The organism is Aequorivita sp. IT1183 (genome assembly GCF_058068265.1).
The window spans coordinates 345,838-453,448 of sequence record NZ_JBYRHS010000005.1 but is presented as its reverse complement, the minus strand read 5'-3'; the positions used below and the strand labels follow the sequence as shown (position 1 = coordinate 453,448).

The following is a 107,611-nucleotide window of genomic DNA, read 5'->3' as shown; positions in this document are numbered from 1 at the left end:
GTATTGAAATATTGATAATCCTTCGGAATTATCAACATTCCAACACCCCAAAATAATCATTATGAGTTAATTAGAAATTAAATATTATATTTGAAGAACGGGATTAGTGCTTTTCATAGGACACGGTGTTGTAGCACGTTTTTAATTAATTATTATTTCAACATTCATTTCTTGCCCAATTCCAAGTTTTGGAATTAGAGCGTGATATGTCAAATTAGGGGCTACAGTTGTTTCATTTTGATTGAAAGTAACAATTAGATTTTCGTTCCCAGTCTCACAATTTTCAATTAATTCGTAGTCAATAGAAGTATTCCCATTCGCAAGTCCTTTCTTTCCAATAATCAAATCATAAACTGTAAAATCAATCGTAGGTTGGCAACTTCCTGATACAAATTCAGCAAAATCAAGTTGATTTTTAATAATCATAAAATTTTCAGATAATTCTATATCCATTTGATATTTAGTATTCGTACAGCCATATTCAATTTCAAGACTTGTCGTGTTTAAAATTGTATTAGTACAATCGTCATCATTGTTACAAGAAAATAGTCCAATAAATAAAACTGAGATAAATAAAATTCGATATTTCATAATTTACTTTTTTATAAGATGTTATTTTCAGAATGGTTGCGTCAAATGTGCTACAATGTTTAGGCTATGGCAAGTAGGGCGGTCGATAAGCGATTACTTTCCGCCACGCACTTAGCAAAACCTTTGGGTTTCCTTTTTTCTTTTTTCTGGTCAAGGCAAAATCCCAAAGATTTTGTGGACTTTACAAATACGCCCAAGCCTTTAAATATAGCACTTTCTGCCCTATTTGTTATAGCCATTGTTGGCAACTGTTATTTTTCCGAGAGTGCCAATTTTATTCCTAAGGCTATGAATATTCCGCCCGTTATTTTGTCCAACCACATTTTGATTTTATAGTTTTTTCTTATTCTGTCTGATAATTTGGCTGAAAATAATGCTAATGCCAAGCACCAAATTGTGCCCGTCGCAATAAATGTCAATCCTAAAATTATGAACGGCATTGAATTCGTTGCATATTTAGGGTCAATAAATTGTGGTAAGAATGCCAAAAAGAATAATGCCACTTTTGGGTTCAAAATATTAGTTAAAATTCCCGAAACAAATATTTTGCGATTGCTGATTATCTTTTTGTCCAACTGTTCAATTTCAAATTCATTCTGTGATTTGGTCAATAACGCCTTAATTCCCAAATATATTAGATACGCTGCTCCCAAATATTTAATTGTGCTAAAAGCTATTGCGGACTTAGCGATAATTATTGAAAGTCCGAAGGCTGCAACAATACAATGAACTAATGAACCAGTTGAAATTCCGATAGCTGACAATATTCCAGCTTTTTTTCCTTGCGAAATACTTCTCCCAAGAATGTACATTGTGTCTGCTCCAGGAGTTAAATTCAAGAGTATTGCTGCAATTAGAAAAGTTTCAAAATTCGTTATTCCAAACATATTGATTAGGTTTTTTATAATACTTGCCAACATGGCAATAAATACAATTGTTGTGTTTATTTCCATAATATATGCAACCCAAATATACCAAAAAATAAACCTCTTTTCGCTCTTCGCTAATTCCCGCATCCCTAAATTAAACCATTGCAAAACACGCCCCATTTAATTACCTTCCAATCTTCAAAAAACTATATTTATGAACAAGCTTTTTCTCTCGGCACTTTGTTTGGCTACGGTGGTGGCTTTCTCGCAACAACCCGCAACTTCTGCTGCTGCAATTACAACCGGCATTACACAAAAATCCCAACTTGCAGAAACGTCTTCAGTAAAAAAGGTACCCTTCAAAAGTATTGGACCTACTATTATGAGCGGTCGTGTGGTAGATTTTGCGGTAAATCCAAACAATCCTATAGAATTTTATGTGGGCTATGCCAGCGGCGGACTTTGGTATACCAATAATAACGGCACTTCCTTTTCACCGGTGATGGATAGCAGTCCAACCCAAAACGTTGGTTGCGTTGCTGTAGATTGGAAAAATGGTACTATTTGGGTAGGTACGGGTGAAGTAAATGCTTCTCGTTCTTCTTACGCAGGAATTGGTTTGCTGAAAAGCGATGATAAAGGTAAAACTTGGCAGAATATGGGGCTGACGGAAAGCCATCATATTAGCAGTATACTAATAAATCCTTCCAATCCAAATGAGGTGGTTGTTGGAGCAGTGGGTCATTTGTATTCAACGAATGAAGAACGTGGCGTTTTTAAAACTACTGATGGCGGTAAGAATTGGGAGAAAACTCTTTTTATAAATGATCAATCTGGTATAATTGAAATTTCAACAAACCCGAAAAATTTCAATACTATGTATGCCACCGCTTGGGATAAAGACCGAAAAGCCTGGAATTTTGATGGCAGTGGCGAGGGCAGCGGTGTTTATAAAAGTACCGATGCGGGCAGTTCGTGGTCGAAAGTTTCTACCGAAAATAGCGGTTTGCCAGTTGGCAAAGGAATGGGCCGAATGGGCACTGCGGTGGTAGATGACAATACCGTTTATTTGATTGTTGATAATCAATTTCACAGAGAAAAAGAGGCTAAAAAAGAAGAGACTGATATTCTTACAAAAGACGATTTCAAGAATATGGACACGGCAGCTTTTCTTGCATTGGATGATAAAAAGCTAAACCAGTTCCTTAAAATGAATGGTTTTCAAGAAAAATATCGCTCCGAAAACGTAAAACAAATGGTGCGCGTGGGTACTGTAAAACCCGAAGATTTGGCAAAATATCTTGAAGATGCTAACAGCGCACTTTTTGATACTCCTGTTATTGGTGCTGAGGTTTACAAAAGTACCGACGACGGAAAAACTTGGAAGAAAACTCACGAAGGTTTCATAGACGATTTGTATTATAGCTACGGATATTATTTCGGAAAAATTCACGTGGACCCCAGTGATGCCAGCAAAATCTATGTGTACGGCGTGCCAATTTTGAAATCTGCCGATGGCGGAAAAACTTTTAAAAGCATAGATGCAGATAACGTGCACGCAGACCACCACGCACTGTGGATAAACCCTAAAATGTCTGGCCATTTAATTGACGGTAACGACGGCGGCGTAAACATAAGTTATGACGATGGTAAAACGTGGATAAAAAATAACGCTCCGGCCGTTGGTCAATTCTATTCGGTGAATGTGGATAATGAAAAGAATTATAACGTTTATGGCGGATTGCAGGACAATGGCGTTTGGGTAGGTCCGCATGATTATGAAGCAAATCCTGGATGGCTTCAAAATGGTAAGTATCCGTACGAGTTTATCATGGGCGGCGATGGTATGCTTGTTCAAATAGATAATAGAAACAGCAACATTGTGTACACCGGCTTTCAATTTGGAAATTATTATAGGTTGAATAGAAATGGCGGCGATCCTGTTTACATCCAACCGAAACATGAATTGGGCGAAAGCCCATACCGTTTTAATTGGCAAACGCCCATTTTGTTGAGTAAGCATAATCAGGATATTCTCTATTTAGGTGGAAATAAATTAATGCGAAGCATGAACCAAGGCGATGATTGGACGGCAATTTCAGAAGATTTAACGAATGGCGGCAAACCAGGAAATGTGGCTTATGGTACTTTAACCAGTATTAGCGAATCACCTTTTCAATTTGGACTGCTTTACACGGGTAGCGACGATGGCTTGGTGCATGTTTCAAAAGATGGTGGTGCAAACTGGACAAATATTGCAACCACCCTTCCGAAGGATATGTGGGTGAGTCGCGTAATTGCTTCTTTACATAAAAAAGAGCGCGTATTTGTAACCTTAAACGGGTATCGCTGGGATGATTTTAAACCCTATGTATATGTAAGCGATAATTATGGTGCTACTTGGAAAGACATAAGCAGCAACCTACCAACTTCTTCAGTAAACGTAATAAAAGAAGATCCTGTGAATGAAGATTTGTTGTATTTGGGAACAGATAATGGCGCTTATATTTCCTTTAATCGCGGCGAAAGTTGGGATGTTTTTTCGAAAGAATTGCCCAATGTTGCGGTACACGATTTGGTAATTCAGCCAGATGCTAAGCACTTGGTTTTAGGGACTCACGGAAGATCCATTTATGTGGCAGATATTGCTTTGTTGCAAAAACTGAATATAAATACAATGAGCGAAATGGTTCTTGCCGAAATAGATTCTTTGAATTTTAGTCCACGTTGGGGCAGTAAATGGAGCACTTGGGGTGAAGTTTATGAGCCAAAAACCAATCTTCAGTTTTACAGTCCGCAATCTGGAAAAACAACTATTACAATTAAAACCGAAGATGGTAAAGAATTGCAACAACTTTCAACGGAAACCACAAAGGGAGTAAATGTGTTGGAGTATGATTTTTCTGTTTCCGAAAAAGGAAAAAGGGTGTTAGAAAAAGCGGAAATAAAAGTCAGAAAAGCTGAAAACGGAAAATATTATTTGCCGAAAGGGAAATATAAAGTCGAAATTTCTAATTTGGGAACAGTTTTTACCGCACTTATTATTGAATAAGCAATATTTACAGTGTCTGGAAAGCCGCTGAATTCTTCACTGGGCCATAGCGTATATGAGATTCTGTCTTATCCCTAAGAGTACTGTTAAAATTATGTTGAAATAGTAATTTTATTTCGTCCGAATATTTGGGAGATAACAATTATTGACTATTTTCGATACACTAATTTAAAAACAATTTAATGATGAAAAAACTACTTATTTTAGCAGTGGCGTTTGCTTTTGGAGCTAATGTTTCAAGTTACGCTCAAAATGCAGAATCGGCTCCCGTTGTTGGTGCCGGCACTCAAACAACTCCTGGTACGAACGCAATGTTCGATCCACTTTTCAACTACAATCTTTTCACAGAGATTGGGGCTAATGGAAATGCTGGTGTTGCATTTATAAATAACGAATTCTGGGTTTCAGCTTGGGCTTCAAATCAACTAAATTTATTAGCTAGTGATGGTACCTACATTACATCCTTTTCTATACCAGGAGTTTCAGGTGCTCGCTCTATTACTTGGGATGGAACAAATGCCTATATAGGTACTGCATCAACTCAAATTTTTCAAGTTGATCCAATAAGCAAAACGGTTGTTAGCACTATCACAATTTCTCCTTCAACTGGTGCAACAGCGCGTATGGTTGCTTTTGATCCTACGTTAGATGGTGGAAATGGTGGTTTTTGGACTGGAAACTTCTCTTCTGATATCGCTTCTTTTGATATGAGCGGAGCCGAACTTTCTGTTATTCCATTTGCAAATCACGGTGGAGCAATCTATGGTGGAGCTGTTGATTTAGTTTCTGCTGGAGGACCTTACCTTTGGATCGCAGATCAAAGTGCTGCTGGTGGTGCAACATTAATTCGTCAGTTATCTCTTCCTGATGGAGTAGCAACTGGTGTTGTTTATGACTATAACACAAGTGGTCAGCAACCAGGAGGTAATACATCTATTGCAGGTGGATTATTCATTTCAGATGATGTTGTTTCGGGAAAAACTACCGTTATAGGTATCGGTCAAGGAACTCCAGAAGATCAATTATTTGGATTTGAGCTAGCTGAAACTGCAGGCGTAAACGATAATCTTTCTTCAAACTTTAATATCTATCCAAACCCAGTTAGTGGCAATATTGTAAATATTCAGACAGGGATTGTAGGTGAAAAACAAGTTGCTGTTTTTGATGTTCTTGGGAAACAAGTTCTTAGAGCTACTATTTCTGGTAGTGAATTAAACGTTTCTGCTCTAAAAGCAGGTGTTTATATGGTAAGCGTAACTCAAAACAACATGAATGTTACCAAAAAATTAATCGTTCAGTAAGTAACTTTTAATATTGATAGAAGGCCGACTGTTTCAAACAGTTGGCCTTTTTTTTGCATTATAATATTTAAACCCATTCTAAATAGATTTTAAACAATTAAGAATGTTTGGCAACAAGCGGTTTGAAGTGTATTTTTGTGCAACTATTCTCGAAATAAAACCATAATGGCAATATTATCTTCATCAATTGCGCGTAAAGTTGCTATGGCACTTTCCGGCTTATTTCTTGTGCTGTTTTTGGCACAACATTTTACCATCAACATCACTGCGGTTATCGATCCCGATACCTTCAACAGTTTGTCCCATTTTATGGGGCATAATTTTGTGGTGCAATTTATAGCCCAACCTATTTTAATTATTGGGGTTATTTTTCACTTTGTAATGGGGTTGGTACTTGAAATAAGAAACCGCAACTCAAGACAAATTAGTTACAAATCGTTTAAAGGAAACAAAAACTCTACTTGGGCTTCGCGAAATATGATTATTAGCGGTGCCGTAATTTTGGCGTTCTTAGGACTTCACTTTTACGATTTCTGGTTCCCGGAAATAATGCACAAATATATAGAAGGCAATCCGCAAGACGCCACTCGTTATTACCCAGAGTTGCTTCATAAATTTGAAAGCCCAGTGCGCACAGGTTTATACTGTTTCGCCTTTGTGCTTTTAATGCTTCACCTTTGGCACGGCTTTTCTTCGTCTTTCCAAAGTATGGGTTGGAATAACAAATATTCAAAAGGTTTGAGAGGGTTCACGCAGTTTTACGCAATATTTATTCCGCTAGGATTTATATTTATTGCGCTTTACCTTCACTTTAATCAATAAACACCACGAAACGCAACGCTATGTCAACATTAGATTCAAAAATCCCAAAAGGACCCTTAGCAGATAAGTGGACAAATTATAAAAACGATATTAACCTCGTTAACCCTGCCAATAAACGTAACATAGACATAATTATGGTAGGAACGGGTCTTGCTGGTGGAAGCGCCGCTGCAACCCTTGCCGAATTAGGTTATAACGTAAAAACATTTTGCTATCAAGATTCTCCGCGTCGTGCACACTCTATTGCTGCACAAGGAGGTATCAACGCAGCCAAAAACTATCAAGGTGATGGCGATTCAAACTACAGATTATTTTATGACACCGTAAAAGGTGGCGACTACCGTTCCCGCGAAGGAAACGTGTACCGTCTTGCTGAAGTGTCAGCAAATATTATTGACCAATGCGTAGCACAAGGTGTTCCCTTTGCTCGTGAATATGGTGGGTATTTAGACAACCGCTCTTTTGGGGGCGTTTTGGTTTCACGTACTTTTTATGCGAAAGGACAAACTGGCCAACAATTATTATTAGGAGCTTACTCTGCAATGAACCGCCAAATAAACCGCGGAAAAATTACTCCATACAACCGTCACGAAATGCTAGATTTAGTAATCGTTGATGGAAAAGCGAGAGGAATCATTGCCCGTAACTTGGTTACAGGTGAAATAGAAAGACATTCCGCACACGCTGTGGTTATTGCTTCAGGAGGTTACGGAAATGCTTTCTTCCTTTCTACAAATGCTATGGGAAGCAACGTTACAGCTTCTTGGAAAATACATAAAAGAGGGGCATACTTTGCAAACCCTTGTTATACACAAATTCACCCAACATGTATTCCGGTTTCAGGAGATCATCAAAGTAAACTAACGTTGATGTCTGAATCTTTAAGAAATGACGGTAGAATCTGGGTTCCGAAGAATATTGAAGATGCTAAGGCAATCCGTGAAGGAAAGAAAAAACCAAAAGACCTTTCTGAGGCAGATAGAGATTATTACCTAGAAAGAAGATATCCATCCTTCGGAAACTTAGTGCCACGAGATGTTGCATCGCGTGCCGCAAAAGAAAGGTGCGATGCTGGTTATGGTGTAAATAAAACTGGACAGGCTGTTTACCTAGATTTTGCTTCGGCAATTGAGCGCTACGGAAATGAACAGGCTGTTATGAATGGTATTCATAACCCATCCAAAGAAGAAGTTACAAAACTTGGCAAAGAGGTTATCGAAAACAAATATGGAAATCTCTTCCAGATGTACCAGAAAATCGTAGATGAAAATCCATACGAAACTCCAATGATGATTTACCCTGCGGTACATTACACTATGGGTGGCGTTTGGGTAGATTACAACTTACAATCTACAATTCCTGGGTGCTACGTTACTGGAGAAGCTAACTTCAGCGATCACGGTGCTAACCGTTTGGGAGCTTCAGCGCTTATGCAAGGTTTGGCAGATGGTTATTTTGTACTTCCTTATACTATTGGCGATTATTTAGCGCACGATATTAAAACCGGAAAAATACCAACAGATTCTAAAGAATTTGACGAAGCCGAGAACAAGGTTCGTGAGCTTTTGGAAAAATTGATAAATAATAAAGGAACACATTCGGTAGATCATTTCCATAAAAAACTTGGCCACATTATGTGGAACAAATGTGGAATGGCTCGTAATGCGGAAGATTTGAAATCGGCAATGACCGATATTAAAGCATTGCGCGAAGAATTTTGGAGAGATGTAAAGATTCCGGGCGATATGAACGAAATGAATGCGGAACTTGAAAAAGCTACTCGTGTTGCAGATTTCTTAGAATTAGGTGAATTATTCGCGAAAGACGCATTACATAGAAACGAATCTTGTGGTGGTCACTTCCGTGAAGAATATCAAACTGAAGAAGGAGAAGCATTACGTGACGACGAAAACTTTATGTACGTTGCCGCTTGGGAATATACTGGAGATCCAGGAAATTCTGTGCTTCACAAAGAAGAATTGGAGTACGAGAATATTGAAGTTAAATCGAGATCATATAAATAGACTTTGAAATGCCCATTAACAATTTTCTAATAAAACGAAGATGAATACTTTGGGCATTCCATCTTCCGCTTTATCAAATATATTATAAAGATGAAACTTACACTTAAAATTTGGCGTCAAAAAAACGCAACTACAAAGGGAGAATTAAAGACCTATCCCATTGATGGAATAGAAGGTGACATGTCTTTTTTAGAGATGCTCGACGTTCTTAACGAAGGCCTTATAAACAAAGGCGAAGAGCCAGTTGTTTTTGATCACGATTGCCGTGAGGGAATTTGTGGAAGTTGCTCATTGCAAATCAATGGAGAGCCGCACGGACCTGATAGATTAGTAACAACTTGCCAATTGCATATGCGTATGTTCAAGGATGGCGATACTATTGTAATTGAACCTTTCCGCGCAAAAGCATTTCCAGTAATAAAGGATTTGGTGGTAGACAGAAGTTCTTTTGATAGAATTCAGCAGGCTGGTGGTTTTATTTCAGTAAATACTTCTGGGAATACGATTGATGCCAATACGATACCTGTAAATAAACAAGACGCTGACGATTCATTTAACGCAGCTACTTGTATTGGTTGTGGCGCTTGTGTAGCGGCTTGTAAAAATGCTAGTGCAATGCTGTTTACCTCAGCTAAAGTGAGTCAGTTTGCCTTGCTTCCACAGGGAAAAATTGAAGCAACAGAGCGCGTTTTAAATATGGTAGCCCAAATGGATAAAGAAGGTTTTGGAAACTGTAGCAATACTGGCGCTTGTGAAATTGAATGTCCAAAAGGAATTTCACTTGAAAATATTGCAAGAATGAACCGTGAATATTTATTCGCGAGTGCAAAAGGATAAATACATAAGAAATCATTTATACTAAAAAAATCCTAAGTGTAATGCTTAGGATTTTTTTATTGGCTTATAGGAAGGTTTTAACGCGTTAAAGCAGATACTTCCACCTTACTCAAATTGTGAAGTAAGACCTTCAAAAACTTGTCTATATCGTACGGTTTTATAATAATATCATTCATTCCTGAAGCCACAATTTTATTTCTCATTTCTTCAATTTCAATAGCGGTAAGGGCAACAATTGGGGTAAACTTATCAAATAGTCGTATTTCTTTAGTGGTTTCAATTCCGTCTTTACCGGGCATATTTATGTCCATCAAAACTAGGTCAAAGTTTCCTTTTTTAACTTTAGCGATAGCTACATCTCCATTTTCGGCTATCTCGCAAATCATGCCGTGAGTTTCAACTATTCTTTTAGTAACTATTTGATTGATACGATTATCATCAACCACAAGTATTTTTTTGCCGGTTAAATCATTAGTATCATCCAAACTTTTCACCTCTCGTAATTGTTCTAAAACCCGAAAGCCTAAAGTAAAACTAAAAGTCGATCCCTTTCCGACTTCACTTTTCAGTTTAATGCTCGATTTTGAAGCTTCGAGTAGTTTTTTAACAATAGTCAGCCCCAGTCCAGTTCCTTGGATTTTATTCTGGTCGGAATTAACTTGTTGAAATTCTTCAAAAATGGCTCTTTGCTTTTCCTTTGGAATACCAATACCATTATCTTTTATACTAAAATGTATGGTAATTTCATTTTCAGAAACTGATTCTTCTTGAGCCGAAATATAAATATCGCCATTGGTTGTGAATTTTATGGCGTTACCCACTAAATTCATCAGAACTTGGGAAAGTCGTACGCGATCTCCATAAATAGTGGGCGGAATATTTTTTGAAATCTCTACGTGCAATTTATTTTTATTCTGCACCAGTGCGTATTGGAAAGAAGAAACAATAGATTGAACCAGATCTTTTAGGTTAAACGGCGCTTTCATTTCATCGAGTGTGTTAGACTCAAGTTTGCTTATTTGAAGCACATCGTTTATAAGTGCCAAAAGGTAATCTGCCGAAAATTTCAAATTCTTTAAATCTTCTTGATGATCTTTGAGCGATTCGTCTTCTAAAAGTACTGCACTTAAACCAATAACTCCGTAGAGCGGCGTTCGCAATTCGTGGCTAACAGTTGAAAAGAATTTGCTTTTTGCCAAAGCTAGTTTTTCCGATTTTTGTTTCGCTTTTAAGTACTGTTGGTTTTTTTCCTTTAGCGTAAGTGTTAGTCTTTTTCTTCCTTTGTGCGAAATGTATAGAATAATTAAAAACAGACCCATCACTATGGCGGTTCCTATAAAGAAGTATAGCAGAATATTGTTGAGTAATGCTTTTTCTGAAACTAATTTCTTTTCTTTCTCAGCTTGGTGTGCTTGCTTTTTATATTCGTTTACACTAAACTGGGCGGCAGCATTCTGGACAGCCATCAGTTTTTCCTTTTCAAACTGAATTTCGGTAAGACTATCAAATTTTTTACGCACTAAAAAAGCATCTTGGTAACTCCCAATATCATATAAGGCGATGCTGTATTCTTTGTATACTTCAATTAAATAGTCGTCTATATATTTTTGTTCCTGCGCAAATTCAATGGCTTCTTTAAAATTTACAATGGCTTCTTTCGGTTTGTTTAACGTCAGGTTTATTTTACCGTGCAGTAAATTCATTTCGGTTGTTAACTCATTATAGTTTACAGCGGCAAGCCCTAGTTTTGCTTTGGTAAAGTATCGTTGAGCTTTAATTTTGTTACCTTTATTAAGATAAGATTCCGAAAGGTTGTAATACACTAAAGATGCCTCTATTGTGTCATTGTTTTTTAGTGAAATAGTAAGTGCTTTTTCAAAAAAGGGAAGGGCAGAATCGTATTTTTTTTCGGTTAAATAGATAGCTCCTGCAAAATTATAAGCACGGGCAATCTTTAAGTCGTCCTTAGATTTTTGCGCAAATTTTAAGTAATCCTGCGCATAAGAGTGAGCGTTCTTAAAATCTTTTAGATAGATAAAGGAAGCGCCTATTAGATATCTAGATTTATATGCGGCCTCCACATCGCCAATTTTTTCGGCTAACTTTATGTTATCAATAGATACAAGAATTACAGAATCATATTTTCCTTCAGAAAGCATATATTCTGTGCGATCTTGCATGCTTTTCAGCGAATCTTTGAGAATAGCATATTCACTCTTGTTTTGGTTTACAATAGTATATTGACTATTCTGTGCAAACCCAACGCAGGAAATAAATAATATAAAAAAGCGCAAATAACTCAAAATATGAAAGTGTTCAGAACAGGTTTTTAGAAAGTACTAAAATAGCACATTATAATGGAATTCAAAGATTAAACTAATCGGCTTCAATGGAAAAGTTATTGATACTTATTTATGAAAATAGTTATGTATTAGATAAAACTTTATCTTTAAATTCTAAAGAAAACACAATGAAATATTTTCTATTATTCTTCGGGATTTTTTCAATTTTTCCGTCCGTAGCACAGCAAATAAAGCCCAACGATCCGTTGGCACATACTTATTCAATAGTGGCGCGCGATGCAAATACAGGTGAAATGGCGGTTGCTGTCCAGAGCCATTGGTTTAGTGTAGGCACTGGAGTTTCTTGGGGCGAGGCTGGAGTTGGCGTTGTTGCAACACAATCATTTACCAATAAATCGTTCGGCATTCGTGGTTTGGAATTACTAAAACAAGGAAAATCACCAGAGGAAGCACTATCTATTTTGTTGAGTGATGATGAAGGTAGAGATTTCAGGCAAGTTGCAATATTAGATAATCAAGGAAGAGTGGCAACACATACGGGCCAAAGTTGTATAGATTTTGCGGGGCACACTAATGGTGAAAATTTTTCTGTACAAGCAAATATGATGCTTAACGATAAAGTTGTGCCGGCAATGGAAAAAGCTTGGAAGGAACACCACCAAATGCCTTTAGCCGAAAGAATGGTTGCTGTTTTGCAAGCAGCACAAAATGCGGGAGGCGATATTCGCGGCAAACAATCTGCAGCTCTATTGATAGTTGCTCCGGAAGCTACTAACGAGCCTTGGAATGATAGATTGTTAGATTTACGCGTGGATGATTCAGATAATCCAATAAAGGAGATTGATAGGCTTTTAAAAGTGTTTCGCGCTTATGAACATATGAATCAAGGCGATTTATATGTTGAAAAGAATGAAATGAAGGAAGCAATGGAGCAGTACAATGCAGCAATGAAAATGTTTCCCGAAAACTTAGAAATGCAATATTGGACGGCTATAACATTAGCAAACGATAAACAAATAGAGCGTGCTGCAGAAATGCTTCAGATAATATATAAGAAGGATGCAAACTGGAGAGAATTAACGCGAAGATTACCAAAAGTGGGCTTGCTAAATGTTTCAAAAGAAAATTTGAAACTGTTGCTCAGATAATATTTAACATCTGCCTTCGAATAAAAATAAGGTAGTTACGTTTTGTAATAAACTATGTTATTATTTATGCGAAAGCTATTTGTTATTATACTCTTCTTTTGTGGCGGACTTACTGGTATTGCACAAATAGGTGCGGTAATAGGAAAGAATAGCGATTACAAAAGGCATACAACATCTAAAAAAGCCAAGGCTGCATTTTCTACTGAAAGGCTTGCTTTTGCTATTACGAAAGATGCGAGGAGTGACGAAGATAAAGTGTCGGCAATTTACAAATGGATTACTGCAAATATTTCCTATGATAATGAATTGCGCTTAAGTGCTAAGCTTCAAAAAGAATTTTATACTTCTGAAGAAAATGTAATGCGGAAAGTTTTGGAGCGGAAAATGGCACTTTGCGGTGGTTTCGCATTTCTTTTTAAAAGTCTTTGCGAAGATGTTGGGGTTTCTGCAGCCGTGATTCACGGATTTACAAAAAACTATTCAGGGAAGATACAACAGGATAAAAAACCAAACCACACGTGGAATGCGGTAAAGCTGAATGGTAAATGGCAATTGCTAGATATTACTTGGGCCATAAGTTATGGCAGTAAAAACAACCCTGATGATTTTTGGTATTTAACCAAGCCTTCCAATTATATACTCTCTCACTATCCTGAGGAGCGTAAATGGACTTTATTAGAAATGCCTATTTCCTATTCAGATTTTCAGCATAATACTGTAAAATGAAAAAAACCTTCACAGCAATGTGAAGGTTTTTCGGTTTTATCAAACAAGATTGATACTATGCTTCTGCGTTTGGAACGATAGAAACGTAGCTTCTGTTGTCTTTCTTTTTGGTGAATTTCACTAGCCCATCTACTTGTGCGTGTAGGGTATGATCTTTACCACCATATACGTTCTCACCTGGGTGATGTGTATATCCTCTTTGTCTTACAATGATATTTCCAGCAATAGCAGCCTGACCTCCGAAAATCTTAACGCCTAAACGTTTTGATTCTGATTCGCGACCGTTTTTGGAACTACCAACTCCTTTTTTGTGAGCCATGGTTTATACTTTTTAATTAATGTTTTCTGTTTATTTGTTTTTCAACAATTCCTTAGCCTGCTTCACCCATTCGTCAGATTCAATCTTTTCGCGGGTAATACCGTCAATAGCTGAAAGCTCTTCACGGTCTGCAGCCTTAAGTTTACTAATTTGCTCGAAAGTATAAATACCAAGTTCGTTCAATTTTTCTTCGTAAACTGGACCAATTCCGTTGATCAATTTCAGATCGTCAGCGTCAGCTTTAAGCGCAGTACCAATACTGTGAAGTACCTTGTCGATGTTTATTTCAACTTGGGATTCTTCAGCACGGTGCTCAGCACGTGATACTAAGTTTTCGCTAACTTCAATTTCTTTTTTTGAAGTAACAGTTTTCTTGGCTGGTGCTTTAGTTTCGGCTTTTGCTTTTGGAGCAGCAGCTTTAGTTTCTTTTTTAGGTTCAGCCTTCTTAGCTTCTTCCTTTTTAGCAGGTGTAGCTCCTGAAGCTACAATGCTTTCGATTACAATTTCAGAAAGTGCCTGACGGTGTCCGTTTTTTACACGGTATCCTTTACGGCGTTTCTTTTTGAAAACTATAACCTTGTCACCTTTAAGGTGCTTTACGACTTTTGCTCCTATTTGAGCGCCGTTTATAGCCGGGGCGCCAATGGTAATATTGTCTCCGTCACCAATAAGAAGTACATTGTCAAAAGACACTGTTTTACCTTCTTCTACTGGCAAACGATTAACAAAAACCTTTTGGTCTTTCGCAACTTTTACTTGCTGCCCTGCTATCTCTACAATTGCGTACATAGCGAATCGTTTATAAAATTAGTTAAACTTAAATTTCCCTAACGTTTGCGGTGGCTTTAGCCGCCGAAGCAAACAAGGTTTGCGTAGGGGGCTGCAAATATAATTTTAAAAAAGGAAACGACAAAGTGTTTTTATTTAATCTTTTCAGAACCAATTGCCCAACTCTTAAAACAATGCTGTTTTTTTAGGATTACAACGATTTTATTTCATGATGTTTCTGTTCCCATCTTGCGTATTCCAAGAACTTTTAAGAAGTTGCATAAAAGCGAGCGTCAAGACCAAAGTTGTAGCGAACCCCATAATTAAAAGTGAAATAAGTAACATGAGTGTGCCTGCATCATATTCTAGATTCCACCTTTCCATAATAGCATTAGAGAATTCTGCGTCTATTTGATACATATAAACCGCCATAAAAATGGTGAAGATTATCGAGGCTATTCCTCCTGTTACTAAACCAACTTGAAATCCTTTTTCGTATTTGAAATTACTTTTCCCAGTGGCGTATTTTTTCATTGCCATATAAATTCCCAATCCGTAAATTAATCCGTTTACCGAACTCAATACAGGATATTGGTGTAGTCCTACTAATTTTAAAAGAAGAAAATATGCAATTAATGCTATTGCAATCCAAATACCGTAACGCGAATATACTTTGAACATAGTTGTTGATTTTACAGTCAAAAGTTACGAAAACTTGCCGAATCATTCAATATGCTTTGTTAAGATTTTTAAATTGAAGCTTAAACGGTTTATTCCCAAGTAATGGTTTCCATTAGTTTGCGTATATCCTCGCGAAGATAAACTACTGCGGGATAGATGGAATCGAAGTTGGGTTTAGCATCAAAGTAAAGAGCGCCGTTTAAAAAGTGGTTAATGCTATCGGTAACGTAAAATTCTGCTTGGGTTGCGGCGTTTCCGTTAATCATGTAGAACATTCCGTAAACCTTTTTATCAGGATTTATAAAAGGTTGTTCAGGAATGCTGTTTGCTTTTATAGTGTGGTCATAAGCCAATTTCTGCGCGTCTTGCAACAACGAATCTAAGTTGTTGTTTCGCACATCTTGATAGGTTAAGTATAAAGTAGCCTTCATATTTGGGTACGTTATATTTATGCCGCAATTGTTTTTTTGAACGAGTTTCGTGATTCTATTCGCTGAAAAGGAATAGGGGCAATCTGATGTAATCACGTTATATTCAGCTTTTGGATATTCCAAACGCAGCATAGCCGAAGGTTTTACCAAAACATCGTCTTGGCACGACGCAAGGATGAAAAAGCTGGAAAGTATAAGTAATGCGACGTTATATATTTTCAATAGTAAGTTTTATTTGTTTGATGCGCTTGCCTTCAAATGCTTCAATGGTAAACGCATAATGATGGAAAGATATTATTTCGTTTTTCTTCGGAAATCCTTTTGAAATTTCTAGAAGGAATCCCGCTAAGGTTTCAGCTTCGCCTTTTTCGTTCTCAAAGACTTCTGGGTCTTGGGGTTTTATTACTTTATAAAAATCTTTCAACGGTGTTTTTCCTTCAAAAATAAAGGTGTTGTCATCCAATTTTGAGAAAATTAAATCTTCGTCGTCAAACTCATCACTAATTTCACCAACAATTTCCTCGATTATATCTTCCAAAGAAATTAATCCACTTGTGCCGCCATATTCATCAACAACAATGGCGAGATGCATTTTCATTTCTTTAAATTCGTTCAGTAAATCGTCGAGCTTTTTATTTTCCGGAACAAAATAGACATCGCGTTTTAGTGTTTTCCAATCCAGAATTTTTCGGTCGGTATATGGAATTAGATCTTTCACATATAAAATTCCGGTAATATTATCCATGCTGTCTTTGTAAACAGGAATACGCGAATAACCGCGCTGGATAATTTCTGGCAGGATTTCTTTAAAAGATTGTTCTTCGTTAAGTGCAAAAATATCCATTCGGTTTTTCATTACCTGTTTGGTATCCGTATTTCCGAAGGTTACGATGCCTTGTAGAATTTTCTGCTCTTCGTAGGTAGTGTCTTTGTTTGAAAGCTCTAAAGCTTGCGAAAGATGATCTACACTAATATTAGATTTTTGTTTTCCGTAGCGGTCGTGTAAATATAATGTAGCAGATCGCATTGGCAAACTTATTGGAGATAGCAACGTATCTAAAACATTAAGTGGCTGTGCCATAAAAACGGCAAACGAGATCCGATTCCTGTTTGCGTATATTTTTGGTAGAATTTCTCCAAAAAGCAAAATTAGAAAAGTTACTAAAACAACTTTTAGAAGGAATACAACACTTACTTCAAAATAATATAAATTTAATGGGTAATCCCACCTGTCAAACCAGATAGTGCTCAAAGATTCAAAAAGCAGTACGATGGCGATGTTTAAAAAATTATTTGCCACCAAAATTGTAGCTAGTAGTTTTTTTGGTCTCGCTAATAATCGTTGTACAATCCCGAGTTTTTTTGTGATAGACTTTTCTTCATTAGTTTCAAAATCAGATGATGTTAATGAAAAGAAAGCCACTTCGGCACCCGAAATAAGGGCGGAACAGGCTAATAGAACAAACAGCATGACGGTGCTTGTTATTTGGGAAAAATCCAAAACGGTAAAGAAATATAATAAACCGGGGGGTTCAGTGTCCAAGTTATTGGTTTTAGTTAAATATTAAAAAGGAAGATCATCTCCTTCTTCAGAAGATTGATTGTTGCTTTGCGGTTGCGCTGCAGGCTGAGTTTTCTGGGAATTTTGTTCCGTATTGCTATGAGCTGCATTATTGCTTTCGCCTTTTGGAGATAAAAAGGTGAAGTCTGTACAGTGAATTTCGGTGCTGTATCTATCCAGCCCTTTGTCATCTTGCCATTTGCGCGTTTTTAGGCGGCCTTCAATATAAACCATGTCGCCTTTTTTCAAATATTTTTCACATATTTCTGCGGCTTTGTTACGAACTACAATATTGTGCCATTCGGTATTAGTAACGCGCTCGTTGGTTTGTTTGTTAGTATAGGTTTCGTTAGTAGCAATCGGGAAACGGCCTAAACTGTTTCCGCCTTCAAAATAATGCATTTTCACATCATCGCCTGTATGCCCAATCAACATTACTTTGTTCAGTGTTCCACTCATAACTATTGTTTTTTCAATTTGTGCAAAGGTAGATTTTGCGTTTTAAATATACGGAATTTTTAAATTTTTATATGAATTGAATTCATCCATTAGTTTTAAAGTGCAGAAAATCAATAATTCTCAAAAAACTCCGAAACAAAATCTGCAATTAAAACGGGAACTGCATAATTTCTTATTTCGGAAATTGGCACTGTGGTTTCAGCTTCTTCCGCATTTTCGCTGATGCGGGAAGTTTCTACAATCCAAAATTGCGTTTTTAAATGTTGATGCGAAAGTTTGTGTATAACCGGCTTTTCATTAAATAGTGAAATGGATTCAATATTTATATTTTCTGAAAGCTCATTAAACTGTGGAAGTTTTTTCAATGTTGAAAGATTTATTTCTTCTAAAGTTTCAATTAATGGAAATTCATAAAGCTTTTGCCAGATTCCTTTTCCCGTGCGTTGTTGTAGAATTGTACATTCCTTTTCTGAGAGAAATACCAAATAATTGAAATACCGGATTTTAACTGGTTTTGCCTTAATTTTTACAGGAAGCTCTTTTACTTTTTTCTGCTGAAATGCTATGCAGTTGTCATTAAAAATACAGCTTTCGCAATCGGGGTTTTGAGGCACACAGTGGCGAGCGCCAAACTCCATAATAGCTTGGTTAAACGTGCCGGGCTGATCTGTGTCAATAAGTTGTTGAGCAAGTTTTTTAAATTCCTTTTGTCCAGCGGTTGTATTAATAGGAGTAGCAATACCGAAATAACGTGAAAGCACACGATAAACATTTCCGTCCACAACGGCTTCGGGCTGGTTGAACGAAATACTGGCGATGGCACTAGCCGTATAATCGCCAACACCCTTCAATTTCAATAAATCTTTGTAGTTGCTGGGGAAAACACCATTCAATTCTTCGGAAACTATTTTTGCAGTGGTGTGTAAGTTTCGCGCTCGCGAATAATAACCCAAACCTTGCCAAAGCTTTAAAACTTCGTCTTCTGCTGCGTTTGCTAAATCTTCTATTTTCGGATAAGCTTCCACAAACTTCAAAAAGTAGGGCAAACCTTGCAAAACACGAGTTTGTTGAAGCATGATTTCGGAGAGCCAAATGTGGTACGGGTTCAATGTCTTGCGCCACGGGAGTTCGCGTTTATTTTGTAAATACCACGCAATGAGCTTTTTGGAAAAAAATGGGGCTAATTTAGGCATTGGGTAAAATTAATCTATATCCCATTAAATTTTAAAGGATTAAGGTTTGAATTATTGATTTTAAAATATGTATATTTGCGGTCTTAAAAAAAATCTAGAAAAGAATAATTAATTAAAATTTACATGTAATGACGAAAGCAGATATCGTAGCCAAGATTTCAGAAAAGCTAGGAATGGAAAAGAATGAAGTGCAAGCTACTGTTGAAACCTTTATGGAAGAAGTAAAAAATTCTTTAGAAGGTGGAGACAATGTTTATTTAAGAGGTTTTGGAAGTTTTATTATCAAAACAAGAGCTGAAAAAACAGGACGTAACATTTCTAAGAATACAACGATTAAAATTCCTGCCCACAATATTCCGGCTTTTAAACCTGCAAAAGTATTTGTTGAAGGTGTAAAAACCAACGTGGACGTAAAATAATACTAACCCGTTCTGCATTAGTGGAACATTAAAAATGACTTTAGTATGCCAAGTGGTAAAAAAAGAAAAAGACATAAGGTAGCGACTCACAAGCGCAAGAAAAGACGTCGCGCTAACCGCCACAAAAAGAAAAAGTAGTTTCAAAACTACTTTTTCTGTTTTAAAAGTGTTTCGAAAATTGCACCTTTTTGGTGCAATTACCGAATAAAACAAACAAAAAATCGTTCTTTGAAAATGAGATTGCAGCAACCAGCTTTTGGTTTGGTGTAGTTTCGCCGGATTTTTACATAAAATCTGTGAAAAATATTGTTTAATATGTCCGCCTTGGCGGTCACCAAAATTAATGTAACGTGAACAACGAATTATTTATTAGGTCTGGTTCACAAGAAGTTGATTTTGCCCTATTAAAGGATGGAAAACTTATAGAACTTCACAAGGAAGAAGAAGGTAACAATTTTACTGTAGGCGACATATTTCTTGCCAAAATACGTAAAACAGTTCCTGGGCTTAATGCCGCTTTCGTGAATGTGGGCTACGAGAAAGATGGTTTTTTACACTATCACGATCTCGGCCCAAAAGTGCTATCGCAGCTTAAGTTTGTGAAAGCCGTGAGTTCTGGAAAACTAAAAGATTACTCTTTAAAAGAGTTTCCATTCGAAAAAGAGATTGATAAGCATGGCAACTTAAATGATGCCCTAAAAAGCAATCAATCCATCTTGGTTCAAATAGTAAAAGAACCCATATCCACTAAAGGACCACGTATTAGTTCTGAGCTTTCAATAGCTGGAAGATATATAGTTTTGGTTCCATTTTCAGACCGCGTTTCTGTTTCTCAAAAAATAGAAACTAACGAAGAAAAAGACAGGTTGAAACGCTTAATTACGAGCATTAAACCGAAAGGATTTGGCGTAATTATACGCACCGTAGCCGAGGGCAAAAAAGTAGCAGAACTAGACAAAGATTTACAGAGCCTTATGGATCGCTGGACAGCGATGTGTAAGAAGCTACAAGGGGCGCACCACCCTTCAAAAGTGCTGAGCGAGCTAAACAGGGGAGCCTCTATCATCCGCGATATGTTTAACGATTCATTCTCTGCAATACATATTGACGATGAGACCCTATACTTGCAAATAAAAGATTATGTGCAGGAAATTGCACCAAAAAAAGACAATATCGTCAAGTTATATGACTCCAATGTACCGATGTTTGAAAAATTCGGCATCGATAGGCAGATTAAAACTTCCTTCGGAAAAACAGTATCAGGTAGCAAAGGAGCTTACTTGGTAATTGAACATACTGAAGCAATGCACGTAATAGACGTGAACAGCGGTAACCGAAGCAACAAGCAAAAAACACAAGAAGGCACAGCGCTGGAAGTGAATTTAATTGCAGCCACCGAGGTGGCACGACAGCTTAGGTTGCGCGATATGGGAGGAATTATTGTGGTAGATTTTATTGATTTGGCAAATGCCACACACCGCAAGCAACTCTACAACCACCTTCGTGACGAAATGAAGGACGATAGAGCAAAGCACAAAATTCTCCCACCAAGTAAATTTGGGTTAATACAGATAACCCGACAACGTGTAAGGCCAGAAATGAATATCAAGACCCGTGAAGAAGATCCCAGCAATGTGATCGACGGTGAAATTGAAGCGCCTATCATTGTTATAAATAGAATAAACGATGAGGTTAAAAGCCTTTTCAAAAAAGACTATAAAAAGTTAACGCTTAATACGCACCCTTTTATAGCCGCCTTTTTAACCAAAGGTTTCCCAAGTGTGCGCACCAAATGGTTTTTGGAGCACAAAAAATGGGTAAAAATTCAACCTCGCGATGCGTATACGTATCTCGAATATCACTTTGTCGATAAAGACGGCGAAATGATTAAATAATCAAAACCCCTTTTGAAGTTTTACTTCGGAAGGGGTTTTTTTGTGTCCCATTGTTACAATTGATACTTTGGATACTTTTGTTGGTATTGTGGAGCGTTGTAATATTTCTTTGCGAACTTTGTGAAATGACTTTCCGCACTTTTTGGTTAATTTTACCACAGAGTCCGCTGAAATCCTACAAAGAATATAGAGAAAACTAACTATAACACTTGGATATCCAAAAAATTTATACCGTTGAAGAAGCCAAAAGACGCATGGAGCGCTACTGCGTGTACCAAGAGCGTTGTCATAAAGAAGTGCATCAAAAGCTTTATGAAATGCGAATGATTCCATTAGCGATAGATGAAATAATTGATCACTTACTTCAACACAATTTTTTAAATGAAACCCGCTTTGCGCAAGCCTTTGCACGTGGAAAATTTAGAGTGAAAAAATGGGGCAGAAATAGAATTGTAAACGAATTAAAGCGACGCGATATTTCAAAATACAATATTCAGATTGCCTTAAAAGAAATACCCGATTCAGAATACTATAAAACCTTTGAAGCCTTGGCAGAAAAGCGACTGCGGCAATTGGTTTCTGAAACAAATCTACAGAAGAAACGAAAAAAACTGGCCGACTATCTTTTTTATCGCGGGTGGGAGAGCGAAATGATTTATGGGAAGGTTGGGGAGATTTCAAAATGATATTCTTTGCGCGGAGAAAGAAAACAACTCACACCAATTACCAGATTTTACTCAATTTCCAAACAAGCAACATCTTTATAATCTGGATTTACACAAAAGTCAAAGATTATGTTTTGATGATTTTCCATTATTCCAACAATGTTATTTGTTGTCATATTCCCAGTTCTTAGCCAAATGATTTTGGGTGGAGATCCTTTTATATTTGCAATATCGGCAAAGTCTGCATCGAATGTTATAATCGTAAAATCATTTGCTTTTGCGTAATGCCATATTTCGATGTCTGAAGCATTTTCCAACGCTAATGTTCTTACCTGTTTTGAATCAGGAAAAATGGATTGTATTTTATTTATAATTCGAAAAGATATATTTTGGTCAAATAAGAGCTTCATTATGCAACTCTAATTCTGTTTTCCCTATTTGCAGCAAACGATAAACAAGCATTTATTCCATCCTCGTCTAGCTCTGGGAAGTCAGCTAAAATTTCTTTTTTGGTCATGCCATTGGCAAGCCAATTCAGAACATCATATACTGAAATACGTGTGCCGGCTATTACAGGTTTTCCAAATCTTTTGTTTGGGTCAATTGTTATATATTTTTTATAATCAACCATTTTAATTTTTTATCTAAAATACAATTTTTTTTATTGAAGAAGCAAGAAAGTATTTTTCGGAAGTTTTGATAGATAAGAATAGAGGCTTAACTGATTGGTGGTACGAGTTACAAACTCTCGACAGCGGAGGTGACTTCAAAATCTTTTTTCTACGAAAATCTATATGTTGAATACCCAACCCCGAATGTTATCGTAATCAAAAATATATTGACAGCAGTTAATGATTGTACTGTTGGTATAGGTCTGAAGCTTTGGACAAACTGCGTTTTAACTCAGTTTAGGTTTTGTTGTGGAACGTTTTATTCTTTTCGTAAGTGTTGCAAGTCCTACGGAAATTGGAAAAGCAGTCCATCCAAAAAAAAGAATACTAAGAAATGACATCATCAAAGCTCCATAAATTCCATTTAAAGGGTTGAACGGGTCTCCAAAAATTTGCATTCCAAAATATTTCCATTTTATGAAATTGACAAATATTGCTTCATACCAGCAAAGCCAATGACTTAAAAAAGCAACAATAAGAGCAACTATTATGATTCTTCCAATGTTGTAATCCGCCTTGCGTTCTATGAAATATTTAGATAGAGCATAAGCGGTAATGAATCCTGCACTTCCAGCATAAAACCACAATAACTCCCAGCCCTCACCTGCTGTTTCAGTAGCAAATACTAATGCAGCAATGCTTGAAACTATGCCAAACATTAGGGCATATGTTAGTGAGAAACTAATTCTTTTAATAACTGACGTCATTTTTTTTAAGGAATGTAGTACAATGTTTATGTAAATGAGTTATGGCGTCATTCGTCACAAACCTTTCCAAATGGACAATGACCAAATCATTGCTTTTATACTGTGTTGCCTTTAGTTTTTTTACAGTTTGTTCAAAATAGCAAGCTCATTTGGTTCCAGTAACTTAATTGGTAAATAAAATCCTTGTTTTGATTTTGTTTTCAGCGCAAAATATGTTTTTCTTTTCTTAACCGTTTTCAAATCAGAATAATCTAATTCCGATTTACTTTTATCAGAATAAATAATTATTTTTTCATTTTCAATTTCATAATCAAGGTCAAAGTTTTTGAACCAAGCCTTTTGAGTCCAAATGATAATTAGCGGTTTGAGCAAATAATAAATTCCAAAAAATATCGTAAAACCTGAGTAACTGATTCCGAATTTCGTATTTCCGTTAAAGTATAAATTCAATCCCATTATAAAAATTATCGGTCCACCGATGATTCTCAAGATTGAGAAATAAATTCCGTATCCAAAATAATATTCATTTAGGAAAATCTTTATTCTGTCAGACTGCGATATTTTTTCTTTATTCACTATTTTTTCAAATTATTGTCAACATGTGTATAAACAACACAGGGATAACCAAATCTAACATTATATAATTCAATATTATTTTTGCAAATCCCCATCGTTATTTTCTTCAGTAACATCCTCAATTTTCTTCCCCTTCAAATATTCTGGTAATTCCATACCAGCCATATTAAACATTTCCTGAAGTGGCGGCACAGAGCCGTACATTCCCGAAATAAAGTTGGAAGTTGCAGTTTTGCCATCTTTTGAAGAACCATTTTCCCAAACGGTAATTTTATCAATTTTAATGTTTTTGATAGCTTCAGCTTGAAGTTTTACCAATTCTGGAAGTTTGTCTGCTATTAATAAAAGCACTGCATCTTTTGAGTTGTTGCCAGCTGCTTTTACGATTCTGTCAAAACCTTCGGCTTGCTTTGTTAGTATTTCAAAAATACCCTGCGCTTCGGCTTGAGCTTTAAATAATATTGCATCGGCTTCTCCTTTTGCAAGGCGTCTAATTCTTTCAGCATCTGCTTCTGCATCTATTTCTACTCTTCTCTTGTCAATTTCTGCAGGAACAATAATATCTGCCAGTTGGGTGCTTCGTTCTCTTTCGGCACGGGTAATTTCGGCTGCTTGTTCAGCAATATAAGATTCTTCCAGTGCTTTTGCAGATTGTACTTTTTCGGAAGCAATTGCAACTCTTTCTGCTTCAGCTTCACGCTGACGACGTAACGAATCTGAATTTGCAACATTAATCTTTGCAAGGTTTTCACCTTCCACCGCCTGTGCATTTGCAGCTGCTACTTGTGTACGTTGATCCTGTACTGCGTTCGCTTCTCCAATGGAACCATCTCTAACTTTTTCGGCTACAGACTTACGAGCAGCGTTTATTGCGTGGGCTGCAGCTTCTTTTCCTAAAGCTTCAATATAGCCAGATTCGTCAACAATATCTGTAATGTTTACGTTGATTAGTTTTAGACCTACTTTCTTCAATTCAGATTCAACGCTGTTTGAAATATTGGTCAAAAACTTATCTCTGTCGTTGTTTATTTCTTCAATATCCATGGAAGCAACAACCAAACGCAATTGCCCAAAAATAATCTCTTTTGCAAGTTCTTGAATTTGCTCTAAACCTTGTCCTAACAAACGTTCGGCAGCATTCATCATAACAGCCGGTTCTGTAGAAATACCAATGGTAAACCGGGAAGGTACGTTTACACGAATATTCTGTTTACTTAAGGCGTTAACCAAGTTTACTTCAATAGACATGGGTGTTAAATCAAGATATTCGTAATCTTGAATTACAGGCCAAATAAAAGCCGCACCACCGTGAATACATCGAGCTGAGTTTCCTGTGCCTACCTTTCCATAAACTACTAAAATACGGTCTGAAGGGCAACGTTTATATCTCCTTATAAAGGTTATAAGAATGATGAAAACAAATAAAATTGCGAATCCGATGGCCAATAATGGAGCAAAGGATTCTACTTGTAGTTGTAGAAATGTCATGATTTGGGGGTGTGTTTGGTAACGATTAAAATTCCGGTACCCGTTGTTTCGGTTACCGTTATTATGTCTCCTTGGTGAAGATCTGTGGTTTCGTCGGTAAGTGCTTCAAGTTCGCGCATTCCGCCTTGAACATTAATGTGTACTTTGCCAATTCTAGAGCGGTTGGCACCGATAGTGAGGTAAACTTCGCCCACTTGGTTAAGTGCGTTTTTAATTTTTAATGAGCCACTGCTGTTTAGTTTTCCTAAATAATAAAATAATGAAGCCATTATTGTCATCATCAGCAGCCCGCATGCCACGGAAATTAAAATGGTTAACCCCTTGGAAAGGCCTTCGCCCAGACAGGCAATACCCGTCCATCCAAATATGGTGAAAAAACCGATTAAATTTTTAATTGAAAGAAACTGAAAATCTATTCCTGTGTCGCCATCTATATCGCTATCTACATCGCCAGTATCGTCAAATTCGCCACCTATAAAGGTTAGAATCATAAGAATGATAAAAATTCCGGAAGCAATTAAGGCAATGGACCAGTAGACCTTTTCAAAAGGCTCAAAAGCTGCAAACCATTCGTTCATTGGTTGGGTTGTTAAATTGGTGTAATTTATCTGGGTAAGATAGGAACTTTATGAAAATGGTGCAATGAATCGAAACGAATAGTATCGTTTTTTGAAAAGTATTTAAAATAGAATTTAAAGGAGCTTTGAAAGATGGTTAGGTAATACTTCTAAACTAAAGCATTTTGTTAGTTCGAACAATTGCTTGTTCGTTTTTCCAATCAATCCATTCTTGACCTTTCAACTTTCGCATTAATTGGTCGTAATAACGCATAATTCCAATGTTATAAAGGGCTTTAGCCAAGTTTTTTGGGTTGCGGGCGATTGCTCTCAAACTCATGGAGAACCCAGGTGTAATATACCGCATATAGTGCCAGTAACCTTCGGGCATATACAAAACGTTACCGTGTTCTAAATTAGTGATGTAACCTTCCGCTTTTTTTAGCGCGGGCCATTTATCGTAATCTGGGTTGTGGAAATCTATATCCTCGCGGGTAATTAAGGAATGCGGAATTTTATACAGATAGTCGTTCTGCTTTTGATCAAATAGAATTACTTCTTTTTTTCCTTGAAAGTGAAAGTGAAAAATATTCGCCAAATCGATGTCGTAATGCATAAAAGTATACGAATCTTTTCCACCGAAGAAAAGCATTGGTAGGCCTTTCATTAATTTCAATCCGAAATCTGGATAGTTAAAGTCCTTTTGGAGTTGGGGTACTTCCTTTAAAATATTCCAAAGAAAAATGCGGTATTTAGTGGGCTCTTTTTTTAAAAGTTCTACATACTCGCGCATTTTCATTTTGGCGTGCGGTTCGTTGAAACCATCTTTATGGCTTACTGGGCGATTGTCGTAAAGTGGAACTGTTTTATCACCAGCAACCTCAGCCATGTAATCGAGATCCCATTTAGAGAATGCAGGCCAATCCTCAACAAACCGTTCTATTACAACTGGTTTTTGGGGCTTATAATAATTTTTTAGAAAATCTTCTTTGGTAATAGTTTTTACCCTGTCTATCTGCTTTAATTGCATAGTGTTTTCCTTCAAGGCAAAGCTACAAATCTCATGGCAGTGTTGAACGAAGTGTTAATATAACTTTAAGGATTTAAATCATCAATCCACTTTGAATTGTGTGGGTCTGTAGCGTCATAAAGTTCAATTTTCAACTTATTTGACAATTCTTTACCTACAATAAGAGCTGTGCTAGCTTTGCCAAGAATTGTGAGGTTAAAATGCCTGTTTCTGTCGTACCAAAGGTTTATTTCGAAATCGTTTTTACTGTTTTTGAAAACCGAAATGTATTCTAGATTTTTAAAATTTTTCCAACTACCAAGTTTCACTGGACCTACGCAAAAGAGTATTTTATACTTTTTTTCTTCAAAATTGAAATGGTAGTCACGTACAATTGAGAAGCCAACTCCTGCAGCAAATAAAAAAATTGCCATTTCTAATAAGCTTAGTGAGGTTTTGAGAGCCTTTTCAGTCGCACTATTAAAGGTTATAAAAAACATATATAAAAAGACGACCATCCCTGTGAAAAAAAGAGCAGCAATAATAGTCTGCCACCAAGGACGATTGCCTTGTGAAATTAAGATTTCGTTTTGCTTCATTCTTGAATAAATGTATATAAAAATGACAATGCTTCCAAAAAAAAGCTTTTAAACTTATAGACTTAGTATTTAAGTGAAAAATTCTTATTTCCAGTATATGTATAATTTCAATTAACGTTATGTCCATATTTGCTAAATATGGACATAAGTCGTACTTTTATATTTATAAAGCGAAAAGTTATGAATGTTAGCCTAACAGAAAAACAACGAAAATATATTGACGATAAAGTAAAGTCGGGTGATTATATGAATGCTAGCGAAGTGGTTCGCGAGGCCTTACGTGCCCATGAGATTAATGATAGAAAGTTAGATAATTTGCGTGTGGAAATAGAAAAGGGCGTTGATAGTGGGGTAAGTAATAGGACTGTAAAAGATATAATAGACGCAAAGAGGGCGGAACATGGTATCTACTGAGCATACTGATGGGAATTATGAACTTTCAGAACTTGCCGATTCCGATCTTGAGAGTATTTTTAATTATTCTTTTTTGGAATCTGGATTTACACAAGCGGAGGAATATTTAGAAGGTATTCATCATCTTCTGGAGCAATTAACAATTTTTCCCGAAGAAGGTATCTTAAGAAAAGATATTACTGAAAATATCCGAAGCATACCATACCAATCTCATATCATTTTCTATTCAATATATGATAAAACAATTCTTATAGTCAGAGTTTTACATCAAAGCCAAAACGTCGGGGAATACTTCTAATAACAATTTGAAATAAAGAAAGACCGATAAAGTTTTCCACTTCCTACTAACAAGTGAAAATTGCTCAGAAAAGCAAAATCCCAGATTTCAGTAATGAAATCTGGGATTTTATATTTTAAAGGTATTCAGAATTTAATCTGCCAACACCATTACTTTGTTATGATTGCACTCAACGGTTCCTCCAGAAATATGAAGAATCCATTTGCCATCTTCTTGGGTGAATTTATTCTGAAATCCTTCTGCAATAGTAGGGTTTCCTTTAAATTTCACTTTTCCTTCCTGTAAAACAGAAACGATAGGCGCGTGGTTGTTCAGCATTTGGAATTCACCATCCACTCCTGGAACAGTTACACTTTCTACTTCACCAGCAACTAAAGATGCTTCGGGGGTTACTATTTCTAAGTACATATTTATAAGTTTTCAGTTCGCAGTTACAGTTAGCAGTTACTGCTAACTGCCACTGAATACTGCATACTTTTTTTAGACTTCAGCAAGCATTTTCTCACCAGCGGCAATTGCTTCCTCGATAGTTCCTTTTAAGTTGAAGGCTGCTTCTGGAAGGTGATCTAATTCGCCATCCATAATCATGTTGAAACCTTTAATAGTTTCTTTAATATCAACTAAAACTCCAGGAATACCTGTAAATTGCTCTGCTACGTGGAAAGGCTGAGAAAGGAAACGCTGTACACGACGCGCGCGACCTACAGCCATTTTATCTTCTTCAGAAAGTTCTTCCATACCAAGAATCGCGATAATATCTTGTAATTCTTTATAACGCTGTAAAAGCTCTTTTACTTTTTGAGCACAGCCGTAGTGTTCTTTTCCAAGAATAGACTCAGTAAGAATTCTAGAAGTAGAATCTAATGGATCTACTGCTGGATAAATACCTAGCTCAGCAATTTTACGTGAAAGTACAGTTGTAGCATCCAAGTGGGCAAACGTTGTTGCCGGTGCTGGATCTGTTAAATCATCTGCAGGTACATAAACCGCCTGTACAGAAGTAATAGAACCTCTTTTAGTTGAAGTAATACGCTCTTGCATTGCACCCATCTCTGTTGCCAAAGTTGGTTGGTAACCTACCGCTGAAGGCATACGCCCTAGTAGTGCAGAAACCTCAGAACCTGCTTGTGTAAAACGGAAAATGTTATCTACGAAGAAAAGTACATCTTTCCCTTGACCTTCGCCAGCTCCATCACGGAAGTACTCAGCAATAGTCAAACCTGAAAGCGCAACACGTGCACGTGCTCCAGGTGGCTCATTCATTTGTCCGAATACGAAAGTAGCTTTAGATTCTTTCATTACAGTTTTGTCAACTTTTGAAAGATCCCATCCACCATTTTCCATAGAGTGCATAAAGTCATCACCGTATTTAATAATGCCAGACTCAAGCATTTCGCGAAGCAAGTCATTACCCTCACGAGTACGTTCACCTACACCAGCGAATACTGAAAGACCACCGTGGCCTTTCGCGATATTGTTAATCAACTCCTGAATAAGTACCGTTTTACCTACACCAGCACCACCAAAAAGACCAATTTTACCACCTTTTGCATAAGGCTCAATAAGGTCGATTACTTTAATACCTGTGAAAAGAACTTCGGTAGAAGTTGAAAGATCTTCAAATTTTGGTGCATCGCGGTGAATTGGAAGACCATTATCGCCAGCTTTTGGCAAGTTTCCGATACCGTCAATAGCATCGCCAATTACGTTGAAAAGTCGACCGTATATATCATCACCGATTGGCATTTGAATAGGTGCTCCAGTTGCAACTGCATCTACACCACGGCTTAAACCGTCAGTAGAATCCATTGATATGGTACGTACCATGCTCTCGCCAATGTGCGATTGAACTTCAAGAACCAAAAGGTTTCCGTTGTTGTTTACCTCTAACGAGTCGTATATTTTTGGAAGTTCCGATCCGCTATCAAACGCAACGTCAACTACCGGGCCAATAATCTGTGCAACTTTTCCTATGCTTTGTGACATGAGTAACTGTTTATTTTATAGTTATCTAAGGGCGAATAAACCACCCCTGTTTTGAACGGTGCAAAGATAGTTTTTTCTGAATGAAAATTGCAACGTGAATGTTGAAAAAATTTACGGTTATATAGTAAAACACCTCAAAGGTTTCAAAAACCTCTGAAGTGTTGTGAAATCAAAGTTTCATGCCCTTAATTTAGAACCATAGGAAAACAGGAAACAGGATATTTTCAAAAAATGAATTATGGAAATCAAAAGAAAACGGCTTGAAACCACAAAGTAGTTCAAGCCGCATATCATTTTATTAATTTTCTTGTTTCTCTTCTCTAAGAAATATTATTCAACAGTAACAGATTTCGCCAAATTACGTGGCTGATCTACATTTCTGCCTAACATTACTGCAATATGATAGGAAAGCAATTGCAAAGGAATGGTTGTTAATAGAGGTGTTAAAGCTTCTGCTGTATGTGGCACTTCCATAACGTAGTCTGCCATTTCTTTTACCACAGTATCACCTTTAGTAACCACGGCGATAATTTTTCCTTTTCTAGCTTTTATTTCTTGAATGTTGCTTACAACCTTATCGTAATGATCGCTTTTTATAGCAATAACCACAACAGGCATTTGTTCATCTATTAAAGCAATTGGTCCGTGCTTCATTTCGGCAGCGGGATAACCTTCTGCGTGGATGTATGAAATCTCCTTTAGTTTTAAAGCACCTTCCAAAGCTACTGGAAAGTTGTAACCTCTTCCTAAGTAAAGGAAGTTTGTAGCATCTTTAAAAACAGCAGAGATTTCCTCTATTTTATCATCTGTTTTTAGAGCTTCTTCAACTTGGCTTGGAATCAATTCTAGCGCTCGTAAATAAAGCATAAAATCGCTTTGGCTAATAGTGCCTTTGGCTTTTGCCAAACGCAACGCCATCATTGTTAAAACTGTTATTTGTGTTGTGAACGCTTTAGTAGAAGCAACGCCAATTTCTGGCCCGGCGTGTGTATATGTACCTGTATGGGTTTCTCTTGAAATAGTAGAGCCAACAACGTTACAAACCCCATAAACGAAAGCGCCTTTTGACTTTGCAAGTTTTATTGCAGCAAGTGTATCTGCTGTTTCACCACTTTGAGAAATAGCGATAACCACATCTTTCTCTGAAATAATTGGATTGCGATAACGGAACTCAGAAGCGTATTCTACTTCTACCGGAATGCGTACTAAATCTTCAATAATATATTCGGCTACTAAGCCTGCATGCCACGAAGTTCCGCAAGCAACAATTATAATGCGGTCTGCATTTATAAATTTCTCTATATAATCTTCAAGTCCGCCAAGTCTTACTATTCCTTTATCGGCAAGTAATCTTCCTCGATAGGTATCTTTAATAACAGAAGGCTGTTCGTAAATTTCTTTAAGCATAAAATGCTCATAGCCTCCTTTTTCAATTTGCTCCAAATTAAGTTGAAGTTCTTGAATATACGGTGCAACAAGTATATCGTCTTTTATTTTGCGAATTTTCACATCGCGCCCAAGACGAATAATTGCCATTTCATCATCTTCCAAATAGATGGCATTGTTCGTAAATTCAATAAAGGGTGAAGCATCGCTGGCCACAAAAAATTCGTCATCGCCAATACCAATTGCCAATGGACTGCCCAGTTTTGCAACCACAATTTCGTTAGGCTTCTTTTTGTCAAAAAGTGCTATTGCATAAGCACCTACCACTTGGTTTAAAGCAATCTGCACGGCTTTTCCAAGTTTTACGTTTTCTTTAATTTGAATATACTCAATAAGGTTTACTAGAACCTCGGTATCTGTGTCAGATTTAAAAGTGTATCCTCTTTTTATCAATTCTTTTTTAAGTGAACCGTAATTTTCAATTATACCGTTATGTATTATAACTAGATCACCACTATTAGAATAGTGCGGGTGGCTGTTTACATCGTTTGGTATTCCGTGGGTAGCCCAACGAGTATGACCAATTCCCAAATTTCCTTTTCGGGTAATCTCTTTATTGGCTTTAGTCTCCAGGTTTGCAACTTTGCCTTTTGTTTTGCAAAGTTGAATATCAGTGCCGTCAAAAAGTGCAATTCCTGCACTGTCATATCCTCTGTATTCTAAGCGTTTTAATCCGTTAAGAATAATGGGGTATGCTTCTCTTTTGCCAATATAGCCTACAATTCCACACATAATCGACTTTTAATTTGGTTCGGTATAATAAATTTGAAGTTTTAATCTTTTCTCTAGATTAGACGACGCATTACCATGCAAGATAGTGCCTTCTGGAGAAATTACAGTACTTGTAGGAACTTGTTTAATACTAGGTTCCATAGGATTTTGTAATTTTTGTGTTGTAACGTTAAGTACGTTGTGAGAAACAACAATACCTAATGGTACATTTGTACTGTCCTTGTTTATCAAATTACTGATATGGTTTGTTATTCTCAATTTGTAATATTCGCCTTTACCATCGCTACCTCGTTGCAATTTGCCATAGTGGGTTGTAAGAGCGTCCACGGGATCTAAACCGTTTGTAGTGTCTAAATTGTAATCTGCCAAAACATTACTGTTTTTAAGGTCGTAGATTATAATTCGTTCAGGTTCCGTATCGCCGCCAACCATTAAATCTTGGTTTACGTAAAAGATTAGATTGGCTTCATTTATAAGCCATTTTTTATCGCGAAGTGTTTCAAGATCATCTGCCACACCATTGTTGTCGTTATCCTTTCCGAATAATTCCACTACTGAAATAATACCATCACCACCACGCAGATAAAGATTTTCATCTCCGGTTTGAATATTTGGATTCTCGATTGCGGTTTGTATTTGTTGCGGTAACTGCTCGTTTGTAAATGTATTCACACTAACACCGCCGCTAAAATTCAATTTGAAAGTGCTGTTTTCTCGCACGTCAGGATCATCTTCGTTATTATAACTGTAATATATAGTTACAGAAGCTTTGGTAGCATCAAAAATGAAAAGACTTCCGTCGTCTGTTGTCGAACTTACATCGAAATAAAGTCCTCTTAAAAAGTTTTTGAAGTTATTGCTATTTCGCAATTCTGGAGTGCCTTCCATATCAATAATATTGGTTTGGAAGAATGTAGAATCCAGTTTTACGCGAAGTCCGGGAGGAAGTTTTACTTCTTCATCCTCTCCTGCGTTAAATACATAACCATTAGATGTTGGAATAAAATTGGTAACTGTGGCCAATTCTTCACCTAAAAATTGTTCGAAGGTTGGCCCTTGGTTGGTATAGTAATTTTGAAATTCCTGAAATCCAGTGTTAGGATCGTAGTCTCTCAAAAAATATTTTGATTGAAAAATTGATAGATTTATAGGCGCAGACCCATAAATTGAATCTAGTTCATAGGTCGATACACTGTCTGCAATCGTTTCGGTGCTGAAATAAGGTAAGTAAACAAATACGCTATCTACAATAGGACTGTCTCCAAATTTTGGGTCGCTACTTTCAAGCGTAAGTTGGGATAGTAAATTTACCGTTGATTTTCCATAAACAGGATCGTTATAAACGCCAAATTGATATACGGGAAGCCTGTTGCTTTGTAATGGACCTAATTTTCGGCTGTAAGATATAATGGTTTGCGAGTCGTCTAAAATACCGTTTGGAATTTCGGTACCTAGCACTTCGGAACCGATATTTGTAATTTCTTTTTCACAAGAAGAAAGCGCGATTACAATAAAGAAAATAGCACCAGCAATTGGCAACAAAGATTTAATTTTCATCTGCATAGAATGTTTTATAAATAGGAAAGAATTTTGCCTAACTTATTTGTTTAATTTGTTTTGTAAATAATGGGGAGAAACTTCATCTGTTTTTTAAGTTCTAGTAATCAAATGTTTTATAAACATTCCAACCAAATTGTTGATGAGATTATTCTAAAACTTCTGAGCTGTAAAAGTCTAAATATGCTTGTGAAAAATTTTCCATATTATGATATTTTAACACAGGTTTGTCTAAAGTGTTAATAAAATCTTCAAGCTCCTTCGGAATTACTTCAGAAGCAACTATAATTGCGTCTGAATTTTTAATAGCAATTTTCATAAGGTTTACATAACTTGGGTCTTCAAGTTCTATTATCGCCTCATCATCAATAGCATCATACCTTATTTTATCTATTGTGTTTTTAGCTAACGAGCCTTCAAAGCCAGTATTGTACACAGAGGTAACAATTTTACTGTTTTCGAATAATGGTTCGTTGCCGTAATAATTACGTAAGTACAAAGGTAAAAAAGCTGCAAGCCACCCGTGAACGTGAATAATATCTGGAGCCCAGTTTAATTTCTTAACCGTTTCAATTACACCTTTTGCGAAGAAAATAGCACGCTCGTCATTATCTTTATAGAAGTTGCCTTCTTCATCTGCATAAGTTGCTTTTCTTTTGAAATAATCTTCATTGTCAATAAAATAAACCTGAATGCGTTCTTTTGGGATTGAAGCCACTTTAATTATCAATGGCATATCTAGGTCGTTTATTACCAAATTCATTCCCGAAAGACGAATCACTTCGTGCAATTGGTGCCTTCTTTCGTTAATATTGCCATAGCGGGGCATAAATATTCTTATCTGGCCGCCATTGTTGTTGATCATTCTAGGAGCTTCAAACGACATTGAAGAAATCTCGGTCTCGGGAAGATAAGGTATTACTTCTGATGACACATACAAGACTCTTTTATCTTTCATCTATTAGATTTTTTAGAATTATTTGCAATTTGCTTCGAAGTATCGAGGCATTTAAAAACACGCAAAATTACGAAAATTTATGTAGATTGTCTTTAATATATTAATTTTGCCCGCTCTTAAAGCAATTTTATGGTAATACATACCCAGAAAGAATCCTTAGTACATGCCTTGTCTTCCGTGGCGAAAAATGACAAAATAGGTTTTGTGCCAACGATGGGTGCATTACATAAAGGGCACATGTCCTTAGTTATTAAAGCTTTGGAAGAAAATGATAAAGTGGTGGTAAGCATTTTTGTAAATCCAACTCAATTTAATAACAGCACAGATCTTCAAAAATATCCACGTACGCCCGATGACGATATTTTGCTATTAAAAAATTTAAAGAGACAAATAATCGTGTATTTGCCAGAGATTTCAGATTTGTATGGCGATTCTGTTGCAGCAAAGAAATATAATTTTGGCGCTTTGGAGAATGAAATGGAAGGCAAACACCGAAAAGGACATTTTGACGGAGTGGGAACCGTGGTGAGCAAACTTTTAAAGATTGTACAACCAAATGCGGCCTATTTTGGCGAAAAGGATTTTCAGCAATTACAGATAGTAAAAAAATTAGTCGCTATCGAAAAACTTCCTGTAAAAATCGTTGGATGCCCTATTTTAAGAGAGGACAACGGTCTTGCAATGAGTTCGCGAAATAAACGACTAAGCCCAAAACAGTTTGATGAAGCTGCAATTATTCATAAAACTTTAAAAGAAATTCGCGAAAAATTTGATTCAACATCTATTGCAGATTTGAATGCTTTGGTTGCGGAACGGTTTTTGCAAAATTCACATATAGAATTAGAATATTTTGAAATCGCCAACGAAGAAACGCTGAAAACCGCAAAGCGTAAAAGTAAAGCTTCAAAATACAGAGCTTTTATTGCAGCATTTTCAGGCGAAATTAGGCTGATTGATAATATGTCTTTAAATTAATACCTTTGCACCATGCAAATACACGTAGTAAAATCTAAAATCCATAGAGTAAAAGTTACAGGCGCCGATCTAAATTACATTGGCAGCATTACTATTGATGAAGATTTAATGGACGCCGCTAACATTATTGAAGGCGAAAAAGTTCAAATAGTAAATAATAATAACGGCGAAAGACTCGAAACTTACGCCATTCCCGGTCCTCGCAATAGTGGTGAAATAACACTTAATGGTGCCGCTGCAAGACGCGTGGCCCCAGGCGATGTGCTAATACTTATTACCTATGCAATTATGGAGGTGGAAGAGGCAAAAGCCTTTAAACCATCCTTAATTTTCCCAGACGAGGAAACAAATTTACTTCGTTAAATTGAGTCGTTCCCTTTCAAAATTTTTACAGATTGCCGTTCCGTTAGGTTTGGGGATTTTCTTGATTTGGTATATTTATCAATCCTTCACCCCACAACAACTCGCCGAAACCAAAAAGTATTTTACAGATGCTAATTACGGCTTTGTATTGCTTTCGGTATTGCTTAGTATTTTAAGCCATCTTTCGCGAGCCTACAGGTGGGGGTTTATGTTGGAACCATTGGGCTATCACACTAAATTGGCTAACAATTTTATGGCCGTTTCTGTCGCCTACTTAATGAATATTTTTATTCCGAAAAGTGGCGAATTCTCCCGAGGTATTATTTTAGATAAATATGAAGGAGTGCCGTTCCAAAAAGGCTTCGGAACCATTATTTCTGAAAGAGTTGTAGATTTAATATTTCTGCTTTTCTTCACTGTTGTGGCCTTAGTAGTAAAGTTTGAAGTGTTGTACGATTATGTTGTTAGTAGTATTCCCTCTTCGCTATTATACGTTATTATCTTCGGAATTATTTTGGGCGTCATAAGCATTCCGCTTTATATTAAATTTTCAAAATCAAACATTAATAAGAAGTTGAAAAACTTCGTAATAGGCTTAAAAGAAGGTGTTTTCAGTATTTTGAAAATGCGCAAAAAAGGAGCTTTTATTTTTCACACATTTATTATTTGGGGCTTGTACCTACTTTCCTTTTATACTGCACTGCACGCTTTGCCTGAAACTTCCAACATTCCTTTTAGCACTATAATTACTGCTTTTGTAGTGGGTAGTTTCACTTTTGCTTTTACTAATAGTGGCTTTGGAACCTATCCTGCTGCGGTTGCTGGTATTCTAACTATTTTCGGGATAGCCACAACTGTGGGCATTGCATTCGGTTGGATTGTTTGGGTTTCAAACATTGGCTCAATTGTTTTCTTTGGCGTGCTATCTTTGGTATTGCTTCCTATTTATAACAGGAAACGACTAAAATTGTAGCCCTTTATTTCGTAAATCTTGATTTCTTAAAATTTACAAATGATTAATTTGTTACCTTTCCAATTATTAAAAAATTAGGGTAATGAAAAATATTTTGATGTTCTCCATGTGCGTTTTACTGAGCAACGCATCCTTTTCGCAAATTATATACGAACAATTTAAATCTACTAAACTAGACCAGAACCGTAGATTGAAAATTCAGCTTCCCAGAAATTACGATAAAAACGTTGACAAGAAATACCCCATCGTTTTAGTGTTAGATGCTGATTATCTATTTGAGCCTGTGGCAGGAAACGTAGATTATTTTAGTTATTGGGAAGACATGCCAGAGTCTATTGTTGTTGGAATTATGCAGGACGATTCGCGTTATTTTGATTGCTCTTATGATGACAATACTTTCTTTCCAGATGATAAAGGCGCAAAATTCTTTGAATTTATTGGGCTGGAACTAATACCATATATTGATAAAAAATACCGCACGGCTAAATTTATTATTGGGGTTGGGCACGACTTTACAGCCAACTTTTTAAACTATTATCTTTTTAAAGATCCACCGTTACTTAATGGATATATCAATCTGAGTCCGGATATGGCCCCAATGATGGAGCAACGGCTGGTAGACAGAATACCTCAAATAAAGGAAAAAATATTTTACTATTTAGCTACTGGAACTGATGATATAAAAGGGTTGATGGAAGCAACTGAAGATTTAAACAAACAGTTAAGTGGCTTAGAAAGCAAAACGTTTAGCTATTATTATGACAACTTTGATGGTGCAACCCATTACTCTTTAGGAGGACGCGGTATTCCGAATGCTTTGGAAAAAATATTTTCGGTTTATAGACCCATTAGCAAAAAAGAATATTCTGAAGTTTTGCTACAATTGAAAACGCCTGTTAGTCAATATCTCTTTGATAAATATAAAGTTATTGAAGATCTTTTCGGGATTACAAATAACATTCGAGTAAACGATTATATAGCTGCAGCTACTGCTTCAGAAAAATTAAAGCAGTGGGAATCACTTCGAGAAATTGCCACATTGGCGAAAAAGCAATACACAGAAACTGTTCTTGGCGATTACTATTTGGGACGTTATTATGAAGAAACTGGCGAACCCAAAAAAGCAATGAAAATCTTTCAAGGAGCTTATGATAAAGAGGAAGTAGATTTTATTACAATAGACAAACTATTAGATAGAGCGGAAAAGATAAAGAGTGATTTTGGGTATTAAATTTCATACTACATCAAAAATTCAAACCACTTGGGTCGCTTAAGATTAACGATTTCTATATCGGGTTGATTTACGTACTTTAAAATAAAATTAAAGGGAGGAAATAATTTCTTTGTTTTCCTGTGTCCAAACTGAAAGTGCATCTGTACTGGCAGGTAAATCCAGTTTTGAAATAATATTGGTGCGATGTTTTTGTACAGTACGAAACGATATGCTAAGTAACTCTGCTATTTCTTTAGAAGATTTTTCTTGAGCCACCAAGCGTACAATGGTTCTTTCAGAAGGGGAAAGAAATTTTATTTTTTCGAGCTGAGGCGAAATTTCAGTGCTAAACACATTTTCAAATATATTACTAAAATAATACTCGCCTTTTGATACAGCCTGGATGCATTTGTTTATTTCTGAAAAGGGCTCATCTTTTAATAAATATCCTTGAATTTCCAATTTTTTTGCGCGCAGCACAAAAGCTTTTTCCTTATGCGAAGTGAGTAAAATAAATTTGGTTTTACAATTTTTTTCCTTGCATTTTTTTATTACTTCAAACCCTGAAAGTAAAGGCATTTCAATATCCAACATTGCAATATCAGGTTGTAGTTCGGTAATTAAATCTAATGCGTGGGCACCATTAGAGGCACCTTCCAAAACTGTATAACCAAAGCTTTTTAACTCGTCGCTCAAACCTTTTAAAAGCATGGGATGATCGTCTGCTACTAATATTTTTATTTTGCTGTTCATTTATTTTGAGAGCTTCTGTATTTATTTTCGCTCCTTTTCCCGGATTACTTTCAATTACGCTATTTCCGTTGTTGCGAATAAAACTTAAAATCGTAATTTTTTCCTTAGTATTTTTAAAGATACGGCTTTTGCTTAAGCATGTTTCTTAATATTTGAAAGGCGACTAAAATTTCACACATTTGCAACCACTAGTAAAATGGGCTATTAACAGGTTTTACTACGTACCCATACGTAAAAATTGACGAAAATTCTATAATAATAATTCGTATTATTATAGAAGGTTTCCCATTTCTTACTTTTAAATTTTCCTGCGTTTTGATGCGTTTAGTTTGCCTCACGCATCTTCTGTTTCAATTGTGGTATTAACTTTTAAAACCAATATTATGAAACAATTCTACTCTTTTTTAATACTAAGTATTTTTTCTAGTGCTGCCTTGATTGGGCAAGTTGCTGGAACTACTAGTTCTGTATCACAGAACTTTAGTTATCAAGAAAATATGAATAATGTACAATTAGACCCTACTCCTTTAGTTGGAGGTGCCTCTCAAGTGAGCTTCACAAAGAATTTCCAAAGCGACCGGGCTCCAAATATTGGGCTGGATGTGGCTGTTGGTTTGCTTGGAGCGAACGGAATTAGCATACCGGGTTGGTTACAGAATGCTGCGAATAGTGGCGGCGGAATTTTATGTTCAGGATTTACGCCAACCTTTTCTGTGGGTGCTTCTGTAGATGCAGGTGGATATTATCTAGTTCGCGAAGTTGGAAATTCAAATATTGAAATTGATTATCCTGTTGAAATTACAATCACTTATCCGGAACAGAATACTTTTGGGTGTGGTGATGACATCCGTATTAATACCGCATATACAATCTTGGAACCTTCTAAGCAAGATAAGTTAAAGGTGACCCCTCCATTTATAAATCAAGAGGTAGGTCCGCTGCTTCAAAACCTAGATTTTCACGCAAACGTAGGCGTTAATGCTTATTTCGGAATTGGTGTTAACCCTCCAGACCCACTTCCAAGTTATTGTAAAACATTATATACGTTTAATCAAGGGTTTGAATTTTCATTTGATGGTCCTGGAATCCCCAGTTTTCCTCCCGTGCTAAACATTTGTGAAAATGCGTTCGGACCGAATGCTAATGAAGCTCAATTATTTTCCTGCGGGGCTCTTTCACCTGCTACGCCATTACTAAATATTAGTCAGACACTAATCAATGCATATAATAGAGCCTATGGAACTAGCTATTCGGTAGCGACTTTCCCAAATCAAAATACGGTTACTGTTACTCTTCCAGATTTACCGCCAAATGGCCCAACATTACCTGAAATTGAAGGAACTTTTAAAAAAGTATCGAATTCAGAATTGGGCTTTTCAGCCAGTAATGGGGGCCGAACAATTTCTGTTTCGGGGAATAAAAGTGATTTGAGCGATCTGAAATACGATTTGGTTTCGTTTCTAGATTATGCAGGTTTTACTACTAGTTTCAGCTTAGGTGGTGGTTTAGGAAGTATGGATTTAGGCGATATTTCACCAAAATTTACTGTAGATCAGGAAATGCAATTTGATTTTACTCCTGTGGTGAATTTGCAAATTGATCTGGGCCAATCCATGATTTATACCGTTTATAATGAAAACAACACAGTATCTCATACCGGAACCAATCAACTTGTATCATTAATAGCTGGACAATACATTATTGCAGAATTTCCTTCAGATTTAAACCAACCACAAAATGCTTCTGGGACTACTTTTATGAATGGAGATTTTAAATCGCTCTCAAAGCAAAAATACTTTGAAAGTGTAGAAGTGAAATTTGCAGAAATTAATGTTCCAAATGTTATAAATGAAACACTTGTTGAGCTTACTACGAATCGTAATATGGTAGGAGAAAATACGATTATTGATCATACGATACACCTTGAACCGTCGAATGTATTTCAGTTGCCTAATTTTATTTTAGATCCTGAAAATCCAGTAGTTTCTATTAGTTCGGTAACTGTAGAAGATGTGGTGAATGCTGGTGGAGGTGAACGCTTGGTTGTTTACAAAATTGGTGTTCAGAATAATGGAGATGTTGTTTTAAACGATGTTCGGGTAGATTTTGACTTGGCTTCAACATTTGCTTCAACTGAATCATTTTCAGTAGAATGTATTACAAGTGATTCTTTTTTTACGAGCGCAACTTTTGACGGGGATCAACAAATTAATTTATTAGATGTATCGAATAGCATTGCTGTTAATGAAAATAAATTTATTGAAATATTAGTTAGAGTCAAACCTGAAACTTCAGCAATCCTAGGTGATGGATGTTTTGGTACCGTAACCTATGATGTTTCTTCAAAAGCATTTGCTATCAGTCCTATTGGCACAGTTGTAGAAAGTAATTTCAATCAGTGTACTTTATCGACCACGGCGCCAGATATTGTTGAAACTGTTGACCTTGGCGCAAGTGTAATTTCTTCCTTAGAAGATTTTGCAGTGTATAGTACAAAGTATTTAACTTTCAGTAAAACGCAACGCACCTCAAAAGGAAATGCTGGTGCCACTGAAAAAATTAAATTTGAAAATGTTTCAAAATACAATTCTGGGCCTGCAATTATTGTAGGAGATTTACATTCAGGAGAAAAGATAGAAGTGAAAGGAGAATCTGATGTAATTGTAGATTATGTACAAACTAGTTCTTATATCGATATTTCAGGGAATAAAGCAGAATTTGAAGCATTAGGTCAAATAAGTGAATATTCTTCTTGTGCAACGTTGCCGCAAATTCCTGCACTCTCATTCCCTATAAATACTAGTAAAATAAAGATAAAAGTAGCAAGAAATGAAACCCTCATGCTTCCGCCGGGTACGTACAAGGAAGTAAAATTAGAGGAGAATGCTGTTCTTATACTTCAATCGGGAGATTACTATATTAAAGATTGGAAATTTTCTAAGGATCATGCTACTGTTCAGTTTGATGCTACACAAGGGCCTGTAAACCTATTTCTCCACAAATGGGATGCGAATAAAAAAGATCTATCCTTTGTTGCAATAAACGGAACTTCAACACGCGATATATTTTACTTTGTAGATGGTCATGGCTCCACACATTTTAAGGAATCTTTAGTTCAAGGAACGATTATAGCACCAGAGGGTAAAGTGGAATTTGATGACAGTTTACTGGAAGGTAGTTGCTATGCGGAAACAATTAAATTTAAAGACAATTCAGGATACACTGGCCATCGATTCCTTGAACCGCTTGTAATAAGTGTTTCGTGTCAGGACGTGGTTAATTATAGAACTCCAGAAGTAATAGCAGTTAGTAATTCTGAAAAATCTATAGATAACAAAACCCAGTCTTGGGATGATATGGTTGATATTTCAGTTTATCCTAATCCAATGTCGTATGAATCAACAATAACGGTAAGTCTGGACGAGTCTATCCATGGAAAATTAATTGTACAGGATATTAGTGGAAGAATAGTTACCATTCTAACCGACTCATTGATAGAGGCGGGTAAACATTCATTCACATTTAAAGCTGAAAATTTAAATTCCGGCTTATATTTTATTCAGTTTATTTCTGAAAAAGGAGTCGTTACTAAAAAACTCCTCAAGCAATAAAAAGTGTTCAGTACATTTAAAAAGCTATACCGGATTGTTTCTGGTATAGCTTTTTTTATTACACTTTCTTAAAAACTGTAGCTCTTCAACTCATTGTGTTAACCTTCTAAAAGTAGGGGATAATCGTTTGTTGCTAGTCTTTTTTTGTTCCATCTTTTATAGACAAATGTGCCTTTATGGTTGTTCCTTTTCCCGGTTTACTTTCAATTAAGAAACTGCCATTTAAAATACGGATTCTCTCCGACAAGGTTTTAAGTCCCAGACTTTTTTGTTTGAATGAATCGGAAGTATTAAACCCTTTTCCGTTATCGCTTATAAAAATTAAAATCGAATTTTTCTGCTTTTGTATCATTAAAGAAACGGCTTTTGCCTCAGCGTGTTTTATAATATTTGTAAGGCATTCTTGAATAAATCTATAAATATTCAAGGCTGCTTCTTCATTAAAATATGTGTCTATATTTTCAATTTCTATTGTGAAAAAAATATTAGTTTCTTCATCGAGATCATAAAGTAATTGTCCAATACATTCCGAAAGCCCCAATTGTTTCAAAACTGAAGGATACAACCCCCGTGAAATTTCCCGTACTTCTTCAAGCGCATTATGGGTTAAATTGGTTATTTCATCTTGCTCGAGGTTCTGGGCTTTCTTTTTAATAAGAGTGAGTTGTTGTCCCACACTATCGTGTAATTCACGAGCAATACGCGTGCGTTCATTTTCTTGAGATTGCATAAGATCGTGCGAAAATTTTTCTTGAAGTTTTCGTCGTATTCGCGTTTGATTCAACATCCAAAACATAAATAAAATACACGCCAATGATAGTAAAAGATAAAACCACCCTGTTTTATAAAAGAATTTCTTGGAGTCTATATTCAAAAAGAGTGATTCTGCGATTTTCTTTCCTGAAAAATCCAAAGCTTCTATTTCCAATAAATAGTTCCCTGCAGCAAGATTGGGAAACCGAATAGATTGTTGTTTGTTTAAATTTATCCATTCTTCATTATTAAGCCTGTATTTATAGGTGTTTTCAGGAGACGAAACTGCATTGGTAACTGAAAAATCTAATTCTAAAGCCCTGTTCTCTGATGAAAGAACTATTGTTTTGTTAGTTTCAAAAGCATTTCTGTTTAAAATTTCTTCAACTTTATTTTTCTCGGAGTCATATTTTTTAACCTTCAGTAGGACTAATTTCGAAATGCTCTCCTGAGGTCTTAAATCATGTGGATTAAAATAATTTAAGCCGTTCAATGTTCCAACCAAAAAGCCTTCTTCGGTATTAAGTGCACTATATCTATTGGCTTCATTATCACTCAATCCATCTTGAGTAGAGTAACGCGTTGTTGAACAGTCTAATTTATTAAAGGCCACAAGCCCATTAAATGTATTTATCCACCACAGCGTATCTTCATAAAGTATGGTTGCAATTCCAGCTTTTAATTCATCTTTATAAATTGTTTTAAATTTTTCTGTTTTTGGGTCAAAAGAAACCACATTCCCAGAGCGTGTGCCTAATACGAATCCATTTTCATCAGTATAATCTACCATTAAAATAAAAGGATCTTCAAGACCTTGTAACGTACCGTAAAATTTATGCTTCTTCGTTTCCAGATTATAGGTTAGAAGACCTTTATCTGTTCCTGCAACTATAAGCGGATCTTTGCTTTTAAAAGCCAAATCGTATATGTACAAAGAATCTGTCAACAACAGACTTTTATGTTGCTTGAGACGCGTATTGAAGGACATCAAATAATATTCATTTGTGCCGTAAACAATCGTAGAATCGTTGGGTTTTTCCATACAAATAACTGGAAAAAGACGCCATTCGTGTACGGTATGCGAGGTCGTATCAACCTTTATAATATTTCCAAAATCATTGGACCAAAGCCCATCTTCCCCTGCTATTATATTTCTCGAAGAAATTGGCAATACGTTAATTTGCCCATCAGTAAGAATATACGGCTCAATTTTTTGGGTCTTCGTATTTAGTTTGTACCATCCATCTTTTTCTGTCGCTACCAGATATTCTTCTGCCTTTAATTTATAGAGGCTACGGATTCCTTTATTTAATAGGAACGTTTTTATTTTCTGCGACGGAAATTTAAATTGATGCAGCTGTCTTTTTCCATTTGCGACCCAAATTTCATTTTTAAGATTATTTGAAATTACTTGAACACCCGTTCCGGAATCAAAATCTATTTCAGTAAAAAGTGACTCTAAGTTGCCTTTTTTAAATTCATGAAAATTTATTTGATTGTTTTTAACCGTAACTATTGAATTGTTGTTAAAACCATCATTTACGGTAGATAAATTATCGCTTGCTAAAAAATTCGCTTTGCCATTTACAGGAAGAATAGCTATGTTTTTTTCATCAACAAAATATAACTGCGGATTATTAAAGTTGAAAAAATAGACGGTATCGTTGTGTTTAAAAACCTCATCGATCCACGTTTTTTTTAGATTTGTATTTGAGTTTTTAAAAGATATATCCGTAAAATTCCTTAGTTTATTACCTTTCCAATCGAATGCGGTAGGTAAAAAATTATCATCGCTAATTATACAGAAATCATCAAACGGAATAAAACGAGTTGAAAGATCTACGAAAAATTTAGTTGTTTCTGGCTTAAAAGAAAAGACAGGAATAACTTTAGAGCTACTCTCAATTATGCACAAGGTAATGCTACCTTCTTTTTGGAATAATATATAATCTTTGCCTTTATATTTAAAAATTGATGAGGTCGCTTCAATAGGGTTTCCGAAGTTTGGAAAATTACATTCTTGAAAACGACTGGTGTAAGGATCAAACAACAGCACCAAAGCTCCTTGATCAAGTGATACTGTTACATAGAATTTGCCATCATCCCGTTTATAAATTTGATTTACTTTAAGAATCCTATTCTTGTATTGAGGTAAAGAGATATTGTGAAATGTATTCCCGTTAAAGCGTTGTAAAACAAGTTTTTTATCGCTAATTATTATTTTTCTGACAGAAAGATTTTGTCCGCCAAGCCATAAAAAACCATCATTATCGAATGCCATGGCCGAAATAACATCAATATCAAGACCTTCTTGTTTTGTATATGTTTTTTGAAGTATTCGTCCGGTTTGAGCGAAATTGGCCGTCCATAGTAGCAGAAAAAAATAAAAGAATATTTTTGTCATTCTATATGTGGAAGAATATTTGTTTAGTTGTTTTGAAAGGTACTTATTTTTTTAAATATTTAGGTATGCGATTATATTTCAAAGACTTGAAATGTTTTTGTGAAAATGTTAAAAGCTGAAAAGTTAGGTTTTTTGAGTATTACCGCTAAAGTTCTTTAATAGTCAACCTGTTTAAATACGCCCAAGCCGCAAGTGAATTGGACGATATGTTTTCAATTGCCATTTTCGTGATTATATTGCTTCTATGTTTTTCTACCGTGCGAACCGATATAAATAATTTATCGGCAATTTCACTACTGCTCAATTGTTCGGAGACTAGTTTTAAAATCTTTTTTTCGGAAGTAGTTAGAAGCGTCAACTTTTTTAAATCTTCCGAAATACTGGCAAGCGAAGAAGCTTCGAAAGAACGACTAAAGTAAATATCATTATTCAAAACACCCTGAATGCATTCTTCAACTTCCGAAAATGAATCTTCTTTTAATAGGTATCCATTTATCTGAAGCGCCCGTGCTTGCGAGATGTATTCGGTTTCCTTGTGAAAAGAAAGCACGATAAACTTAGTGTCTACTTCTTTTTGTTTTGCCATTTTTATCACGTCGAAACCTGTTAAAATTGGCATGTCAATATCCAGCAGTGCGATGGTTGGATTATGGACTAAAATCTTTTCCAAAGCTTGCATACCATCTGTGGCTTGGGCTACAACATTATACTCGTTATCATTAAGCTCGTCGAATAATCCTTTCAAAATCATGGGATGATCGTCTGCAATTACAATGGAGATTTTACTTTTGTCTAACATTTAAATAGGGATAGTAAGGGTTACTTTAGTGCCTTTATTTATTTGGCTTTTAATGTCAATTTTTGAATTTAAAATTTTTGCGCGTTCCATCAAGGTTTTCATTCCCAGACTTGCGACTGTTTTAGCCTTCTCCGAAATTTCAAAACCCTTTCCGTTGTCTGCTATAATTGCTTCAATAGTGTTTTTCTTTTTTGCAATCGTCACAGAACCTGCTTTAGCTTCGGCGTGTTTTACCATATTATTTAGCACTTCTTGAATTATTCTATACAAATGCAAGGAGGCTTCTTTGCTCAATAAATCGTCTATATTTTCAATGTGATGGGTGAAAAAAATATTTGTATTTGTATCTACTTCGTCAATCATATTTTTGATTGCGGCTGTTGGCCCTAACCGTTCTAAGGTTGCTGGATGGAGTCCTCTAGAAATTGTTCGCAGCTCATCGAGCGTATTGCTTGCTAGTGTTTCCATCTCAGGATTCCCAATATTTTTTGTTTTTTTAGTAAGAAGCATCAGTTTTTGCCCCACGCTATCGTGAAGTTCTCGTGCCACTCTAGTGCGTTCTTCCTCTTGAGCTTTAATGAGATTATGGGTATAAATTTCATTTCTTTTGCGTTCTATTTTGCTTCTATAATATTGAATAGTAAAAATACTTATAGCGGTAAATGCTAATAAGGAAACCCAAAAAACCCAGGTTTTCCAAAAGGGGAGTTCTATTTTAAAAGAATATTCATAGGGATGTATTTGCCAAAGACCATTACCGTTATCAGCTGTAAACTCGAAAGTATAATCTCCAGGTGGTAAGTAAGAGAATACAGCTTTTGAATCGGTTGTGGGTTCAGACCAATGGTTATCATCTCGAAGGCCTTTCATTCGGTATTTAAACTTAACATTTTCGGGATTAGTAAACGTTATAGCTTCCATCGAAAAACTTAAATAGTTTTTTTGATATGGAAGGATTATGCCGTCTGGAGTCCTGTAAATGCCATCGTCTAAAGGTTCCGAAAATAAATAAACATCTGAAAGATCTAGTTTCGGCGGTTCGGTATTGGGTATGAATGCATTTTCATTGAAGGCAATAATTCCGTTTAACGAGGTAGATAATACTGTTTTGTTTTTTGTTATTAAAAGTGAATTAAAGTCGATGTCATTTCCCAAAAAATGGGGGGCAGTGCCATAATATTTTGCAACTATAGAGTCCTTTTTTAGTAAAATATCAAGATTTACTTTTATCAATAAATCTCTTCCAGCTAGCCATAAATCGTTGCCATCTACTTTTAAGGCTCTAAAATGATTTATTGAACCAAAACGACTCATATTAAAAGTCTGAATTTTAAAATGGTCGTTCTCTAGTTTTATATGATATAACTTTTTATCACCTCCAGCAATTACTTCGTTGGCGTTGATAACATCTAAACTTCTAAAATCGTGGTGCAAATTAGTTTCTAGGCCAGGAATAGTGTCTATTATATCATTCTTCATTTGAAACAAACCGCCTACTTTACAAAGTATATAACGGTTTCCAATAGACTCTATGGCAATGGATCTTTTTGAATTTATATAATAGGTGGAGTCTTTAGCAAGAACCTTAATTCTATCGGTCTCGAATAGAAATGTTTTATTCTTGTTATTGAAAATTAAACTGTAGTCGCCTTCATCAATAAGTTTGGCTGAGGTGCTATTTATAGCGAGTTCAAAAACCGCTGTGCCAGTATTATAAAGAAGATTATTATCTGCTGTAATAAACAGATTTTTAATAGGATTGCCTTTAGTAATTTGACGGATATTCTTGTTGTCGTCTAGCTCAACTACTCCATCATTCGTTGCTAATATTAATTTCCCATTCCATTCCACAATATCATTCACCGATGCTAACCCTTGTGTTTCGTCATAAATTTTGAATGAAGTATCTCTAAATCGAATAATTCCTTCGCCATAAGAAGTCATCCAGTGGTTGCCTTCCGTATCTTTTATGATTTGGTAAATATAATTTGTAGGGAGTCCCTGTGCTTCGTTTATTATTTCTAAATGGCCTGTTTGCTTATTAAAAATTCCAAATCCATTACCCTCAAGGCTTAAATATAGCTCGGTGTCATTTTCCTCGAAAATTCCGTAGATTCGATTCTTATCAAAATCTTCAGGTTTAAATTTATATAAGGTGAGTTTGCCATTAGCTATTTTATAGAGTTCGCCATATCCACCCACCCAAATGTTCTTTTCATAATCCACCAAAGTGGAATAACAAATATTATTTATACCATCTTTTTGGTTATAAATATTTTCAATTTTAAGGGGGTCTAAAGTCAATTTATAAATACCCTCATTCGTAGAAGCCAAGTACATTGTATTATCATCATACCAAGCAGCACTTTGAAGCCCCGAAAGTTGGTTTTTAGTAGCATCTTTAAACAAGTTCTCCAACTTGCCATTTTTATAAACTGCTATGCCATTTATAAAAATAACATATATCAGGCCATCAGCGCCTTCCAATATAGAAGTTACGCCTCCCATACTATTATAATCTTCACCCTTTGGGTTCGTGATTTTACCATTCTCTATTATGCTTACGCCATTATCGAGCGTTCCCACCCAAATGCGTCCCTTAGAATCTTCTAAAATGCTGAATACTATATTTGAAGCCAGCCCGTCTTCAGTAGTGTAATTGGTAAAAGTTTTACCGTTAAAACAACTGAGTCCGCCAGTAGTGCTCACCCAAATTCTGTTTTGGCTATCTTGAAGTATTGCAAATGTTTCATTGCTAACAAGCCCTTCCTCTGTTTTGTATCCTTTAAATTGGTATCGCTGGGCGGTTGCAACCATTGAACATATGCCAAAGAAAAAAAATGTGAGGAATATGTATTTCATTTAGCGAAGGTTGATAGCGTAAATATATTTATTTTAGCGGAAATATTATGGCTAAAACTAAAACAACATTTTTCTGTCAAAACTGTGGCGCTCAATATGCTAAATGGCAAGGGCAGTGTAACGCGTGCAAAGAATGGAACACTATTGCAGAAGAAATTATCCAGAAAGCCGAAAAGGTAAGCTGGAAATCTCCAGATTCATCGGGAACCGAGCGTAATAGACACGCCAAGCCTCAACGTATTTCTGAAATTTCAACACTAGCAGAAGCGCGACTGAACACAAAAAACAACGAATTAAACCGAGTACTCGGAGGTGGATTGGTGCCCGGGTCTTTAACGCTTTTGGGTGGCGAACCTGGCATTGGTAAAAGTACGTTGATGCTTCAGATTGCATTACAGCTACCCTATAAAACACTTTATGTTTCAGGTGAAGAAAGTGCTCAACAAATAAAAATGCGAGCGGAACGTATTCAACCTATTTCTGAAAATTGCTACATTCTCACTGAAACTAAAACTCAAAACATCTTTAGAAATATAGCCGAAATTGAGCCAGATATTGTAGTAATCGATTCTATTCAAACTTTACATACAGATGCTATTGAAAGCACCGCCGGAAGTATTTCTCAAATTCGGGAGACAACTGCTGAGCTTATAAAATTTGCAAAAGAAACTGCAACTCCCGTAATTTTAATTGGTCATATTACTAAAGATGGAAATATTGCCGGACCAAAAATTCTGGAACATATGGTAGATACGGTTTTGCAGTTTGAAGGCGACCGAAACCATATTTACAGAATTCTGCGCGCTAATAAAAACCGTTTCGGAAGCACAAATGAACTCGGTATTTATGAAATGCAGGGCAGTGGTCTTCGGGAAGTTTCAAACCCTTCAGAAATACTAATCTCGAAAAATGACGAAGATTTAAGCGGCACCGCAGTTTCCGCAACTCTCGAAGGAATGCGCCCTTTAATGATTGAAATTCAAGCTTTGGTGAGCAGCGCGGTTTACGGCACACCGCAACGAAGCGCAACAGGTTACAATGCTAAACGCCTAAATATGATTCTCGCCGTTTTAGAAAAACGTGCAGGTTTTAAACTTGGTTCAAAAGATGTTTTTTTAAACGTGACTGGCGGAATAACCGTTGACGATCCGGCGATTGACTTAGCCGTTGTTGCCGCAGTACTTTCTTCAAATATTGATATTGCTATAGATAAACGTCTTTGCTTTGCTGCTGAGGTTGGTTTAGCGGGCGAAGTTCGTCCCGTGACTCGCGTAGAGCAACGCATTTTAGAAGCCGAAAAATTAGGTTTTACTTCCATCGTTATTTCAAAATACTGTAAAATTCCGAAGAACAATTTTCACATAAACATTATAAAAGTGGCGAAGGTTCACGATGTGGTGCATCATCTTTTTGGTTGATTGTGGTTTAATTTCTGTTACTTTAACATCGCTATGAATCAGAGGTTTTTTTCCGCATTAATTCTTTTGGGAATACTTATTTCGAGCTGCAAAGAAGAAATTCAAAAAGCGGCAGATGTATTTGTAAAACCAACCGCGCGCGAAGTTTACGAACGCAATTTTTCAAAAAACGATTCGCTATTGCTTCGTTGGAATATTGCATTTGAAAGCGCAAAACGCGATAGCATACAAATTACGCTTCCGTATTCTGAAAGCGGCGTTTTTTCCGGAGATAATTTTAATGTTTACAGTTATAATATTCAATTAAAAGAGGGAGAACGCATCGTAGTTGAGATTGAAAAAACTCCCGATTCAGCTTCGATCTTTATCGATCTTTTTCAAGCGAAGACCGATTCACTTAAAATATTTAAACATCTAAAAAGTGCCGAAGATAAACAGTCAAAACTTTCACAAGAAATTGAAATTTCTGGTTATTACAAAGTAATTGTACAACCACAAATGCAATTGCAGTTTCCCTTTATTTTGAAAATTTATACTGAACCGCTTTACGAATTTCCCGTAAGTGGTGCGGATAATAAAAATATTCAGAGTTTTTGGGCAGACCCGCGCGGTGACGGAAGCCGTTCGCACGAAGGAATAGATATTTTTGCTGCTCGCGGAACGCCGGTTGTGGCGGTAACAGATGGAAGGATTACTTCTGTTGGCGATGGCGGTCTTGGCGGAAAACAGGTTTGGTTGCGAGATGGCCTTTTCGGAAAAACTATTTATTACGCACATTTAGACAGCATAGCGGTTTCTGAAGGGAAAAGAGTAAAAGTTGGCGATACGCTTGGTTTTGTTGGTAACACTGGCAATGCAATAACCACCGATCCGCATCTTCATTTTGGAATTTACAAATCGCAAGGCGCGGTGAATCCTCTTTCGTTTATTAAAAAAACCGAAATTCAAGTCAGTGAAATATCTTCAACTATCACAAAAGCAGTCACTTTAAAAAATAGATCTGAAATTCACAAAGGCCCTGCTGCGGTTTATAAAGAATTTTTAAGTTTGAAAAAGAACGATACACTTCTTGTTTTGGGCAAAAATCAAAAGTGGTTTCACATTCAAACTTCAAGCGGTTTAAAGGGTTATATAAACGAAACGGTTATAAAACCACTATCTCCAAATTAACTTTTATTTAGCCTAAAGAGAAGTGCATAGTATTATCTTTAGAATTCAATTCTGAAAAAACAAACTATGTCCATTTTTTCCAAAATAAAACAGACCCTTCATTTAATGAAAGAGATTGATCTGGATGCGCTCGGCAAACTTTCTCAAAAAGTAGATCTTTCTGAAATTATGAAAACCGTTGGTGAACTCGATGATCGGCAATTAGCTGGTTTAATGAAAATGTTGAAACACAAAGGTGGAAAAAAGGGACAGCACAAACTGCCGCCCATTGACGGCGATTTTTACGATTTAGCTTTAAAGCTTACTCCCGAACAACGCGAATTACAGATAAAAGTTCGCAATTTCATGGAAGACGAAATAAAGCCGATAGCCAATGAATATTGGAATAAAGCCGAATTTCCGTTTCAGATTATTCCAAAAATGGCAGAGTTGAATATTTGCGGCCTCACTTATAAAGGCTACGGCACGCCAGATGAAAGTTACGTAATGGAAGGAATAATAGCAATGGAACTTGCGCGTGTGGATGTGTCCATTTCTACATTTTTTGGAGTGCATAGCGGCTTGGCAATGGGCTCAATTTATATCTGCGGAAGTGAGGAGCAAAAACAGGAATGGCTCCCTAAAATGGCTCGAATGGAGCTTATTGGCGCCTTTGGTTTAACTGAGCCGGAAGTAGGTTCTGCAGTTGCAGGCGGTTTGGGAACTACTTGCAGACAAGAAGGCGATGAGTGGATTTTAAACGGACAAAAGAAATGGATTGGGAACGCCACATTTGCCGATGTAATAATTATTTGGGCGCGCGATGAGGCTTCCGACCAAGTGAAAGGTTTTTTAGTGCGAAAAGGAAACCCAGGATTTGTAGCCGAAAAGATGGAGAATAAAATGGCGCTTCGCACAGTGCAGAATGCGATTATAACTTTAACCGACTGTCGCATTCCCGAAAGCGACCGACTTCAAAAATGCGATTCGTTTAAAGACACGGCAAAAGTGCTAAGAATGACCCGCGCCGGTGTGGCTTGGCAAGCTGTTGGTTGCGCCCGCGGTGCTTACGAAGCTGCGCTGAAATACACCAAAAAACGCGAACAATTTGGGAAACCTATTGCTTCGTTTCAGTTAGTTCAAAATCATTTAGTAGAAATGGTTGCAAACCTAACCGCAATGCAAACTATGTGTTTCCGACTTTCGGAGTTACAGGATGAAGGATTGTTGACCGATGAACATGCCTCACTGGCAAAAGTCTTTTGCAGTATGCGAACCCGAGACGTAGTAAGTCAAGCCCGCGAAGTTATGGGCGGTAACGGAATTTTGCTGGAATATGACGTAGCTCGATTTGTAGCAGATGCCGAAGCAATTTACAGTTATGAAGGCACCAAAGAAATTAATTCTTTAATTGTTGGTCGAGCAATTACGGGGTATAGTGCGTTTGTATAACCCCTCCGCCTTCGGCACCTCCCTTTGAAAATAGGGGGAGGCACTGTTCCCCTCCTTTTTAAGGAGGGGTGTCCGCTTGCGCACGGGGTGGTTATGGCGCTGGATTCGGAATTTGGTTATGAACGGCATCAATCTCCTTTAAAATTTCTTTTGAAAGTGAAATGTTGATGCTTTCAATATTCTCTGAAAGTTGAGTGATTGAAGTAGCGCCAATAATTGGGGCGGTAACAAATTTCTTCTGAAGTATAAAAGCCAACGCCATTTGCGCAAAACTTAGATTGTGCTTTTTGGCAATTTCGTAATATTTTGCCGTTGCTTCAAAAGCGGTTTTACTGCTGTAACGACTGTATTGCTTAAACTGATTGATTCGTGAATTTTCATCTGCTTTTCCGTTTAAATATTTCCCGGTAAGGGTACCAAATCCTAAAGGCGAATAGGGCAAATAGCCAATATTTTCACGCTGAAGAATTTCACTCAAACCAATTTCGTCTTTCCGATTCACCAAATTATACGGGTTTTGAACAGAAATCATTTTCAAGTTTCCTTTTCGAGATTCTTCCAAAAAGCGCATCACGCCAAAAGGCGTTTCGTTTGAAAGTCCCGCATGGCGAATTTTCCCTGCTTTTACGAATTCCTCTAAAGTTTGAAGCACTTCAGCAAAATTATCGTTCCAAGATTCGTCTTCTTTGTGCGTGTAATCCAATTGCCCAAAATAATTGGTATTGCGTTCTGGCCAATGAAGTTGGAATAAATCTATATAGTCCGTTTGCAGGCGCTTCAAACTTTTATCGATAGCGTCTTCCAAAGATTTTTTGCTGAAATCTAAAGGTTGGCGAATATGGTCCATCGATCGGCTGGGCCCCGCAATTTTTGAAGTAATAATTAAATCTTCGCGATTTTTCTTTTTAGCCAACCAACTGCCAATATACGTTTCCGTTCTGCCTTGTGTGTTTGGATTTGCTGGCACGGGATACATTTCGGCACAGTCAATAAAATTTATTCCTTTTTCAATTGCAAAATCGAGCTGTTCGTGGGCTTCCAATTCAGTATTCTGCTGTCCCCAAGTCATAGTGCCGAGGCAGAGTTTGCTTATTTTTAAATCTGTATTGGGCAGGGTTGTGTATTTCATACTATTTCCCGCGTATGCGGGAATCTTTTTATTATTTGTTGGACCTGCAAGGTTTCAAAAACCTTGTAGGATATTTTGATGAACATGCAGTAAAATTAGGATACCCATTGAAATAAAATCTTTTCAAATTTCCATTCACCATTCAATTTTTTAAACTGCCAAACATAACCGCCACCGCTTAAATATGCAACTTTGCTATTCGTTATTGGTTGCCAATTAGTAGAAATTCCTATTGTAGCAGTATCTTCATCAATTTCAATTTCCCCGAAGGTTAGGTATAGAAAATCCGTAGTTTTATCTGCGATGATCTGTAACTCGGGTTTAGATTTCATACAAAATGAAATTCCTTTGATTTCTGAAGGTATTTCTGAATGAGAAAGCGGAAAAGTTCTTTTCGCTTCTTCGCCCTCAAAAGCACCGTAGTAAAAATCTGAAATATAAATTTTCTGCTTATCTCTTATTAAATCATTGTCTGGAACGTCTTTTTCTTGAACAACGGCGCGTTTCAATATTTTATAAATCAATTCTTTTTTGTCAGTGTCCATCCTATAATTTTTATTTTTTGGACAATCGAAATATTTAGCATCGGTATAAGATGCACATCCAACGAAAGAAATAATAGCAAGAAGCGAGAATAAATTTTTCATTGTGTTATAGGTTATTTTTTTCAGAAAGGTCTATCAAATTCTGACCTAAGATTCCCGCCTACGCGGGAATTCAAGTTCCACCAAAAGCGGACAATGATCGCTATGCATTGCATCCGGCAAAATAACGGCACGTTTAAGATTATCTAATAGCGGTTGCGAAACCAAATTATAATCTATTCGCCAGCCTTTATTATTGTTTCTGGCATTTGCGCGATAACTCCACCACGTATAATTATCGGGCTCTTTATTGAAATGTCTAAAACTGTCTATAAAGCCACTTTTCATAAATCCGTCGAGCCATTTTCTTTCCACTGGCAAAAAGCCAGAAACATTTTTATTTCTAACTGGATCGTGAATATCAATCGCTTCGTGGCAAATATTATAATCGCCGCAGATAACTAGATTTGGAATCTCTTTTTTTAAGTTGTCAATATATTTCTGAAAATCGTCCATAAACGTGAACTTGTGTTCCAAACGGGCAATATTTGTTCCGCTGGGTAAATACAAGCTCATCACAGAAACATCATCAAAATCTACGCGAAGGTTTCTTCCTTCGGCATCCATATATTCTATTCCGGTACCGTATTCTATGTGATTCGGTTTAATTTTCGAAAAAATTGCAACACCGCTATATCCTTTTTTTACGGCGCTATACCAATAGTGATACGGATAACCAGCTTTTTCAATTGCTTCAACTTCCACTTGATCAAAATTCGCTTTTGTTTCCTGAATGCAGATTACGTCTGGGTTTGCAGCTTGTAGCCATTCAATAAATCCTTTGCGCATAGCAGCGCGAATTCCGTTTACGTTGTATGATATTATTTTCAAACTTAAATCCTTTTTCTTTGCGGAACATTGTGCCTTCTTCCTGTTCTTTGTGGTAAAAATATTCCACTGAGTTGTACTACGAGCGACAATGTTTCACAGAGATGTTATGAATTGCTAAAGTAAATAAGATTGTATTTTTACCCTAAATATTTCTTAAAAGGTTATCATAAAATATCCGACGAAATAAAAACCCAAGTGTTTAGTTTTATAGTTGATGAAGTTATACCTGTTTCTTTTCCTATTTATAATTGCGGCCTCTGGCTATGGGCAGGATATTTCTTCAAATTATAAAGAGAAGAAGGTTGCTTTGAGGGATACCGTGGTTTTAGACAGCGCGGGTATTAACCCAAAGAGGTTCGTAATTCTAGATAAAGATGGAAATTCTCCGAATCCATTCAGCTATCGAATAGATTTCAAAAAGGGGATTATTATTTTTTCAGAAGAATTGCAGCAACAGCAGGATTCGCTTAGCATTCAATATTTACAGTATCCCGATTTTTTAACACGAGATTACTACACCCTCGACCCAAAAATTATTGTTGAAAATACAGGGCAAATGGACAAGTTATATTCGCTGGACGAAAGCACGAATACAAATGTTTTCACGCCTTTTGATGGTTTAAATACTTCGGGAAGTATTACGCGCGGCATCACTATTGGGAATAATCAAAACGCGGTGGTAAACAGTGAACTCGATTTACAAATTACGGGGAAACTGAGCGATAAAGTTTCCATTCGTGCTTCCATTCAAGATGCCAATATTCCAACGCAGGAAGGTGGCTATTCGCAAAGTTTAAATGAATTCGACCAGATTTTTATTGAACTTTATGGTGAAAATTGGAACATACGCGCTGGCGATATCGATCTTCAAAACAACAATAGTTATTTTGGAAGATTTACCAAAAAAGTACAGGGAATATCGCTTGGCGGAACTAATAACAATGAAGACGGTTCAAAAATTTCGGCCTATGCTTCGGGTGCTTTGGTGCGCGGCGTTTTTTCAAAAAGTGAATTTATTGGGCAGGAAGGAAACCAAGGTCCGTATAAATTAGTTGGTCCTAACGGCGAACTTTATATTTTGGTGGTTTCGGGCAGCGAGCGGGTTTATGTAAATGGATTGCTTTTAAACCGCGGCGAAAACGAAGATTATGTAATAGATTACAATGCTGGCGAAATAAAATTTAACCCAACATATCCTATCACTAGCAACATGCGTATTTCGGTAGAATATCAATATACCGATAGAAGTTACACGCGTTTTATTGGTTTCGGCGGCGGTAATTATTCTAGTGAAAACTTAGACTTGGGCGTGTATGTATATTCAGAAAACGATGCGAAAAATCAGCCGTTGCAACAAAATCTTTCCGAAGAACAAGTAGCAATCCTCATGGCTGCGGGCGACGATCGTGATTTGATGAATGCGCCATCAGCCGCTCCCGACACGTATGCTGAAAACAAAATTCTTTACAAAAAGGAAATTATCAATGGGCAGGAGGCTTTTGTTTTTTCAAGTAACCCAGACGACGAACTTTTTACCGTGCGTTTTTCTCTTGTAGGAGCAAATAATGGCGATTATGTAATTAGCGATACCAACGCCATTAGCCGTATTTTTGAATATGTGCCGCCAGTAAACGGCGTGCCCCAAGGAAATTATGCTCCTGTTATTAGGTTGAATGCTCCAATAAAACTGCAGGTTGGTGGTTTAAACGGAAGGTTTCATCCATCGGAAAAAACAATTGTAGATTTTGAAGTTGCAGGTAGTAAAAACGACTTAAACCTTTTCAGCGATATTGACGATAATAACAACGATGGTTTTGCGGGAAGGTTGGCTTTTAAGCAACGCGTTTTAACAACCGTAGATACTTTAAAAGTAGAAGCTTTTGGAACTTTAGATTTTGTTCAACGAGATTTCCGGACTATCGAAAGACTTTATAATATTGAATTCAATCGCGATTGGAACCTTATTAATCCTGTGGGGAATCAAAGTTTGATTACTTCGGGGGTTGAGTTTTCTCATCTTAAAAATGGAGGTGGCCGTTATGAATTTCAAAATTTAAATTATTCCGAAAATTTCAACGGAACACGGCATGTAATTACTTCAGATTTAAAGCTGAAAAAACTGCGATTTCTTACCTACGGAAGTTATTTAGATAGCAAAGCCGATTCTATTTCTTCTAAATTTCTTAGGTTCAACAACAGAACTACTTATTCTTTCGAAAAAGCTTGGGTTGGTGGAAAAATTGCCTTGGAAGACAATCAAATTAAAGACGTGGTTCGCGATAGTATTTCGCCCATTAGCCAGAAATTTAGTTCGTACGAAGTATTTTCTGGAATTGGTGACAGCACCAAAGTTTTTGTGGAAGCCGGTTATCAATTTCGTGTAAACGATAGTGTTCGCAATAATTTGCTTCAAAAAGTGAATTCATCGAAGACATACTATTTAAAATCGAGACTTATAAATACTGAAAACACGCAGCTTTCGGCTTTTGCGAATTATAGAACATTGAATTACGAACCAAAATCGGGTCCCGCTTTCAACCCAAATGATTCAATTTTAAATATCGACAAGCGCGAAACAGAACGCTCATTGAATTCGAGATTCCTCTATAATCAGGCATTATTTGATGGTGGAATTCGCTTAAATACAGCCTTAGAATCTAACAACGGAGTAATTGCGCAGCAGGAATTTACGTATGTAAAAACGGAGCCAGGGCAGGGTGTTTATGTGTGGATTGATTATAATAATAACGGAATTCAAGAATTGGAAGAATTTGAAGTGGCACAATTTCAAGACCAAGCAGAATATATACGGATATTGCTACCCAATCAAGTTTTTTTAAAAATTAGGCAGAATAAATTTAGTCAGATTCTTACTTTGAACCCACAAAACTGGTCTAATAAAGAAGGTTTCAAAAAGCTGCTGTCACATTTTTACAATCAAACTTCTTACGTTTTAGATAGAAAAGTAAAGCGAAAAAAGGATGGTTTCAACATAAATCCGTTTGAAGATGGCGGCGATGATCAATTGGGATTGGTTCTTAATTTTAGGAACGCTTTGTTCTTCAATCGCGGGAAGCAACGTTACACAACCAGCTATACATTTATTTCAACCTCGTCAGATAATTTGCTCGCCGTAGGTTTGCAACGCAATAATTTAGAAAGTCATCAATTTAATTTCAATCATAAATTTTATGAAAGCTGGTTGCTTAATTTAAAGGGCGCAACGGGCAGCAATGAAAGCCTTTCGGAGAATTTTGCTAGTAGAAACTACCTTCTTAATTCGAATGAATTCAACCCGAAAATTTCTTACTTGCTTAGTCAGCAGACACGTTTCGATGTGTTTTATGAATTTGCAAATCAAGACAATAAGTTGGGGAATATGGAGTCGCTAAACCAGCAAACGCTTGGTTTTTCTTTCGCATACACCAACGCCGAAAAGATTTCAATGAACGGTGAGTTTAATTACATCGACAACAATTTTGAAGGAAATCCTTTTTCTCCCGTTGCTTATCAAATGTTGGAAGGCTTACAACCGGGAACAAATTTTACGTGGCGAATGCTTTTTCAGAAGCGGATTACGAAATATTTAGATGCTAATTTCTCCTATTTTGGAAGAAAAAGTGAAACCACCAAAACAGTGCATACGGGCAGTGTACAGTTGCGAGCGTATTTTTAAGGTGAGCGCCACGCGGAATGCTGCGAGATATTTCAATTCTCATTGCTGAATTGATGTTTCCTTTTTTGTATCTTCATAAATCATTTAAAAAAAGGAAAAAATGTTTTTAAAAATAGTAATCGCAGTCTTTTCAGCATTAGTTCTTTCCTGTGGCACCACAGAAAAGAAAACACAAAGCACTAACACTTCTGAAACTTCCACAACTACAGAAACCACAATAAATACTGAAACAATGGATCCTCAAAAATTGATGGCTGAAGGCTATTTGCTGGGTACGATAGTATATTCAGATAAAGAAGGCGACTGTCCTTATACCATCCAAATGCCTGGCGATAAAATGGAATTTTACTATTTAGATCCTATGAATCTGGAAGAAACTTACAAAAAAGATGGTCTAAAAGTATGGATAAAATTCAACGGATTACGAAGAATGAACCGTTGTGATAGAGCCACCCCGGCTGAGATTATTGACATAAAAAAAGGAGCGTAAATTAATACGCTCCTTTTTGGAAATATAGAATTAATCACTTGAAAAATTATTCGGAAAGCCAGTGTTTATATGAAATGGTTTCCTTCATTTTTTCTGAAATTTCTGAAATCTGAATACGTTCCTGCTCCATAGTGTCGCGGTATCGTATTGTAACTGAATTGTCTTCAATAGTTTGATGATCTACGGTAATACAGAACGGTGTTCCAACGGCATCTTGACGACGGTAGCGTCTTCCAACGGCATCCTTTTCATCATAAATTACATTGTAATCCCATTGCAGAGCGTCAATAATTTTCTGTGCAATTTCGGGTAAACCGTCTCTCTTTATTAACGGAAGAACAGCGGCTTTTATAGGCGCTAAAATTGCTGGTAATTTTAGAACAGTTCTTACACTACCGTCTTCTAAAGTTTCGTCCTGAAGCGAATTACTCATAACGGCAAGAAACATTCTGTCTAAACCAATTGAGGTTTCCACAACATACGGAACATAGCTTTCGTTCAATTCTGGGTCGAAAAATTGTAGCTTTTTGCCAGAGAATTTTTCGTGTGCTTTTAAATCGAAATCGGTTCTGGAATGTATACCTTCCAATTCTTTAAAGCCGAAGGGAAAGTTGAATTCAATATCTGTTGCGGCATTTGCGTAATGCGCCATTTTTTCGTGATCGTGGAAACGGTAGTTTTCTTCTCCCATTCCCAAGGAAAGGTGCCATTTTAAACGAGTTTCTTTCCAGTATTCGTAGTATTTAAGCTCTTCGCCTGGGCGTACAAAGAATTGCATTTCCATCTGCTCAAATTCTCGCATTCGGAAAATGAATTGTCTCGCAACAATTTCATTACGGAAAGCTTTTCCTGTTTGCGCTATTCCGAAAGGGATTTTCATCCTTCCGCTTTTCTGAACGTTTAAGAAGTTTACAAATATACCCTGCGCAGTTTCTGGGCGAAGGTAAAGGTCCATTGCGCTTTCGGCAGAAGCACCCAGTTTAGTTCCAAACATTAAATTGAACTGACGAACATCTGTCCAATTTTTAGAACCAGTGTCTGGATCGGCAATGCCAAGCTCTTCAATTAACGCTTTTACGTCTGCCAAGTCTTCTTTTTCGAGCGAGCGAGCCATACGTTCTAAAATGGTGCGTTGTTCTTCTAAATATCTTACAACGCGTGGATTTGTTGTTACAAATTCCGCTTCATCAAAACTATCGCCGAAACGCTTTTTAGCTTTTTCAATTTCCTTTTGGGCTTTTTGATAGATTTTTTCGGCATAATCTTCAACCAAAACATCTGCGCGGTAACGTTTTTTGGAATCTTTGTTGTCTATCAACGGATCGTTGAAAGCATCAACGTGGCCGGAAGCCTTCCAAATTGTTGGGTGCATTAAAATTGCAGAATCGATACCTACAATGTTTTGATGCATATACACCATGCTTCGCCACCAGTATTCGCGAATGTTTTTCTTTAATTCTACTCCGTTTTGAGCATAGTCGTATACTGCGCTAAGTCCGTCATAAATTTCGCTCGATGCGAAAATATAACCGTACTCCTTTGCGTGAGAGACTACTTTCTTAAATTGATCGTCGTTGTTTGCCATAGCGCAAAAATAAAAAAACCGCCGTGATAACTCACAGCGGTTTCATTTATTTTAAACTAACCTTCTCTTTATTTTCTAAGAAGTTTATTTCAGCTCCATTGTTGTGGTACCTATTAGGTTTGCACCGTCATAAAGATTAATTGTATAACGACCTTCAATTAGGTTTGATTCAGAAGAATTAACTAAAATACAAACATCTAATTCTTCATTTTCGTAGAAAACGTTTGTGGATGCACTGTAGTTAATGTTTTTGGCTTCAAATTGCTTAACAGCATCATCGCCCATCATTTTGTTTCTTGGGTTGATTACTTGAATGTAAAGCGTTCTATCTCCTTTTTGAGCAATAGCATTTGGAGCTAAAGTAAAGCATGCTCTAATTTTGTCTGCACGACTTGCTCTTTTTGTGTCAACTACTTTACCGCTGTTTCTGATAATTACCGCTTCACCCCGTAAATCTGTCGCTTTAACGACAGAACCTTTTTTAATGGTTTCGTTCATTACCACATTTTCTTGGCTCACAGAATCTACAACCATACGTGTATTTTGAAGTTCATTCGAAGTGCTATCTCGTTCCACAACCAGTTTTCTATTAACCGCAATTAAACTGTCAGCACGTTTAAAAAGCATGATGCGTTCTTGCTTTAATCGGCCTAATTCTGCTTTGTATCTGGTTATAAGAGATACGTTTGCTTGTGAGTCTTTTACTGAATCTAAAAGAACTGTAATTCTCTCGCGAGCAGCTAATAAGTCTTTGTCTTTCAGTTCGTTGTCTTTTATTACTTCATCATAATTCGCAATTAATCCTTCCAGTTCTTGTTCGATGTCTGCTTTTTGCATCTCAAGATTTGAAACCGTATTTTTACTATCATTAAATAGGGTAACCGTGTATACGGCTAGGGCGATAAGTAAAACAGAAAGTACTCCTATGAGTATCTTAAATTTACCACTATTGTTTTCGTTTGTTGTCATAATTAACTAGTTAAGTTTAGTCCGTAAATGTAGGTAGGTAATTCTTTAACAAACGTTTATAAAATGGTAAAAATTCTTAAATTATGTTAAATCTACTTTTTCCGAAGGTTTGCACAGGGTGTAAACAGCTGTTATTAAAGGGCGAAGAGGTGATTTGTATAAAATGCATTCACTCACTGCCATTGGCGAATATTCATAAATCAGGGAGTAATTTACTAATAAATAGATTTTACGGCAGGTTTTTAGTGAAAAACGCCACGGCAATTGTTCATTTTCAAAAGAGAGGTTTGACCCAAGAATTATTACATAATTTAAAATACCGAGGTAAGAAGGAGGTGAGTAGTTTTTTCGGAAAATGGCTGGGTGCTGAACTAGCAGAAATAGATTCGTATAAAGAAATCGAGGTGGTAATTCCTGTGCCGCTTCATAAACAAAAGATGAAAAGACGCGGATACAACCAGGTGGAAGGCTTTGGAAAAGAAATTGCCAAAGCACTTAATGTTCCCTATCGCGATGATGTTTTAATAAAAGTTTCAAAATCTGGCTCGCAAGTTTTTAAAACGCGAGTTTTACGCTTTGAAGCCGAAGAAATGTTTACAATTCAAAATTTGGAAGCAATAACTAACAAACATGTTTTGTTGGTTGACGATATTATAACCACGGGGGCAACCCTAGAAAAATGCGCCATCCAATTATTAAAAGCAGAAAAGGTAACCATCAGTATAGCCACAATTGCGATAGCTTAAAAGTTATTTGTTAATTGTAGCTAGTTATTGTTTAATTTTGAAACCATAACCCCGCGTCAAGTAATTTTAAAGAATTCTAAGTGAAACACCGCCTACTTTATATTCCCATCGCCTTTTTATTTATACTCTCTTTTGTAGACTGTGCAAAAAAGGGATCGCCATCGGGTGGCCCACGCGATACCATTCCACCGGTTATTGTTAGGAGCATCCCTGAAAACTACACTACCAATTTTTCGGGCGATGAAATTGAAATCAGATTTAACGAATACATAAAACTAAAGGAAATAACTAAAGAGCTCATCATTTCACCACCAATGAAATTTGCGCCACTTATAACACCTTTAAGTACTTCTAAAAGTTTGAAGATAAAAATTCTCGATACTTTAAAGCCAAATACTACCTATTCCTTCAACTTCGGAAACAGTATTGTGGATAATAACGAAGAAAATAAGTATGATTATTTTAAATATATTTTCTCCACAGGAAGTTATATAGATAGTTTAAAACTCTCAGGAAAGATTAAAGATGCAAAACTAATTGCGCCAGAATTCCCTACTACAGTAATGCTTTATGAGGTAAATGAAACCTTTTCAGATTCACTTATTTATTCTGAAAAACCAACCTACATTACCGTAACTAAAGACTCAACAGGAATATTTGAATTAAGCAATTTAAAGGAAGGCAAGTATCTGCTTTTAGCATTAAAAGAAAAAAGTAACGATTACACTTTTCAGCCAAAAAACGATAAGATTGGTTTTGTGAAAGAGCTAATTACACTGCCTACAGATTCTACATACGCATTGACGCTATTTAAGGAAACCCCCGATTATAAGTTTATTCGTCCAACCCAAGTTGGTAAAAACCATATAGTTTTTGGTTACGAAGGTCGTGCCGATAGTCTAGCGATTGATGTGCTTTCTGAAGTGCCGGAAGATTATACTTCTGCAGTTTTTAAAGATGAAAAAAAGGACTCGCTTCATTATTGGTTTAAGCCCGCAATAGAAGTAGATTCTTTGGTTTTTAAAGTTGCGAACAAAAATAGTGTCGATACAACTACGGTGCGAATGCGAGCTCTTTTTAAGGATTCGTTGAATATTTCAGCATTAAAAACAGGAACGCTAAAACTGAAGGATACGTTTAAATTGCGCGCCAATACTCCGATTATTTCTTTTGATGCATCAAAATTTGAAGTAATGACGAAAGATTCAATAGTAGTTGAATCAACAGTACGGTTGAACACAGAATATAACTGGGCTGAAATATTTTTTCCGAAAAAGGAAGAGCAAAGTTATTCCATTAAAGTATTACCAGGAGCATTGACCGATTTTTTTGAAAAAACTAACGACTCCATTCTGTTCAATGTAAACACGCGCCTAGCGTCAGATTACGGCACTTTAAGTCTTACAATGGTAAATATTGATCGATTGCCAATAATTGTACAATTGTTAGATAGCAAGTATAATGTGGTGGCAGAAGAATACCTTTTCGAAAACAAAAATGTGTTTTTCGATTCGCTATCGCCAGACAAATATTTTCTGCGGATTATTTACGACGATAACAAAAATAGGCGTTGGGATTCTGGTAATTTCCTAACCCGTATGCAACCAGAAAAAATAATTTATTACCCCAAACAAATTGAAGTGCGCGCCAATTGGGGCTTAAACGAGACGTTTATTCTAAAGTAAATTGATCGCGATCATTCAAAAATTGAAGGTGTTTTCTGTTAGTTGAAATATACTTTTTTTCTAAACTCACAGTTTCAATAAATTCTCCAAAAGCTGAGGAAGAAATTTGTATTCCCAATACATCATAAACTGCGGAGTGGCCAATGTATTCGTGATCATTGCCGTCATAGCCTACACGGTTTACACCAATGCAATATGCCATATTTTCAATTGCTCGAGCGCGAAGTAGCGTGTCCCAAGCAACGGTGCGTACCTTTGGCCAATTAGCAACATAAATTAAAACGTCATAATCTTCTGTGTTTCTCGCCCAAACAGGAAAACGAAGATCGTAACAAACCAATGGGCAGATTTTCCAACCGTGGTAGTTTACTATTATGCGTTCTGTTCCGTTAGTATAAGTTTCATTTTCTCGGGCTAGAGTGAAGGTGTGTTTTTTGTCATATTTTTCGTGTGTTCCATCTGGAAAAACAAAAAACAAGCGATTGTAAAAATTGTTTTCTTCAGTAATAATAACACTACCCGTAATGGCGGTATTGTAATTTTTCGCTTCCTGAATCATCCATTGCAGCGTTTCACCATCATTGGGCTCGGCAAGTTTTTTGGCATTCATTGTAAAACCCGTAGTAAACATTTCTGGGAGAATAATTAAGTCTGTTTCACCTTCAATATTCTTTATTTTCTCTGAAAACATGTCGCGATTAGCCGCTGCATTTTCCCAATGAAGCTCACTTTGAATGATTGTTATTTTGAGATTTTTTTTCAAAATTTGATAGTGTTTGATAGTGTTTGATAGTTTTTCCCTAATTGAATAAGCTTAATGAAAAATTAGTTTTTACTTTCCAAGAGGTTTATTATTTCACGATTTCCCTGCATCTTGGCGTGGTCTATAGCATTGAGTCCTTTATCGTCTTTAGTAAATTTTTCCGCACCATTTTTCATAAGCATATTTGTTATTTCTTTTCTTCCAAAAGTGGCGGCAAAAATAAGTGCTGTCGCGCCATTAAAATTCGCAATATTTGGGTTTGCACCGTTTTCCAATAATAGTTTTGCGAGTGTGTCAAATCCTTTAAAACAGACACCCATTAAAGCCGTATTGCCTGATGCGTCCTGTTCGTCAAGATTCTGTGAATACTTCAAAAGCACTTCTGAAATTTCATAAAGGCCATAATAAGTTGCAAGCAGTAAAGGTGTAGATCCACGTGGATCTTTTACAGAAATTAATTCTGGCGATTGCTTCAAAATTTTTTCAACATCACCTAAATTTTCCTGCCTGATGGCATTAAAAAGTTGTTCTTTCATTTGTTATAAAAGTAAAAAAACAGAGTCACATAATTAGCAACTCTGTTTTATTTATAAAATATTTGACATTTCTCTTATTTTAAATCGAAACGATCTAAATTCATCACTTTGTGCCAAGCGGCAATAAAATCGTTTACAAATTTCTCTTTAGAATCTTCGCACGCATAAACTTCAGCCGTTGCACGTAATTCTGAATTAGAACCAAAAATTAAATCTGCTCTCGTGCCGGTCCATTTAAAAGTATTTGATGAGCGATGGCGCCCTTCAAAAACACGATCGTCATTGCCAATGGCTTTCCAAGTAGTCCCTAAGTCGAGAAGGTTTACAAAGAAATCATTCGTTAATGTTTCGGACTTATCGGTAAACACACCGTGGTCTGTACCGTCGTAATTAGTTTTTAAAACACGCATTCCTCCAATTAAAACAGTCATTTCTGGAATGGTGAGCGTTAAAAGTTGCGATTTATCAACTAAAAGTTCTTCAAAAGAAGCGTGCTGATTTGGGTTCAAATAATTTCTAAAACCATCTGCAGAAGGTTCAAGATGTTTAAATGAATCAACATCTGTTTGTTCCTGCGAAGCGTCGCCTCTTCCTGGTGTAAATGGAACATTTACATTATGGCCAGCATTTTTAGCGGCTTTTTCAATTGCTGCACTTCCGCCCAAAACAATTAAATCTGCCATTGAAACTCTTTTATCGCCATTTTGATTATTGTTGAAATCGTTTTTAATTTCTTGCATTTTTCCCAAAACTATTGAAAGTTGGGAAGGATTATTAACTTTCCAGTTTTTTTGTGGCTCTAATCTAATTCGAGCACCATTGGCTCCTCCACGCATATCAGACCCACGATACGTTGAAGCCGAAGCCCAAGCGGTAGAAACCAATTGAGAAACAGTTAAACCAGAATCGAAGATGCTAGTCTTTAATGAAGCAATATCGTTTTCGTCAATTAAGGCGTGATTAACTGCGGGAATTGGATCTTGCCACAGCAATTCCTCCTTCGGAACTTCGGGACCTAAATAACGTGAAACTGGCCCCATGTCGCGGTGGGTTAATTTATACCAAGACTTTGCGAAAGCATCTTCAAACTCTTCAGGATTTTCACGAAAGTGCTTTGAGATTTTTAAATATTTAGGATCCATTTTTAATGCAATGTCTGCGGTAGACATCATTAAATCCTGCGTTTTTGAAGCATCGTGAGCCATTGGCGCTTTGTGCGCATTAGAAGCCGCCGTTGGTTTCCATTGGTGTGCGCCAGCCGGACTTTTGGTTAATTCCCAATCATAATCTAGCAATACCCTAAAATAATCATGGTCCCATTTATTTGGCGTGGGCGTCCAAGCACCTTCCAAACCACTGGTTATGGTATCGTCACCAAATCCAGATTTATAACTATTTATCCACCCTTTACTTTGGTGTTGAATGCCTGCTCCCGCAGGTTCAGAATCTACATATTTTTCAGCATCGCCAGCGCCGTGGGCTTTTCCGAAGGTATGTCCGCCAGCAATTAAAGCTACTGTTTCATAATCGTCCATTGCCATTCGGCCGAAGGTTTCTCGAATATCATGTGCAGAACCTAACGGATCTGGCTCACCATTGGGACCTTCTGGATTTACATAAATCAAACCCATATGGGCTGCTGCTAAAGGTTTTTCAAGATGCCCCCCTTCATATCTTTTGTCGTTGCCGAGCCACTGTGTTTCTGAACCCCAATAAACATCCTGTTCTGGCTCCCAAACGTCTTCGCGACCTCCAGCAAAACCAAAGGTTTTGAAACCCATTGATTCCAAAGCACAGTTTCCTGTAAGAAGTAATAAATCTGCCCAAGAAATTTGCTTGCCATATTTTTGTTTGATTGGCCACAGTAATAAACGTGCTTTATCTAAGTTTCCGTTATCTGGCCAACTATTTAAAGGTGCAAAGCGTTGGTTTGCCGTATTACCACCACCGCGACCATCGGTAACACGGTATGTTCCCGCGCTATGCCAAGCCATTCTAATGAATAAACCTCCGTAATGGCCATAATCTGCAGGCCACCAGTCTTGTGAATCGGTCATTAAATTTATGAGGTCTTTCTTTAAAGCACCGTAATCTAGTTTTTTGAATTCTTTTTTATAGTCGAAATCACTTTCCATCGGATTCGACTTTGCGCTTTGTTGACGAAGCACATTCAATCGTAAACTATTCGGCCACCAGTCGCCATTAGTTGTACCACCACCAGCAACTTGCTGTTGGGTATTGCCGAAATATGGACATTGATCTGCTGCGCCATCATCATTTATTTCCCAAGCATCGCCTGTATTTCCACTTGGGTTTCCGCTTTTGTGGTAGTTTTTGTCTTTGTTATTTTCCATAATTGAAAGGGTTTTTGTGAGCTTTACGAAAATAACGATTAAAAGTGCTAATGCTTTAAAAAGCAATCGGTTGTTTTAATGTTTTGATTGCTAAAACTTATTGTGACGTAAAGACGGAATAAAATTAAGTAATTAGAATTGTTTAAGAATTTCAGCTGCTTGTGCTAAAGTTTTATCTGTTTTGGCGAAGCAAACACGTATTTGCTTAAAGTCTTTTTTCCCTTCGTTGAAAACTGAAGTAGGAATTGTGGCTATCTTAAATTCCTTCGTAAGCCTTTCCGCGAAAGCGATATCACTTTCATTTGAAATTTCTGAAAAATCGAGCATTTGAAAATAAGTACCCTTTGACGGAATTATTTTGAAGTTTGAACCTTCCATTAAATGCAAAAAGAAATCGCGCTTTTGCTGGTAAAAATTTGAAAGTTTTAAATAGTGTTCAGGATCTTTCAGATAAGTAGCAAATGCTTTTTGAAAAGGATGGTTCACACAGAAAACTACAAATTGATGTACTTTTTGAAACTCTTTCATCAAACTTTCGGGCGCAACACAATACCCCATTTTCCAGCCCGTGTTATGAAATGTTTTTCCGAAGGAAGCAGTAACAAAACTTCGCGATGCCAAAGCTTCAAACTTTGAAGCGCTTTGATGCATATTGCCATCAAAAATAATGTGTTCATAAACTTCGTCACTTAAAATCAATAAGTCGTTATTCTCTGCCAAATTTTGCAAGTGAAGCATATCTTCTTCAGAAAGAAGCATTCCACTTGGGTTGTGCGGACTATTGATGATTATCATCTTCGTTTTGGAAGTGATTTTATCTGCAACTTCCTGCCAATCGACAGCGTAAAATGGAGGTTTTAGTTGAATGGGGATAACCTTTCCACCGAACAATTCCACCGTTGGCCCATAACAATCGTATGCCGGAGTGAAAATAATTACTTCATCTCCTTTACTTATTGTAGCTGCAATTATGGTGAAAATAGCTTGCGTTGCCCCGGCAGTAATAGTGATTTCAGTTTCGGGATTGTAAAAATGATTATGCAGGTTTTCAATCTTTTTTGAGATTTCCATGCGCAGCTCAAAATCGCCTTGCATCGGGGCGTATTGACTAAATCCGTCGCGCATTGCTTGATCTACCAATGCATTTAAAGCCGGATCGCTGGGGAAATTCGGAAATCCCTGCGCTAGGTTTAAAGCATTGTGTTCTGTTGCCATTTTGCTCATTACTGAAAAAATGGAAGTTGGAATGTTTGGAAGTTTTGAGTTTTTAGTCATTTTTTAAGGTATTTGAAAAGTCTATTTCAAGTGCGACTGCCTAAGTTACTATATTTTTCACTCGTCCAAAAATGATATGTATCGAAGCTCATTTTTAAACATAAAAAAACCCTCACATCGCTACAAGGGTTTCAATTTTAAAAGTAAGAGATTCCAGCCAGAGTCTATCTTGAGCGATAGCCGAAAGGCGGGAATTATTAGTATCTGTAGTACTCTGGCTTGAATGGCCCTTCTACAGTTACACCAATGTATTCGGCTTGTTCGGTAGAAAGTTCTGTAAGTTCAACACCAATTTTGGCAAGGTGAAGTTTCGCTACTTTTTCATCCAAATGCTTTGGAAGCATATATACTTCATTTTCGTAGTTTTCGCCATTTTTCCAAAGCTCAATCTGTGCTAGAGTTTGATTGGTGAAACTATTACTCATTACAAAACTTGGGTGACCAGTTGCGCAACCTAGGTTTACCAAACGACCTTCAGCTAAAAGAATGATATCTTTTCCGTTGATAGTATATTTATCAACCTGTGGCTTAATTTCTACGTGTGACTTTCCGTGGTTATTTTTCAACCAAGAAACAGCAATTTCGTTATCAAAATGCCCAATGTTACAAACGATTGTTTTGTCTTTCATCGCTTCAAAATGTTCTGGACGAACGATGTCTTTGTTTCCAGTTGTAGTAATTACGATGTCTGCATTTCCAACAACAGTCTCTAATTTTTTCACTTCAAAACCGTCCATTGCAGCTTGTAGCGCACAAATAGGGTCAATTTCTGTAACGGTAACGATACTTCCGGCTCCTTTAAAAGAAGCGGCAGTTCCTTTACCAACATCGCCATAACCACAAACAACAACGCGTTTTCCGGCCATCATTATGTCAGTTGCGCGACGCACTGCATCCACAGCACTTTCGCGACATCCGTATTTATTATCGAATTTACTTTTAGTAACGCTATCGTTAATATTGATAGCAGGCATTGGCAAAGTTCCTTTTTTTACACGCTCGTAAAGACGGTGAACACCAGTAGTAGTTTCTTCAGAAATACCTTTTACTGCTTCAGCAAGTGCTGGATATTTATCTAAAACCATATTAGTAAGATCGCCACCATCATCAAGAATCATGTTCAACGGTTTGCGGTCTTCGCCAAAGAAAAGTGTTTGTTCAATACACCATTCAAATTCCTCTTCGGTCATTCCTTTCCAAGCATAAACTGCTACTCCAGCAGCAGCCATTGCAGCGGCAGCGTGATCTTGAGTAGAGAAAATATTACAAGAACTCCAAGTAACTTCAGCACCTAAGGCAATTAAAGTTTCAATTAAAACTGCGGTTTGAATGGTCATGTGAAGACAACCAGCAACGCGCGCACCTTTTAAAGGCTGCTCTTTTCCGTATTCTTCACGAAGAGACATAAGCCCTGGCATTTCTGCTTCAGCAAGCTCAATTTCTTTTCTTCCCCAGTCTGCTAGGGAAATATCTTTTACTTTAAACGCCGTGTAAGGCACAGTTTTCGTTGACATATTTGTTATATTTATACCCTCGAATGCGGGTATTTGTTAAGAATAATTTCTGTTTTTCAGTCCGCAAAAGTACAAATTATCTCTTAAAAATCTATGCCACTTTACAAAACTATAACAGTTAATCCCACAACTAAAGTCTTCATTTGGAAGATTGAAGAGTCGTTTGAATCGCTCGCTGAAGAAATTAGTTTAACCGAAAACTGTTCTAATAGAGTGTTGAATATGAAAAGCGATCTGCATCAGCGTGGCTTTATGAGTATTCGGCATTTAATGGCTTTAGAGGGTTTTACCGATCACGATTTATATTACGACGAAAACGGAAAGCCACATTTAACGGGCGATAAGCATATTTCAATTACACATTCCTTCAATTTTTCTGCAATAATTATTAGCGATAAAGAAGTGGGAATTGATATTGAAATGCAACGCAACAAAATTCTACGTATCGCTCATAAATTTACTCCAATTGAAGAATACCGAACCATTGCAAACGAAGATGCAATGATGAGAAAACTTACCATTGTTTGGTGCGCGAAAGAATCTCTCTATAAAAGTTTTGCCGAAAAAGGCGTTAGCTTTTTGCAAAATATTTATGTGGAAGAATTTGCACTTGAAGACTACAAAACTACTGCTACGGTAACTTTCGAAGACAAAACCGAAATTTATAATGTAGATTATTTGGAGTTTGAAGGTTTCACTTGTGCATACGCCCTAAAATCCTGAAAACAGTAGATGGAAGAGTCGTTCTATAATTCTTTACTGAAATCTATTGCCGAAAAGAAAAAGCAACTTGCTATTTTAATAGATCCAGATAAGTTTACTATTTCTGAAACAAAATCATTTCTAAGTAAAATTCCGAAGGAAACTACACATCTTTTTATAGGAGGAAGCAGTGTCGCAAATGGCGAAACTGAGGCGACAGTAAAAGCTGTAAAAGCAGAGACAAAACTTCCAATTTTTCTTTTTCCGGGCGACTATTCGCATATTACCCATTTGGCAGATGCGCTATTGTTTCTAACCTTACTTTCGGGAAGAAATGCTGAATATTTAATAGGGCAGCAAATAAAATCTATTTCGAAAATTAAAAAATCGGCGTTGGAAATTATCTCCACTGGCTATATTTTGATTGATGGCGGAAATAATTCATCCGTTTCAAAAGTGACTCAAACGGAACCACTTCCGCAAGATAATATTGAAACAATAGTAAATACAGCACTTGCGGGACAATTTATGGGCGCCAAATTAATTTATTTGGAAGCGGGTAGCGGAGCCAAGTTTCCTGTAAACCCAGAAATTATTTCCGAAGTTAAAAAGGCTATTCAGATTCCGCTAATTGTTGGTGGCGGTATAAAAACTGAATTGCAGAAAAAGGCAGCTTATAACGCAGGGGCAGATATGATTGTAATGGGAACGGCGTACGAATTTTAAAAGATTTTAAATCTCTGTGTTCTTTGCACCTCTGCGGTAAAATTGCCAAGCAAAGTCGTAAAGGACGCAAAGGAACTTGTAACTTTGAAGAAAAATAAAGAAATGAATATTTCAGTAGAATTAACGCTTTCGCCACTACAGGACGACTTCGAACCTGCAATTATCGACTTCATAAAAAGTTTGCGAAATTCAGGACTCACAGTTTTGGAAAATCCGTTGAGTACACAAGTTTACGGCGATTATGATGCTGTAATGAGCCTGCTTCAAAAGGAAATGAAAATTGCATTGGAAGCCGTGGAAAGAGGTTTGCTTTATATAAAAATAGTAAAATCAGACCGTAGCGACTATGAACCTCATTTTTGATTGGTTTTTTGCCCAATACGCTGAGGTTCCAACACATTTAATTGTTTTGGAATTGATTGGCGTTTTCTTTGGGTTTTTAAGTGTTTGGTATAGCAAGCAGGATAATATTCTCGTGTATCCCACGGGAATTATTAGTACGGCAATTTTCGTTTATATCTTAGCAATTTATGGGCTTTTGGGCGATATGATGATAAATGCCTACTATTTTGCAATGAGCATTTACGGTTGGTATATTTGGACAAGAAAAGTGGATGAAACCCATTATACTCCAATTACCAAAACCACAAAAAAAGAGCAAAAAACTTCTATATATATTTTTGTAGGATCACTGATTTTAGTTTTTGCACTTTATGAATTTTTCGAAAAATGGAATAGTTGGACCGCTTACGTTGACACAATTACAACTGCCATTTTCTTTGTAGGAATGTGGCTTATGGCGAAAAAGAAAGTTGAAAACTGGATTTATTGGATTATTGGCGATATTATTTCGGTGCCGCTCTATCTTTATAAAGGACTCGTGTTTACTTCGTTTCAATACCTTTTATTCACTATTATTGCCATTTATGGATACCGCGCTTGGAAGAGAAACTTGAACATACCCGAAACCAGTCTGCTGAATTGATAAAAGTAGTTTTATACGGCCCCGAATCTACGGGAAAAACTACGCTTGCAAAACAATTGGCGGAGCATTACGATACGCTTTGGGTGCCTGAATTTATGCGGGAATACCTTCAGGAAAAGTGGGATTCTGAAAAAAAATTGATTTCAAAAGAAGATTTAATTCCTGTCGCAAAAGGGCAGCTAAAACTTGAAAATGAAGCCTTGCAACTTGCTGAAAATCTTCTGATTTGCGACACAAACCTGCTTGAATTAAAAGTGTATTCTGAATACTATTACAACGGATTTTGCGCGTCGGAAATTAAAAATGAAGCAACCAAAAGTAATAATAGCATCTACCTTTTAACATATATTGATACGCCTTGGGAAGCAGATATTTTGCGGGATCGACCAAACAATCGCGAAGAAATGTTTCGTATTTTCGAGGCCGAATTAAAAACGCAAGGTTTCCCTTATAAAATATTAAAAGGAAACAAAGAAGAGAGATTTAATAGCGCAGTTGAAATTATTGACCAATTGCTAAAATCAAAATCTCTGTGAACCTCTGCGGTTCTCTGCGCTACTCTGTGAAACAACTATAACACAGAGTTACACCGAGAAAAGTCAAAGAGCGTCACAGAGAAATAATTACAAAAAATGTTTACTGAAAAAGACATAAATCAAATAAAAGCCCACGGACTTTCCGAGGCAAAGGTTAAAGAACAGTTGCAAATATTTAAGAATGGAATTCCGTTTGCAAACGTCGTTGCTCCCGCTTCTGCAAATAATGGAATTGAAATCTTATCTACAGCACAGCAAGCAGATTTTGTTTCACTCTTTGATAGTAAAAAAGATGAGTTGGAGCTTCTTAAATTTGTTCCCGCTTCAGGCGCAGCAACGCGTATGTTTAAATTTTTGCATCAGTTTTTAGATAATTTCAATCCCGAAAATGATGTTTTTGAAACATTTCTTCTAAAGGAGGAAAATAGTAATCTAAAAAGATTTTTGGGCAGCATTGACAATTTTGCTTTTTCTACTTTGGTGAAAGAAAAATTGAATGAAAAGTATTCTAATTTTGAAGATTTCAATAAAGGGAAACAGTACTTTTTATTCGTTCAAGAAATGCTGGCAGAGACAGGTTTAAATTTCGGCAATACGCCGAAAGGACTTGTTCCTTTTCATAAATACGACGCCAATTATGTTACTGCCTTTGGCGAACAACTGTACGAAGCGGCTTTCTACGCAACCTCAAATGGGACTGCAAATTTGCATTTTACCGTTTCTGCAGAACATGAAGAAAAATTCAAAAAACGCTACCTTGAAATACAGGAAATAGTGGCGAACAAAACTGGAGTGACGTATAATATTTCGTATTCATTTCAAAAAAATGAAACAGATACAGTAGCTGCAACACCCGATAACAATTTGTTTTTAGATGAAAACGGCAATTTGCTTTTCCGTCCTTCGGGTCACGGCGCATTGTTGGAAAACTTAAATGATGTGGATGTAGATATTGTTTTCATAAAAAATATAGACAATGTAGTTTCTCAAAACTTTGTAGAAACAATCGCTTTTCAGAAAAAAGTACTTGCCGGCAAATTGATTTCCTTTCAGCAGCAAATTTTCGAGTTTGTTGAAAAACTTCATTCAAATAATTATTCCGAAGAAATTCTAAAATCTGCTTCTAAATTTATTTCCGAAGAATTAAAAATTAAGGATACACCTATAAATATAGAGGCGCTTTTAAATGTTTTGGAACGGCCAATTCGCATTTGCGGTGTGGTTGAAAACACGGGTGCTCCCGGCGGCGGACCATTTCTTATAAAAGACAAGAATGGAAACCTGTCCTATCAGATTGTGGAAATGTCGCAGATAGACATCCATAATCCGAAACAAAAGCAATTTGTTGATAAAGCAACTCACTTTAACCCTGTAGATTTAGTTTGTGGGGTTCGCAATTATAAAGGTGAAAAATATGATTTGACGAAATTTTCAGATCCAGACACAGGATTTATTTCTGAAAAATCATTTTTTGGACAACGCATAAAAGCATTAGAACTTCCCGGACTTTGGAATGGGGCTATGGCAAATTGGAATACTGTTTTTGTTGAAGTGCCGCTCATTACTTTCAATCCTGTAAAAACCGTAAACGACCTTTTAAACGAAGCACACCAGCCAAAGTGAACAAAGACCAATTAATATCTGAACTCTCTTTTAAAGCCATCCGCAGTAGCGGGCCGGGCGGACAGCACGTAAATAAAACGGCTTCGAAAGTTGAGGTATCCTTCAACGTTGATTCTTCACAAGCGCTATCGGAAAGAGAAAAGGAGCGACTTCATCTTAAATTATCTTCACGAATTACTTCCGAAGGAATTATAATGCTGCAATGCGGCGAAACCAGAAGCCAGCATCGTAACAAGGCAATTGTTATTGAAAGGTTGGTGAATATCCTTGAACACAATTTGAAAGTTGCAAAACCTCGCAAGAAAACAAAACCTTCGAGAGGGGCAATTGAAAGGCGAATAAAATCAAAAAAGGAGAACGCCTTTAAAAAAGCCAATCGCAAACCACCCAAACTTGAGTAACGATTATACAATAGTTGTGTAAAATTTACACAGTTGTTCTACTTTTTATACACTTTCCGCGTTTTTCAGAATAAATAAATATTTTCTAAACGACTGTATTATAGGTTCTTACAGCTATGTTCTGTTGCTATATTTCTATGGCACTACTTTTTCTATATACAAGTCAACAAACAAACTTAGAAACGAATAAATAATAAGTAAAATTTAAAACAGACATTATGAAAAAGTTAATTTTAAGTACAGCAATTTTATTAGGAGGTCTAACTGCAGCAACTGCGCAAACAGACAAGGAACCAACCGCAATGAACGAGCAAAAACAAACCGCTGTTGAAGCGCAAGTGGAAAGCAGATTGGATGTTGCTCAGGATACGGATGCAGTAATTGTTGCTAAAGCAGCACAAGATTATAAGGAAGTACAAGCTTCTAAATTACCGCAAACGGTTCAAGCTGCCGTAGCTAAAGATTTTAGCGAGGCTACTATTTCTAAGGCTTATGTAAATGCCAAAGGAGAATATAAAATCGAACTTGCAACTGCCGATGCAAAAAGCGCAACTGTTTATGCAAACGCAAAAGGTGAGTGGATTAAAAATGAATTAAAGAAGCAGTAAGCTGCGGGTATTTTAGATTCAATACTTCAGAAAAGGCGTCCAATTTTGGACGCCTTTTTTTTGTGAAAAATTTAGAGGTTAGCCGCTCATTTACTGATTATTTTTACCATCTTGAAAAACCTAATGACGCAGCAAATACATATAGTTGAAGACGACGTAGCTTTTGGAAAAATGCTAACTACTTTTTTGGAAAAAAGGGGCTTTCAAATTACCGTTTCCCTAACCGGTGAAAATGCCCGAAAAATGTTGAATGAAAATAATTTCGACATTTTAATTACTGATTTACAACTTCCCGACGACTCTGGTTTGGAGCTTTTAGAATACTCCCAAAATATATCTCCCAAAACAAAAGTAATTTTAATGACTGGTTATGCCGAAGTAGATACAGCGGTAAAAGCCATAAAAAAGGGAGCTTTAGATTATATTTCGAAACCTTTTCGTCCAGAGGAATTGTTGATGATTATTGAAGAAGATTCTAAGAATAAAACAAGCTCAGAAAATGTTTCTTCGCAAACACAAGTATCGAAAAGCACGGAAGAAAATGAAACCAGCGAGCAGACAAATCATATAGAAAAACCTCAATTTGTTGTTGGAATTAGTGAATCTTCGAAAAAATTCAATGAATATTTGAAAATCTTGGGCCCAACGGACATGAGCGTTTTAATTCAAGGTGAGAGCGGTACCGGAAAGGAAGTTGCCGCAAAAGCCATCCACAATTATAGCAAGCGAAATGACTGCAATTTTATCGCCGTAGATTGTGGTGCAATCCCAAAAGAAATTGCGGCAAGCGAATTTTTTGGTCACGTAAAAGGGAGTTTTACAGGTGCCGTAAACGACAAAAAAGGTCATTTTGAAGCTGCAGATGGCGGGACGCTTTTTTTGGATGAAGTAGGAAATCTTTCCTATGAAAACCAGATTCAATTATTACGTGCTTTGCAGGAAAGACGCATTAAACCCGTGGGTAGCAATACTGAAATTGAAGTGGATGTACGTATTCTATCAGCTACAAATGAAGATTTGTTAAAAGCCGTTGCCGAAGGTAAATTTCGTGAAGATTTATACCATCGGTTAAATGAATTTTCAATTCACATTCCTTCGCTGCATGAGCGAAAAGAGGATCTATTTTTATTTATAGAATACTTTTTGGCGCAGGCAAATGTTTCTTTGGACAAAGAGGTAAAAGGATTTTCAAAAGAAGTGGAAGAAGCTTTTAAAAAATACGCTTGGCCTGGGAATTTGCGTGAGTTGAAAAACGTTATTAAACGCTCCGTATTATTGACCAATTCAGATTTAGTTCCGTTGGAAGTGATTCCCAGAGAAGTTCTTTTTTCTTCAGAATCAAAAAAAGAAACAATAGATTATTCCAAAGAAAGTAACGAAAAACAACTTATTTTGAACGCTTTAAAGGAAGCAGATTACAACAAAACCAAAGCCGCAAAATTGCTTAATATTACCCGGAAAACGCTCTACAACAAGCTTGAGCTTTATAAAATTGAGCTTTAAAATCACCGACTTTCAAGCGCTTTTTGTAAATCTTTTATATTCAAAATCAACTTTTCATAATCCTTTTGCAATTCAATTTCTCCAACTTTTTTGGCATCAATCTTATCGTAATCTTCCATTTTTTCAAGAATTGAAACTACAGCCGTCGCCCTAATTTGTCGATGCATTGTAAGCATACGGTGGGCGATTTCTGAGATTTCTTTAATGGCCTTTTGCGCTATCAAACTGTTCAGTTGTTTTAAATCATTCTCGGTTTGATCATTGAAAACTTCCAGCACTTCTGCCATCGCTTCGGGTGTATTCAAAAAAGATTTTAAAAGTGAAAGGTCAAATTTTTCATCTTGGGAAGCACTTTGTTGTGTTGTTTCAACCAATTGTTCTTCTACTACTAAATTGCTTTGTTTAGGAAAAATTTTCACCAAAACTGCAGTTAGTTGCTGCTTAGTGAAGGGTTTTGGAAGCATTTCTGCAAATCCTTTTTCGAAGTAAAAACTGCGCTCGTGCTCCCGACTTCCCGTCATTGCTATAACTGGCTGATTGTTATACGACGAAATTTCACGATTTTTCAATCTTTTTAAAACCGTAAAACCATCGGTTTGTGGCATTTGAATGTCGGTTAAAACGAATTCGTTCCTCAACTCTGCTCGAGTACCGAAAACAAAGTTTGAAGCTAGGAAGTTTTCAAAACTGCTGAATGCCCGTGAGCTAATCTCCATTTGTTGAAAAATTTCCTGTAAAAGCGCACGCATTGCTTCGTCATCGTCAATTATCACCGCGTTCAAACCTTTAAAGGAATTTTGCTCTTTCGCTTTGGTTAAAATTCGATCAGAATTTTTAAGTGGTACTACTAAAGAGAAGCTGCTCCCTTCACCTAAAACGCTTTGTACTTTTAAATTTCCGTTTAATAATTCAGTAAGTTTTTTAGAGATCGCCAAGCCCAAACCGCTTCCGCCAAATTTCTGTGCAATCTCGCTTTCCGCTTGCGTAAACTCGTTAAATATAAGTTGCTGTTTTTCTTCTGAAATACCGATTCCCGAATCGATTACTGAAATTTGAATGGTTGAAATTTTGCCTTTCTTTTCAATTTCTTCCACTTCTATTTTAACGCATCCCTCTTCGGTAAACTTAAAAGCGTTGCCCACCAAATTGTTTATTATTTGCCGAATTCGCAACGGATCGCTTTCGAAGATTTGGTTTTTTATCTCTTCGGCAATTGATATTTTTAGAGCAACTTGTTTTTGTGGATACAGTTGTTTTACAGCGTTTCCGGCTTCGGCAATTATGTTTTCTAGTGAAAAAGGCACACTATCAATTGCCAATACTCCCGCTTCCAATTTTGAATAATCCATCAAATCGTCCACTAAATGCGAAATAAAATGTGAGCTGGAAGTAATTTGCGTTAAATAGTATTTTTGCTTTTCGGAAAGGCTTGAATTTTGAAATAATTCGGCGTAGCCACTAATTGTATTCAGTGGGGTTTTTAAATCGTGACTTACTGTAGAAATAAGCTGTTCGCGACTTTTTAGAAGTGATTCTGCATAATTTTTTGAGTCTTCTAAATTCTTTTTAAAACGTTCTGCCCTAAAAAAGTCTGAAAGGATAAAATATGAAAATAGTAAAACCACGATCCCGCCTAAAATCCCAGCAATCTTCAAAATCTGTTTGGTGCGCTCAATTGATTCTGCACGCTGTAGTTTTTCGAGATTATTATTTTTGGTAATCTCGCGGTCGAAACTTGCAATTATTTCGCGCAAACGCTCGGAAATATTAAGGTCATTGCGAATAAGGTCATTCTCTTTTTGAATTAAAGATTCACGAATTCGCGAGTTTTCTTTTTTAGCCTCCGCCACAATGTAGCGCGACGCAATAAGCATAGAATCTACGGTTTTAGACTTAACGGTAGAAGTATCGCGAATAGCATCACTGTTGAGGTAATCGGCATAATTCTGCCAGAAATTGCGCTCTTGATTATTTAAATCTGAGGGGGTGCGGATAAGCGATTCCACAGAGTTTAAGCCCACGGAAGCCTCCAATTTACGCACTTCGCGCATTATATCGTCAAGCGAAGTATCTTTTTGATTTGTAAGCCTTAGTATGCGTAATTGCTCAATATTTCTATTTTTTTCTTTGAGCAGCGAATGGACACTGTCTAATTGTTTTATTTGAAATTCGTTTGTGGTAAGCGATTTAATCTCTTCAATTTTTTTGAAAAGAGAATCGGTTTTTTCCATATATTTTTCAAAATCATCATCACTTTCTGTTAAAAGAGCGAGCCTTGAAAATCCATCGGTTTTATACACAAGGTTTATAAGCGTGCCTGTTTCAATAAACTTTTTTTCACCTGTTTTTTCAGCAGATTCAGCAGTGAAAGATTTAAATTCAGAATATAAAAAAAAGCCAACCAAAACCGATAAGGCTCCCAAAACAAGGTAGCTTAGGATTATTTTAAAAGTGAATTTATTTTTTGAATTAGTCATTGTTCAAATATAAAGACTATTAAAAGGCGAAGTATTAATGATATGATAAAATGTAGAAATTGAAAATGAAAATGAAAGTGGAATTTAAAAAAGAAATGTACATTTGCCGAACATCTCAAAGGGGTGCCAATCGAAATTTTGAATTCTGAATTCATAATTGAGAAAAGCTGAGATTATACCCAAAGAACCTGGGCGGGTAATGCTGCCAAGGGAAACAATAGGAACCCCCTGTAATAATGCGCGACGCATTGTTTTCAGGGATTTTTTATTTTAACATTTAACTAATAAAGAATAATGCCCCTTTTATTCGTATAATTTAAAATTATTACGAATGAAAAAGTTATTGATTTCTACAGTTTTCACCTTTTTTAGTTTTATCATTTTTGCTCAGGAATATACCGTGTCGGGTTTTGTGACTGATATTGACGGGCAACCTTTACCTGGAACAAATGTTATTCTGAAAGGGGATGGGGGTACCATTACAGATTTTGATGGAAAATATAAAGTTTCTTTAAATTCTGGAATTCAAACAATTCATTTTAGCCACATCGGCTATTTACCCGATAATCGTTCTGTAATCGTAAATGGCGATTTAGAATTGAATATTACGTTAAATAGAGCACCAGAATCTTTAGACGAAGTTTTAGTACACGCCGTTCGTGTTGATGCAGATTCGCCTATTACACACTCAAATCTCGACAAAGAGGAGCTTAAAAAACGAAACCTTGGGCAAGACATTCCGTATATGCTTAACTACCTGCCATCGGTAGTTACAACTAGCGATGCGGGAGCAGGCGTGGGTTATACCTACATTCGGGTTCGTGGGAGCGATGCTTCGCGGGTGAATGTTACACTAAACGGAATTCCGTACAACGATTCTGAAAGTCAAGGATCATTTTGGGTGAATTTACCCGATTTTACTTCTTCGGTTCAAAGCTTGCAATTGCAACGCGGCGTGGGAACTTCTTCCAACGGTTCGGGGGCTTTTGGCGCTAGTTTAAACTTATTAAGCGATGCGGTTTCAAATGAAGCAAATGGTGAATTCTCAAATTCATTCGGTAGTTACAATACACGAAAACATAATGTTAAGTTCAGCACTGGCTTGCTTTCCAACCATTTTGAATTAGCGGGAAGGTTGTCTACCATCAAATCTGATGGATATATTGACAGAGCCAGTTCCGACTTAAAATCATACTTTTTACAAGGTGCATTTGTGAACAAAAACACACTTATAAAAGCTCTCGTTTTTGGTGGCACGGAAGAAACATACCAATCTTGGAACGGCCTTGAAGACCCCGAAAAATTGGAGAATGATAGAACATACAACAGTGCTGGAATGTACACAGATGAAGATGGAAATATTCAGTTTTATGAGAAGGAAGTAGATAATTATGCGCAGGATCATTATCAATTACTTTGGAACCAACGCTTCGATACTAATTGGAGTACGAATTTATCTTTCAACTACACTAGAGGAAAGGGTTATTTTGAGCAGTACAAGGAAGGTGAGGATTTTGAAACTTACGGTTTTGAACCTGTTGAAATAGTGAATGACACCATTAATTCGACTGATTTAATACGTCGTCGTTGGTTGGACAACCACTTTTATGCAGCGAATGCAAACGTAAACTACAAAAACAATAAAATTGATTTTACGGGTGGCGCATTCTATAGTTACTATACTGGCGACCATTATGGCGAAGTAATTTGGGCGCGCTACGCCAGCAATTCTGAGATTCGCGATAGGTATTACGACAGTAATGGTGAAAAAAGTGAATTCACCGTTTTTTCAAAAGCTACGTACAGAATAGACAGTCAATGGAGCGTTTTTGGCGATTTGCAGGGAAGATTTCTAAACTATAAAACTTCCGGAATTACTTCAGATTTAGTTGAAATGATTTATGATGAAAACTATGCATTTTTCAACCCGAAAGCTGGAATAACCTATAAATTAAGTGCTTCGAATCAATTCTATTTTTCATATGGAAAAGCACATCGCGAACCTTCAAGAAACGATTACGAACAGGGAATAATTACACCAGAAAAATTAGACGATTTTGAACTTGGCTGGCGTTTCGCTTCAGGAAAAGCAAAGGTGAACTCCAATATTTACTTTATGAATTACGAAGATCAATTAGTGCTTTCCGGCGAATTGAACGATGTGGGCGCTGCCTTACGAACAAGTAGCGGTAATAGTTACCGATTAGGACTTGAAATAGATGCCGAAATTCAACTTTTGAAAAACTTGAGAACCTTACCAAATATAGCACTTAGCACGAATAAAAATATAGATTTTGTTAGCTCCCGCGATGGTGAATTGGTAAATTTAGGAAACACAGATATTTCGTTTTCACCTTCAATTGTTGCAGCAAATATGCTGGAATACTCGCCAATTAATAATTTGCAACTTGGTTTTCTTTCCAAATTTGTGGGGGAGCAGTATATGGGGAATATTGATAGTGAAGCTTCAAAACTTAGTAGTTATTTCATAAATGACATCAATATTGTTTACACTTTAGACACACTTCCGTGGATAAAAGAAGTTGTTTTTTCAGCTTTGGTGAACAATATTTTCAATGTGAAATATATCTCCAACGGTTATTTTTATACGTATGATGACGATTTCAGCAATCCGGGAGCCATTACTACTGTTGAAGGCGCTGGCTATTATCCGCAGGCAACAATTAACTTTTTGGTGGGAGCGACGGTAAAGTTTTAAGAATTTACGCTTTAGCTCCGTTTCTCTATAACGGAGCTAAAGTGCTAATTAGTGACGTTTACAGTATTACCATTTCTAATTGCAAGATATTGCTGCATAGGGTATTTTGCATCTGGCTCTGTAACATGTCTTCCAAAATTAACGATGTTGTATTCATTTTCATCGGTAGTACAAGGGCAAGTTGCAATTATTCCGTTAACTTCCATCCGTGAACAACTACTTGGCGCGTGATTTGGATCTGTTAAATCATATGCGAAATATTGGGTTTCGGTAACGCAATAAACTACAATCCCCTTGATGCCTTGGGAGGTGATAACGTAATTTCCTGGAAATTTCAACGGGTTGTATTCTGGTAAATTTAGGTTTAAATTTAAATTTACTACTGGGTTTGTTAAATAGGGATTTTGATCTTGTTTGTCGTCATTTTTTGAACACGATAGTGTTACTAAAACAAGTAAAAGTAAAAGGATATTATTTTTCATTTTTATATAATATATTTAGAAAATGGGGTACTAAAGCTACACACGCCAAGGCTGTGAAATACTCCTAAAAATTTGCTGTAATTGGTTTGTAATCTGTGAGTGGGCAATTCATCAAAAAAATATTCTGGACGAAATTACAACAAATTACGCAACAACTAAATTTTTAGTATATTTGTTAAACACAATCCCGTCTGCGTATGGGATTTTTTCAATTTATTAAAGTGAGTCCCGCCAATTGTCGGGATTTTGTTATATAAAGAATATGTATGTTCTACATACACAAACGATGAAATTATGAGCAAAGTATCTTATTATACAGTCGAAGGATTAAAAAAATTAAGAGATGAAGTAGATCAATTACGCGATGTGGAGCGGCCAAAAGCTTCCAACGCAATTGCTGAGGCTCGCGATAAAGGTGACTTAAGTGAAAATGCCGAATATGACGCTGCTAAAGAGGCGCAGGGAATGCTTGAAATGCGAATAGCGAAGATGGAAGAAGTGCTTGCAAATGCCCGTTTAATAGATGAGTCGCAATTAGATTTAAGCAAAGTTTTGGTGCATTCAAATGTGAAGATTAAGAATCAAAATAACGGAATGGAAATGGTCTATAAGTTGGTAGCGCAAAGTGAAGCCGATTTAAAAACCGGAAAAATTTCCGTAGATTCCCCTATCGGAAGAGGATTGTTGGGTAAACAAAAAGGCGAAGTTGCCGAAATACAAGTGCCAAATGGCGTCCTTAAATTTGAAATTTTAGAAATTACAAGAGATTAATTATGGCGTCAATTTTCACACAAATAATTGAAGGAGAAATTCCTTGCTACAAAGTTGCTGAAGACGATAATTTTATTGCCTTTTTGGATATAAATCCAAATTCAAAAGGCCACACCCTTTGTGTTCCAAAAGAAGAAATCGATAAGATTTTTGATATGGGTGAGCATATGTATTTGCAATTAATGCAATTTTCTCGAAAAGTAGCTCGCGCCCTTGAAAAAACAGTACCGTGTAAACGCGTTGGAATGGCCGTTGTAGGTTTAGAAGTGCCACACGTGCACGTACATCTTATTCCTTTAAATGAAATGGACGATATGCGTTTTACCAAAAAAGTAAAAATGACTTCGGAAGAATTTGAAGCATTAGCTGAAAAAATTAGCGAAAAACTAAAATCTTAAGCCGGAATTAAAGCATAAATTAACACAGCAACCACTACAATTGCTGCCAAGATTAAAATATGTAATAGCGGTTTTACCTTTAAATAAAGTTTATTGGTTTCCGCTATTTTTTTGTTGTAATCGAAAACACGCTCGATGTCTTCCGTCCAGTTTACAGGATAAATAACGTTATTGCAGGTATGGCAATACAGCTGTTCGGTTATTTTAGTGGAGGGTTTAACATAAAGAGGTGTTTCGTTTTCCTTTTGCGAAAATGTAAATTCTAAACCGTCTGCACCAAAGCAGGTTGGGCAGTTATTATTTAAGCGCGCTGTATGTATTGTATGGTTTTTAGAACTCATTTCTAGGTATTTGTCTTTAGGGCTATTTCCATTGTTGTGCCTTGATTGGGGATGCTTTTTATAACGCGTATTTTCCCTTTATGGTATTCTTCTACAATTCGTTTTGCCAATGAAAGTCCTAAGCCCCATCCACGTTTTTTGGTCGTGTAACCAGGAGTGAAAATTCTTCGGAATTCACTTTTTGTAAGTCCTTTTCCAGTGTCGGTTATTCGTAAGAAGACAAATTTTGAATTTTTTTCTATGGAAATTGTTATGGTGCCTTTCCCTTTCATCGCGTCAATTCCGTTCTTTACTAAATTCTCAATCGTCCAACTAAAAAGTTGTGGATTCAATTGAACATATATAGGGGTTTCTGGAATATTGAGTTGAAAATTTATGAGTTTGGAAGATCGCTTTTGCAAGTAATAAAACGTAGTTTTTGTTTCTTCTATCAAATCGTGCTGATCTAGCTTGGGAATCGAACCAATTTTAGAAAAACGATCTGTAATTGTTTCTAATCGCGAAACATCTTTTTCCATTTCAACTATATATTCTGGATTTACATTTTCACTTTTTAAAATTTCTGTCCAGCCTACTAATGAAGAAAGTGGCGTGCCAATTTGGTGTGCAGTTTCCTTTGCCATCCCTGCCCAAAGTTTATTTTGTTCAGAAGATTTTGAGGTTTTGTAGAAAAGATAAATTGCCAAAATGAAGAGGAAAATTATTAAAATAAGTGCTGCGGGATAATATTTAAGTTTGTTTATCAACGGCGAGTTTCCAAAATAGATTACAGAAAGCACTTGTTCGTTAGATTTCACTTCAAAAGGTTCGTATTCTGAAATAAATTGTTCAATTTTCTTTTTTAGCGCATTTTCGTTATTTAGTACTTCTTCATCTATGTTTCTCCCTTCATAATTATTCTCTTTCAGCGTATGCAGAATCATAGGCGTGGTACTATTACTACGTATTATAGTAAGCGCTGTTTCGCTTACGGGGCTGCCGTCGTCATCTTGACTTTGGGCCAACTCCTCTTGAGCAACAGCCCAAATTTCCATCTTAGCACGTTCATTCTCTTTTAACTGATTAAAGAAAATATACGTATTCCACAAAATAAGACTAATAACAATAATAGAAGCAGATATAAAACCCCAACGGGAGAGTGATTTGTTGCGCAGCATAAAGAATAAATTTTTCTAAATTGCCTGCTCGAAGGCAGGTTTAAATATAAAGCAAATATGTTGATATTATTGTACAATCAAGTTTTTACAAGCTATATTCTTTAGGTACATTTGCGCCAATGATTTCTATTGAACCACACAAATTATCTACCGCAAAATTACACGGCTATCTATTGGGCGCAGTCTCACCAAGGCCTATATGCTTTGCTAGTACCGTTGATAGCGAGGGAAATATAAACCTTTCGCCTTTCAGTTTTTTTAATGTTTTTAGTGCCAAACCGCCAATTTTGGTTTTTTCGCCAGCAAGACGTGGGCGCGATAATACCACAAAACATACGTATGAAAATGTTTTGCAAGTACCCGAAGTGGTTATAAACATCGTGAATTTTGACATGGTGCAGCAGGTATCATTATCATCCACCGAATATGCCAAAGGTGTAAACGAATTTACCAAAGCTGGTTTTACAGAAGTAGCTTCCGAAATGATAAAACCACCACGTGTGGCAGAAGCTCCCGTTCAATTAGAATGTAAAGTAAACGAGGTAATTTCACTCGGAAAAGAAGGTGGCGCGGGTAATTTAGTTATCTGCGAAGTGGTAAAAATTCATATAAAAGAAGATATTCTTGATGAAAATGGAGCTATCGATCCTTTCAAAATTGATACCGTTTCCAGACTAGGCGGCAATTGGTACAGCCGTGCAAAAGCTGGTCTTTTTGAAGTCCCAAAACCGTTAACAACTCTGGGGATAGGCGTAGATAAGCTTCCCGAAGAAATTCGCAATAGCAAAGTTTTAACCGGAAATGACTTAGGGATGTTGGGTAATGTAGAAAATTTCCCAAATTCAGAAGAAATTAATACCTTTATAAATGCTTCGGAAGAACTTAAAAAAATAGTTATTTCTAACAATTCAGAAGCAATTCATAAAAAAGCAAAAGAATATCTTTGCGAAGGAAAAGTTGATGAAGCGTGGAAAGTTTTGCTAAGCAAGAAGTAGGCTCGCGATTAATCGCGTGCAATTAAAAAAAGTAGAATAAAAAATTACAATAAAGAATAAACAATAAAAAGATGGAATTACAAGGAAAAATTAAAATGATAGATGAAACTAAAACCTATGGTAACAATGGTTTTAGAAAACGCGAGCTAGTAATTACTACAGAAGAGCAATATCCACAAGTTATAATGATAGAATTTGTGCAGGATAAAACCGATTTATTGAACGCTTACAAAGTGGGACAAGATGTAAAAGTTAGCATTAATGTTCGTGGTCGCGAATGGGTAAATCCACAAGGCGAAACTAAATATTTTAACAGCATCCAAGGATGGCGCGTTGAAAATTTATCTGCAGCAGCCCCAAGTGGCGATATGCCGCCAATGCCACCTGCTGATGCTTTTGAGCCTGCAAACGATTTTAACGAAGAAGAACATGACGATCTTCCCTTTTAAATTAGGGCGTAGACCATTCCCATGGTTTGAATTGCCTCGAAGAAATAACAATTTCTTCGAGGTTTTTTTATGTGAAAATTTTCACCAATTTTGAATGATGCATTATTTAACTGAACAGCTTTGGTTCCCTGATACTTCAGAAGCTACCGATGATGGTTTGCTAGCCATTGGTGGCAATCTATCGATGCAGCGATTACTTCTAGCTTACAATTCAGGAATTTTTCCGTGGTTTGAAAAAGATCAGCCCATTTTTTGGTGGAGCCCAGACCCACGAATGGTTTTATTTCCTGAAAAATTCAAGGTTTCTAAAAGTCTCCGAAAAACGATAAATAGTGAAAAATTTAAAGTCACATTCAACAAAAATTTTATAGAAGTCATTAAAAAATGCGCTACCGTTTTGCGGAAAGGACAACCCGGAACATGGATAACTCAAGATATGCAGCATGCATACACTGGTTTACACAAAGCTGGATTTGCAGTTTCTATTGAGGTTTGGGAAAACGAAAAATTAGTTGGCGGACTCTACGGAATAGACCTTCCACAGAAAAAAGTGTTTTGTGGCGAGAGTATGTTTAGCTTGGTTAGCGATGCTTCAAAAGTGGCTTTTTATCATCTTTCGGAATATGTAAAAACAAAAAATTATAAATTTATTGACTGTCAGATTTATAATGAACATTTGGAAAGTTTAGGGGCAGAGGAGATTGGAAGAGCCGAGTTTTTGGAAATTCTTAGCGTGTAGCATTTTCTTAGTTGGAATTATTTAATCAAACTTGATAGCTTTTGAAGGGATAGAAAAACAATTTTGCTTGTATTTGAAAATAAACCGACTAAAAAACTACCTTCGTATTTCTCAATTCGCTAATCGCATGAAAAACAACTACATAAAATACCTATTGGTATTATTGCTGGCATTACAGACTTCTTTTGCCATTTCACAGGAAAAACCAAACTTACCACACAACTTAACCGAAGCCGAGAAAGGTCTGGTTTCTGAATTTCAGTTTGCAAGTCAGCGGTTTTCGCCGCCCCCCTCAGGCTCGGTTCGCGCTGCAGCAGAGTGGGAAGAGGTAGAATACTTGATGGTAACCTGGAATCCTTCATATCCAAATATTCTTCGCCAAATTGTACAAGCTGGTGTGCAAGAATGTAAAGTGATGATAACCACTCAAAATGAAGCTTCCGTAGCTAATTATTTAACTACGAATGGGGTAGATCTTACAAACGTAATTTTCTTGAATGTTAATTGGGATAGTATTTGGATTCGCGATTATGCAGGAAACACTATATATTCCAACGATGTGGGTGAACTTGCATTAACAGATTGGATTTACAATCGCCCACGCCCAAATGACGACGTTATGCCAATTGCGCACGCCGCTCAAGCAGGTATTCCACTTTATACTACTAATTCTGGCACCAACGATTTGGTGAACACTGGAGGAAATTATATGAGCGACGGACTGGGTAATGCCTTTGCTTCAAACTTAATTTTGAATGAAAATGCACCCGGAAATCCTTACGGAGTAAGCGTTAAATCTGAAGCGCAAATTGACGGAATTATGCAGGAATATATGGGTATTAACCGTTTTGTGAAGATGAATACACTTCCGTACGATCAAATTCATCATATAGATATGCATATGAAATTGCTTGACGAAGAAACCATTCTTGTAAGTAAATATCCTCCCGGAGTTGCCGATGGTCCGCAGATTGAAGCTAATATTCAATATGTATTAGACAATTTTGAATCGCCTTTTGGGACACCTTACAATGTTGAATGGATTGACGCACCTCCGAGTACAGGTGGAAATTATCCTAATAATGGTGGTCCGTACAACACATATAGTAATGCGGTTTTTGTAAATAAAACAATTATGGTTCCTACCTACCGCCCAGAAGTTGATGCCCCGGCCTTAGCACAGTATCAGGAAATGATGCCAGGTTACAATATTGTGGGCATAGACGTGGATAACCCAGGTGAAAATTTAATCAATTCATTAGGCGCTATTCATTGCATAACACATACCATTGGCGTTTCAGATCCACTTTGGATTGTGCATCAACCCATAGACGATGCCAGTTCAGGCAGCACCATAACGATTGAAGCTATGGTAAAACATATTTCCGGCGTTGAACAGGCAAAAGTTTTTTGGAGAGAAGAAGGTGCTAGTACCTATAATGAAATTACAATGGCTCCCTCAAATGGCGATAACTGGGCTGCAGATTTAACCATTCCTGGCTATCCTGTAAATATTGAATATTACATTTGGGCGAAAGCAAATTCTGGAAAAGAAATGAACCGACCCATTGTAGCTCCCGAAGGATACTGGACCATTGAAGCACAATTGCTTTCTGTCGAAGAGTGGGCGCAAAACCATATTTCAGCTGCATATCCTAACCCTACTACTGGCAAAGTATCTTTTAAAATGAATGAAATTCAGGGCGCTGTAACTGTAAAAATTCACAACCTTTTGGGTCAGAAAATATACCAAGCAAATATTGATAATGGTAATGGGATTATAACTTTAGACCTAAACCAAAACTGGCAGGGAACACTATTAGTCACTTTTGAAGGTGACTTTGGACAAATTCATAAAAAGGTAATTAAACTTTAAAAATCTGTAAATTCAAAAAAGATATTTAGTTCACGGAAGTAAAAGCCGCGCGTAAATTTGTTAAATTATTCCGCCTAGACAATATATTGAAATTTTTTTAGTTTTTTTGCGCGACGAACCACGCAGAACTGCTATATTCACTTTTAAATTACGTTTTTCGTAAACCTAATATTCCCCAATGATTAGAAAGCAAAACCTACTTGCCTTACTTATATTTTTTAGTATTTCAACTTTATCTTTTTCGCAATCTAAAGCCAATGTAACGTCGGTAGATAAAAACATTGATATGGTGCGTGTTTACGAACAAGTTGTTCGAGAAGGCTACGGAACTCCTTTTATCTACGAGAAATTAGCGACTGCTTACTATTTTAAAAGTGAGTATGATAAAGCGGTTGGTTGGTTTCAGAAATTATATTCTGAACAGAAAAATACAGATCCGGCACTTGCTCATCAATACACTCAAGCTTTAAAAGCTGTTGCCTTTGCAAATTCAAATAATTCTGAAAAAGATATTTTGCTGAAGTAATTACAGCTCATTATAGCGAAAGCAATCTTCAATGTGATCGTTTACCATTCCTGTAGCTTGCATATGTGCATAAATAACTGTGCTGCCTACAAATTTAAAACCGCGTTTTTTTAGGTCTTTACTTAGTGCATCACTTTCAGTAGTTGTTGCGGGTGCATCTTTATGCGTTTTCCAGACATTTTTTATTGTTTTGTTGTTCACAAATTGCCACATATAGTTACTGAAACTACCAAATTCCTTCTGTAATTCCATAAAGAGCTTTGCGTTTGTAACTGCGGAATCTACTTTTAATTTATTTCGAATAATCCCTGCATTTTGAAGTAGCGAATCAATTTTTGTTTGATCGTATTTCGCTATTTTTTTATAGTCGAATTCATCAAAAGCTTTTCTGAAATTTTCCCTTTTCCGAAGAATAGTAATCCAACTTAATCCAGCCTGAAAGGTTTCTAAGATTAGAAATTCGAATAAAATTTTATCATCTTTCACAGGCACGCCCCATTCTTCATCGTGATATTTCACATAAAGAGGATCGGTTCCGCACCAGCCACAACGTACTTTTTCTGAATCCATACTTATTGTTTTGAAAATTGGGCGCTATAAATCGCAAGCCGATTGACTACTGAATTATTGACCCGGAAAGTTAAATGAAATTGTGCCTAATTGCTTGTCTTTTGAAGCGTCCGTATTAAAACGAGCTTGCTCCGAGTAATCTAAAGCTGCTTCAATTAAGCATTCATTAGATGTTGTGGAGGCCGTTTTATTGTATGAGTTTTTAACTACTTTTCCGAGATTATTCACCTCAATATTTATTACCACTTTTCCAGATCCGTAGCATGTGTACACGGGGTTTGGAAGATCAATATCTTTCCGGTTTATTAATTGGTAACTTATAGTTGTATTTCTGTTTCCACCTTTTACAACCGCTTCTCCTTTTTTATCACTGTCGCTGTTGGAGAACTTCTTTTTTTTCTCCTTTTCGGGTTTCGTAATAACCGAATTTCCTGTGCCGTTATCGCTGTTAGAGTGCGCTATAGCCTCGTTCATCTCCTGTAGCTTGCCTTCTGTAGTTTCTGTAATTTCTTGATTTTGGTTATCGAAGGTAGAAATAAATTTTTCCGCAGAGTTGTATGCACGATTAGTTTCAATTTTTACTTTTTCGGGTGTAAGTTCAGCAATAGCGAGATCTTCGGGAAGTAATTCATCGGGCGCCATAACCACATCGTAACTTTCTTCATTGCTTTCTTGCTGCTCGCCAGAAAGTTTCATGCTGTAAAGAAATAGCACTAAACATCCTGAAAGTAAGGATGTAATTAGAAAAGCTCTATATGAATAGTTGAAATTCATTAATGCAAGTACCGAAATTTTGCGCAAAAATCCACAAAACTCCTGAAAATTAAGGTAGTATTAATGATATTTTAACTTGGTAGTGAATTTTCAAAGGCTTCAATTCCTACTGCATTTTCCACAGAAAATTCGCCAATTCTTGTTCGGCGCAGGGCAGAAAGATGTGCGCCATTATTTAAGGCTTTCCCAAAATCGTTTGCCAATGAGCGAATGTAAGTGCCTTTGCTGCAAACTACTCTAAAATGTACGATTGGAAGATCGATTCTCGTTATTTCAAATTCTGAAATAGTAACCGTTCTAAACGGAATTTTAACTTCTTCACCGCTTCGGGCATATTCATATAAACGAATTCCGTCTTTTTTCAAAGCTGAAAAAACGGGTGGTTGTTGCTGTATTTCGCCAGTAAATTGTTTAGTAGATTCCAGTATTTGTTCTGAAGTAATTTCTGAAATATCAAAAGATTGGTCAATTTCAGTTTCCAAATCGTAGCTTGGCGTAGTAGCGCCCAAGGTAAACGTTCCGGTATATTCCTTTTCTTGCGCTTGAAAAGTGTCAATTTTCTTAGTCAATTTTCCGCTGCAGATAATTAAAAGACCTGTTGCTAAAGGATCGAGCGTACCCGCATGACCGACTTTTATTTTTTTTATGTCGAAGGCTTTTCTAATCAGCCAACGAACCTTATTAACCGCTTGGAATGATGTCCATTCTAAAGGTTTATCTATTAAAATTACTTGGCCTTCTTTGTAGTCTTCTCCGGTCATTATATATAAAAGCTAACTGTTATTGCAATAATACCAACAATTAAACAGTATATAGCGAAGTAGCGAAGTTTACTTTTTTTAACTAGAGAAATCATCCAAGTACAGGCAATTATTCCACATATAAATGCAGCTATAAAGCCTACGCTCATTACGCCGAGATGTGTATTATGGGTAGAAATATCACCGCTTAAAATATCCTTAGCAATTTTTCCGAGTATTAACGGAACAACCATTAAAAACGAAAAACGAGCAGCTTTAGATTTATCATTTCCTAAAAGCACAGAAGTGGAAATTGTTGCTCCACTTCTAGAAATACCAGGCAACATTGCGATGGCTTGAGAAACGCCTATAATAAGTGAATCTTTCATCGTTACTGGCTTTCCAGTATTTTTTGAACGATCTGCCAGCCATAGTAAAATGGCTGTTACAATAAGCATCGCGCCAACAAAAGCTATATTACCACCAAAAAACGATTCTAATTCTTTTTCAAAAAACAATCCAATAAATACTGCTGGCAGCATTGAAATTATAATTTTTACTGCAAATTGAGTTTCTTCATTCCACTTAAATTTAAGTAGCCCTCCCACAATCTCAATTATATCTTTTCTGAAAACCACAATTGTACTTAAAGCAGTTGCAAAATGCAGTATTACTGTAAAAAGTAAACTTTCTTCTGGGACAGAAGTATCTCCTAAAATTGCTTTTCCTAATTCAAGGTGACCGCTGGATGAAACGGGTAAAAATTCGGTAAATCCTTGAATAATTCCAAGGATAATGGCGTCAAGATAATCCACTAATTTTCTTTTTTACGATCTGGTTTTAATAAAATGGCGTACACTTCAATAGCAAACCCTAAAAGTACCATGGCAGGCGCTAAACGAATCCGGCGCCAGTTGTAAATTTCAGGATTAAAAACGTTTGGGTCATCGCTTCCACCACCCGTCATTAGTATAAAACCAAATGCTATAAACGCCAAGCCAATAAGCATGAATTTGTAGTTTTTTCTTTCAAAAACAAAGGCAGGTTTATAATCTTCTTTTCGTTTTTTCTCTCCCATTATTGAAGTTTTTGTTAGTTTATAATTTGTTCCAATTCCCGCTTAACGGTTAGAGGGACTAATAATACAAATCGTCTGTGCGTAAATTTAAAAATCGTTGTGTAGCTATAAAAGTGCTTATCCAAGTTATTAAAACGCCCATTAAAAATATGAATATAAAAAGCACAGCTAATAGCACTGGGTCACTCAACAATTGTAATTGCGGGAAACTTAGGTTAAGGTAGTAAAGCACTAAGCCCATCCCCAACATCGCCACGATTGCGCCAATAATGCCCAAGCGAACGCTATTCCAAACAAAGGGTTTGCGAATAAATTTTTTGGTCGCGCCCACCATTTGCATCGTTTTTATGGTAAAACGTTTTGCATAAATACTCAATCGAATGCTACTATTAATAAGCAATACAGCAATAAAAGTAAATATTCCGCTAATTACTAAAACCCAAAAACTAATGCGTTTTACATTTTCGGTAAGCTGTGCAATTAAGGGTTTGTCGTAGATTACATCGTCTACAAAACCTTTACTTTTTAGCTCGTTTGTTATTTCCTCCATTTTTTCTGGGGTAACATAATCTGCCAGAATGTAAACGTCTATGCTATTTTGCAGCGGGTTTTCACCTAAATATTCTATAAAATTTTCACCTAAAGTTTCTTGGTGTTCCTTGGCTGCTTCTTCTTTTGAAACGAAGCTAGCAGACTTTGTATATTCGGCTAAAGCGAGGCTTTGTTTTAGTTGTGTTATTTCAACTTCTTTTGCGCCGTCCTTCAAAAAGACGGTTATCGCTATTTGTTCCTTAAAATAATCGGCTACTTTTTTCGAATTTAAAACCAGTAGTCCGAGCAATCCTAGCAGAAAGAGCACTAAAGAAATACTAATAACAACTGAAAAATAGGAAGAAATTAATCTGCGTTTTTGATATTTTTCAAAAGAAGAACTCATAGGGTTAGCGGAATTTTGGCGTAAAAATACAAGTAATTTTGCATCTTGCACTAAACAACGTTTAAAGTTTTAACTTTCGTACAATAGGCGTAAATTTGCGCTTTTCAAGAAAAGTTAGCAATGAGCAAATATCACTTCAACGAAATAGAAGCAAAGTGGCAGAAACACTGGGCTAAAAACCAAACTTTTAAAGCATCCTCCCCCGATTCCTCCAACGGCGGGGAGAACCTAAAGCCAAAATATTATGTTTTGGATATGTTTCCCTATCCTTCCGGTGCAGGTTTGCACGTAGGGCATCCGCTCGGTTATATCGCCAGCGATGTGTATTCAAGGTTTAAGCGCCATCAAGGTTTCAATGTTTTGCACCCCATGGGTTATGACTCTTTCGGACTTCCGGCGGAACAATATGCAATTCAAACTGGGCAACATCCAGCCGAAACTACAAAGGTAAATATTGAAGGTGGCGTTGATAAAAACGGAAATGAAATTGACGGATACCGCAAACAATTAGATAGAATTGGGTTTTCATTCGATTGGAGTCGCGAGGTGCGCACTTCAAATCCCGAATATTACAAATGGACACAGTGGATTTTCCTCCAACTTTTTGATAGTTGGTACGATAAAGATTTAGACAAAGCACGCTCCGTTGAAGAATTGCGAGTTATTTTTTCTTCGGAAGGAAATATACACGTGAATGCCGCTTGTGATGAAGGAATAGCACATTTTACAGCTTCAGAATGGCTTGGTTTTTCAGAAATGGAAAAGCAGGAAATTCTTTTAAAATATAGATTAACCTATTTAGCCGAAACCGAGGTAAACTGGTGTCCGCAATTAGGTACCGTTTTGGCAAATGACGAAATAGTAAACGGCGTTTCCGAACGTGGCGGCTATCCCGTTATCCGCAAAAAAATGAAGCAGTGGAGTATGCGTATCACCGCTTACGCCCAACGCTTGCTTGACGGACTCGATAAAATAGACTGGCCGCAACCGTTGAAAGATTCGCAAACTAATTGGATTGGCAGAAGCAAAGGAGCGACCGTAACTTTTAAAGTTAAGAATATCCCTTCAAGCGCAGTCGAGAAGTCTTATTCTATTGACGTTTTCACAACCCGTCCCGACACAATCTACGGCGTAAGTTTTATGACTTTAGCGCCTGAACACGATTTGGTTTCAAAAATTACAACTGCTGAACAAAAAGAAGCTGTTGAAAATTATATTGAAGCAACCGCAAAACGCAGCGAACGCGAACGAATGGCAGATGTAAAAACCATTACGGGTGTTTTCACAGGAGCATATGCAGAGCATCCATTTTCGGGTGAAGCTATTCCAATTTGGATTGGCGATTACGTTTTGGCGGGTTATGGCACAGGAGCTGTAATGAGTGTTCCTTGTGGCGATCAGCGTGATTATGATTTTGCAAAACATTTCAATTTACCGATTCCGAATATATTTAAAGATGCAGATATTTCTTCGGAAGCATACTCCGATAAGGAAAATACAATCATCACCAACAGCGATTTCTTAAACGATTTAAATTATAAGCAAGCTACAGACAAAATTGTCGCGGCTTTAGAAGAAAAAGGCATTGGCAAAGGCAAAATAAACTACCGTTTGCGCGATGCTGTTTTTAGTCGCCAGCGGTATTGGGGCGAGCCTTTCCCAATTTATTATAAAGACGGTATGCCGCACGCAATCCCAACAGAAAGTTTGCCGTTACACCTTCCCGACGTAGAAAAATATTTACCAACCGAAGAAGGTGAACCGCCTTTGGGCCGCGCCGATAATTGGAGTTGGGACGAAAAAAACAAAAAAATTGTTTCCAATGAAAATGTCTCCGCGAGCGCAGTCGAGGGGTCTTCTAATGAAAACGGAATATATCCTTTGGAATTAAACACTATGCCGGGCTGGGCGGGAAGTAGTTGGTACTTTTTCCGATATATGGAAAGCGAAAAGCGCGACGAGGTTTTTGCCTCAAAAGAAGCGATGGACTATTGGCAAAACGTGGATTTATACATTGGCGGAAGCGAGCACGCAACGGGCCATTTATTATACAGCCGTTTTTGGGTGAAATTTATGCACGACCGGGGCTTGGTTCCAGTAGAAGAACCATTTAAAAAGCTGATTAACCAAGGGATGATTTTGGGGGAGAGTGCTTTTGTCAGAAAACTTAATTACAATGATTCTGAAGTTCCTCCAATTTTCATCTCCAATAAAAAGTTTTTAAAAGAAAGTAAAGCCAAGGAAGAAGAGAAAAGCATCGTGGACTATGAGTTTCAGTTTTCAAAATTATTTGATAAATATTTAGGTGAAAACAGAAAAATTCAAGTAACGATGGGGACTTTGGATTTACATACTGATGTGGCTTTTGTAAACACTCACAACGAATTAGATATCGAAGCCTTCAAAAACTGGCGAGAGGAATATAAAAACGCAGAATTTATTACTGAAGAAGATGGAACTTTCAAAGTTTCACGCGAAGTTGAAAAAATGTCCAAAAGCAAATACAACGTAGTAAACCCCGATGATATTTGCAGTCAATACGGCGCTGATACTTTAAGATTGTACGAAATGTTTCTCGGTCCGCTTGAGCAAGCAAAACCGTGGAGCACGTCTGGAATTTCTGGCGTGCACGGTTTCCTAAAAAAACTTTGGAAATTATACCATTCGGGTGAAAACGAAAGTTTTAATGTTTCAGGCGAAGCTGCTTCTAAAGACAGTTTAAAAACGCTTCACAAAGCCATTAAAAAAACGCAGGACGACATTGAGAATTTCAGTTTCAATACTTCGGTTTCATCATTTATGATTGCGGTGAACGAGCTTACTGCGCAAAAATGTAATTCGCGCGAAGTTTTGGAACCGTTGGCAATTCTTATTTCGCCTTATGCGCCGCACATTGCAGAAGAGCTTTGGGAAAAATTGGAGCATTCGGAAAGTATTTCCACAGCGCCTTTCCCCAAGTTTGAACAGCAATATTTGGTAGAAAGCAGTAAAGAATATCCAATATCTTTCAACGGGAAAATGCGTTTTACACTGGAACTTCCGTTAGATCTTTCAAAAGAAGAAATTGAATCTGCCGTAATGGCACACGAGAAAACTGCCCAGTATTTAGAGGGAAGAACGCCGAAAAAGGTAATAATCGTGCCCGGAAAAATTGTGAATATTGTAGGTTAATTCCCGCGCAGACGGGAATCCCAATGATTTGAAAAAACAAATTATCTTTAAATTTTTGCAAAACTTATTTCAGAATAGATATTTTTTGCACAATATTTGCTAGTTTTAAAATAGAAAATTATTAACTAAAAAAAGGAGATGCCCGCCGTCGCGAGCATAGAAAAAAATGTTTGGATACTATATAATTGCAGGAATTTTCTTTTTGGTAAGCTGGTACGTAAGCCGCAAGCTAAAAAGCAAGTTTAAAGAATATTCGCAAGTTCACCTTCAAAATGGAATGAGCGGAAAGGAAATTGCTGAAAAAATGCTCGCTGACAATGGAATTACAGATGTAAAAGTAATTTCGGTTGCTGGTCAATTAACAGATCATTACAACCCAGCAGATAAAACAGTAAACTTAAGCGAAGGTGTATATATGCAACGTAACGCGGCAGCCGCAGCAGTTGCAGCCCACGAATGCGGTCACGCAATTCAGCACGCCAAGGCTTACAGTTGGTTAACAATGCGCTCGGCTATTGTTCCTGCGGTAGGAATTGCCAGTAAATTATCAAACTTTGTGATTATGGCGGGATTGATAATGACGACGATGAATATTATGGGTGCATTGGGAAATACTATCTTTTTTATAGGAATTATACTTTTTGCTGCAACCACTGTTTTTGCATTTGTTACTTTACCCGTGGAATACGACGCTAGTAATCGCGCATTAGCTTGGTTGGAAAGCAGTAAAATGGTTACTCCACAGGAACACGATGGAGCAAAAGATGCGTTAAAATGGGCTGCTCGAACTTACGTAGTTGCAGCGCTTGGATCGTTAGCTACTTTATTATATTTCATCTCTATTTTTATGGGAAGAAGATAAAAGGATTTAAAATTTATAAAATAGAAAACCCGCGAATTCGCGGGTTTTTACATATATAATTTCTTTGGAATTATTTTTAGCCGAGGTGTAGATTCTCTGGATTATATCCCAAATATGGAACTTCTTCCTCTGTAAAAAAGACGCCGTTTTCTTCGAGTTCTTTTAAGATTGGTCCATAAACCTCTTTAGCAATTGGTCGTTGAACTCCTGGCGTTTTTATTTCACCATTTAGAATTTTAATGGCGGCTATTGCAACGGGTAGTCCTACTGTTTTCGCCATTGCAGTGTGCGTTTGATCTTCACCAATTAAAGCCATTTGGCTATCAATTTGATATTTTTTCCCATCTAATTCATAACCGAATTTGTGGTACATAACGATCATATCTTTATCCTCTGGCGCTAATGTCCATTTTTCCTCCAATATTTTTTGAAGTGCCATCGCTGGTGTAGCATTCTTGATGCCAATGGTTTTTTCTTTGCTGAAAATCTCTAGTTCCTCAAGTTTATCCCACATTAAATCATCTTGATCGATTTTTAGCGCATAGCGAAGTTTAAGCTCCACAGAATCTGTTGGAGAATAAGCCAAAAATAAATTCACGAATTCGCGATACGTAAGGTTTTCAGAATCTGGAATTGTGTAGGTATCATCGGTCATTCCCAGTTGTACAAACATATTCCAAGCCTTGCTAAATCCAACTCTTCTAATAGTTCCGCGGTATAGGGTTAGAATGCTTTCTAGTCCGTAAACAGATTGGTATTCAAGAGAATTTCTATTTGCTAAAACCTCAAATTTTCCGTAGCCTTCAATATTAATGAATTCTGTTCTTCGGAATAATCTGTGATATGGTATGTATTTAAATTTTCCTTCTTGAATAAATTCTGCAGCGCCACCTTGGCCTGCTAAAACTACATTTCGAGGGTTCCACGTAAACTTATAGTTCCATAAGTTGTCATCGCTTTCGGGAGCTATTAAGCCACCTGTAAAAGATTCAAAAAGAAGCATTTTCCCGCCTTTTGAACGAATTCTGTCAATCACTTGCATAGCACTCATGTGGTCCACTCCTGGATCGAGGCCTATTTCGTTCATAAAAACCAAACCTTTAGATTCGGCTTTAGGATTTAGCGATTGCATTTCTTTACTTACGTATGAAGCGGTAACCATATGCTTTCCAAATTCAATACATTCTCTGGCCACTTCAATATGATAGCGTGCTGGCAGCATTGAAATTACTAAATCGCTATTTTGAACTGCTTCTCTTCTTTGCGCTTCATTAAAAACGTCGAGCATTATTCCGCGAGCATTTTGATGTTCGGCAGTGAACTTTTGCGCAGACTGAATAGAGATATCACCAATTGTAATAAAAAGGTCTTCTTTTTCACTTTTGTCTAGCAAATAACGAATTAAACTTGCGGCCGATCTTCCTGCGCCTATAATTAATATGTTTCTCATTGGAGAGTTTTTTTTAACTTTGGAAATAGATTTTGTAAGGGACGAAATTACTAATTCCAAATTTCAAAAATGACGGTTTTCGATAAAAATATAGTGATGACGGCTTGTTTTCTATCAGCTATTACTATTGCAATTGGTGCTTTTGGAGCACACAGTTTAAAGAATATGGTAGACGCCACGGCGTTAGTTACTTTTGAAACTGGAGTGCGCTATCAAATGTACCACTGCTTAGCTCTTTTAGCTTTAGGATTGGTGCCATCAATTCCAATAAAAACAAAGAAAACGGTATTTTGGCTCTTTATTATCGGGATTCTTTTTTTCTCAGGATCTATTTATTTGCTTGCGCTAAACGAAATCTTACCATTTAATGCTGCAAAAATTGGTTTTATAACTCCAATAGGTGGATTACTGTTTATAATTGGCTGGTTTAGGTTTGGCTATTCAATGGTTTCTTTAAAGAAGCGATAAATTTTTTTTATTTTTCCTCAATCTCTAGAAGATTTGCTACTTTTGCAGTCTACAAAATCTAAAAAAGGTATGGTCGATAAAAACCAAGCTACGAAATCGATTTCGGTTGAAAAATACGGAATCAAAAATGCAAAAGTTAAATATCAACTTTCTTCACAAGAGCTACACAACGAAACATTGCAAAAAGGACAAGGCACAGAAGCCGCTAGCGGTGCCTTGGCAGTAAACACGGGAGAATTTACCGGAAGGTCTCCAAAAGATAGGTTTATTGTAAAAGACGATGTTACCCGCGAAAGAGTGTGGTGGGGGAATGTGAATATTCCATTTCCACCAGATATGTTTGATAAGCTTTATGATAAGGTTGTTGACTATCTTTCTGAGAAAGAAGTATACGTTCGCGATAGTTATGCTTGTGCTGATGACGATTACAAATTAAACATTCGCGCAATTAATGAAACACCGTGGTGTAATCTTTTTGCACACAATATGTTTCTTCGTCCTAAGGAAGAAGAATTAGCGTCTTTTGACGCAGAATGGCTAATAGTAAATGCTCCCGGATTTACAGCAGATCCAGAAGTTGATGGAACAAGACAACACAACTTTGCTATCTTGAACTTTACCAGAAAAATTGCTTTAATTGGTGGTACAGGTTACACAGGAGAAATTAAAAAAGGAATTTTCTCTGCACTTAATTTTATACTTCCGGTTTATAAAAATACGATGCCAATGCACTGCTCGGCAAACGTAGGCGATGATGGAGAAACAGCTATTTTCTTTGGACTTTCTGGAACTGGAAAAACAACACTTTCTGCAGATCCAGGTCGCAAACTAATTGGTGATGACGAACACGGATGGACGGCAGATAACAAAATTTTCAATTTTGAAGGTGGATGTTATGCTAAGGTAATAAATCTTTCAGCAGAAAATGAGCCCGATATCTACAATGCAATAAAACCAGGCGCGCTTCTAGAAAATGTAATAATGGATGAAAATGGCGAAGTTGATTTTGCCGACACTTCAATTACACAAAATACACGTGTAAGCTATCCTATTTATCATATTAAGAATATTCAAGTGCCTTCTATAGGCGAAAACCCGAAGAACATCTTCTTTTTAACTGCAGATGCTTTTGGTGTTTTGCCTCCTATTTCAAAACTTACTCCGGGGCAGGCTGCGTATCACTTTATAAGTGGTTACACTGCGAAGGTTGCAGGAACGGAAGAAGGAATAAACGAACCTACTCCAAACTTTTCAGCTTGTTTTGGCGCACCATTTATGCTGCTCCACCCAACTGAATATGCCGAAATGTTGAGCAAGAAGATGAAAGATTCTGGTGTAAATGTTTGGCTAATAAACACAGGATGGACAGGTGGTCCTTACGGCATAGGTAGTAGAATGAAACTTAAATACACTCGTGCAATGATTGCCGCTGCATTGGAAGGTAAACTGAAAGATGTTGAATTTGAAAATCATCCAATTTTTAACCTAATGATGCCAAAATCTTGCCCGAACGTTCCTTCGGATATATTAAACCCAAAGGAAACTTGGAAGAATAAAAAGGCGTATGATATTCAGGCTAAGGAATTGGCAAACTCTTTTAAAGAGAATTTTGCCAAGTATGAATCTTACGCAAATGAAGAAATTCTTTCCGGAGCTCCTGCTTCAGAATAATTGCAGAAATAGTATAAAACAAAAAAGGCTTGCCACGATGGCAAGCCTTTTTTTATTGCAATTAATTGAGTTTATTTTTTGTGGTTAACCTCTCTAATGTACTTTTCTAAAGCCATTGTCATAGAAGGTGTTTCTGGAGTTGGCGCTTGTATATCTACACGCAAACCTTGATCTGTAGCAGCTTTTACCGTAGTGTTTCCGAATACTGCAATACGGGTATCTTTTTGTTCAAAATCTGGGAAGTTTTCAAAAAGTGATTGAATACCGCTTGGACTGAAAAACACCAAAATATCATAATACACATTGCGTAAGTCTGAAAGATCGCTTACTACTGTTTTGTAGAATGTAGCTTCTTTCCAATCTACTTTTAACTCGTTTAATACAGCTGGAACATCTGGCTTAAGTTTGTCGGAAGTTGGAAGTAGAAATTTTTCGTTTTTATATTTTTTAATGATTGGCGCAAGTTCAGGAAATGTTCTTTTACCTACATAGATTTTCCTTTTTCTATAAACCACGTATTTTTGAAGATAGTAAGCCACGGCTTCACTTAAACAAAAATATTTCATCGTGTCTGGCACTTTAAAACGCAGCTCTTCTGCAATTCTGAAATAATGATCCACAGAGTTTCTGCTAGTAAGAATAACGGCTGTGTATTTTGCAAGATCAACCTTCTGGGCTCTTACCTCTTTGCCTGGAACGCCCTCAACGTGAATAAAGGGACGGAAATCTATTTTTACCTTTTGTTTTTCAATTAAATCGAAATAAGGGGAGTTTTCAATTTTAGGCTCGGGTTGAGAAACCAGTATAGTTTTCACTTTCATAGATAGACCAGATTTTTTTAAATATTATGCTTAAACAAAGCTCTTGTAAAGGATAATATAAGGTGAAATTTCAAGTGCGCAAAGATACAAAATAAAATAGAAGAAATTGCGGAATATCAATTTTCCATTTTTCTTATAGCTGTAAAGCAGTGCAATAGCGTTAAGTAGCATAGCGAACCCACCAAATAGAAGCATTCCCATTGGTGTGGGCGGATATATATAAAGGAAAAAGAGGTTACCTGCAAAAAATAATATGCCTAAAAAATTGCGATAACTTAATTTTTGATAGAGATAATTATTGATAACAATATCCATTGAAAAAATATTAGCCACAATTTTCTCGAGCGAAAATTTAATTAAGACAAACATGCTGTAAGCGGTACAAATTTGAATAAACAGCCATTCATTTTGCGCTACTTTAATTGGATTGAATACTTGGAAAAGTAAAAATATAAAGATAGAAACACAGATTATCTGGGCTACAAAGAGAATCATATTGAAGGGATGATTCAATTCATCATTTTTGCCGTGTACAAAAAAGTACTGGTTGGTTAACGGCAACAACGAAAATTCGTGGAATCTTTTGGGGTAATAATACTTGGCGAGTGCGTAAAGAACAAAGCATCCAAGCAGCAAATATGTAGCCCAATCGTTAGATTCTATAAGTCTTTGGCTAAAATCCACTTTTAATATTTTTGGTAAAGGTACAGTAAAATATAATTGCTTTTTGAGGCATGAATTAGATTTTACTTCACATTTATTTATTCAAAAAAGGGTACATTTGCGCTAAAATAGCAGTATGTCCAAGGCGGTAGTGGTGGTGCCAACTTATAATGAAATTGAAAACATAGAACGGTTACTGCGAAATGTTTTTTCATTACAGCGTGAGTTTCACATTTTAGTTGTGGACGACAACTCACCAGATGGTACTGCAAATCTTGTAGAAAACAGTTTCGAAACCTACCCTAATAAACTCTTTTTGCTGAAAAGAGCTGAGAAAAATGGTTTGGGAAGCGCCTATATAGCTGGTTTTAAATGGGCATTACAGAAAGATTACGACTATATTTTTGAAATGGATGCCGATTTTTCTCACAACCCAAATGACCTTATTAGGTTGTTTAATGCTTGCCACAAAGACGGTCATGATTTAGCCGTTGGCTCGCGCTACGTTACAGGAGTAAACGTTGTAAACTGGCCAATGAGCAGGGTGTTGTTATCGTGGCTTGCTTCAAAATATGTGCAGTTTGTAATGGGGATGAATATTTACGATACAACGGCAGGATTTATTTGCTACAGAAGAGCTGTTTTGGAGAGAATAAACCTAGACAATATTCGTTTTGTGGGCTACGCTTTTCAGATTGAGATGAAATTTAAGGCTTACATCAGCAAATTCAAAATTAAAGAAGTACCTGTAATCTTTACAGATCGTACCAAGGGGGAGTCTAAAATGAGTTCGGGCATTATTTCCGAAGCCATTTTTGGAGTGATTGCAATGAAATTTAAAAGTGTATTTAATAGAAAAAGATTTAATGAAAAATCGTTTCATTAAAATAATAATGTTGCGTAGAATATTGAATAATAATGTTCTAAATGTCCTATAAAAAAGAAGATAAAATACAGATGAAAGCAGTTTTAATTAAGAACGCAAACATAGTAAACGAGGGAAGGATAATAAAAGGAGACGTTCTAGTTCAAGACGGCCGTATTGCAGAAATTTCTGAAACCATCAGCATGAAATCTGCTGAAACGAAAGTGATAGATGCCGACGGAAGCTATTTATTACCGGGAATGATAGACGATCAAGTTCATTTTCGCGAACCAGGATTAACACACAAAGGCACTATTGAAACTGAATCTAAAGCAGCGGTAGCGGGCGGAATAACTTCTTTCATCGAAATGCCGAACACCGTTCCACAAGCTACAACTATTGAGCTTTTGGAAGAAAAATTTGATATTGCATCCAAAACTTCTTGGGCCAACTATTCTTTTATGTTTGGTGGTACCAATGATAATTTAGATGAAATATTAAAAGTAGATCCACAGAAAGTGGCGGGTTTGAAATTGTTTTTAGGCTCATCTACAGGAAATATGCTAGTAGACGATCCAAAGACTTTGGAAGAAATTTTCAGCAAAACCAAATTGCTTATTTCGGCTCATTGTGAAGATGAAGGCACAATTAAAAAGAATTTAGCGAAATATGAAGCTGAGTTTGGCGAAGACATCGCAATTGCACTTCACCCAAAAATACGCAGTGAAGAAGCTTGTTATATTTCCTCTTCAAAAGCGGTAAAGCTTGCAGAAAAAACGGGGGCACGTCTTCATGTATTTCATGTTTCTACAGAAAAGGAAACGCATCTTTTCAGCAATAAAAAGCCACTTGCCGAAAAGAAAATAACCGCCGAGGTTTGCATTCATCATTTATGGTTTTCAGAAGAAGACTACAAAGCAAAAGGCACAAAAATAAAGTGGAATCCCGCAGTTAAAACGCAAAAAGACAGAGACGGATTGTTAAAAGCACTGCTCGATGACCGTATTGATGTTATTGCTACAGATCACGCGCCGCATACTTTAGAAGAGAAAAACAATAAATATTTAAGCGCACCTTCGGGTGGGCCAATGGTGCAACACGCCTTGGTAGCGCTTTTAGAAATGTATCATAAAGGTAAAATTTCTTTGGAAAAAATTGTTGAGAAATTTGCTCACAATCCTGCTATTCTTTTTCAAATAAAGGATCGTGGCTACATTAGAAAAGGATATAAAGCAGATTTAGTTTTAGTAGATCTTAACTCGCCTTGGACGGTAAAAAAAGAGAATCTACTTTATAAATGTGAATGGTCGCCGTTTGACGGAACCATCTTTAAATCGCGCATAACTCACACCCTTGTTAACGGAGTTGTAGTTTATGAAAACTTTAAATTCCCAAACAAAAGTATTCCTGAAAGACTAACCTTTAACAGATGATGAAATATTGCCTTTTTGTTTTTGTATGTATTTTAAGCTTTTCTGGTTGCCAAAATGTGGAGCAACCTAAAAAGCCAGACAATCTTATTTCAAAAGACAAAATGGTCGAT

The 107,611-nt window shown here is 36.7% G+C and carries 98 protein-coding genes (1 of these 98 cut by a window edge); 48 read left to right on the top strand and 50 right to left on the bottom strand.

All coding sequences use genetic code 11. The annotated features are described in order from the left end of the window. Window positions 1–141: 141 nt before the first annotated feature. Both AC3RVF_RS12675 and AC3RVF_RS12670 read right to left on the bottom strand, forming a co-directional pair. On the bottom strand, window positions 142–591 hold the full coding sequence (locus tag AC3RVF_RS12675; protein WP_489693501.1) for a hypothetical protein: 450 nt from the start codon (window positions 589–591) through the stop codon (window positions 142–144). Window positions 592–842: 251 nt separating this feature from the next. Beyond that, the gene (locus tag AC3RVF_RS12670; protein ID WP_489693500.1) at window positions 843–1,544 is read right to left on the bottom strand and encodes a LysE family translocator; all 702 of its coding nucleotides are present in this window, start codon (window positions 1,542–1,544) and stop codon (window positions 843–845) included. A gap of 130 nt (window positions 1,545–1,674) precedes the next feature. Between AC3RVF_RS12670 and AC3RVF_RS12665 the strand changes: the two genes are divergently transcribed. The 5 genes from AC3RVF_RS12665 to AC3RVF_RS12645 all read left to right on the top strand — a co-directional run bounded on the left by AC3RVF_RS12665 (window position 1,675) and on the right by AC3RVF_RS12645 (window position 9,496). Beyond that, window positions 1,675–4,512, top strand: coding sequence for a WD40/YVTN/BNR-like repeat-containing protein (locus tag AC3RVF_RS12665; protein ID WP_489693499.1), 2,838 nt, complete (start codon window positions 1,675–1,677; stop codon window positions 4,510–4,512). Between the two features lie 182 nt (window positions 4,513–4,694). After that, complete coding sequence (locus tag AC3RVF_RS12660) at window positions 4,695–5,813, top strand: T9SS type A sorting domain-containing protein (RefSeq protein WP_489692373.1); 1,119 nt, start codon at window positions 4,695–4,697, stop codon at window positions 5,811–5,813. Between the two features lie 165 nt (window positions 5,814–5,978). Further along, window positions 5,979–6,635 (top strand): succinate dehydrogenase cytochrome b subunit, encoded by a 657-nt coding sequence (locus tag AC3RVF_RS12655; RefSeq protein ID WP_489692372.1) that lies wholly within the window; start codon window positions 5,979–5,981, stop codon window positions 6,633–6,635. Between the two features lie 20 nt (window positions 6,636–6,655). Continuing rightward, window positions 6,656–8,659 (top strand): fumarate reductase/succinate dehydrogenase flavoprotein subunit, encoded by a 2,004-nt coding sequence (locus tag AC3RVF_RS12650; protein ID WP_489693498.1) that lies wholly within the window; start codon window positions 6,656–6,658, stop codon window positions 8,657–8,659. A gap of 90 nt (window positions 8,660–8,749) precedes the next feature. Then, window positions 8,750–9,496, top strand: a complete 747-nt coding sequence (locus AC3RVF_RS12645; RefSeq protein WP_489693497.1) for a succinate dehydrogenase/fumarate reductase iron-sulfur subunit — start codon at window positions 8,750–8,752, stop codon at window positions 9,494–9,496. A gap of 77 nt (window positions 9,497–9,573) precedes the next feature. Here the strand turns inward: AC3RVF_RS12645 and AC3RVF_RS12640 are convergent, their stop codons facing one another. After that, window positions 9,574–11,676, bottom strand: coding sequence for an ATP-binding protein (locus AC3RVF_RS12640; protein WP_489693496.1), 2,103 nt, complete (start codon window positions 11,674–11,676; stop codon window positions 9,574–9,576). A 209-nt stretch (window positions 11,677–11,885) separates the two neighbouring features. Between AC3RVF_RS12640 and AC3RVF_RS12635 the strand changes: the two genes are divergently transcribed. Together AC3RVF_RS12635 and AC3RVF_RS12630 are read left to right on the top strand one after the other, a co-directional pair. Next, a complete protein-coding gene (locus AC3RVF_RS12635; protein WP_489693495.1) occupies window positions 11,886–12,947 on the top strand; it encodes a DUF1028 domain-containing protein in 1,062 nt (353 codons plus the stop codon). A gap of 66 nt (window positions 12,948–13,013) precedes the next feature. Beyond that, window positions 13,014–13,673 carry a transglutaminase domain-containing protein gene (locus AC3RVF_RS12630; protein ID WP_489692367.1) on the top strand — a complete coding sequence of 220 codons (660 nt, stop codon included), beginning with the start codon at window positions 13,014–13,016 and terminating at the stop codon, window positions 13,671–13,673. A gap of 55 nt (window positions 13,674–13,728) precedes the next feature. On the opposite strand, the gene rpmA is transcribed toward AC3RVF_RS12630, so the two are convergent. From rpmA to mutY, 7 genes are all read right to left on the bottom strand, one after another. Beyond that, window positions 13,729–13,992: a 50S ribosomal protein L27 gene (gene rpmA, locus AC3RVF_RS12625; RefSeq protein WP_026451119.1), complete on the bottom strand. Its 264-nt coding sequence runs from the start codon at window positions 13,990–13,992 to the stop codon at window positions 13,729–13,731. Between the two features lie 30 nt (window positions 13,993–14,022). Beyond that, entirely contained in the window at window positions 14,023–14,781 is a 759-nt protein-coding gene (rplU, locus tag AC3RVF_RS12620) for a 50S ribosomal protein L21 (RefSeq protein ID WP_489692366.1), read from the bottom strand. Between the two features lie 201 nt (window positions 14,782–14,982). Beyond that, window positions 14,983–15,441: a DUF4199 domain-containing protein gene (locus AC3RVF_RS12615; protein WP_489692365.1), complete on the bottom strand. Its 459-nt coding sequence runs from the start codon at window positions 15,439–15,441 to the stop codon at window positions 14,983–14,985. Window positions 15,442–15,530: 89 nt separating this feature from the next. Continuing rightward, a complete protein-coding gene (gene gldD / locus AC3RVF_RS12610) occupies window positions 15,531–16,094 on the bottom strand; it encodes a gliding motility lipoprotein GldD (protein ID WP_489692364.1) in 564 nt (187 codons plus the stop codon). After that, window positions 16,081–17,415: a gliding motility-associated protein GldE gene (locus tag AC3RVF_RS12605; RefSeq protein WP_489692363.1), complete on the bottom strand. Its 1,335-nt coding sequence runs from the start codon at window positions 17,413–17,415 to the stop codon at window positions 16,081–16,083. The genes gldD and AC3RVF_RS12605 overlap by 14 nt, the downstream gene beginning before the upstream one ends. A 21-nt stretch (window positions 17,416–17,436) precedes the next feature. Continuing rightward, a complete protein-coding gene (locus AC3RVF_RS12600) occupies window positions 17,437–17,892 on the bottom strand; it encodes a single-stranded DNA-binding protein (RefSeq protein ID WP_489693494.1) in 456 nt (151 codons plus the stop codon). Window positions 17,893–18,002: 110 nt separating this feature from the next. Further along, window positions 18,003–19,085, bottom strand: a complete 1,083-nt coding sequence (mutY, locus tag AC3RVF_RS12595; protein ID WP_489693493.1) for an A/G-specific adenine glycosylase — start codon at window positions 19,083–19,085, stop codon at window positions 18,003–18,005. A 128-nt stretch (window positions 19,086–19,213) separates the two neighbouring features. On the opposite strand from mutY, the gene AC3RVF_RS12590 reads away from it, so the two are divergent. The 3 genes from AC3RVF_RS12590 (at window position 19,214) to AC3RVF_RS12580 (ending at window position 22,085) form a co-directional block, all read left to right on the top strand. Beyond that, complete coding sequence (locus tag AC3RVF_RS12590; RefSeq protein WP_014782104.1) at window positions 19,214–19,504, top strand: HU family DNA-binding protein; 291 nt, start codon at window positions 19,214–19,216, stop codon at window positions 19,502–19,504. Window positions 19,505–19,854: 350 nt separating this feature from the next. Beyond that, window positions 19,855–21,399, top strand: coding sequence for an Rne/Rng family ribonuclease (locus tag AC3RVF_RS12585; protein WP_489693492.1), 1,545 nt, complete (start codon window positions 19,855–19,857; stop codon window positions 21,397–21,399). Between the two features lie 254 nt (window positions 21,400–21,653). Further along, window positions 21,654–22,085 carry a regulatory protein RecX gene (locus AC3RVF_RS12580; protein ID WP_489693509.1) on the top strand — a complete coding sequence of 144 codons (432 nt, stop codon included), beginning with the start codon at window positions 21,654–21,656 and terminating at the stop codon, window positions 22,083–22,085. 47 nt (window positions 22,086–22,132) lie between these two features. Here AC3RVF_RS12580 and AC3RVF_RS12575 read toward each other — a convergent pair whose 3' ends face one another. From AC3RVF_RS12575 to AC3RVF_RS12540, 8 genes are all read right to left on the bottom strand, one after another. Beyond that, window positions 22,133–22,474: a DUF5615 family PIN-like protein gene (locus tag AC3RVF_RS12575; protein ID WP_489692358.1), complete on the bottom strand. Its 342-nt coding sequence runs from the start codon at window positions 22,472–22,474 to the stop codon at window positions 22,133–22,135. After that, window positions 22,474–22,695 carry a DUF433 domain-containing protein gene (locus AC3RVF_RS12570; protein WP_489692357.1) on the bottom strand — a complete coding sequence of 74 codons (222 nt, stop codon included), beginning with the start codon at window positions 22,693–22,695 and terminating at the stop codon, window positions 22,474–22,476. Before AC3RVF_RS12570 ends, AC3RVF_RS12575 begins: the two co-directional genes overlap by 1 nt. A gap of 267 nt (window positions 22,696–22,962) precedes the next feature. Next, the gene (locus AC3RVF_RS12565) at window positions 22,963–23,394 is read right to left on the bottom strand and encodes a hypothetical protein (protein WP_489692356.1); all 432 of its coding nucleotides are present in this window, start codon (window positions 23,392–23,394) and stop codon (window positions 22,963–22,965) included. 168 nt (window positions 23,395–23,562) lie between these two features. Next, window positions 23,563–24,018, bottom strand: coding sequence for a YcxB family protein (locus AC3RVF_RS12560; RefSeq protein WP_489692355.1), 456 nt, complete (start codon window positions 24,016–24,018; stop codon window positions 23,563–23,565). A 75-nt stretch (window positions 24,019–24,093) separates the two neighbouring features. Beyond that, a complete protein-coding gene (locus tag AC3RVF_RS12555) occupies window positions 24,094–25,506 on the bottom strand; it encodes a flotillin family protein (RefSeq protein ID WP_489693491.1) in 1,413 nt (470 codons plus the stop codon). Then, on the bottom strand, window positions 25,503–26,084 hold the full coding sequence (locus AC3RVF_RS12550) for a hypothetical protein (protein ID WP_489692353.1): 582 nt from the start codon (window positions 26,082–26,084) through the stop codon (window positions 25,503–25,505). Before AC3RVF_RS12550 ends, AC3RVF_RS12555 begins: the two co-directional genes overlap by 4 nt. A gap of 154 nt (window positions 26,085–26,238) precedes the next feature. After that, entirely contained in the window at window positions 26,239–27,093 is an 855-nt protein-coding gene (locus AC3RVF_RS12545) for a cupin-like domain-containing protein (RefSeq protein ID WP_489692352.1), read from the bottom strand. 65 nt (window positions 27,094–27,158) lie between these two features. Beyond that, entirely contained in the window at window positions 27,159–27,671 is a 513-nt protein-coding gene (locus tag AC3RVF_RS12540; RefSeq protein ID WP_489692351.1) for a hypothetical protein, read from the bottom strand. A gap of 138 nt (window positions 27,672–27,809) precedes the next feature. Between AC3RVF_RS12540 and AC3RVF_RS12535 the strand changes: the two genes are divergently transcribed. Continuing rightward, window positions 27,810–28,085, top strand: coding sequence for a type II toxin-antitoxin system ParD family antitoxin (locus AC3RVF_RS12535; protein ID WP_489692350.1), 276 nt, complete (start codon window positions 27,810–27,812; stop codon window positions 28,083–28,085). After that, window positions 28,072–28,383 carry a type II toxin-antitoxin system RelE/ParE family toxin gene (locus tag AC3RVF_RS12530; RefSeq protein WP_489693490.1) on the top strand — a complete coding sequence of 104 codons (312 nt, stop codon included), beginning with the start codon at window positions 28,072–28,074 and terminating at the stop codon, window positions 28,381–28,383. The genes AC3RVF_RS12535 and AC3RVF_RS12530 overlap by 14 nt, the downstream gene beginning before the upstream one ends. A gap of 132 nt (window positions 28,384–28,515) precedes the next feature. Here AC3RVF_RS12530 and AC3RVF_RS12525 read toward each other — a convergent pair whose 3' ends face one another. The 5 genes from AC3RVF_RS12525 to AC3RVF_RS12505 form a co-directional block, all read right to left on the bottom strand. Further along, the gene (locus AC3RVF_RS12525; RefSeq protein ID WP_489692348.1) at window positions 28,516–28,791 is read right to left on the bottom strand and encodes a FoF1 ATP synthase subunit delta/epsilon; all 276 of its coding nucleotides are present in this window, start codon (window positions 28,789–28,791) and stop codon (window positions 28,516–28,518) included. Between the two features lie 72 nt (window positions 28,792–28,863). Beyond that, window positions 28,864–30,369, bottom strand: a complete 1,506-nt coding sequence (gene atpD / locus AC3RVF_RS12520; protein WP_489692347.1) for a F0F1 ATP synthase subunit beta — start codon at window positions 30,367–30,369, stop codon at window positions 28,864–28,866. A 330-nt stretch (window positions 30,370–30,699) separates the two neighbouring features. Next, the gene (gene glmS / locus AC3RVF_RS12515) at window positions 30,700–32,547 is read right to left on the bottom strand and encodes a glutamine--fructose-6-phosphate transaminase (isomerizing) (RefSeq protein WP_489692346.1); all 1,848 of its coding nucleotides are present in this window, start codon (window positions 32,545–32,547) and stop codon (window positions 30,700–30,702) included. A 9-nt stretch (window positions 32,548–32,556) separates the two neighbouring features. Next, window positions 32,557–34,104, bottom strand: a complete 1,548-nt coding sequence (gene bamH, locus AC3RVF_RS12510; protein ID WP_489693489.1) for a BamH family beta-barrel-assembly machinery protein — start codon at window positions 34,102–34,104, stop codon at window positions 32,557–32,559. A gap of 148 nt (window positions 34,105–34,252) precedes the next feature. Beyond that, on the bottom strand, window positions 34,253–35,062 hold the full coding sequence (locus AC3RVF_RS12505) for a glycogen/starch synthase (protein WP_489692344.1): 810 nt from the start codon (window positions 35,060–35,062) through the stop codon (window positions 34,253–34,255). 129 nt (window positions 35,063–35,191) lie between these two features. Here AC3RVF_RS12505 and panC point away from each other — a divergent pair, with 129 nt between their 5' ends. The 4 genes from panC to AC3RVF_RS12485 all read left to right on the top strand — a co-directional run bounded on the left by panC (window position 35,192) and on the right by AC3RVF_RS12485 (window position 38,604). After that, window positions 35,192–36,037, top strand: a complete 846-nt coding sequence (panC, locus tag AC3RVF_RS12500; protein WP_489693488.1) for a pantoate--beta-alanine ligase — start codon at window positions 35,192–35,194, stop codon at window positions 36,035–36,037. Between the two features lie 12 nt (window positions 36,038–36,049). After that, window positions 36,050–36,400 carry an aspartate 1-decarboxylase gene (gene panD / locus AC3RVF_RS12495; protein ID WP_489693487.1) on the top strand — a complete coding sequence of 117 codons (351 nt, stop codon included), beginning with the start codon at window positions 36,050–36,052 and terminating at the stop codon, window positions 36,398–36,400. A 1-nt stretch (window position 36,401) separates the two neighbouring features. After that, window positions 36,402–37,373: a lysylphosphatidylglycerol synthase transmembrane domain-containing protein gene (locus AC3RVF_RS12490; RefSeq protein WP_489693486.1), complete on the top strand. Its 972-nt coding sequence runs from the start codon at window positions 36,402–36,404 to the stop codon at window positions 37,371–37,373. Between the two features lie 82 nt (window positions 37,374–37,455). Beyond that, window positions 37,456–38,604 (top strand): alpha/beta hydrolase, encoded by a 1,149-nt coding sequence (locus AC3RVF_RS12485; RefSeq protein ID WP_489692340.1) that lies wholly within the window; start codon window positions 37,456–37,458, stop codon window positions 38,602–38,604. Between the two features lie 90 nt (window positions 38,605–38,694). Here the strand turns inward: AC3RVF_RS12485 and AC3RVF_RS12480 are convergent, their stop codons facing one another. Beyond that, entirely contained in the window at window positions 38,695–39,339 is a 645-nt protein-coding gene (locus AC3RVF_RS12480) for a response regulator transcription factor (protein WP_489692339.1), read from the bottom strand. A 383-nt stretch (window positions 39,340–39,722) separates the two neighbouring features. On the opposite strand from AC3RVF_RS12480, the gene AC3RVF_RS12475 reads away from it, so the two are divergent. Next, window positions 39,723–42,950 carry a T9SS type A sorting domain-containing protein gene (locus tag AC3RVF_RS12475; RefSeq protein ID WP_489692338.1) on the top strand — a complete coding sequence of 1,076 codons (3,228 nt, stop codon included), beginning with the start codon at window positions 39,723–39,725 and terminating at the stop codon, window positions 42,948–42,950. Between the two features lie 133 nt (window positions 42,951–43,083). On the opposite strand, the gene AC3RVF_RS12470 is transcribed toward AC3RVF_RS12475, so the two are convergent. The 3 genes from AC3RVF_RS12470 to AC3RVF_RS12460 all read right to left on the bottom strand — a co-directional run bounded on the left by AC3RVF_RS12470 (window position 43,084) and on the right by AC3RVF_RS12460 (window position 49,768). Beyond that, complete coding sequence (locus tag AC3RVF_RS12470) at window positions 43,084–46,107, bottom strand: sensor histidine kinase (protein ID WP_489693485.1); 3,024 nt, start codon at window positions 46,105–46,107, stop codon at window positions 43,084–43,086. 145 nt (window positions 46,108–46,252) lie between these two features. Further along, window positions 46,253–46,906 carry a response regulator gene (locus tag AC3RVF_RS12465; protein WP_489693484.1) on the bottom strand — a complete coding sequence of 218 codons (654 nt, stop codon included), beginning with the start codon at window positions 46,904–46,906 and terminating at the stop codon, window positions 46,253–46,255. After that, window positions 46,907–49,768 (bottom strand): sensor histidine kinase, encoded by a 2,862-nt coding sequence (locus tag AC3RVF_RS12460; RefSeq protein WP_489693483.1) that lies wholly within the window; start codon window positions 49,766–49,768, stop codon window positions 46,907–46,909. Window positions 49,769–49,815: 47 nt separating this feature from the next. Here AC3RVF_RS12460 and radA point away from each other — a divergent pair, with 47 nt between their 5' ends. From radA to AC3RVF_RS12445, 3 genes are all read left to right on the top strand, one after another. Continuing rightward, the gene (radA, locus tag AC3RVF_RS12455) at window positions 49,816–51,186 is read left to right on the top strand and encodes a DNA repair protein RadA (protein ID WP_489693482.1); all 1,371 of its coding nucleotides are present in this window, start codon (window positions 49,816–49,818) and stop codon (window positions 51,184–51,186) included. Between the two features lie 33 nt (window positions 51,187–51,219). After that, window positions 51,220–52,356 carry a peptidoglycan DD-metalloendopeptidase family protein gene (locus AC3RVF_RS12450; RefSeq protein WP_489692333.1) on the top strand — a complete coding sequence of 379 codons (1,137 nt, stop codon included), beginning with the start codon at window positions 51,220–51,222 and terminating at the stop codon, window positions 52,354–52,356. A gap of 66 nt (window positions 52,357–52,422) precedes the next feature. Further along, window positions 52,423–53,787: an acyl-CoA dehydrogenase family protein gene (locus AC3RVF_RS12445; RefSeq protein ID WP_489693481.1), complete on the top strand. Its 1,365-nt coding sequence runs from the start codon at window positions 52,423–52,425 to the stop codon at window positions 53,785–53,787. Between the two features lie 91 nt (window positions 53,788–53,878). Here the strand turns inward: AC3RVF_RS12445 and AC3RVF_RS12440 are convergent, their stop codons facing one another. The 3 genes from AC3RVF_RS12440 to AC3RVF_RS12430 form a co-directional block, all read right to left on the bottom strand. Then, on the bottom strand, window positions 53,879–54,916 hold the full coding sequence (locus AC3RVF_RS12440) for an NADP(H)-dependent aldo-keto reductase (protein WP_489692331.1): 1,038 nt from the start codon (window positions 54,914–54,916) through the stop codon (window positions 53,879–53,881). 95 nt (window positions 54,917–55,011) lie between these two features. Beyond that, window positions 55,012–55,563, bottom strand: coding sequence for a hypothetical protein (locus tag AC3RVF_RS12435; RefSeq protein WP_489693480.1), 552 nt, complete (start codon window positions 55,561–55,563; stop codon window positions 55,012–55,014). A gap of 45 nt (window positions 55,564–55,608) precedes the next feature. Next, window positions 55,609–56,391 (bottom strand): exodeoxyribonuclease III, encoded by a 783-nt coding sequence (locus AC3RVF_RS12430; RefSeq protein ID WP_489692329.1) that lies wholly within the window; start codon window positions 56,389–56,391, stop codon window positions 55,609–55,611. A gap of 214 nt (window positions 56,392–56,605) precedes the next feature. Here AC3RVF_RS12430 and AC3RVF_RS12425 point away from each other — a divergent pair, with 214 nt between their 5' ends. Further along, complete coding sequence (locus AC3RVF_RS12425) at window positions 56,606–60,067, top strand: DUF8818 domain-containing protein (RefSeq protein ID WP_489693479.1); 3,462 nt, start codon at window positions 56,606–56,608, stop codon at window positions 60,065–60,067. A gap of 100 nt (window positions 60,068–60,167) precedes the next feature. After that, window positions 60,168–60,557 (top strand): hypothetical protein, encoded by a 390-nt coding sequence (locus tag AC3RVF_RS12420; RefSeq protein WP_489692327.1) that lies wholly within the window; start codon window positions 60,168–60,170, stop codon window positions 60,555–60,557. 46 nt (window positions 60,558–60,603) lie between these two features. Here the strand turns inward: AC3RVF_RS12420 and AC3RVF_RS12415 are convergent, their stop codons facing one another. Both AC3RVF_RS12415 and AC3RVF_RS12410 read right to left on the bottom strand, forming a co-directional pair. Further along, the gene (locus AC3RVF_RS12415; RefSeq protein WP_489692326.1) at window positions 60,604–62,142 is read right to left on the bottom strand and encodes a glycine--tRNA ligase; all 1,539 of its coding nucleotides are present in this window, start codon (window positions 62,140–62,142) and stop codon (window positions 60,604–60,606) included. Window positions 62,143–62,226: 84 nt separating this feature from the next. Next, the gene (locus tag AC3RVF_RS12410) at window positions 62,227–63,111 is read right to left on the bottom strand and encodes a hypothetical protein (protein WP_489692325.1); all 885 of its coding nucleotides are present in this window, start codon (window positions 63,109–63,111) and stop codon (window positions 62,227–62,229) included. A gap of 83 nt (window positions 63,112–63,194) precedes the next feature. On the opposite strand from AC3RVF_RS12410, the gene AC3RVF_RS12405 reads away from it, so the two are divergent. Together AC3RVF_RS12405 and AC3RVF_RS12400 are read left to right on the top strand one after the other, a co-directional pair. Beyond that, window positions 63,195–63,857, top strand: a complete 663-nt coding sequence (locus AC3RVF_RS12405) for a ComF family protein (RefSeq protein WP_489692324.1) — start codon at window positions 63,195–63,197, stop codon at window positions 63,855–63,857. Window positions 63,858–63,937: 80 nt separating this feature from the next. After that, the gene (locus tag AC3RVF_RS12400; protein WP_489693478.1) at window positions 63,938–65,542 is read left to right on the top strand and encodes an Ig-like domain-containing domain; all 1,605 of its coding nucleotides are present in this window, start codon (window positions 63,938–63,940) and stop codon (window positions 65,540–65,542) included. Here AC3RVF_RS12400 and AC3RVF_RS12395 read toward each other — a convergent pair. The 5 genes from AC3RVF_RS12395 to ahcY all read right to left on the bottom strand — a co-directional run bounded on the left by AC3RVF_RS12395 (window position 65,529) and on the right by ahcY (window position 71,984). After that, the gene (locus tag AC3RVF_RS12395; protein WP_489693477.1) at window positions 65,529–66,305 is read right to left on the bottom strand and encodes an amidohydrolase; all 777 of its coding nucleotides are present in this window, start codon (window positions 66,303–66,305) and stop codon (window positions 65,529–65,531) included. The genes AC3RVF_RS12400 and AC3RVF_RS12395 overlap by 14 nt on opposite strands. A 62-nt stretch (window positions 66,306–66,367) precedes the next feature. Further along, window positions 66,368–66,841, bottom strand: a complete 474-nt coding sequence (locus AC3RVF_RS12390; RefSeq protein WP_489692321.1) for an ankyrin repeat domain-containing protein — start codon at window positions 66,839–66,841, stop codon at window positions 66,368–66,370. Between the two features lie 74 nt (window positions 66,842–66,915). Further along, a complete protein-coding gene (katG, locus tag AC3RVF_RS12385) occupies window positions 66,916–69,195 on the bottom strand; it encodes a catalase/peroxidase HPI (RefSeq protein WP_489692320.1) in 2,280 nt (759 codons plus the stop codon). A gap of 132 nt (window positions 69,196–69,327) precedes the next feature. Next, the gene (locus AC3RVF_RS12380) at window positions 69,328–70,470 is read right to left on the bottom strand and encodes a methionine aminotransferase (protein WP_489693476.1); all 1,143 of its coding nucleotides are present in this window, start codon (window positions 70,468–70,470) and stop codon (window positions 69,328–69,330) included. Between the two features lie 197 nt (window positions 70,471–70,667). Next, window positions 70,668–71,984: an adenosylhomocysteinase gene (gene ahcY, locus AC3RVF_RS12375; RefSeq protein ID WP_489692318.1), complete on the bottom strand. Its 1,317-nt coding sequence runs from the start codon at window positions 71,982–71,984 to the stop codon at window positions 70,668–70,670. A 93-nt stretch (window positions 71,985–72,077) separates the two neighbouring features. Here ahcY and AC3RVF_RS12370 point away from each other — a divergent pair, with 93 nt between their 5' ends. From AC3RVF_RS12370 to AC3RVF_RS12330, 9 genes are all read left to right on the top strand, one after another. After that, the gene (locus tag AC3RVF_RS12370; RefSeq protein ID WP_489692317.1) at window positions 72,078–72,707 is read left to right on the top strand and encodes a 4'-phosphopantetheinyl transferase superfamily protein; all 630 of its coding nucleotides are present in this window, start codon (window positions 72,078–72,080) and stop codon (window positions 72,705–72,707) included. A 9-nt stretch (window positions 72,708–72,716) separates the two neighbouring features. Beyond that, window positions 72,717–73,412 (top strand): phosphoglycerol geranylgeranyltransferase, encoded by a 696-nt coding sequence (locus AC3RVF_RS12365; protein ID WP_489692316.1) that lies wholly within the window; start codon window positions 72,717–72,719, stop codon window positions 73,410–73,412. Window positions 73,413–73,514: 102 nt separating this feature from the next. Continuing rightward, window positions 73,515–73,775: a thiamine-binding protein gene (locus AC3RVF_RS12360; protein WP_489692315.1), complete on the top strand. Its 261-nt coding sequence runs from the start codon at window positions 73,515–73,517 to the stop codon at window positions 73,773–73,775. Continuing rightward, the gene (gene pnuC / locus AC3RVF_RS12355) at window positions 73,759–74,397 is read left to right on the top strand and encodes a nicotinamide riboside transporter PnuC (RefSeq protein ID WP_489692314.1); all 639 of its coding nucleotides are present in this window, start codon (window positions 73,759–73,761) and stop codon (window positions 74,395–74,397) included. Before AC3RVF_RS12360 ends, pnuC begins: the two co-directional genes overlap by 17 nt. Beyond that, window positions 74,394–74,933 carry an AAA family ATPase gene (locus AC3RVF_RS12350; protein ID WP_489692313.1) on the top strand — a complete coding sequence of 180 codons (540 nt, stop codon included), beginning with the start codon at window positions 74,394–74,396 and terminating at the stop codon, window positions 74,931–74,933. Before pnuC ends, AC3RVF_RS12350 begins: the two co-directional genes overlap by 4 nt. A gap of 96 nt (window positions 74,934–75,029) precedes the next feature. Then, window positions 75,030–76,556, top strand: a complete 1,527-nt coding sequence (locus AC3RVF_RS12345; protein ID WP_489693475.1) for a DUF4301 family protein — start codon at window positions 75,030–75,032, stop codon at window positions 76,554–76,556. Then, window positions 76,553–76,957 (top strand): alternative ribosome rescue aminoacyl-tRNA hydrolase ArfB, encoded by a 405-nt coding sequence (gene arfB, locus AC3RVF_RS12340; RefSeq protein ID WP_489692311.1) that lies wholly within the window; start codon window positions 76,553–76,555, stop codon window positions 76,955–76,957. Before AC3RVF_RS12345 ends, arfB begins: the two co-directional genes overlap by 4 nt. A 218-nt stretch (window positions 76,958–77,175) precedes the next feature. After that, on the top strand, window positions 77,176–77,565 hold the full coding sequence (locus tag AC3RVF_RS12335; protein WP_489692310.1) for a hypothetical protein: 390 nt from the start codon (window positions 77,176–77,178) through the stop codon (window positions 77,563–77,565). A 123-nt stretch (window positions 77,566–77,688) separates the two neighbouring features. Then, window positions 77,689–79,068: a sigma-54-dependent transcriptional regulator gene (locus AC3RVF_RS12330; RefSeq protein ID WP_489693474.1), complete on the top strand. Its 1,380-nt coding sequence runs from the start codon at window positions 77,689–77,691 to the stop codon at window positions 79,066–79,068. Window positions 79,069–79,070: 2 nt separating this feature from the next. Here AC3RVF_RS12330 and AC3RVF_RS12325 read toward each other — a convergent pair whose 3' ends face one another. Continuing rightward, on the bottom strand, window positions 79,071–81,545 hold the full coding sequence (locus AC3RVF_RS12325) for an ATP-binding response regulator (RefSeq protein ID WP_489692308.1): 2,475 nt from the start codon (window positions 81,543–81,545) through the stop codon (window positions 79,071–79,073). 331 nt (window positions 81,546–81,876) lie between these two features. Here AC3RVF_RS12325 and AC3RVF_RS12320 point away from each other — a divergent pair, with 331 nt between their 5' ends. Further along, on the top strand, window positions 81,877–84,264 hold the full coding sequence (locus AC3RVF_RS12320) for a TonB-dependent receptor (protein WP_489693473.1): 2,388 nt from the start codon (window positions 81,877–81,879) through the stop codon (window positions 84,262–84,264). A gap of 44 nt (window positions 84,265–84,308) precedes the next feature. Here AC3RVF_RS12320 and AC3RVF_RS12315 read toward each other — a convergent pair whose 3' ends face one another. Further along, window positions 84,309–84,746 (bottom strand): hypothetical protein, encoded by a 438-nt coding sequence (locus AC3RVF_RS12315; RefSeq protein ID WP_489692306.1) that lies wholly within the window; start codon window positions 84,744–84,746, stop codon window positions 84,309–84,311. Between the two features lie 294 nt (window positions 84,747–85,040). Between AC3RVF_RS12315 and greA the strand changes: the two genes are divergently transcribed. Both greA and AC3RVF_RS12305 read left to right on the top strand, forming a co-directional pair. After that, window positions 85,041–85,517, top strand: a complete 477-nt coding sequence (gene greA, locus AC3RVF_RS12310; RefSeq protein ID WP_489692305.1) for a transcription elongation factor GreA — start codon at window positions 85,041–85,043, stop codon at window positions 85,515–85,517. Between the two features lie 2 nt (window positions 85,518–85,519). After that, window positions 85,520–85,915: an HIT family protein gene (locus tag AC3RVF_RS12305; RefSeq protein ID WP_489692304.1), complete on the top strand. Its 396-nt coding sequence runs from the start codon at window positions 85,520–85,522 to the stop codon at window positions 85,913–85,915. Here the strand turns inward: AC3RVF_RS12305 and AC3RVF_RS12300 are convergent. Both AC3RVF_RS12300 and AC3RVF_RS12295 read right to left on the bottom strand, forming a co-directional pair. After that, the gene (locus AC3RVF_RS12300) at window positions 85,912–86,256 is read right to left on the bottom strand and encodes a hypothetical protein (protein WP_489693472.1); all 345 of its coding nucleotides are present in this window, start codon (window positions 86,254–86,256) and stop codon (window positions 85,912–85,914) included. The two genes, AC3RVF_RS12305 and AC3RVF_RS12300, sit on opposite strands and share 4 nt — an antisense overlap. Before the next feature lie 2 nt (window positions 86,257–86,258). Further along, window positions 86,259–87,413 (bottom strand): sensor histidine kinase, encoded by a 1,155-nt coding sequence (locus AC3RVF_RS12295; protein WP_489693471.1) that lies wholly within the window; start codon window positions 87,411–87,413, stop codon window positions 86,259–86,261. A gap of 119 nt (window positions 87,414–87,532) precedes the next feature. Here AC3RVF_RS12295 and AC3RVF_RS12290 point away from each other — a divergent pair, with 119 nt between their 5' ends. The 5 genes from AC3RVF_RS12290 to AC3RVF_RS12270 all read left to right on the top strand — a co-directional run bounded on the left by AC3RVF_RS12290 (window position 87,533) and on the right by AC3RVF_RS12270 (window position 91,998). Beyond that, window positions 87,533–88,408 carry a flavin reductase family protein gene (locus AC3RVF_RS12290; RefSeq protein ID WP_489693470.1) on the top strand — a complete coding sequence of 292 codons (876 nt, stop codon included), beginning with the start codon at window positions 87,533–87,535 and terminating at the stop codon, window positions 88,406–88,408. Between the two features lie 71 nt (window positions 88,409–88,479). Next, window positions 88,480–88,857, top strand: coding sequence for a DUF3127 domain-containing protein (locus AC3RVF_RS12285; RefSeq protein WP_489692300.1), 378 nt, complete (start codon window positions 88,480–88,482; stop codon window positions 88,855–88,857). A 97-nt stretch (window positions 88,858–88,954) separates the two neighbouring features. Continuing rightward, on the top strand, window positions 88,955–89,596 hold the full coding sequence (aat, locus tag AC3RVF_RS12280; protein ID WP_489692378.1) for a leucyl/phenylalanyl-tRNA--protein transferase: 642 nt from the start codon (window positions 88,955–88,957) through the stop codon (window positions 89,594–89,596). 127 nt (window positions 89,597–89,723) lie between these two features. After that, window positions 89,724–91,472 (top strand): agmatine deiminase family protein, encoded by a 1,749-nt coding sequence (locus AC3RVF_RS12275; RefSeq protein WP_489692299.1) that lies wholly within the window; start codon window positions 89,724–89,726, stop codon window positions 91,470–91,472. 178 nt (window positions 91,473–91,650) lie between these two features. Then, window positions 91,651–91,998 (top strand): hypothetical protein, encoded by a 348-nt coding sequence (locus AC3RVF_RS12270; RefSeq protein ID WP_489692298.1) that lies wholly within the window; start codon window positions 91,651–91,653, stop codon window positions 91,996–91,998. Here AC3RVF_RS12270 and AC3RVF_RS12265 read toward each other — a convergent pair whose 3' ends face one another. The 6 genes from AC3RVF_RS12265 to AC3RVF_RS12240 form a co-directional block, all read right to left on the bottom strand. After that, a complete protein-coding gene (locus AC3RVF_RS12265) occupies window positions 91,999–92,568 on the bottom strand; it encodes a DNA-3-methyladenine glycosylase I (protein WP_489692297.1) in 570 nt (189 codons plus the stop codon). A gap of 54 nt (window positions 92,569–92,622) precedes the next feature. Then, entirely contained in the window at window positions 92,623–93,342 is a 720-nt protein-coding gene (locus AC3RVF_RS12260; protein ID WP_489693469.1) for a hypothetical protein, read from the bottom strand. Between the two features lie 71 nt (window positions 93,343–93,413). After that, window positions 93,414–94,103, bottom strand: coding sequence for a tRNA pseudouridine(55) synthase TruB (gene truB / locus AC3RVF_RS12255; protein ID WP_489692295.1), 690 nt, complete (start codon window positions 94,101–94,103; stop codon window positions 93,414–93,416). Continuing rightward, entirely contained in the window at window positions 94,103–94,897 is a 795-nt protein-coding gene (locus tag AC3RVF_RS12250) for an undecaprenyl-diphosphate phosphatase (protein ID WP_489692294.1), read from the bottom strand. The genes truB and AC3RVF_RS12250 overlap by 1 nt, the downstream gene beginning before the upstream one ends. Further along, the gene (locus tag AC3RVF_RS12245; protein WP_489692293.1) at window positions 94,897–95,160 is read right to left on the bottom strand and encodes a DUF3098 domain-containing protein; all 264 of its coding nucleotides are present in this window, start codon (window positions 95,158–95,160) and stop codon (window positions 94,897–94,899) included. Before AC3RVF_RS12245 ends, AC3RVF_RS12250 begins: the two co-directional genes overlap by 1 nt. Before the next feature lie 58 nt (window positions 95,161–95,218). Beyond that, complete coding sequence (locus tag AC3RVF_RS12240; RefSeq protein WP_489692292.1) at window positions 95,219–96,097, bottom strand: cell division protein FtsX; 879 nt, start codon at window positions 96,095–96,097, stop codon at window positions 95,219–95,221. 120 nt (window positions 96,098–96,217) lie between these two features. On the opposite strand from AC3RVF_RS12240, the gene AC3RVF_RS12235 reads away from it, so the two are divergent. Both AC3RVF_RS12235 and AC3RVF_RS12230 read left to right on the top strand, forming a co-directional pair. Beyond that, window positions 96,218–99,268 carry a leucine--tRNA ligase gene (locus tag AC3RVF_RS12235; protein WP_489693468.1) on the top strand — a complete coding sequence of 1,017 codons (3,051 nt, stop codon included), beginning with the start codon at window positions 96,218–96,220 and terminating at the stop codon, window positions 99,266–99,268. 166 nt (window positions 99,269–99,434) lie between these two features. Next, complete coding sequence (locus AC3RVF_RS12230; protein ID WP_489692290.1) at window positions 99,435–100,130, top strand: zinc metallopeptidase; 696 nt, start codon at window positions 99,435–99,437, stop codon at window positions 100,128–100,130. 76 nt (window positions 100,131–100,206) lie between these two features. On the opposite strand, the gene AC3RVF_RS12225 is transcribed toward AC3RVF_RS12230, so the two are convergent. Beyond that, complete coding sequence (locus AC3RVF_RS12225) at window positions 100,207–101,580, bottom strand: saccharopine dehydrogenase family protein (protein ID WP_489692289.1); 1,374 nt, start codon at window positions 101,578–101,580, stop codon at window positions 100,207–100,209. A 69-nt stretch (window positions 101,581–101,649) separates the two neighbouring features. Here AC3RVF_RS12225 and AC3RVF_RS12220 point away from each other — a divergent pair, with 69 nt between their 5' ends. Together AC3RVF_RS12220 and pckA are read left to right on the top strand one after the other, a co-directional pair. Then, window positions 101,650–102,048 carry a DUF423 domain-containing protein gene (locus tag AC3RVF_RS12220; protein WP_489692288.1) on the top strand — a complete coding sequence of 133 codons (399 nt, stop codon included), beginning with the start codon at window positions 101,650–101,652 and terminating at the stop codon, window positions 102,046–102,048. Window positions 102,049–102,117: 69 nt separating this feature from the next. Then, complete coding sequence (gene pckA / locus AC3RVF_RS12215) at window positions 102,118–103,719, top strand: phosphoenolpyruvate carboxykinase (ATP) (protein WP_489692287.1); 1,602 nt, start codon at window positions 102,118–102,120, stop codon at window positions 103,717–103,719. Between the two features lie 71 nt (window positions 103,720–103,790). Here the strand turns inward: pckA and AC3RVF_RS12210 are convergent, their stop codons facing one another. Then, window positions 103,791–104,540 carry a uroporphyrinogen-III synthase gene (locus tag AC3RVF_RS12210; protein WP_489692286.1) on the bottom strand — a complete coding sequence of 250 codons (750 nt, stop codon included), beginning with the start codon at window positions 104,538–104,540 and terminating at the stop codon, window positions 103,791–103,793. A 30-nt stretch (window positions 104,541–104,570) separates the two neighbouring features. Next, the gene (locus tag AC3RVF_RS12205; protein WP_489692285.1) at window positions 104,571–105,224 is read right to left on the bottom strand and encodes a DUF4271 domain-containing protein; all 654 of its coding nucleotides are present in this window, start codon (window positions 105,222–105,224) and stop codon (window positions 104,571–104,573) included. Between the two features lie 115 nt (window positions 105,225–105,339). Here AC3RVF_RS12205 and AC3RVF_RS12200 point away from each other — a divergent pair, with 115 nt between their 5' ends. The 3 genes from AC3RVF_RS12200 to AC3RVF_RS12190 form a co-directional block, all read left to right on the top strand. Then, on the top strand, window positions 105,340–106,089 hold the full coding sequence (locus tag AC3RVF_RS12200; RefSeq protein ID WP_489692284.1) for a polyprenol monophosphomannose synthase: 750 nt from the start codon (window positions 105,340–105,342) through the stop codon (window positions 106,087–106,089). A 71-nt stretch (window positions 106,090–106,160) separates the two neighbouring features. Then, complete coding sequence (locus AC3RVF_RS12195; RefSeq protein WP_489693508.1) at window positions 106,161–107,501, top strand: dihydroorotase; 1,341 nt, start codon at window positions 106,161–106,163, stop codon at window positions 107,499–107,501. After that, on the top strand, window positions 107,498–107,611 hold the beginning of the coding sequence (locus tag AC3RVF_RS12190; RefSeq protein WP_489692283.1) for a DUF4296 domain-containing protein. The gene runs 321 nt beyond the window's last position; 114 of the gene's 435 nt are visible here — the first part of the coding sequence; its start codon is at window positions 107,498–107,500; the stop codon falls past the right edge of the window. Before AC3RVF_RS12195 ends, AC3RVF_RS12190 begins: the two co-directional genes overlap by 4 nt.

Coding starts and splice junctions, on each gene's coding strand:
- AC3RVF_RS12290 (WP_489693470.1), top strand. CDS start 87,533: ATGATTTCTATTGAACCACACAAATTATCTACCGCAAAATTACACGGC.
- AC3RVF_RS12305 (WP_489692304.1), top strand. CDS start 85,520: ATGGCGTCAATTTTCACACAAATAATTGAAGGAGAAATTCCTTGCTAC.
- AC3RVF_RS12445 (WP_489693481.1), top strand. CDS start 52,423: ATGTCCATTTTTTCCAAAATAAAACAGACCCTTCATTTAATGAAAGAG.
- AC3RVF_RS12415 (WP_489692326.1), bottom strand. CDS start 62,142: ATGGCAAACAACGACGATCAATTTAAGAAAGTAGTCTCTCACGCAAAG.
- AC3RVF_RS12230 (WP_489692290.1), top strand. CDS start 99,435: ATGTTTGGATACTATATAATTGCAGGAATTTTCTTTTTGGTAAGCTGG.
- AC3RVF_RS12225 (WP_489692289.1), bottom strand. CDS start 101,580: ATGAGAAACATATTAATTATAGGCGCAGGAAGATCGGCCGCAAGTTTA.
- AC3RVF_RS12525 (WP_489692348.1), bottom strand. CDS start 28,791: ATGTACTTAGAAATAGTAACCCCCGAAGCATCTTTAGTTGCTGGTGAA.
- AC3RVF_RS12600 (WP_489693494.1), bottom strand. CDS start 17,892: ATGAGTGGAACACTGAACAAAGTAATGTTGATTGGGCATACAGGCGAT.
- AC3RVF_RS12570 (WP_489692357.1), bottom strand. CDS start 22,695: ATGGTTGATTATAAAAAATATATAACAATTGACCCAAACAAAAGATTT.
- AC3RVF_RS12470 (WP_489693485.1), bottom strand. CDS start 46,107: ATGACAAAAATATTCTTTTATTTTTTTCTGCTACTATGGACGGCCAAT.
- AC3RVF_RS12590 (WP_014782104.1), top strand. CDS start 19,214: ATGACGAAAGCAGATATCGTAGCCAAGATTTCAGAAAAGCTAGGAATG.
- AC3RVF_RS12260 (WP_489693469.1), bottom strand. CDS start 93,342: ATGAATTTCAACTATTCATATAGAGCTTTTCTAATTACATCCTTACTT.
- AC3RVF_RS12465 (WP_489693484.1), bottom strand. CDS start 46,906: ATGTTAGACAAAAGTAAAATCTCCATTGTAATTGCAGACGATCATCCC.
- AC3RVF_RS12245 (WP_489692293.1), bottom strand. CDS start 95,160: ATGGGAGAGAAAAAACGAAAAGAAGATTATAAACCTGCCTTTGTTTTT.
- rpmA (WP_026451119.1), bottom strand. CDS start 13,992: ATGGCTCACAAAAAAGGAGTTGGTAGTTCCAAAAACGGTCGCGAATCA.
- AC3RVF_RS12390 (WP_489692321.1), bottom strand. CDS start 66,841: ATGAAAGAACAACTTTTTAATGCCATCAGGCAGGAAAATTTAGGTGAT.
- AC3RVF_RS12405 (WP_489692324.1), top strand. CDS start 63,195: ATGTTAAATCTACTTTTTCCGAAGGTTTGCACAGGGTGTAAACAGCTG.
- AC3RVF_RS12335 (WP_489692310.1), top strand. CDS start 77,176: ATGAAAAAGTTAATTTTAAGTACAGCAATTTTATTAGGAGGTCTAACT.
- glmS (WP_489692346.1), bottom strand. CDS start 32,547: ATGTGTGGAATTGTAGGCTATATTGGCAAAAGAGAAGCATACCCCATT.
- AC3RVF_RS12295 (WP_489693471.1), bottom strand. CDS start 87,413: ATGCTGCGCAACAAATCACTCTCCCGTTGGGGTTTTATATCTGCTTCT.
- atpD (WP_489692347.1), bottom strand. CDS start 30,369: ATGTCACAAAGCATAGGAAAAGTTGCACAGATTATTGGCCCGGTAGTT.
- AC3RVF_RS12645 (WP_489693497.1), top strand. CDS start 8,750: ATGAAACTTACACTTAAAATTTGGCGTCAAAAAAACGCAACTACAAAG.
- AC3RVF_RS12575 (WP_489692358.1), bottom strand. CDS start 22,474: ATGAAGCTCTTATTTGACCAAAATATATCTTTTCGAATTATAAATAAA.
- AC3RVF_RS12655 (WP_489692372.1), top strand. CDS start 5,979: ATGGCAATATTATCTTCATCAATTGCGCGTAAAGTTGCTATGGCACTT.
- AC3RVF_RS12240 (WP_489692292.1), bottom strand. CDS start 96,097: ATGAGTTCTTCTTTTGAAAAATATCAAAAACGCAGATTAATTTCTTCC.
- AC3RVF_RS12300 (WP_489693472.1), bottom strand. CDS start 86,256: ATGAGTTCTAAAAACCATACAATACATACAGCGCGCTTAAATAATAAC.
- AC3RVF_RS12370 (WP_489692317.1), top strand. CDS start 72,078: ATGCCACTTTACAAAACTATAACAGTTAATCCCACAACTAAAGTCTTC.
- AC3RVF_RS12650 (WP_489693498.1), top strand. CDS start 6,656: ATGTCAACATTAGATTCAAAAATCCCAAAAGGACCCTTAGCAGATAAG.
- AC3RVF_RS12670 (WP_489693500.1), bottom strand. CDS start 1,544: ATGGAAATAAACACAACAATTGTATTTATTGCCATGTTGGCAAGTATT.
- AC3RVF_RS12360 (WP_489692315.1), top strand. CDS start 73,515: ATGAATATTTCAGTAGAATTAACGCTTTCGCCACTACAGGACGACTTC.
- AC3RVF_RS12270 (WP_489692298.1), top strand. CDS start 91,651: ATGATTAGAAAGCAAAACCTACTTGCCTTACTTATATTTTTTAGTATT.
- AC3RVF_RS12630 (WP_489692367.1), top strand. CDS start 13,014: ATGCGAAAGCTATTTGTTATTATACTCTTCTTTTGTGGCGGACTTACT.
- AC3RVF_RS12220 (WP_489692288.1), top strand. CDS start 101,650: ATGACGGTTTTCGATAAAAATATAGTGATGACGGCTTGTTTTCTATCA.
- mutY (WP_489693493.1), bottom strand. CDS start 19,085: ATGCCTAAATTAGCCCCATTTTTTTCCAAAAAGCTCATTGCGTGGTAT.
- AC3RVF_RS12565 (WP_489692356.1), bottom strand. CDS start 23,394: ATGTTTGGCATAGTTTCAAGCATTGCTGCATTAGTATTTGCTACTGAA.
- AC3RVF_RS12555 (WP_489693491.1), bottom strand. CDS start 25,506: ATGACATTTCTACAACTACAAGTAGAATCCTTTGCTCCATTATTGGCC.
- AC3RVF_RS12210 (WP_489692286.1), bottom strand. CDS start 104,540: ATGAAAGTGAAAACTATACTGGTTTCTCAACCCGAGCCTAAAATTGAA.
- AC3RVF_RS12365 (WP_489692316.1), top strand. CDS start 72,717: ATGGAAGAGTCGTTCTATAATTCTTTACTGAAATCTATTGCCGAAAAG.
- AC3RVF_RS12380 (WP_489693476.1), bottom strand. CDS start 70,470: ATGACTAAAAACTCAAAACTTCCAAACATTCCAACTTCCATTTTTTCA.
- greA (WP_489692305.1), top strand. CDS start 85,041: ATGAGCAAAGTATCTTATTATACAGTCGAAGGATTAAAAAAATTAAGA.
- AC3RVF_RS12320 (WP_489693473.1), top strand. CDS start 81,877: ATGAAAAAGTTATTGATTTCTACAGTTTTCACCTTTTTTAGTTTTATC.
- AC3RVF_RS12195 (WP_489693508.1), top strand. CDS start 106,161: ATGAAAGCAGTTTTAATTAAGAACGCAAACATAGTAAACGAGGGAAGG.
- AC3RVF_RS12325 (WP_489692308.1), bottom strand. CDS start 81,545: ATGACTAATTCAAAAAATAAATTCACTTTTAAAATAATCCTAAGCTAC.
- AC3RVF_RS12530 (WP_489693490.1), top strand. CDS start 28,072: ATGGTATCTACTGAGCATACTGATGGGAATTATGAACTTTCAGAACTT.
- AC3RVF_RS12505 (WP_489692344.1), bottom strand. CDS start 35,062: ATGAAAGATAAAAGAGTCTTGTATGTGTCATCAGAAGTAATACCTTAT.
- panC (WP_489693488.1), top strand. CDS start 35,192: ATGGTAATACATACCCAGAAAGAATCCTTAGTACATGCCTTGTCTTCC.
- AC3RVF_RS12265 (WP_489692297.1), bottom strand. CDS start 92,568: ATGGATTCAGAAAAAGTACGTTGTGGCTGGTGCGGAACCGATCCTCTT.
- katG (WP_489692320.1), bottom strand. CDS start 69,195: ATGGAAAATAACAAAGACAAAAACTACCACAAAAGCGGAAACCCAAGT.
- aat (WP_489692378.1), top strand. CDS start 88,955: ATGCATTATTTAACTGAACAGCTTTGGTTCCCTGATACTTCAGAAGCT.
- AC3RVF_RS12550 (WP_489692353.1), bottom strand. CDS start 26,084: ATGAACGAATGGTTTGCAGCTTTTGAGCCTTTTGAAAAGGTCTACTGG.
- rplU (WP_489692366.1), bottom strand. CDS start 14,781: ATGTACGCAATTGTAGAGATAGCAGGGCAGCAAGTAAAAGTTGCGAAA.
- AC3RVF_RS12485 (WP_489692340.1), top strand. CDS start 37,456: ATGAAAAATATTTTGATGTTCTCCATGTGCGTTTTACTGAGCAACGCA.
- ahcY (WP_489692318.1), bottom strand. CDS start 71,984: ATGTCAACGAAAACTGTGCCTTACACGGCGTTTAAAGTAAAAGATATT.
- panD (WP_489693487.1), top strand. CDS start 36,050: ATGCAAATACACGTAGTAAAATCTAAAATCCATAGAGTAAAAGTTACA.
- AC3RVF_RS12345 (WP_489693475.1), top strand. CDS start 75,030: ATGTTTACTGAAAAAGACATAAATCAAATAAAAGCCCACGGACTTTCC.
- AC3RVF_RS12665 (WP_489693499.1), top strand. CDS start 1,675: ATGAACAAGCTTTTTCTCTCGGCACTTTGTTTGGCTACGGTGGTGGCT.
- AC3RVF_RS12640 (WP_489693496.1), bottom strand. CDS start 11,676: ATGCAAGATCGCACAGAATATATGCTTTCTGAAGGAAAATATGATTCT.
- AC3RVF_RS12635 (WP_489693495.1), top strand. CDS start 11,886: ATGGAAAAGTTATTGATACTTATTTATGAAAATAGTTATGTATTAGAT.
- AC3RVF_RS12315 (WP_489692306.1), bottom strand. CDS start 84,746: ATGAAAAATAATATCCTTTTACTTTTACTTGTTTTAGTAACACTATCG.
- radA (WP_489693482.1), top strand. CDS start 49,816: ATGGCTAAAACTAAAACAACATTTTTCTGTCAAAACTGTGGCGCTCAA.
- AC3RVF_RS12580 (WP_489693509.1), top strand. CDS start 21,654: ATGGAGCGCTACTGCGTGTACCAAGAGCGTTGTCATAAAGAAGTGCAT.
- AC3RVF_RS12660 (WP_489692373.1), top strand. CDS start 4,695: ATGATGAAAAAACTACTTATTTTAGCAGTGGCGTTTGCTTTTGGAGCT.
- AC3RVF_RS12425 (WP_489693479.1), top strand. CDS start 56,606: ATGAAGTTATACCTGTTTCTTTTCCTATTTATAATTGCGGCCTCTGGC.
- AC3RVF_RS12615 (WP_489692365.1), bottom strand. CDS start 15,441: ATGTTCAAAGTATATTCGCGTTACGGTATTTGGATTGCAATAGCATTA.
- AC3RVF_RS12460 (WP_489693483.1), bottom strand. CDS start 49,768: ATGAAATACATATTCCTCACATTTTTTTTCTTTGGCATATGTTCAATG.
- AC3RVF_RS12275 (WP_489692299.1), top strand. CDS start 89,724: ATGAAAAACAACTACATAAAATACCTATTGGTATTATTGCTGGCATTA.
- AC3RVF_RS12200 (WP_489692284.1), top strand. CDS start 105,340: ATGTCCAAGGCGGTAGTGGTGGTGCCAACTTATAATGAAATTGAAAAC.
- pnuC (WP_489692314.1), top strand. CDS start 73,759: ATGAACCTCATTTTTGATTGGTTTTTTGCCCAATACGCTGAGGTTCCA.
- AC3RVF_RS12435 (WP_489693480.1), bottom strand. CDS start 55,563: ATGAAAAATTTATTCTCGCTTCTTGCTATTATTTCTTTCGTTGGATGT.
- AC3RVF_RS12540 (WP_489692351.1), bottom strand. CDS start 27,671: ATGAAGCAAAACGAAATCTTAATTTCACAAGGCAATCGTCCTTGGTGG.
- pckA (WP_489692287.1), top strand. CDS start 102,118: ATGGTCGATAAAAACCAAGCTACGAAATCGATTTCGGTTGAAAAATAC.
- AC3RVF_RS12235 (WP_489693468.1), top strand. CDS start 96,218: ATGAGCAAATATCACTTCAACGAAATAGAAGCAAAGTGGCAGAAACAC.
- AC3RVF_RS12285 (WP_489692300.1), top strand. CDS start 88,480: ATGGAATTACAAGGAAAAATTAAAATGATAGATGAAACTAAAACCTAT.
- bamH (WP_489693489.1), bottom strand. CDS start 34,104: ATGAAAATTAAATCTTTGTTGCCAATTGCTGGTGCTATTTTCTTTATT.
- AC3RVF_RS12330 (WP_489693474.1), top strand. CDS start 77,689: ATGACGCAGCAAATACATATAGTTGAAGACGACGTAGCTTTTGGAAAA.
- truB (WP_489692295.1), bottom strand. CDS start 94,103: ATGACCGGAGAAGACTACAAAGAAGGCCAAGTAATTTTAATAGATAAA.
- AC3RVF_RS12450 (WP_489692333.1), top strand. CDS start 51,220: ATGAATCAGAGGTTTTTTTCCGCATTAATTCTTTTGGGAATACTTATT.
- AC3RVF_RS12420 (WP_489692327.1), top strand. CDS start 60,168: ATGTTTTTAAAAATAGTAATCGCAGTCTTTTCAGCATTAGTTCTTTCC.
- AC3RVF_RS12545 (WP_489692352.1), bottom strand. CDS start 27,093: ATGCAATTAAAGCAGATAGACAGGGTAAAAACTATTACCAAAGAAGAT.
- AC3RVF_RS12440 (WP_489692331.1), bottom strand. CDS start 54,916: ATGAAATACACAACCCTGCCCAATACAGATTTAAAAATAAGCAAACTC.
- AC3RVF_RS12410 (WP_489692325.1), bottom strand. CDS start 63,111: ATGACAACAAACGAAAACAATAGTGGTAAATTTAAGATACTCATAGGA.
- AC3RVF_RS12675 (WP_489693501.1), bottom strand. CDS start 591: ATGAAATATCGAATTTTATTTATCTCAGTTTTATTTATTGGACTATTT.
- AC3RVF_RS12480 (WP_489692339.1), bottom strand. CDS start 39,339: ATGAACAGCAAAATAAAAATATTAGTAGCAGACGATCATCCCATGCTT.
- AC3RVF_RS12535 (WP_489692350.1), top strand. CDS start 27,810: ATGGACATAAGTCGTACTTTTATATTTATAAAGCGAAAAGTTATGAAT.
- AC3RVF_RS12475 (WP_489692338.1), top strand. CDS start 39,723: ATGAAACAATTCTACTCTTTTTTAATACTAAGTATTTTTTCTAGTGCT.